At 63.2% G+C, this 92752-nt stretch carries 82 protein-coding genes, 1 pseudogene and 1 riboswitch (1 of these 84 cut by a window edge); of the genes and pseudogenes, 29 read left to right on the forward strand and 54 right to left on the reverse strand.

What is annotated here, in order from left to right; translation table 11 throughout:
* From ribE to BJQ17_RS07080, 8 genes are all read left to right on the forward strand, one after another.
* Nucleotides 1-105, forward strand: the final stretch of a protein-coding gene (gene ribE / locus BJQ17_RS07045; RefSeq protein ID WP_003255395.1) for a 6,7-dimethyl-8-ribityllumazine synthase. Its footprint begins 372 nt before the window's first position; the window shows 105 of its 477 coding nt (coding positions 373-477); its start codon lies beyond the left edge, outside the window; it ends in the stop codon at nucleotides 103-105.
* Entirely contained in the window at nucleotides 102-602 is a 501-nt protein-coding gene (gene nusB, locus BJQ17_RS07050) for a transcription antitermination factor NusB (RefSeq protein ID WP_003255393.1), read from the forward strand. The genes ribE and nusB overlap by 4 nt, the downstream gene beginning before the upstream one ends.
* 18 nt (nucleotides 603-620) lie before the next feature.
* A complete protein-coding gene (thiL, locus tag BJQ17_RS07055) occupies nucleotides 621-1589 on the forward strand; it encodes a thiamine-phosphate kinase (protein WP_011953348.1) in 969 nt (322 codons plus the stop codon).
* Nucleotides 1586-2089 carry a phosphatidylglycerophosphatase A gene (locus BJQ17_RS07060; protein WP_003255391.1) on the forward strand — a complete coding sequence of 168 codons (504 nt, stop codon included), beginning with the start codon at nucleotides 1586-1588 and terminating at the stop codon, nucleotides 2087-2089. The genes thiL and BJQ17_RS07060 overlap by 4 nt, the downstream gene beginning before the upstream one ends.
* Nucleotides 2090-2105: 16 nt before the next feature.
* Nucleotides 2106-2849, forward strand: a complete 744-nt coding sequence (locus BJQ17_RS07065; protein WP_003255390.1) for an ABC transporter substrate-binding protein — start codon at nucleotides 2106-2108, stop codon at nucleotides 2847-2849.
* A gap of 181 nt (nucleotides 2850-3030) precedes the next feature.
* Nucleotides 3031-3648, forward strand: a complete 618-nt coding sequence (gene ribA / locus BJQ17_RS07070) for a GTP cyclohydrolase II (RefSeq protein ID WP_003255389.1) — start codon at nucleotides 3031-3033, stop codon at nucleotides 3646-3648.
* On the forward strand, nucleotides 3645-4064 hold the full coding sequence (locus BJQ17_RS07075) for a hypothetical protein (protein ID WP_003255388.1): 420 nt from the start codon (nucleotides 3645-3647) through the stop codon (nucleotides 4062-4064). The genes ribA and BJQ17_RS07075 overlap by 4 nt, the downstream gene beginning before the upstream one ends.
* The gene (locus BJQ17_RS07080) at nucleotides 4064-4876 is read left to right on the forward strand and encodes a cobalamin-binding protein (protein WP_019750339.1); all 813 of its coding nucleotides are present in this window, start codon (nucleotides 4064-4066) and stop codon (nucleotides 4874-4876) included. Before BJQ17_RS07075 ends, BJQ17_RS07080 begins: the two co-directional genes overlap by 1 nt.
* On the opposite strand, the gene BJQ17_RS07085 is transcribed toward BJQ17_RS07080, so the two are convergent.
* The 5 genes from BJQ17_RS07085 to ribB form a co-directional block, all read right to left on the reverse strand.
* Nucleotides 4854-6725 (reverse strand): TonB-dependent receptor domain-containing protein, encoded by a 1872-nt coding sequence (locus BJQ17_RS07085; RefSeq protein ID WP_070095810.1) that lies wholly within the window; start codon nucleotides 6723-6725, stop codon nucleotides 4854-4856. The two genes, BJQ17_RS07080 and BJQ17_RS07085, sit on opposite strands and share 23 nt — an antisense overlap.
* Before the next feature lie 625 nt (nucleotides 6726-7350).
* Nucleotides 7351-9246, reverse strand: a complete 1896-nt coding sequence (gene dxs, locus BJQ17_RS07090) for a 1-deoxy-D-xylulose-5-phosphate synthase (protein WP_070095811.1) — start codon at nucleotides 9244-9246, stop codon at nucleotides 7351-7353.
* Nucleotides 9247-9422: 176 nt separating this feature from the next.
* The gene (gene ispA / locus BJQ17_RS07095) at nucleotides 9423-10310 is read right to left on the reverse strand and encodes a (2E,6E)-farnesyl diphosphate synthase (protein WP_003255382.1); all 888 of its coding nucleotides are present in this window, start codon (nucleotides 10308-10310) and stop codon (nucleotides 9423-9425) included.
* Nucleotides 10307-10549, reverse strand: a complete 243-nt coding sequence (locus tag BJQ17_RS07100; protein WP_070095812.1) for an exodeoxyribonuclease VII small subunit — start codon at nucleotides 10547-10549, stop codon at nucleotides 10307-10309. The genes ispA and BJQ17_RS07100 overlap by 4 nt, the downstream gene beginning before the upstream one ends.
* Nucleotides 10550-10714: 165 nt before the next feature.
* Nucleotides 10715-11365: a 3,4-dihydroxy-2-butanone-4-phosphate synthase gene (gene ribB / locus BJQ17_RS07105; RefSeq protein WP_003255379.1), complete on the reverse strand. Its 651-nt coding sequence runs from the start codon at nucleotides 11363-11365 to the stop codon at nucleotides 10715-10717.
* 80 nt (nucleotides 11366-11445) lie between these two features.
* A riboswitch (FMN riboswitch) is annotated at nucleotides 11446-11587 on the reverse strand.
* Nucleotides 11588-11736: 149 nt separating this feature from the next.
* Between ribB and BJQ17_RS07110 the strand changes: the two genes are divergently transcribed.
* Nucleotides 11737-12717 carry a zeta toxin family protein gene (locus BJQ17_RS07110; RefSeq protein WP_033726968.1) on the forward strand — a complete coding sequence of 327 codons (981 nt, stop codon included), beginning with the start codon at nucleotides 11737-11739 and terminating at the stop codon, nucleotides 12715-12717.
* Nucleotides 12718-12738: 21 nt separating this feature from the next.
* On the opposite strand, the gene BJQ17_RS07115 is transcribed toward BJQ17_RS07110, so the two are convergent.
* The 3 genes from BJQ17_RS07115 to BJQ17_RS07125 all read right to left on the reverse strand — a co-directional run bounded on the left by BJQ17_RS07115 (nucleotide 12739) and on the right by BJQ17_RS07125 (nucleotide 15753).
* Nucleotides 12739-13632, reverse strand: coding sequence for an alpha/beta hydrolase (locus BJQ17_RS07115; RefSeq protein WP_060539115.1), 894 nt, complete (start codon nucleotides 13630-13632; stop codon nucleotides 12739-12741).
* Between the two features lie 100 nt (nucleotides 13633-13732).
* Nucleotides 13733-15061, reverse strand: a complete 1329-nt coding sequence (locus BJQ17_RS07120) for a sensor histidine kinase (protein WP_054889214.1) — start codon at nucleotides 15059-15061, stop codon at nucleotides 13733-13735.
* Nucleotides 15061-15753, reverse strand: coding sequence for a response regulator transcription factor (locus BJQ17_RS07125; RefSeq protein ID WP_003255373.1), 693 nt, complete (start codon nucleotides 15751-15753; stop codon nucleotides 15061-15063). Before BJQ17_RS07125 ends, BJQ17_RS07120 begins: the two co-directional genes overlap by 1 nt.
* Before the next feature lie 181 nt (nucleotides 15754-15934).
* Between BJQ17_RS07125 and BJQ17_RS07130 the strand changes: the two genes are divergently transcribed.
* Nucleotides 15935-18124 (forward strand): TonB-dependent siderophore receptor, encoded by a 2190-nt coding sequence (locus BJQ17_RS07130; RefSeq protein ID WP_054889215.1) that lies wholly within the window; start codon nucleotides 15935-15937, stop codon nucleotides 18122-18124.
* Between the two features lie 176 nt (nucleotides 18125-18300).
* On the opposite strand, the gene BJQ17_RS07135 is transcribed toward BJQ17_RS07130, so the two are convergent.
* The 10 genes from BJQ17_RS07135 to BJQ17_RS07180 form a co-directional block, all read right to left on the reverse strand.
* Entirely contained in the window at nucleotides 18301-18765 is a 465-nt protein-coding gene (locus tag BJQ17_RS07135) for a hemerythrin domain-containing protein (RefSeq protein WP_070095813.1), read from the reverse strand.
* A 569-nt stretch (nucleotides 18766-19334) separates the two neighbouring features.
* Nucleotides 19335-20036, reverse strand: a complete 702-nt coding sequence (locus BJQ17_RS07140; protein ID WP_004577015.1) for an XRE family transcriptional regulator — start codon at nucleotides 20034-20036, stop codon at nucleotides 19335-19337.
* A 186-nt stretch (nucleotides 20037-20222) separates the two neighbouring features.
* A complete protein-coding gene (gene ppa / locus BJQ17_RS07145) occupies nucleotides 20223-20750 on the reverse strand; it encodes an inorganic diphosphatase (protein ID WP_003255365.1) in 528 nt (175 codons plus the stop codon).
* A gap of 92 nt (nucleotides 20751-20842) precedes the next feature.
* Nucleotides 20843-21658, reverse strand: a complete 816-nt coding sequence (locus BJQ17_RS07150; protein ID WP_060538986.1) for a zinc-dependent peptidase — start codon at nucleotides 21656-21658, stop codon at nucleotides 20843-20845.
* 20 nt (nucleotides 21659-21678) lie between these two features.
* Nucleotides 21679-22326 (reverse strand): DedA family protein, encoded by a 648-nt coding sequence (locus BJQ17_RS07155; protein WP_003255361.1) that lies wholly within the window; start codon nucleotides 22324-22326, stop codon nucleotides 21679-21681.
* 217 nt (nucleotides 22327-22543) lie between these two features.
* Nucleotides 22544-23002: a GNAT family N-acetyltransferase gene (locus tag BJQ17_RS07160; protein ID WP_003255360.1), complete on the reverse strand. Its 459-nt coding sequence runs from the start codon at nucleotides 23000-23002 to the stop codon at nucleotides 22544-22546.
* A gap of 107 nt (nucleotides 23003-23109) precedes the next feature.
* A complete protein-coding gene (gene eutC, locus BJQ17_RS07165; RefSeq protein WP_003255358.1) occupies nucleotides 23110-23928 on the reverse strand; it encodes an ethanolamine ammonia-lyase subunit EutC in 819 nt (272 codons plus the stop codon).
* 8 nt (nucleotides 23929-23936) lie between these two features.
* The gene (locus BJQ17_RS07170; protein WP_003255356.1) at nucleotides 23937-25331 is read right to left on the reverse strand and encodes an ethanolamine ammonia-lyase subunit EutB; all 1395 of its coding nucleotides are present in this window, start codon (nucleotides 25329-25331) and stop codon (nucleotides 23937-23939) included.
* A 46-nt stretch (nucleotides 25332-25377) separates the two neighbouring features.
* Nucleotides 25378-26826: an ethanolamine permease gene (gene eat, locus BJQ17_RS07175; protein WP_003255355.1), complete on the reverse strand. Its 1449-nt coding sequence runs from the start codon at nucleotides 26824-26826 to the stop codon at nucleotides 25378-25380.
* Between the two features lie 227 nt (nucleotides 26827-27053).
* Nucleotides 27054-28574 (reverse strand): aldehyde dehydrogenase family protein, encoded by a 1521-nt coding sequence (locus BJQ17_RS07180; RefSeq protein WP_010951822.1) that lies wholly within the window; start codon nucleotides 28572-28574, stop codon nucleotides 27054-27056.
* A gap of 254 nt (nucleotides 28575-28828) precedes the next feature.
* Here BJQ17_RS07180 and BJQ17_RS07185 point away from each other — a divergent pair, with 254 nt between their 5' ends.
* The 4 genes from BJQ17_RS07185 to BJQ17_RS07200 all read left to right on the forward strand — a co-directional run bounded on the left by BJQ17_RS07185 (nucleotide 28829) and on the right by BJQ17_RS07200 (nucleotide 33170).
* Nucleotides 28829-30844, forward strand: a complete 2016-nt coding sequence (locus tag BJQ17_RS07185) for a sigma-54-dependent Fis family transcriptional regulator (protein WP_070095814.1) — start codon at nucleotides 28829-28831, stop codon at nucleotides 30842-30844.
* Nucleotides 30845-30910: 66 nt separating this feature from the next.
* Entirely contained in the window at nucleotides 30911-32260 is a 1350-nt protein-coding gene (gene mpl / locus BJQ17_RS07190) for a UDP-N-acetylmuramate:L-alanyl-gamma-D-glutamyl-meso-diaminopimelate ligase (RefSeq protein ID WP_003255349.1), read from the forward strand.
* A complete protein-coding gene (ubiX, locus tag BJQ17_RS07195; protein WP_003255348.1) occupies nucleotides 32257-32886 on the forward strand; it encodes a flavin prenyltransferase UbiX in 630 nt (209 codons plus the stop codon). Before mpl ends, ubiX begins: the two co-directional genes overlap by 4 nt.
* Nucleotides 32883-33170 carry a YceK/YidQ family lipoprotein gene (locus BJQ17_RS07200; RefSeq protein WP_003255347.1) on the forward strand — a complete coding sequence of 96 codons (288 nt, stop codon included), beginning with the start codon at nucleotides 32883-32885 and terminating at the stop codon, nucleotides 33168-33170. The genes ubiX and BJQ17_RS07200 overlap by 4 nt, the downstream gene beginning before the upstream one ends.
* A 25-nt stretch (nucleotides 33171-33195) precedes the next feature.
* On the opposite strand, the gene BJQ17_RS07205 is transcribed toward BJQ17_RS07200, so the two are convergent.
* The 7 genes from BJQ17_RS07205 to BJQ17_RS07235 all read right to left on the reverse strand — a co-directional run bounded on the left by BJQ17_RS07205 (nucleotide 33196) and on the right by BJQ17_RS07235 (nucleotide 41145).
* Nucleotides 33196-33840: an oxidoreductase gene (locus tag BJQ17_RS07205; protein ID WP_014589540.1), complete on the reverse strand. Its 645-nt coding sequence runs from the start codon at nucleotides 33838-33840 to the stop codon at nucleotides 33196-33198.
* A gap of 27 nt (nucleotides 33841-33867) precedes the next feature.
* A complete protein-coding gene (locus BJQ17_RS07210) occupies nucleotides 33868-35601 on the reverse strand; it encodes a C13 family peptidase (RefSeq protein ID WP_003255345.1) in 1734 nt (577 codons plus the stop codon).
* Between the two features lie 212 nt (nucleotides 35602-35813).
* A complete protein-coding gene (locus BJQ17_RS07215; protein ID WP_223279163.1) occupies nucleotides 35814-36878 on the reverse strand; it encodes a 2,3-butanediol dehydrogenase in 1065 nt (354 codons plus the stop codon).
* 52 nt (nucleotides 36879-36930) lie between these two features.
* A complete protein-coding gene (locus BJQ17_RS07220; RefSeq protein ID WP_070095815.1) occupies nucleotides 36931-38037 on the reverse strand; it encodes an acetoin dehydrogenase dihydrolipoyllysine-residue acetyltransferase subunit in 1107 nt (368 codons plus the stop codon).
* Nucleotides 38034-39056, reverse strand: a complete 1023-nt coding sequence (locus BJQ17_RS07225; RefSeq protein WP_003255340.1) for an alpha-ketoacid dehydrogenase subunit beta — start codon at nucleotides 39054-39056, stop codon at nucleotides 38034-38036. Before BJQ17_RS07225 ends, BJQ17_RS07220 begins: the two co-directional genes overlap by 4 nt.
* A gap of 33 nt (nucleotides 39057-39089) precedes the next feature.
* Nucleotides 39090-40067: a thiamine pyrophosphate-dependent dehydrogenase E1 component subunit alpha gene (locus BJQ17_RS07230; RefSeq protein WP_003255338.1), complete on the reverse strand. Its 978-nt coding sequence runs from the start codon at nucleotides 40065-40067 to the stop codon at nucleotides 39090-39092.
* A gap of 22 nt (nucleotides 40068-40089) precedes the next feature.
* Nucleotides 40090-41145 (reverse strand): ATP-NAD kinase family protein, encoded by a 1056-nt coding sequence (locus BJQ17_RS07235; protein ID WP_014859888.1) that lies wholly within the window; start codon nucleotides 41143-41145, stop codon nucleotides 40090-40092.
* Nucleotides 41146-41428: 283 nt separating this feature from the next.
* Between BJQ17_RS07235 and BJQ17_RS07240 the strand changes: the two genes are divergently transcribed.
* Complete coding sequence (locus BJQ17_RS07240; RefSeq protein WP_003255335.1) at nucleotides 41429-43282, forward strand: sigma-54-dependent Fis family transcriptional regulator; 1854 nt, start codon at nucleotides 41429-41431, stop codon at nucleotides 43280-43282.
* A 239-nt stretch (nucleotides 43283-43521) separates the two neighbouring features.
* Here BJQ17_RS07240 and accC read toward each other — a convergent pair whose 3' ends face one another.
* The 6 genes from accC to BJQ17_RS07270 all read right to left on the reverse strand — a co-directional run bounded on the left by accC (nucleotide 43522) and on the right by BJQ17_RS07270 (nucleotide 51516).
* The gene (gene accC / locus BJQ17_RS07245; RefSeq protein ID WP_003255333.1) at nucleotides 43522-44877 is read right to left on the reverse strand and encodes an acetyl-CoA carboxylase biotin carboxylase subunit; all 1356 of its coding nucleotides are present in this window, start codon (nucleotides 44875-44877) and stop codon (nucleotides 43522-43524) included.
* A 17-nt stretch (nucleotides 44878-44894) separates the two neighbouring features.
* Complete coding sequence (gene accB / locus BJQ17_RS07250; RefSeq protein WP_003255332.1) at nucleotides 44895-45356, reverse strand: acetyl-CoA carboxylase biotin carboxyl carrier protein; 462 nt, start codon at nucleotides 45354-45356, stop codon at nucleotides 44895-44897.
* Between the two features lie 100 nt (nucleotides 45357-45456).
* Nucleotides 45457-45912, reverse strand: coding sequence for a type II 3-dehydroquinate dehydratase (gene aroQ, locus BJQ17_RS07255; RefSeq protein ID WP_003255330.1), 456 nt, complete (start codon nucleotides 45910-45912; stop codon nucleotides 45457-45459).
* Between the two features lie 179 nt (nucleotides 45913-46091).
* Nucleotides 46092-47864, reverse strand: a complete 1773-nt coding sequence (locus BJQ17_RS07260) for a protein-disulfide reductase DsbD (protein ID WP_004577008.1) — start codon at nucleotides 47862-47864, stop codon at nucleotides 46092-46094.
* A gap of 189 nt (nucleotides 47865-48053) precedes the next feature.
* Nucleotides 48054-50015 carry a methyl-accepting chemotaxis protein gene (locus BJQ17_RS07265; RefSeq protein WP_004577007.1) on the reverse strand — a complete coding sequence of 654 codons (1962 nt, stop codon included), beginning with the start codon at nucleotides 50013-50015 and terminating at the stop codon, nucleotides 48054-48056.
* A 145-nt stretch (nucleotides 50016-50160) separates the two neighbouring features.
* Entirely contained in the window at nucleotides 50161-51516 is a 1356-nt protein-coding gene (locus BJQ17_RS07270; RefSeq protein WP_070095816.1) for a diguanylate cyclase, read from the reverse strand.
* Between the two features lie 248 nt (nucleotides 51517-51764).
* Between BJQ17_RS07270 and BJQ17_RS07275 the strand changes: the two genes are divergently transcribed.
* The 4 genes from BJQ17_RS07275 (at nucleotide 51765) to speA (ending at nucleotide 56043) form a co-directional block, all read left to right on the forward strand.
* Nucleotides 51765-52832 carry a DUF2333 family protein gene (locus tag BJQ17_RS07275; RefSeq protein WP_003255321.1) on the forward strand — a complete coding sequence of 356 codons (1068 nt, stop codon included), beginning with the start codon at nucleotides 51765-51767 and terminating at the stop codon, nucleotides 52830-52832.
* A 2-nt stretch (nucleotides 52833-52834) separates the two neighbouring features.
* On the forward strand, nucleotides 52835-53368 hold the full coding sequence (locus BJQ17_RS07280; protein WP_003255319.1) for an NUDIX hydrolase: 534 nt from the start codon (nucleotides 52835-52837) through the stop codon (nucleotides 53366-53368).
* A 239-nt stretch (nucleotides 53369-53607) separates the two neighbouring features.
* On the forward strand, nucleotides 53608-53979 hold the full coding sequence (locus BJQ17_RS07285) for a translation initiation factor Sui1 (protein ID WP_003255318.1): 372 nt from the start codon (nucleotides 53608-53610) through the stop codon (nucleotides 53977-53979).
* 150 nt (nucleotides 53980-54129) lie between these two features.
* Entirely contained in the window at nucleotides 54130-56043 is a 1914-nt protein-coding gene (speA, locus tag BJQ17_RS07290) for an arginine decarboxylase (RefSeq protein WP_003255317.1), read from the forward strand.
* A gap of 35 nt (nucleotides 56044-56078) precedes the next feature.
* Here the strand turns inward: speA and BJQ17_RS07295 are convergent, their stop codons facing one another.
* From BJQ17_RS07295 to BJQ17_RS07300, 3 genes are all read right to left on the reverse strand, one after another.
* Nucleotides 56079-56510, reverse strand: a complete 432-nt coding sequence (locus BJQ17_RS07295; protein ID WP_003255316.1) for a hypothetical protein — start codon at nucleotides 56508-56510, stop codon at nucleotides 56079-56081.
* Nucleotides 56488-56874, reverse strand: a complete 387-nt coding sequence (locus BJQ17_RS29750) for a polymorphic toxin type 44 domain-containing protein (protein WP_172402827.1) — start codon at nucleotides 56872-56874, stop codon at nucleotides 56488-56490. Before BJQ17_RS29750 ends, BJQ17_RS07295 begins: the two co-directional genes overlap by 23 nt.
* A gap of 96 nt (nucleotides 56875-56970) precedes the next feature.
* A complete protein-coding gene (locus BJQ17_RS07300) occupies nucleotides 56971-58326 on the reverse strand; it encodes an MATE family efflux transporter (protein WP_004577006.1) in 1356 nt (451 codons plus the stop codon).
* Nucleotides 58327-58605: 279 nt separating this feature from the next.
* Between BJQ17_RS07300 and BJQ17_RS07305 the strand changes: the two genes are divergently transcribed.
* Entirely contained in the window at nucleotides 58606-63507 is a 4902-nt protein-coding gene (locus BJQ17_RS07305; protein WP_070095817.1) for an alpha-2-macroglobulin, read from the forward strand.
* A 151-nt stretch (nucleotides 63508-63658) separates the two neighbouring features.
* On the opposite strand, the gene BJQ17_RS07310 is transcribed toward BJQ17_RS07305, so the two are convergent.
* Nucleotides 63659-63952: a hypothetical protein gene (locus BJQ17_RS07310; protein ID WP_004577004.1), complete on the reverse strand. Its 294-nt coding sequence runs from the start codon at nucleotides 63950-63952 to the stop codon at nucleotides 63659-63661.
* Between the two features lie 77 nt (nucleotides 63953-64029).
* On the opposite strand from BJQ17_RS07310, the gene pbpC reads away from it, so the two are divergent.
* Together pbpC and BJQ17_RS07320 are read left to right on the forward strand one after the other, a co-directional pair.
* A complete protein-coding gene (pbpC, locus tag BJQ17_RS07315) occupies nucleotides 64030-66384 on the forward strand; it encodes a peptidoglycan glycosyltransferase PbpC (protein ID WP_070095818.1) in 2355 nt (784 codons plus the stop codon).
* Between the two features lie 92 nt (nucleotides 66385-66476).
* On the forward strand, nucleotides 66477-68141 hold the full coding sequence (locus BJQ17_RS07320; protein ID WP_070095819.1) for a ShlB/FhaC/HecB family hemolysin secretion/activation protein: 1665 nt from the start codon (nucleotides 66477-66479) through the stop codon (nucleotides 68139-68141).
* A gap of 74 nt (nucleotides 68142-68215) precedes the next feature.
* On the opposite strand, the gene BJQ17_RS07325 is transcribed toward BJQ17_RS07320, so the two are convergent.
* The 8 genes from BJQ17_RS07325 to BJQ17_RS07360 form a co-directional block, all read right to left on the reverse strand.
* Nucleotides 68216-68992 carry a response regulator transcription factor gene (locus BJQ17_RS07325; RefSeq protein ID WP_003255308.1) on the reverse strand — a complete coding sequence of 259 codons (777 nt, stop codon included), beginning with the start codon at nucleotides 68990-68992 and terminating at the stop codon, nucleotides 68216-68218.
* Nucleotides 68993-69111: 119 nt separating this feature from the next.
* Nucleotides 69112-69582 carry a prepilin peptidase gene (locus tag BJQ17_RS07330; RefSeq protein WP_003255306.1) on the reverse strand — a complete coding sequence of 157 codons (471 nt, stop codon included), beginning with the start codon at nucleotides 69580-69582 and terminating at the stop codon, nucleotides 69112-69114.
* Nucleotides 69583-69887: 305 nt separating this feature from the next.
* On the reverse strand, nucleotides 69888-70457 hold the full coding sequence (locus BJQ17_RS07335) for a DUF4136 domain-containing protein (protein WP_003255304.1): 570 nt from the start codon (nucleotides 70455-70457) through the stop codon (nucleotides 69888-69890).
* Nucleotides 70458-70476: 19 nt separating this feature from the next.
* Nucleotides 70477-71112, reverse strand: a complete 636-nt coding sequence (locus BJQ17_RS07340; protein WP_070095820.1) for a DUF4136 domain-containing protein — start codon at nucleotides 71110-71112, stop codon at nucleotides 70477-70479.
* A gap of 22 nt (nucleotides 71113-71134) precedes the next feature.
* The gene (locus BJQ17_RS07345) at nucleotides 71135-71884 is read right to left on the reverse strand and encodes a methyltransferase domain-containing protein (protein WP_003255300.1); all 750 of its coding nucleotides are present in this window, start codon (nucleotides 71882-71884) and stop codon (nucleotides 71135-71137) included.
* Complete coding sequence (locus BJQ17_RS07350) at nucleotides 71881-72186, reverse strand: MazG-like family protein (protein ID WP_003255298.1); 306 nt, start codon at nucleotides 72184-72186, stop codon at nucleotides 71881-71883. The genes BJQ17_RS07345 and BJQ17_RS07350 overlap by 4 nt, the downstream gene beginning before the upstream one ends.
* 78 nt (nucleotides 72187-72264) lie before the next feature.
* Entirely contained in the window at nucleotides 72265-73116 is an 852-nt protein-coding gene (locus BJQ17_RS07355) for a MaoC/PaaZ C-terminal domain-containing protein (protein ID WP_003255296.1), read from the reverse strand.
* Nucleotides 73117-73118: 2 nt separating this feature from the next.
* The gene (locus BJQ17_RS07360) at nucleotides 73119-74471 is read right to left on the reverse strand and encodes a 3-oxoacyl-ACP reductase (protein ID WP_003255294.1); all 1353 of its coding nucleotides are present in this window, start codon (nucleotides 74469-74471) and stop codon (nucleotides 73119-73121) included.
* A gap of 117 nt (nucleotides 74472-74588) precedes the next feature.
* Here BJQ17_RS07360 and BJQ17_RS07365 point away from each other — a divergent pair, with 117 nt between their 5' ends.
* Together BJQ17_RS07365 and BJQ17_RS07370 are read left to right on the forward strand one after the other, a co-directional pair.
* The gene (locus tag BJQ17_RS07365; protein ID WP_060538847.1) at nucleotides 74589-75866 is read left to right on the forward strand and encodes an acetyl-CoA C-acetyltransferase; all 1278 of its coding nucleotides are present in this window, start codon (nucleotides 74589-74591) and stop codon (nucleotides 75864-75866) included.
* An 89-nt stretch (nucleotides 75867-75955) separates the two neighbouring features.
* Nucleotides 75956-76735, forward strand: a complete 780-nt coding sequence (locus BJQ17_RS07370; RefSeq protein ID WP_003255291.1) for a helix-turn-helix transcriptional regulator — start codon at nucleotides 75956-75958, stop codon at nucleotides 76733-76735.
* 65 nt (nucleotides 76736-76800) lie between these two features.
* Here BJQ17_RS07370 and BJQ17_RS32470 read toward each other — a convergent pair whose 3' ends face one another.
* From BJQ17_RS32470 to BJQ17_RS07390, 5 genes and pseudogenes are all read right to left on the reverse strand, one after another.
* Complete coding sequence (locus BJQ17_RS32470) at nucleotides 76801-77568, reverse strand: methyl-accepting chemotaxis protein (RefSeq protein ID WP_370626959.1); 768 nt, start codon at nucleotides 77566-77568, stop codon at nucleotides 76801-76803.
* 90 nt (nucleotides 77569-77658) lie between these two features.
* Nucleotides 77659-78744, reverse strand: a pseudogene (locus BJQ17_RS32475) (cache domain-containing protein); the annotation flags it as partial.
* 167 nt (nucleotides 78745-78911) lie between these two features.
* A complete protein-coding gene (gene cueR, locus BJQ17_RS07380; RefSeq protein ID WP_003255289.1) occupies nucleotides 78912-79322 on the reverse strand; it encodes a Cu(I)-responsive transcriptional regulator in 411 nt (136 codons plus the stop codon).
* Nucleotides 79319-81718, reverse strand: coding sequence for a heavy metal translocating P-type ATPase (locus BJQ17_RS07385; protein ID WP_003255288.1), 2400 nt, complete (start codon nucleotides 81716-81718; stop codon nucleotides 79319-79321). Before BJQ17_RS07385 ends, cueR begins: the two co-directional genes overlap by 4 nt.
* Before the next feature lie 52 nt (nucleotides 81719-81770).
* Complete coding sequence (locus BJQ17_RS07390) at nucleotides 81771-82157, reverse strand: hypothetical protein (protein WP_003255287.1); 387 nt, start codon at nucleotides 82155-82157, stop codon at nucleotides 81771-81773.
* 145 nt (nucleotides 82158-82302) lie between these two features.
* On the opposite strand from BJQ17_RS07390, the gene BJQ17_RS07395 reads away from it, so the two are divergent.
* The gene (locus BJQ17_RS07395; RefSeq protein WP_003255286.1) at nucleotides 82303-82500 is read left to right on the forward strand and encodes a heavy-metal-associated domain-containing protein; all 198 of its coding nucleotides are present in this window, start codon (nucleotides 82303-82305) and stop codon (nucleotides 82498-82500) included.
* A gap of 107 nt (nucleotides 82501-82607) precedes the next feature.
* Nucleotides 82608-83789 carry a multidrug effflux MFS transporter gene (locus tag BJQ17_RS07400; protein ID WP_003255285.1) on the forward strand — a complete coding sequence of 394 codons (1182 nt, stop codon included), beginning with the start codon at nucleotides 82608-82610 and terminating at the stop codon, nucleotides 83787-83789.
* On the opposite strand, the gene BJQ17_RS32035 is transcribed toward BJQ17_RS07400, so the two are convergent.
* Complete coding sequence (locus tag BJQ17_RS32035) at nucleotides 83740-83937, reverse strand: hypothetical protein (protein WP_003255284.1); 198 nt, start codon at nucleotides 83935-83937, stop codon at nucleotides 83740-83742. The two genes, BJQ17_RS07400 and BJQ17_RS32035, sit on opposite strands and share 50 nt — an antisense overlap.
* Nucleotides 83938-84426: 489 nt before the next feature.
* On the opposite strand from BJQ17_RS32035, the gene BJQ17_RS07405 reads away from it, so the two are divergent.
* Nucleotides 84427-85140: a helix-turn-helix transcriptional regulator gene (locus tag BJQ17_RS07405; protein ID WP_004576993.1), complete on the forward strand. Its 714-nt coding sequence runs from the start codon at nucleotides 84427-84429 to the stop codon at nucleotides 85138-85140.
* 20 nt (nucleotides 85141-85160) lie between these two features.
* Here BJQ17_RS07405 and BJQ17_RS07410 read toward each other — a convergent pair whose 3' ends face one another.
* The 5 genes from BJQ17_RS07410 to BJQ17_RS07430 all read right to left on the reverse strand — a co-directional run bounded on the left by BJQ17_RS07410 (nucleotide 85161) and on the right by BJQ17_RS07430 (nucleotide 89516).
* Nucleotides 85161-86108 (reverse strand): adenosine deaminase, encoded by a 948-nt coding sequence (locus BJQ17_RS07410; RefSeq protein WP_003255282.1) that lies wholly within the window; start codon nucleotides 86106-86108, stop codon nucleotides 85161-85163.
* A gap of 85 nt (nucleotides 86109-86193) precedes the next feature.
* Nucleotides 86194-86880: an SDR family oxidoreductase gene (locus BJQ17_RS07415; protein WP_003255281.1), complete on the reverse strand. Its 687-nt coding sequence runs from the start codon at nucleotides 86878-86880 to the stop codon at nucleotides 86194-86196.
* A gap of 368 nt (nucleotides 86881-87248) precedes the next feature.
* Nucleotides 87249-87833 (reverse strand): YigZ family protein, encoded by a 585-nt coding sequence (locus BJQ17_RS07420; protein ID WP_003255280.1) that lies wholly within the window; start codon nucleotides 87831-87833, stop codon nucleotides 87249-87251.
* Between the two features lie 9 nt (nucleotides 87834-87842).
* Nucleotides 87843-88505 carry a TetR/AcrR family transcriptional regulator gene (locus BJQ17_RS07425; protein ID WP_003255279.1) on the reverse strand — a complete coding sequence of 221 codons (663 nt, stop codon included), beginning with the start codon at nucleotides 88503-88505 and terminating at the stop codon, nucleotides 87843-87845.
* Between the two features lie 90 nt (nucleotides 88506-88595).
* The gene (locus BJQ17_RS07430) at nucleotides 88596-89516 is read right to left on the reverse strand and encodes a LysR family transcriptional regulator (protein ID WP_029380767.1); all 921 of its coding nucleotides are present in this window, start codon (nucleotides 89514-89516) and stop codon (nucleotides 88596-88598) included.
* A 115-nt stretch (nucleotides 89517-89631) separates the two neighbouring features.
* Here BJQ17_RS07430 and BJQ17_RS07435 point away from each other — a divergent pair, with 115 nt between their 5' ends.
* Together BJQ17_RS07435 and BJQ17_RS07440 are read left to right on the forward strand one after the other, a co-directional pair.
* Nucleotides 89632-90978, forward strand: a complete 1347-nt coding sequence (locus BJQ17_RS07435) for an aspartate aminotransferase family protein (RefSeq protein WP_004576992.1) — start codon at nucleotides 89632-89634, stop codon at nucleotides 90976-90978.
* A gap of 73 nt (nucleotides 90979-91051) precedes the next feature.
* A complete protein-coding gene (locus tag BJQ17_RS07440; protein WP_003255276.1) occupies nucleotides 91052-92545 on the forward strand; it encodes a CoA-acylating methylmalonate-semialdehyde dehydrogenase in 1494 nt (497 codons plus the stop codon).
* Nucleotides 92546-92752: the final 207 nt, after the last annotated feature.

Raw genomic sequence — 92752 nt, forward strand, 5'->3', positions numbered from 1 at the left:
CAAGCCATCGAGCGTTCTGGCACCAAAGCCGGCAACAAAGGTGCTGAAGCTGCCCTGTCCGCACTGGAAATGGTCAGCCTGCTGGCGCAGTTGGAGGCCAAGTGATTAGCGACGAAAGCGATCGTTTCAACCCGCGCGATCCAAAACCTGCGGATGCCGGCAAGCCCTCGAAGAGCGCCAAGCGCCGCGAAGCCCGCAAGCTCGCGACCCAGGCCCTCTACCAGTGGCACATGGCCCAGCATTCGCTGAACGAGATCGAAGCGCAGTTCCGGGTGGATAACGATTTCACCGATGTCGACGGTGCCTATTTCCGCGAGATCCTGCATGGGGTCCCGGCAATCAAGGGCGAAATCGACAAAGCGCTGGTGCCTTGCATGACCATCGCACTGGAAGAGCTCGACCCGGTCGAGCTGGCCGTGCTGCGTCTGTCCACCTGGGAACTGATCAAACGCGTCGACGTGCCGTACCGCGTCGTGATCAACGAAGGTGTGGAACTGGCCAAGGTCTTCGGTGCCACTGACGGCCACAAGTTCGTCAACGGCGTGCTCGACAAGCTAGCCCCGGCGCTGCGTGAAGCAGAAGTCAAGGCGAACAAGCGCTGATCCTGGCGCTGCCTGGTCATGGGTGAGTTCGAGCTGATCAACCATTACTTCGCCGCTGCGCCCTGTGCGCAGGGGGGCGAGGGCGTGGCGCTGGGTATCGGCGACGACTGTGCCCTGCTGGACCTTCCCCCCGGTGAGCAACTGGCGGTGTCTACCGACACCCTGGTCGCCGGGGTGCACTTTCCTGCTGTTTGCGATCCGTTGCTGCTTGGCCAGCGATCGTTGGCTGTGGCGGCCAGTGACCTGGCAGCCATGGGCGCGACTGCAATCGGCTTTACCCTCGCACTGACCCTCCCTGACGTTGGCCCTGACTGGCTGGCGGCCTATGCCGACGGCCTTGGTCGCATGGCCCACCGTTGCCGCATGAGCCTGATCGGTGGTGACACGACGCGCGGCCCCTTGAGTATCACCGTCACCGTGTTCGGCCGCGTGCCGGCTGGCCAGGCCTTGCGCCGCAGCGGTGCAAGGCCGGGTGACCTGTTGTGTGTCGGCGGTTCGCTGGGCAAGGCCGCCGGTGCCTTGCCCTTGGTGCTGGGCGAGCGCGAGGCGCCTGCCGCGCAGGCCGAGCCGCTGCTGGCCCATTACTGGTCACCGATGCCGCAGCTCACCCTCGGTGCCCTGCTGCGTGGCCGGGCCACGGCGGCGCTGGACATCTCCGACGGGCTGCTCGCCGACTGTGGGCATATTGCCAAGGCATCCGGTGTCGCGTTGGAGGTGAACCTGGCGCAAGTGCCAGTGTCTCCTGCTCTGGAGGCCTTCCTCGGCCGTGAAGCCGCCGTGCAGGCGGCGCTTACCGGTGGCGACGATTACGTACTGGCCTTCACCTTGCCACCCGAGGCGCTGGCGCCCTTGGCAGCCTTCGATTTTATCGAAGTGCATACCGTCGGTCGTGTGCTCGAAGGGCAAGGCGTGACCTTGCGCGACGCACAGGGCCAGGACATAACCCCCGTCCAGCGGGGCTATCAACACTTTAGGGAGAGACCGTGACCGATCACCCCAACCAGGTGCCTGCGGAGTTCGTTCCGCCTTCGGTCTGGCGCAACCCGTGGCACTTCATCGCTTTTGGCTTCGGTTCTGGCACCTTGCCCAAGGCGCCAGGTACCTGGGGCTCGCTGGTGGCCATACCGTTTATCCCGCTTTGGCAGATGTTGCCCGACTGGGGATACTGGCTGTTGCTCGGCGTGAGCATGCTGTTTGGCTTCTGGTTGTGCGGCAAAGTTGCCAATGACTTGCGTGTACACGACCATGAAGGCATTGTCTGGGACGAGATTGTCGGCATGTGGATCACCCTCTGGCTGGTGCCGGAGGGCTGGCAGTGGCTGTTGGCAGGGTTCCTGATGTTCCGCTTCTTCGACATCCTCAAGCCGTGGCCGATCCGCTGGATCGATCGTCATGTGCACGGGGGCGTCGGCATCATGCTCGACGATATCCTGGCCGGCGTGTTTGCCTGGCTGGGCATGCAGGTTCTGGTGTGGGCGGTTGCCTGAAACAGGGAGTGCGTGAATGGCCGTAAGGACTGTACTGCTGGCAATGCTGCTGAGTATTGCCCCGTGGGTAACAGCTGCCGAGGGCATCCCGAAACAGATCCATCTGGTTAGCGAGGAGTGGCTCGACTACACCAATGCCGACGGTACCGGGGTGGCCTGGGATGTGCTGCGCAAAGTGTTCGAGCCGGCCGGCGTCGAGGTGGTTACCCAGAGTGCGCCCTACAGCCGGGCGGTTGGCCTGGTCAAGCGCGGCGAGGCTGATGCCTGGGTTGGCTCGTACAAGGAAGAGAACGACGACAACCTGTACCCGCGCTGGCACTTCGACATGGACCACATTTATGCCCTGGGGCTGGCCAGCAAACCTGCGCCTACCCTGGATACCATCGGCAAGTACCGGTTGGCTTGGGTGCGTGGTTATGATTACGGCAGCTACTTGCCCAATGTGCACGAATTCCGCGAAATCCAGCGTCGCGAGGGCATTTTGCCGATGCTCGAGCACGACCGGGTGGACTACTACATCGACGCACTGACCGAGGTCGACTACGTGCTAGGGCAAGCCTCCCAGCCTGAGCGCTTCCGCCGTACCCACGTGGCCGAGTTGCCGTTGTACCTGGCTTTTGCCCGTAACGACCAGGCCAAGGCCCTGTGCGACCTGTTCGACAAGCGCATGAAGGAGCTGGTGCGTAGCGGCGAACTGAAACCGATTTTCGAGCACTGGAAACAGCCCTATCCGTTCAACGCCGGTAGTCACCCGCACTGAGGCTGAATACACCAAGGTACATCGCGGCCCCCTGTGGCAGCGGGCTTGTGATTGAGCGATGGCTTTTTAATAAGTATCGAACTTTTCGATCTTAAGCCACCGTATACAGCCAGCCCACATCCCCCAACCTGCTGATACAATCGGCCCACGAGAAATTTCCTACTTATTCCAGGAGCACAACGTGCCCGTCGTCTTTGTTGCCGCCTCTAAACTCCCGACGCCCTTCGCGACCTTCACCATGCATGGCTTTCTCGACGAAGCCACAGGCCGTGAGCATGTGGTGCTCAGCCTGGGTGATATCGCGGACGGCCAGCCGGTACTGGGGCGCCTGCATTCCGAGTGTCTGACCGGCGATGCACTGTTCAGCCAGCGCTGCGACTGCGGCTCGCAGCTGGAAGCCGCGCTGCAGGCCATCGCCCGCGAAGGCCGTGGGGTGCTGTTGTACCTGCGTCAGGAAGGCCGTGGTATCGGCCTGCTGAACAAGATCCGCGCCTACGAGCTGCAGGATGGTGGCGCCGACACCGTCGAAGCCAACGAACGCCTGGGCTTCGCTGCCGACCAGCGTGACTACGCCATATGCCTGCCGATGCTCGAGCACCTGGGCGTGAAGTCGCTGCGCCTGATGACCAACAATCCGCGCAAGGTCAAAGCCCTGACCGACATGAACATCGTGGTTGCCGAGCGTGTGCCGCTGCACACCGGGCATAACCCGCACAACCGCTACTATCTGGCGACGAAGGCCGGCAAGTTGGGCCACATGCTGGGCAACGAACACCAGGGCGAGGTGCCCCAGGCGTGACTCGCGCCGAGGTCAAGCGGCGCCTGGCGCTGGCCTGGTGGCAGTACCTGGCGGTGGGCCTGGTGCCGCTGCCAGTCATGGCTTGGGCCTTTGGGGGCGGTGATGCACTGATCCCGGTGTTGGCCATGCCACTGTTCATCGCCGGTGCGGCCACCATGTTCCTCAGCCTGCCGCGCTTCGGTGCCTACAAGCGCGCACTTATCGCCACCTCAAAGGTGCTCGGTACGGGCGAAGAAGCCGCTGCCTGGATCGAACTGGCGCGGGTGCGGCGCATGGCCATGCTGTATGCCTGCTTCCCGGCTTGGGTCGCCGCACTGTCGGTGCTGGTCGGTCTGGAGGCAGTGCCGCAGATCCTCCTCGCATTGTCTACCGTTGTAGTGCTGTACCTCTATCGCATTCCGCGCCAGCTGGGCTGATGCGACTGCTACCTGGCCTGCTGGCGTTGTTCGCCTGCACTGTACTGGCTGCAGAACCGCTGCGTGTCGTCAGTCTGGCCCCCTCGATGAGCGAGATCATGCTTGAGCTGCAGGCAGACGACCTGCTGGTGGGCGTGCTCGACGGTGGCGAACGGCCGGCTGCGCTGCGCCATTTGCCTTCGGTCGGGCGCCAAGGGCAACTGGACATGGAGCGCCTGCTCAGCCTGCGCCCCGACCTGTTGCTGCTGTGGCCAGGCAGTGTGCCACCGGCCCAGCGCGACCAGCTCAAGCGCCTGGGTATGGCCACCTTCAGCGCCGAGCCCCACGATATCAGCCAGCTGATCGAGCAGATCGAGGCCATTGCCGGGCGTATCGGGCGTGCCGAGCAAGGCCATTCCTACGCACGAGCCCTGCGTGAGCGGCTGCAGCAGCTGCGCCAGCAGTATCGGCGTGACGAACCCTTGCAGGTGTTTTATCAAGTCTGGGATCGGCCGTTGTACACGCTCGGTGGCCGACAGATCGTGACCGACGCCCTGGCCGTGTGCGGGGCGCGCAATGTGTTCGCCGACCTTGGCCAGCCAGCGCCACAGGTGAATGTGGAGTCCGTGCTGCTGCGTAATCCGCAGGTCATCCTGGCAGCTGATGAGGCGCAACTGGCCAGCTGGAAGGCTTGGCCGCAGATTCGAGCGGTGGCTGATGGGCGCCTGCTGGTGGTGCCGGACAAAGGGCTGGAGCGCCCCAGCGGGCAGATGATCGAAGCCACCGCCCGCTTGTGTGCGTTGCTGGACGCTAAAGCGCCGGTGTCCAGGTGATGCTGAAGAGCACAGTGCGGCCCTCTTCGCGGTAAGGGTGATACGCACCCTCGTAGCTATAAAGGGCGCGGCTGTAGCTGCGGTCCAGCAGGTTATCCAGCTTGGCTTCGAGTTTCAGTTCGTCGCTAGCCGCCCAACTGCCGCGCAAACCTAGCAGGCCATAGCCACCGATGCGGTTACGGTTGGCCTCATCGTCATAACTGCTGCTGACCGCCTGCCAGCTGGCACCCGCGCTGAAACGCCCGAACTCACGGTCCAGGTCCAGGCTCAAGGTGCGGCGGGCGCGGCGGGCGAGGGTGTGGCCAGTGTCGCGGTCGCGTGGGTCGATCAGCGCCAGGCCAAGCTGGCTGTGCCAGGCGCCCCATTGCTGCGCCAGCGCCATTTCCACGCCATTGATTCGTGCCGAGGCGACGTTACGGGGTATCGAGTCCTGGCCAAAGATGATCGCGTCGCGCAGGTCGGTGCGGTATAGCGAAGTCTCCAGCCGGCTCTCTGCAGTCAGCTGGCTGCGCCATTGCAGCTCGTAGCTTCTGGAGTGCTCTGGGTCCAGATTCGGGTTGCTGAACTGTGGGTAATACAGGTCGTTGAACGTTGGCGCGCGGAAGCCTTCGCTGTAGGACAGCAGCACATCGTTGTGCGCGTTCAGCGGTACGGTCAGGCTGCCGCTCCAGGTGGTCTGGCCACCAAACTGTTGGTTGCGGTCATGGCGCACCCCCAGCTCAGTGGAAATCTGCTCGCCCTGGTAGCGGTGCTGGGCGAACACGGCACGGTTCCAGCGGCTGTCCTCAGTGAAGTCGGTACTGCCGTGTACGCGGTCTTCGTACCAGTCACCACCGATCAGTATGGTGTTCTGTTCGCCGAGGGCCAGGTCGTTCTGCCAGGTGGCTTGATCGCGGTAGGTGTTGAACACGAAACGCTCAGCGCTGAGCTTGTCGCGTTTGTCGTCTCGGTTCTCGCCATGGGCCAGTTCAAGGCGTGAATGCCAGGTTTCGGTGACCTGAACGTCAACGTAACTGCCCAGGCTGCTGACGCTGAAGTCGGTGTAGGGTTGTTGACCGAAGCTCTCGAAGGTAACGGGGTCGAAGCCGCCGAACGGGTTGTCGTACTCGCTGCGCCCACGGCTGTCGAGCAGGTTCAGGCCGGCCTCGAAGCGCTCACCGAAGGTGTGGCTCAGGCTCAGGTTCAACGCCTTGTTGCGGTAGGCGTCGTGGTCACCATCACTGTCGAAGGATGGCCCGGTCGAGTCGATGCCGGCAGTTTCGTCCAGGCTGGCGCCAAGGTTGAAGCGGGTCGTGTCGCTGCCGCCAGAAAGCCCCAGGCTGCGTTGGAATGTCTGGTTGCTGCCGGCGGCCATGCGCAGGCGTGGCTGCAGACCGGGGCCACTGCTGCGTCGGGTGAAGATCTGGATCACCCCGCCAATGGCATCGCTGCCGTACACCGCTGAGCGCGAGCCGCGCAGTACTTCGATGCGCTCGATCTGGTCGATGTCCAGAAACTGCAGGCCGCTGTCGCCCGAGGTGGCATTGGCGATGCGCACGCCATCGACCAGCACCAGGCTTTGCGCGGCCTTGGTGCCACGGATAAAGATGCCCGGCAGGCTACCACGGCCACCGGTAGGTGCCACTTGCACGCCCGGCACGCGGGAGAGCAGGTCGGTAACGCTGGTGGGTTGCAGGCGGTCGATGTCGGTGCGGGTGAAGACCGTGTTGGCAGCGCTGGTGGCGGTACGCGATTCGACCTGGCGGCTGGCGCTGATCAGCACGTCGGGGAGTTTGAGGGCGTCGTCGCGCTCAGCGGCCAGAAGGAATGTAGGGGCACAGAGAATCGTGGTACAGGCTAATTTTTTCATGGGCAGTTCCAAAGGATTTCCACAGCACTGTGCTGTCCCCGTAGGAGCGGGTTTACCCGCGAAAGGGCCGGCCCTGCTGGCCAATTTCCACCCGCCGTTCACCGTTGTTGCCGCTACCGTATTCGCGGGTAAACCCGCTCCTACAGTGAGCACACATCGGTGATCGGGCGCAGGCCGTCGTAGGAGCGGGTTCACCCGCGAAAGGGCCGGGCCTGCAGGCCAATTTTCACCCGCCGTTCACCGTTGTCGCCGCTACCGTATTCGCGGGTAAACCCGCTCCTACAGTGAGCACACATCGGTGATCGGGCGCAGGCCGTCGTAGGAGCGGGTTCACCCGCGAAAGGGCCGGGCCTGCTGGCCAATTCTCACCCGCAGTTCACCGTTGTCGCCGCTACCGTATTCGCGGGTAAACCCGCTCCTACAGTGGGCACACATCGGTGATCGGGTGCAGTCCGTCGTAGGAGCGGGTTCACCCGCGAAAGGGCCGGGCCTGCAGGCCAATTTTCACCAGTCGTTCACCGTTGTTGCCGCTACCGTATTCGCGGGTAAACCCGCTCCTACAGTGAGCACACATCGGTGATTTGGCGCAGGGCGTCGTAGGCGCGGGTTCAGCCGCGAAAGCGCCCTAGAGCCCGAGCTTGACCATGCGGGCCTTCACCGAAGCCTTGATCCCGGCCGCATCCAGCCCGCACTCAGCCAGCATTTGCGCAGGCTTGGCATGCTCGACATAGATATCCGGCAGCCCCAGGTGCAGAAGCGGCTTGAGCACTGCCTGGCTGGCAAGGAACTCACCCACCGCAGCGCCCGCGCCACCCATGATGGCGTTTTCTTCAATGGTTACCAGCAGTTCATGGCTGCCTGCCAGCTCCAGCACCAGCGCCTCGTCCAGCGGCTTGACGAAGCGCATGTCGACCACCGTGGCGTTGATCTGTTCGGCCACTTGCATGGCCTCGGCCAGTTGTACGCCGAACACCAGCAAGGCCACTTTCTCGCCCTGGCGGCGGACCACACCCTTGCCGATCTCCAGGGGTTGCAGGTCACCGCTGATCGGCGCATTCGGGCCGGTACCACGCGGGTACCGTACAGCGGCCGGACCGTTGTACAGGTGGCCGGTGCTGAGCATCTTGCGCAGTTCGTTCTCGTCGCTGGGGGTCATCACCAGCATGCCCGGGATGCAGCGCAGGTACGACAGGTCGTAGCTGCCGGCGTGGGTCGGGCCGTCCTCGCCGACCAGGCCGGCGCGGTCGATGGCGAACAGCACGTCGAGGTTCTGCACCGCCACGTCGTGGATCAGTTGGTCGTAGGCACGCTGCAGGAAGGTGGAGTAGATCGCCACCACCGGCTTGCTGCCCTCGCAGGCCATGCCGGCCGCCAGGGTCACGGCATGCTGCTCTGCGATCGCAACGTCGAAGTAGCGCTCAGGGTAACGCTCGCTGAAGTCGACCAGGTCCGAGCCTTCCTTCATTGCCGGGGTAATGCCCACCAGGCGGTTGTCGGCGGCGGCCATGTCGCACAGCCACTGGCCGAACACTGCGGAGTATTTCGGACCGCTGGCTTTCTTCGGCGCAGCTGGCTTGTCGGCCGGCTCCAGCTTGGTAATGGCGTGATAGCCGATCGGGTCAATCTCGGCAGGGGCGAAGCCTTTGCCCTTCTTGGTCACCACATGCAGGAACTGCGGGCCTTTCAGGTCACGCATGTTGCGCAGGGTGGCGATCATGGTGGGCAGGTCGTGGCCGTCGATCGGGCCGATATAGTTCCAGCCCAGTTCTTCGAACAGTGTGCCTGGCACCAGCATGCCCTTGGCGTATTCCTCGGTGCGACGGGCAATTTCCCAGGCGCCTGGCAGTCGCGACAGCACTTTCTTGCTGCCTTCGCGCATGCTCGCGTAGGTGCGGCTGGAGAGGATCTTGGCCAGGTAGTTGGACAGGCCGCCGACGTTGCGCGAAATCGACATGTCGTTGTCGTTGAGGATCACCAGCATGTCGGCATTGACTTCCTGGGCGTGGTTCAACGCCTCGAACGCCATGCCGGCGGTCAGCGCGCCATCACCGATCACCGCGATCGACTTGCGTGCGCTGTTCTGCAGACGGGCAGCAATGGCCATGCCCAGCGCGGCGCTGATCGAGGTGCTGGAGTGGCCAACGCCAAAGGTGTCGTACTCGCTTTCGCTGCGGCGCGGGAAGGCCGCGATGCCGTCCTTCTGGCGCAGGCTGAGCATGCGGTTACGACGCCCGGTGAGGATCTTGTGCGGGTAGGCCTGGTGCCCTACGTCCCACACCAGCCGGTCGTCCGGGGTGTCGAACACGTAGTGCAGGGCGATGGTCAGCTCGATCACGCCCAGACCGGCACCAAAGTGCCCACCGGTCTGCCCGACGGTGTAGAGCAGTTCCTGGCGCAGTTCGTCGGCCAGCGTCTCCAGGTCGGCTTCGGCCAACCGGCGCAGGCCGGCAGGCGTGTCAGCGCGGTCGAGCAACGGCGTGACCGGGCGTTCGCGGGGGATCTCTTGAAACGTCGTGGGCATCAGGCGAGTCGTTATAGGTGTGTGAAGACGCGGCAGTTTACCCCATTGTGGGAAAAGTGCCCATTCGACCACAGGTTACGCGGTCCCCTGTGGGGGCGGGTTTACCCGCGAATGCGTCGGCAAATTCAAGATCGCATTCGCGGGTAACCCGCTCCTACAGGGATCGGTGAAGCTGTTTAGTTACGGCGTTCGACGATGTAACGCGCCAAGGCCCGCAGCGGTTCGGCCGTTTCGCCGAACCCTTGCAGTGCAGCCAGCGCCTGGTCGCGCAGTTCGATTGCATAGGCTTTGGCGGCTTCCAGGCCCAGCAGGGCCGGGTACGTCGGTTTGTCACGCGCTATGTCTGCACCTTGGCGTTTGCCCAAGGTAGCAGTGTCGCTTTCCACGTCGAGGATGTCGTCCTGCACCTGGAATGCAAGGCCAATGGCCTGTGCATAAGTCTGCAGGGCATCCAGCTGCGCCTGTTCGGCACGGGCACTGGCCAAGGCGCCGAGGCGTACGCTGGCTTCGATCAGCGCGCCGGTCTTGTGCCGGTGCATGAACTCCAGCGCTTGCTGGTCCAGCTTCTGGCCCACCGAACCGAGATCGATCGCCTGGCCGCCAACCATGCCGGCCGGGCCGGCAGCTTTGGCCAGTACCTGAACCATGGCCAGGCGAATGCTGTCGATCTGAGGGCTCAGGCATGGGTCGAGCAGGGCACTGAAGGCCAGGCTCTGCAAACCGTCGCCCGCGAGGATTGCGCACGCTTCGTCAAACGCCTTGTGGGTGGTCGGCTGGCCGCGACGCAGGTCGTCGTCGTCCATGGCCGGGAGGTCGTCATGCACCAGCGAGTAAGCATGAATCAGCTCTACCGCGCAGGCTGCGCCGTTGGCTTGTTCGGCCGGGGCGCCCAAGGCTTCGCAGGCCGCATAGGCCAACAGCGGGCGCACGCGTTTGCCGCCGTTCATCACGCTGTAGCGCATGGCGGCGTAGAGGCGTTCCAGCTCTTTGCTCGGGGCGATGAACAGCGGTTCGAGGGCTGCGTCGACTCGGGCCTGGCAACTGGCCTGGTAGGTGCCAATCATGCTTCCGGCTCCGCGTCGAAGGGCTGGGCAGCCAGTTCACCGTCGTGCTCCAGCAGAATTTGCACCTTCTGTTCGGCCTGGGCCAGGGCGCCCTGGCAGTCACGGGTCAGGGCGATGCCTTGTTCAAAGGCGGCCAGCGACTCTTCCAGCGACAACTCGCCGTTCTCCAGGCGCTCGACCAGTGCTTGCAGGTCTGCGAGGGATTGCTCGAAATCGAGGGAGGCTTTTTTGCGGGCCATGGCGACTGTCTCGGTGGCATTCAGAACGGCGCGACACTAGCAGAGCGGGGCGGGGGGAGCAAACTTCCGGCAACTGCATCGGCTGATGCAGACCGATGGAGGAGCGGCCCTGTGTCGCGAAAGGGCCGCTCACACAAGGACCGCAAAGCGTCCCGGTTCGGTGGATCAGGCCGGCTCTGCTTCCCGTTCCAGCATCGCCTCACGGTACCGCGCCAGCTCCTCGATGGTCAGCACCGGCAAATTGTACTGCCGTGCATATACCGCCACCTGCTCGCCACGGGCCATGCTGCCATCGGGGTTCATCAGCTCGCACAAGACCGCTGCCGGGCGCAGGCCGGCCAGGCGCGCCAGGTCTACCGAACCTTCGGTGTGCCCACGGCGGGTCAGCACACCGCCATTGCGGGCGCGCAGCGGAAAAACATGCCCCGGGCTGACGATATGGCGCTGTTCGGCGCTGGAACGCAGTGCTGCGTCAATGGTGGTGATGCGGTCTTGGGCGCTAACCCCGGTGGTGATACCTTCGGCCGCCTCGATGGTGACGGTGAAACCGGTGCCGTGGCGGGCCTGGTTGTTCTGCACCATGGGTGCCAGTTGCAGTTCGTCGACGGTGGCTTCGTCCAGGCACAGGCAGACAATGCCGCTGCAATCGCGAATCATCATGGCCATGGTCTGCAGCGTAATGTTCTCGGCGGCGGCAATGATGTCCGCTTCGTCCTCGCGGTCGTCATCGTCGAGCAACAGTACAGGGCGCCCGGCCTGGAAGGCGGCGATGGCGGCGGAAACAGTGGGAAATTGCGTGTGGTGCTGGGTGAACATGAAACGCTCCTCGTGAATGATCGATGAACGTCTCGGGGCGAACAAAATGCGCGCGCAAGGGCGCCCGGATGGCCCCTGCATGACGCCTTCTTTCATCCGGACTATGACCGTCGGCTCTGGAGTTGCACCAGATCTGCTGACCCCCGACATGGTCGGGGCGCTCGCGGGCTCATCTTTCGATTTACCGCCGGTGGGGACTTACACCCCGCCCTGAAGACCGACCCAGCATACAGCACAGGGCCACCCCAGTGGCAACCCGCGGTTCTACTACCTTCGACGAGACTTGCAGCAGTAACCATCTACCCCTTTGCACTTGCCGCAGCGCTTACCTTCGTGACGGTCACATTGGCAAACCTAGGAAACGAACCGTCATGTCCTCTCTCTATCCTTTTACCGATACCGATCTCCATCTCGCATTCAGAAAGGTCGTCGACACTTTGTTCGACAAGAAGCGCGACTACGTCGACGGCGTGCTCAAGCCCAAAATGCTCATCATTGCCGGTACACAAGGCTCGGGTAAGACGTACTTGCTGGAAAACACGCTGCTGAAGAGCGGGCGCTACGACAATTATGTTCGCCTTTACGAAACCCATTTTCGTGAACTGCACCCTCATTATCGGGCGATGGAAGACAAAGGCGTGCTGCATGTCTATGAACATACCGAGTCGTTCATCTGGCGACTGGGGGCCATGATTTGCACGTATGCGATGGAAAACAAATACAACATCATCATGGAGACCGCGCTCGACAGCCCTCATTTCGCTGATTTTCCACCTGAAGCCGCCCGGCAGGGCTATCAGAGCGAGGTCCATCTGATAGCGTGTCAGAAAGAGTTCAGCCACTGGTCGACCCTGGACCGTGTGGTCAACAGCGTTGGCAATCATGAGATCGAGCGTGTGGTCAGCCTGACGCAGATCGAAGAGGCGCAAATCAATGGCAGGTCCATCATCGATGCTTTCGAAAACGCCTGTATCGAGGTACCGGGTTCCGAAATCGTGATCTATCGACGTGGCCTGGAGACGGAAAAGAACAGCCTGCCGGTCTGTTACAGCACCTGTCCTGAAAAAGGGCTCCTCGTGCCCCAGCAGACCTACCAGGGCAGAGCATTCTTCCGCGGGGCAGACCTGAAGATCAACTTCAAGGTCCAGCGCAGTCCCCAGGCCGATTTCCCCTGTTCCTATATTCAGTATGCGCAGGTGGTGCATGCCGGCCTGCTGGGTTCGGAACACCGTCGGGCGATGGCCGAACTCAATTGCAAAACCCTCGGCCAGGCTCAGAGGCTGATGTCGCAGTTGCCTGTCGATGTCTACCGCGAGCTGTGCCTGTACGTGCTCAAGTACGCGCAACGTTGAGCCGGGCAGGCACAGGGCTGGTCACTGGCCAGACATGCCTTCGATCACCCTGCGCAGGGAGGCGCCCAGCATGGGCCCATGCCCCAGACCCTCGAAGCGCTCAAAGCGCACGTCGAGGCCTTTGATCGCGGCCAGATCTGCCGCCAGTTGGCGCGCAGGCAACTCGTCGTTCTCGTGCGGCGAACCATGCGGGCTGGCGGGCTCCTGCCCGCCGCGCATCAGCAACAGGTGCGGGCGCGCCTCGCCAAGGCGTGAGGGAAGCCCTTGCGCCTTCCGGACAATCACACCATCGCGCCACCACAGTGACGGGCTGGCAGCAGCGTAAAGGCTGAATTCGCCGGGGCAGGTAAACAGTGCGTGAAGCACAGCCAGGCCACCATAGGAGTGCCCCCACAGCGTCTGTCGTTGCGGATCGATCGGCGCCATAGCCGACACCATCGTGCGCATGCGCCCGGTCAGAAGCTTCAGGAACGCATCGACCCCGCCGCTGGGCTGGCCGGTCAGCGGATCACGCTGCTGCACCTGCTCCGGCAGCGCCGGGGTGTAGTCCAGCGTGCGGCCGGCCCTGTCGATGCGCAGTTCGGTCCGGTAACCCACCGCCACCAGCAGGGGCGCCTGGCCCGCGGCGAGCCTGTCCAGTTGCTGCTGATCCAGCGTCCCCAGTGCAGCATTCCCATCGAGCATCCACAGCACCGGGTACCCCGATGCTGGCGCTGGACGATTCGGCTTGCCAACCCACAGGCGGTAGTGACGCAGGCCATCGGCCGAGTCCAGATCAAGCTGGCTGAAGTGATAGGCCAGGTCCTGGCGCTGTAACACCGACGTGTCCATCTTCTGGTCATGCTCGGGCTGGGCCAGGACAAGAGGGGCCGCCAGGGCAAGTGCCAAGGCCAGCATCAGGGTCTTCTTGCTCATCGGGCGTCTCGTCAGGGCTTTGCAAGGAGCGCAAGGCTTGAGCGCCCAGATGATAACCAGTCCCGATCGAGCGTAAAGCGCATTAACTTTCTAAACAGTCTCAGGCCGCAGGCAAGGTCATGTGCAGGCACAGGCCCGGGTGCCCATTGCTGGCCCACAATCGCCCGCCTTGCAGTTCGATGGCGCGGCGGGCGATAGCCAGGCCCAGGCCGAAGCCTGCGCCACTGTCGGCCAGGCGCTGGTAGGGCTTGAAAATGCGCTCAAGGTCGGTATCCGGTACGCCTGGCCCTTGGTCGCTCAGCCGCAGGTGCCAGCATGCGCCCTCGCGCCAGCCATCAAGGCTGACCCGGCCTTCGGTCGGCGAGTGGCGAATGGCATTGCGCAACAGGTTTTCCAGGGCCTGGGCCAGACTGTCCAGATGGGCCTGCAGCAGGCAGTCAGTGCCAAGTGAACACGGCAGGCGCGCACGGTCCCAGCCGCTTTCGAAACAGACGTCCTCGCACAAGGCTTCCCACACGGAAAGCACCAATACCGGCTCGGTCGACAGGCTGGGTTGTTCGGTGTCCATCCACGCCAGGTCGAGGGTGTTTTCCAGCAACTTCTGCATGTCGGCCACCTCACGGTCCAGGCGCTCGCGCAACTGCGGCGGTGGCAAGTCGCTGTCATGGGCGATGCGCAGCCGCGCCAGCGGCGTGCGCAGTTCGTGAGACAGCGTGCGCAACAGCAGGCGCTGTTGCTCAAGGCTCTGGCGCAGGCGCCCGGCCATGTGCTCGAAGGCCTGAGCCAGTTCGCCCAGCTCATCACGGCGTTGCTGCAGGGGCAGGGCGGGGCTGTCAAGGTCATCGGCCCGCAGGGCGTCGGCGCGGTCGCGCAGGCGGTTCAGCGGTACGACAAGGTGCCGGTATAGCGCAAGGCCCAGCAGCAGGGCCAGCAGCGCGGGGGCAACGCCATGAGTCACCACATGGGTCCAAGGCGTCAGGCCTGTGGGTAGCAGCCGTTCGGGCAGTTGCAGCACCAGGCGGCCATGCTCGGGGTGTTGCGGAAATTCGATGCTGACGTATGGCAATTCATCCTGCAGGCGCCGGCTCATCGGCCAGTCAAGCTTGCGCATGAATGTCAGGTGGCTGGCTTCCTCGGCGCTCAGCGGGGTGGTGCCAAGGCTCTGAAGGTGTGGACCTATCACGGCCACCCAGGTGTCCTCGGCCAGTGCCACCTGCTTGCGCCAGGCTTCGGTGCCGGCTGCGCCGTCCTGCTCCCACGCCTGTTCGGCCTGTTGAGCATAACGCGCCAGGTAGTCCTGGTCGGCCTGGGACAGAAAATAGGTACTGCGTTCCACCGAAAGGCCCCAGGTCCAGATGAGCCAGATCAGCAACAGGCAGAAGCTGACTTGCAGCAAGGCCAGTTTCCACAGCAACGGGTGGCGACGCATCAGGTCTGCTCCGTATCGACCAGGATGTACCCTTGGCCACGCACGGCCTGGATCTGCAGGTGCTGGGCGTTGATGTCGGCCAGTTTGCGGCGCAGGTTGCACACATGCACATCCAGGCCTCGGTCCAGTCGGGTATAGGCCCTGTGCAGCACGGTCTGGTACAGGAAGGGCTTGCTCAACGCTTCGTCGGGGTGGGCCAGCAGCGTGACCAGCAAACGGAATTCGGAAGCGGTAAGGCCAGCGGCGTTGCCGTTGTGGATAACGTCCTGGCGGTCGTGGTCCAGCATCACCTCCCCCACGTCGGCACGCAGCGCCGTACCACGATCGAATGCCACGCGACGCAGCAAGGCATCTACCCGTGCGTCCAGCTCTGCCAGGCTGAAGGGCTTGGGCAGGTAGTCGTCTGCACCACGGGTGAAGCCGCTGATGCGATCCTGCTCGGCCCCTAGTGCCGACATCAGCATGACCGGCACGGCCTGCTGGCGGCGCAGGGCGTCGAGCAGGCTGAGGCCGTCGATGCCTGGCAGCATGATGTCCAGCAGCACCAGTTCAAACTGCGATTGCTGTATGGCATTCAGGGCCTGGGTGCCGCTGGCGCAGGCGTGCACCTGGAAACCGCGGTTGCGGAAATGACGGTCCAGGTCCTGAAGCAGGCGTGGGTCGTCTTCGGCAAGGAGAAGTGAGGTGGGCACGGCGAGCCTTGATGAGAACTTTTATCAGTTGCGAATCATCCCACTGGCTGCAGGGAAAGGGCAACGGCTTGATGTGTTAAGAAGGTTAATCCTGCTGCACCCTGGTTTTCGCCCCGGTATCGTTCGCAAAAAGCAACTTGTTTCGTTTGCGATTCAATATCATTTTGGCGAAGGGTGTGTCATGACCGGTTTCAAAAGTGTGGGCAGCTTACAGCGGGTTCGGGGATGGCTGGCGCTGGGGTTGCTGGCGCCGTTTTCTTTATCGGCAGTGGCCGAAACGGTAGCGGCCCAGGTGGAGGCCCAGGTGGCGGCCGAAGACAACTCGCTTGATCTGCCTGCATTGACCATCGAAGGCAACCGCCTGTACGACATGCTGCCTTCGGAAGAAACCGGCGGTTACAGCGTCGACGCCGCTACCGTGGGCACCAAGACGCCGGCAGCGCTCAAGGACATCCCGCAGTCGATCACCGTGTACACCCAGGACTACGTCAAGGATCGCCAGTTCGTGCACCTGGATGACCTGGCCAAGTACACCGCTGGCCTGCGCACCCTGACCAATGACAGCGGCCGCTCGTCGATCTACGCCCGTGGCTACGAGTACAGCGAGTTCAATATCGACGGCCTGCCGGCGCCCATGGCCAGCATCTTCGGTACTGTCCCGTCGTTGGCGGCGTTCGATCGCGTCGAAATCATGCGCGGGCCGGCCGGGCTGTTCAGCAGTACCAGCGAGCTGGGTGGCATCGTCAACATGGTGCGCAAGCGCCCGACCGCCGAGTTTCAGGGGCATATCGAAGGCAGCTACGGCACCTGGGACACCAATCATGAGGAAATCGACCTGAGCGGGCCGCTGGACGAGGCCGGTCGCGTGCGCGGGCGCTTCATCGCATCCCGTGACGACACCAATGGTGAAGTGGACTACAACGCCAACACCAGCAACACCTACTACGGTGCGCTGGACATCGACCTGGACGACGCCACCACCCTGTCGTTCGGCCTGATGCATGAAGTGAAGAACATCACCCCGCACAACGGCTACCCGGCCACGTTGTCCGGCGAGGTGCCCGACTTCAGCCATTCGCGTTTCCTGGGCGCCGACTGGAACTACTTCGACGGCAAGACCACTGACCTGGTCGCCGAGCTGACCCACCGCTTCGACAATGGCGGTTACGGCCGTGTCGCGGCCCGTGGCTCGCACCGCGACACCAACTATCTGTACGCCTTCACTGCAACCAATGCCACCACAGGCGCCAACTCCGAGCGCGCCAGCGCCCGTGATTTCACGCAAGACACTTATTCGCTGGACGCCAGCTACAGCCAGCCGTTCGAGACCTTCGGGCAGGTAAGCGAGTTTGTGGTCGGGAGTGACTACAAGAACTACGACACCGAGTACCTCAATGGCACCACCAATCTCGGCGCGATCAACGTGAATACTTACTCGCCGAAGCAGTTCGCCAAGCCGTCGCCCAACTACAGCACCGAGACCGGCATGCAGGAAGAGGAGTACGGCCTTTACTCCAAAGTGACCTTCCGCCCGGTGGAACGCCTGGCGCTGATTGCCGGTGGCCGCTTCAGCTGGTATCGCGGTGACTTCTACACCACCACCCTTAGCAGCGGCGCCACCACCAATGACAGCAAACGCGTCGACGGCCACTTCACCCCTTATGGTGGCTTGGTCTATGACCTGACCGACAACCACGCGCTGTACGCCAGCTATTCGCAGGTGTTCAAGCCGCAGTCCGACACTGACAGCAATGGTCGGGTGCTGAAACCGCGTGAAGGCGAGCAGTACGAGTTCGGCCTCAAGAGCAGCTACTTTGGCGGCGACTTGAATACGCGCTTCTCGGTATTCCGCCTGACCGACAAGAACCGCGCTACCACCGTGTACGATGCTGATGGTGTGGCCACCACCGACTCCGTTGCATCCGGCAAGACCCGCGTGAAGGGCGCGGAAGTGGAAGTGAGCGGCAAGCTGACGCCAAACTGGGAACTGCTGGCTGGCTACACGTGGATGGAGACCGAAACCGTCAAGGGGGACGCCGAAACCACGTTCTTCATCATGCCGCGCAACCAGGCTTCGCTTTGGAGCAAGTACACCATCAGCCAAGGGCCGCTGACTGGCTTGGCCGTGGGTGGCGGTATATCGGCGATGAGCAACTTCCATTCCGAGAGTGGCGGCGTGCGTATCGATGCACCGGGCTATGCCACGGTGGATGCGATGCTGTCTTACCCGGTGACTTCGAAGCTGACGGCCACCCTCAACGTCAATAACCTGTTCGACCGGGACTACCTGTCGCGGGTGGGGTCTACCTCGACGTTCAACTTCTACGGGCCGTCGCGCAGCATGATGGTTGGGGCGCGGTATGACTTCTGACGAAGTCTGTGGCTGCTAGGTGCGCCATAAAACAAGGCCGCGCCGGCAAAGGGCGCGGCCTTCAGGCTGAATGATGAGAAGCGTGGGAGCGTATCTGCACCCTCGGGTATCAGGGCCATAAAATTGTGAGGCCGCGTGTTAATAAGTAGCGTGCTTTTAATTCAAGGAAATTAAATCTACGCGGGGTGCCATTGATGCTTTATTTCCTGCCATTGGGTGTCTGACAACCACTTGTCTGCCACCGGAAAGAAAATATTCTCCTCGGCATCCATATGGTCATAATATTTCTTGATGAAGTCTTCGATCGTGTCGGCGATTACTCTCGCTTCTTGCGTTGACTGCTCCAACATCTTGAGCTGTCCGGCAATTCGCTTGAAGGCTTTATGATCTTGCTCGATAGCCATGACCCGTTGGTGAATCGGTGCGTCGGTTGCCAGCAAGGCCAGCCGAATAAGCTCTTCATTTTCATGGTGGTGTCGCTCTGCATCACCATGCAAGGCTTCCAGCTGCTTAAACAACAGCTTGCAGTCATCGTCACCCGCGGATCCGTGCCTTATCCTCTCCAGTAACTCTTTGATCTGAGTAATTTTGGTAGCCACCTCATGATGATAGGCGTGCAGCTCTTTCAACATGGCGTTCATGCTAAGCCCTCATCAATACACTAAGCCGTTACAGATTAAATATTATTACTAAGCAATCTCTAAGGATAGCTGCACGTGTTGCACACATCTAATCGTTTAATTATAGTCTAGAGCGAAACACCCACCTTCGAAAAAACCGCCCCATTGGAAGATTTCGAAATATCAATTTGATGTTTATATGCGCTACAAGAAAAAACAGACACACCAGGATCGGTGGCGGGCTGCCCTTCAACAGCGGGGGGCTGAGCAGAACGGGAGGCGCAATGGGCTGCGTTCTATGCACGGAGGTAGGGGTTGGAAAGCCGCGGGTTGTGAATGCTGTTTTTGAAGGTTTGTTAAATTAAAAAGCCGGCTTGTGGCCGGCTTCTCGGGGACGCTTCCGACTAATTTATGGTAAGCCGCAATCGCCTTAACTGTGTGGCCATCAAGGGCCTGAAAGAGATGGCAGATGCCCGTGTGGGATATCGCCGAGCCCTCTGGAACGCGGCTCGCGCCGGTCGGGGCTTAATGTGCGGCGTAGCATACAAGGGCGGGCGCAGGATGCCCAGCAAAAAATTGCCCAGGGCGCTTCAACTGGGCCGCTGCTGGCGGAAATGTGACCAGTGGAACACCCAGCCAAGAATTTCCAGGCCCTGCGCCTGACGCTGGGCGGCGGTGTAGCGTTCGACTGTGTAGTTGCGCCGGTCATGGCTGTGCAGGTACAGGGTGTCGTGCGGGCCAAGACTGAGGTTGTTCACCCTGAGCATGCCGTTTTGCAGCAGGGCATAGGTTTCGCCCTCGACCACCTGGGTCATGCCCAGATCAATGGCCAGGGTAGCTTCCAGGGGAATCAGCGGGAGCATGTTGCTGGCCGGCATTGCCAGGCAGATTGCGTTGCCGGCTTGCACGCCCAAGCCCTTCAGGGCTTTTGCCGGCAAGCGCAGGTGCTTGCTGCTCACTGGCGACAGCAAGCCGTTGCTCACTTCGTAGTAGGGCACCTTCAATAACCGGCCACGATGGCCCGACAGCGGGGTAAGCGGGTTGGCGGGCACTGGCCGTGGAAGGCCGTTGCGCAGGAGTGGATTGGGGTGTTTGGGGCCTTCACCGGTGCGCAGCCAGCGTCGGTGCACACAGAACAGATCGGCCAGTTCATCCAGCCGGGCCAAAGGTACACCGCGTTTGAACCAGTTGTTGACGTGCTGTGCTGTGACGCTGCGCTGGGCGGCGAAATCGGAAGGGGTTAGGCCACATTCTTGGAGCAGGGCCCTGAGGCGGTCGCCGGAAGTGTTCATGGCGGCGAGTGTAGCGGCGAATTGCCAGACAGGATATGAACCGGATGTTGACGGGGTTTGTATGAAAAGTGGTTGTTTGTAAGGCTCTGGTGTAGGACGGCGTAGGATTTATTACCAGTAATGTGCGTATTGCCCATTCCTGCATAAAAAAACCCCGCCTAAGCGGGGTTTCTCCTGCAATCGGAATCAGCCCTTGTAGGCAGCGACCGATTTGGTGATCGCGGCACGGGCGGCGTCGGCGCCTTCCCAGCCTTCGATCTTGACCCACTTGCCCTTCTCGAGATCTTTGTAGTTGGCAAAGAAGTGCTCGATCTGCTGGATCAGCAGGGCTGGCAGGTCGGTGTATTCCTTCACGTCAACGTACAGCTGCGACAGCTTGTCGTGAGGAACAGCGATGACCTTGGCGTCGCCGCCACCGTCGTCGGTCATGTTCAGCACGCCAACCGGACGGGCGCGGATAACCGAGCCTGGGGCCACTGGGTAAGGGGTAACCACCAGCACGTCCAGCGGGTCACCGTCGTCAGCCAGGGTGTTCGGGATGAAGCCATAGTTGGCTGGGTAGAACATTGGGGTAGCCATGAAACGGTCGACGAACAGCGTGTCGCTGTCCTTGTCGATTTCGTATTTGATCGGCGCGTGGTTGGCCGGGATCTCGATGGCGACGTAGATGTCGTTCGGCAGGTCTTTGCCCGCCGGAATCTTGCTGTAGCTCATTGGGCAGTGCCCCCGTGTTTGACCAAAAAGTGGCGGCGATTATAGGCACATTCTGCCGGGGCATGCCACGCTTGGCCTGATGTGCGGGCCCGTCAGGCGTGGCTTTCGCGGTACTCGGGGTGTTCCGCCTGCAGCTGGCACAGGCGCGCCAGCGGGTCTTGCCGGTAGAACAGCGACAACTGGCGGTAGACCTGTGGATAAGCCTGATGAAGCAGGTCGGGGGCACTAAAGAAGTACTCGCTGGTAACGGCAAAGAACTCTGCCGGGTTTTCCGCAGCGTAGGGGTCGATGGCGGTTTCGGCGTCGGGGTTGGCGTCCAGTTGCTGGTTGAGGTCGTCGTAGGCCTGCTGCATGGCTGTTGCCCACTCATCAACTGGCATGCTGCTGTGCAGCGGTGGCAGGCCGTTGGCATCGCCATTGAGCATGTCGAGCTTGTGCGCCAGCTCATGGATGACCAGGTTGTAAGCCTCCCAGCCACCACTGGCCTGCACGCCGTTCCAGGCCAGGATGATCGGCCCCTGTTGCCAGGCTTCGCCGCTGTGTTCGCCGTCCCACACATGCTCCACGCCACTGGCATCGCGGTGGCGCTGGGGGCTCTTGAAGTCGTCGGGGTACAGGATGATTTCGTGGAAGCCTTGGTACCAGTTCAGCTCACCCAGGTGAAGCAGGGGTAACTGTGCCTGGGCGGCCAGCATCAGGCGCTGCTCGTCGTCCAGCTCGACACCGGGCAGGCAGGTGAGGTGCTTGTCGAGCAGGAACAGGATGCAGGCTTCGCGCAGCCAGCGGTCTTCAGCGTCGCTGATGCCGTCCAGCATCGGCAGCCGCTCGCGTACGGCCTGCCATTGCTGTGGCGTGATCGGGTAACGCGCCAGAGTACGCTTGCGCCGCCAGGCGCTGAATGACCACATGCCGTTTGTTCTTTACCTGTTCAGTGAGCCTTGGCCGTACGGCCCAGGCGCCCACGCAGCAAGCCGAGAATCATCGGCACCAGCGACAGGATGATGATGCCCACCACCATCAGCGACAGGTGCTGCTTGATGAACGGCACGTTGCCGAAGAAGTAGCCCAAGGTGACCAGGCCGCCGACCCAAAGCAGCGAACCGGCAACGCTGAAGCCGAGGAAGCGTGGATAGTGCATGTGAGCGATGCCCGCGACGAACGGTGCGAAGGTGCGCAAGATGGGCAGGAAGCGCGCCATGGTCACGGTCTTGCCGCCATGGCGTTCATAGAAATCGTGGGTACGCTGCAGGTAGTCGCGGCGGAAGATCTTGGAGTTGGGGTTGTTGAACAAACGCTCGCCGGCTGTTCGGCCTATCACGTAATTGGTGCTGTCGCCCAGGATTGCAGCGGCCATCAGCAGGCCGGCCAGCAGCACCGGGTCCATGCCGCCACCCGCCGCCACGGCGCCGGCGATGAACAGCAGCGAGTCACCTGGCAGGAATGGCATCACTACCAGGCCGGTTTCGCAGAAGATCACGGTGAACAGGATGGCGTAGATCCAGGGACCGTAATTGGTGACCAGCAGATCGAGGTAGGCATCGAGATGCAGGATAAGGTCCAGCGGGTTGAAATCCATGTACAGCACCTGTGTTCTTGGGCGTAGGCTTGGTTACCGGGGGGAGGGTAAATTTTCACACATGACAGGTGAGCCATTATACGGCTAAGTCAGGAACATGCCCGGAGAGTTTGTAGCGGGGGGTTACGGTAGAGGGGTATTCCTTTGCCAACCGCTTCGCGGGCACGCCCGCTCCCACAAGGCTCACTACCTTGCTTGTGGAAGCGGGCGGTGCCAGTCAATCCTGGCTGATTGGCAGGATGTAGCTCTTGAACTCGGTATCCTCACGAAACCCGATGGATTCGTAAGTCTTGTGCGCCACTTCATTGTTCGCGCTGGTTGACACGCGCATGCGCACGGCATTGGTCTCTTTGGCCATTTTCTTCGCTTCGCGAATCAGGTGGTCGGCGACCAGCATGCGCCGGGAGTCCTCGGCTACATAGATATCGTTGAGAATCCATACCCGCTTCAACGACAGCGACGAGTAGCTCGGGTACAGCTGGCAAAAGCCCAGCAGTTTGCCGTCGTCATCATCCGGAAGTGCCAGGTAAATCACCGATTCGTCCCGCTTCAGGCGCTTTTCCAAAAAGCTGCGCGAGCTGTCGGGATAGGGCAGCTGCCCGTAGAACTCACGGTATTTGACGAACAACGGGGTGAGCAGGTCGAGGTGTTCTAGGGTTGCTTTGATGATGCGCATGTGCGGCCCTCAGAGTCCATTTGGGAAACAGCGGAATGCCAGCAGCGTTCAAGGGCATGCTGCCCAATGCACGGCACAAGTGCAATCCGCCTTCCGTGACAGGTTTTTTACTCTTTGCCGAGCAGGAAGTTACCTTTCTGGCTGGCGCTGTCTTCATTCTCCAGGCTATGGACCTCGGCTTCGTCCTTTAGATTCACCCCGGAAAGCTGGCGCCGGCAGGCTTCGCGCATCAGGTACAACAGGCGGTGCGCCGCCATGCCATAGCTCAGCCCCTCCAGGCGGATATTGGAAATGCAGTTGCGGTAGGCATCGGTCAGGCCGACCTTGGGTGCGTAAGTGAAATACAGGCCAAGGCTGTCGGGCGAGCTCAGCCCCGGGCGCTCGCCGATCAGCATCACCGTCATCCGGGCGCCCAGCAGCTCGCCGACCTCGTCGGCCACTGCCACGCGGCCCTGCTGCACCAGTACCACCGGGGCGCTGGTCCAGCCGTCGGCGGCAGCCTGTTCGTCGAAGCGGGTCAGGAACGGTAGCGTGTGGCGATGCACGGCCAGTGCCGAGAGGCCGTCAGCCACCACGATGGCCAGATCGACGCCGCCGGGGTTGGCCTGGGCGTGCTGGCGAAGCGTCGTAATCGAGTCTTCGTTCAGCCGCCGTCCAAGGTCCGGGCGCTGCAGGTACTGGTGGCGGTCGCTGGCAGCGCTGTGCAACACCAGGCTTTCGCGCCCGCGGTCACTCAGCTGGCTGGCCAGGCCGGCGTGGTCGAAAGCCAGGTGCACGGCATCTCGTGCCTGGGCATGGGCGAACTGGAAGTCCAGCTGCGCCCCGGTCGGCAGGCTGGTGCCGGTGCGGCCCAGGGCGATGCGCGCCGGGGTCAGGTTGCGCAGGGCCAGCCAAGGGTTGTCGGGGGTAGGCGTGCGGTGGTCCATGGTCGTCCCTATGCAAGCTGTGCCAAGGCCTGGCGGAAAGCCGGCGGCAGGTTGTCACCGAAGCGCACCCGGCCATCGGCCTGGGTGAAGATGCCGGTGCGGGCCAGCCATGCCTCGAATTCCGGGCCGGGCTTCAGGCCCAGGGTCTGGCGCGCGTACAACGCGTCGTGGAACGAGGTGGTCTGGTAGTTGAGCATGATGTCGTCGGAGCCGGGGATGCCCATGATGAAGTTGATGCCGGCCACACCCAGCAGCGTCAGCAAGGTGTCCATGTCGTCCTGATCGGCTTCGGCATGGTTGGTGTAGCAGATATCGCAACCCATCGGCACGCCCAGCAGCTTGCCGCAGAAATGGTCTTCGAGGCCGGCGCGGATGATCTGCTTGCCGTTGTACAGGTATTCCGGGCCAATGAAACCGACCACGGTGTTGACCAGGAACGGCTTGAAGTGGCGAGCCACGGCATAGGCGCGGGTTTCGCAGGTCTGCTGGTCGACGCCGTGGTGGGCGTTGGCCGAGAGCGCGCTGCCCTGGCCGGTTTCGAAATACATCAGGTTCTGCCCGAGGGTGCCACGTTTCAGCGACAGACCTGCTTCGTAACCTTCCTGCAACACGTTCAGGTTGATGCCGAAGCCGGCGTTGGCCGCCTCTGTGCCGGCGATGGACTGGAACACCAGGTCCAGTGGCACGCCGCGGTTGATTGCTTCAATCGAGGTGGTGACGTGGGTCAGCACGCAGGACTGGGTGGGGATGTCGTAGCGCTGGATGATGGCGTCGAGCATTTCCAGCAGGGCGCAGATCGAAGCGATGCTGTCGGTGGCCGGGTTGATGCCGATCATGGCGTCGCCGTTGCCGTACAGCAAGCCGTCGAGAATGCTGGCGGCAATACCGGCCGGTTCGTCTGTCGGGTGGTTGGGTTGCAGCCGGGTCGACAGGCGCCCGCGCAGGCCCATGGTGCCGCGGAACCGGGTGACCACGCGAATTTTCTGCGCCACCAGCACCAGGTCCTGCACACGCATGATCTTCGAAACGGCAGCGGCCATTTCCGGGGTCAACCCGGGCGCCAGGGCGCGCAGGCTGTCTTCGTTGGCTTCCTCGCTCAGCAGCCAGTCGCGCAGGCCACCCACGGTCAGGTGGCTGACCGGGGCGAAGGCCTGGGCATCGTGGGTGTCGATGATCAGGCGGGTCACTTCATCTGCTTCGTAAGGGATCAGTGCTTCATTGAGAAAGTGCGTCAGCGGAATATTGGCCAACGCCATCTGCGCGGCGACGCGCTCACCGTCGTTGCTGGCCGCGACACCTGCCAGGCAGTCCCCGGAGCGTGCCGGGCTGGCCTTGGCCATCACGTCCTTGAGGCTGTCGAAGCGGTAGACCAGGTGGCCGACCGTGTGTACGAAACTTGCCATACAGAATCTCCAGAGCCGCGGGTTGCCCCGCGGCGGGTGGCGGCGATCAGTGCAGGGCCTCTTCGGCCTTCTGGATCGCGGCGAATTCCTCTTCCGGTGTGCCCGCAACCAGGTGGTGGCGGCTGTAGAAAGCAAAGTAGGCAATTAATACCGCATAGATCACTGCAGCGCCAATGACTACCCGCGGGTCAACCAGGAATCCGGCGACCACAGCGATGCACGCCAGCACCAGCGCCAGGCCGGATGTGAAGATGCCACCTGGGGTGCGGTAGGGGCGCTCCATCTTTGGCCGGCGGATGCGCAGGGTGATGTGCGCAGCCATCATCAGCACGTAAGACAGGGTAGCGCCAAACACTGCCACCAGGATCAGCAAGTCACCCTGGCCCGTCAGTGACAGGGCAAAACCGATGATGCCGGGGATGACCAAGGCCAGTACCGGGGCCTTGCTCTTGTTGGTTTCCGACAGTTTGCGCGGCAGGTAACCGGCGCGGGACAGGGCGAAGATCTGCCGGGAATAGGCATAGATGATCGAGAAGAAGCTGGCGATCAGCCCGGCCAGACCGACCAGGTTGACGAAGCCGCCCATCCAGGTGGAGCCGCCGTAGGCCTTCGACAGGGCTTCGACCAGCGGGTTACCGGAGGCCTTCAGCGCCTCGGAGCCTGCGCCGCCTGGGCCGACCACCAGGATCAGCAAGGCGAAGGCCAGCAGTACCAGCATGGCGCCGATCAGGCCGCGTGGCAGGTCACGCTTGGGGTTCTTGGTTTCTTCTGCGGCCAGCGGCACGCCTTCGACGGCAAGGAAGAACCAGATGGCGTAGGGGATGGCTGCCCACACGCCGACATAGCCAAACGGCAGGAAGCTGCTGGCGCCGACGGCGTCCGTTTTGGCGATGTCGAACAGGTTGGCTGCATCAAAATGGGGCACCATGCCTATCAGGAATACGGCCAGGGCAATGGCGGCGATGGCGGTGATGATGAACATCAGCTTCAGTGCCTCACCCACGCCGAAAATGTGGATGCTGATGAACACGATGTAGAACGCCAGGTAGATCATCCAGCCGCCGATACCGAACAGCGATTGACAGTAGGCGCCGATGAACACCGCGATGGCGGCAGGGGCGATGGCGTATTCGATCAGGATCGCCGTGCCGGTCAAAAAGCCGCCCCATGGGCCGAAGGCACTGCGGGCAAAGCCATAGCCACCGCCAGCGGTGGGGATCATCGACGACAGCTCGGCCAGCGAGAAGCACATGCACAGGTACATGGTTGCCATCAGCAAGGTGGCCAGGAACATGCCGCCCCAGCCGCCCTGCGCCAGGCCGAAGTTCCAGCCGGCGTAATCGCCGGAAATGACGTACGCCACGCCCAGGCCGACCAGCAGTACCCAACCGGCGGCGCCTTTTTTCAGTTCACGTTGCTGGAAATAGTCAGAGCCGACTTTCTCGAAGTCGACGGAAGAGCCTGCCGGCGATCCGGCGGAATGTTCGCTTGGCATAGATTCACCTGTTTTTTTTCTTGGTGGCCGGAAGGGTTCCGGGCCGATGGTGATGGGTGCTGCAGGAAGCGAGCCAGAGCGGTTGGTGCACGTTTACCGCCCTGGGTTTAAGGTATGCCGGCCTGGCCGCTTCGCGCGGTGAACCCGCTTCTACAGGGATTGCGCAACATTCAAGACCCGCGCAGGACCTGTAGGAGCGGGTTTACCCGCGAAGAAGGCGACGCGGTCTAGAAGAAGCCCAACGGATTGATGTCGTAGCTCACCAGCAGGTTCTTGGTCTGCTGATAGTGATCCAGCATCATCTTGTGCGTCTCACGCCCAACCCCCGACTTTTTGTAACCGCCGAACGCGGCATGCGCCGGGTACAGGTGGTAGCAGTTGGTCCACACACGGCCAGCCTTGATGCCGCGGCCCATGCGGTAGGCACGGTTGATGTCGCGGGTCCACACGCCGGCACCCAGGCCGAACTCGGTGTCGTTGGCAATTGCCAGCGCTTCGGCTTCGTCCTTGAAGGTGGTGACGCTGACCACCGGGCCGAAGATTTCTTCCTGGAACACGCGCATCTTGTTGTTGCCCTTGAGCAGGGTCGGCTGGATGTAGTAACCGGTAGCCAGCGAACCTTCCAGCTTCTCGACCTTGCCGCCGGTGAGCAGCTCGGCGCCTTCTTCCTGGGCAATCTGCAGGTACGAGAGGATTTTTTCGAACTGCTGCTGCGAGGCCTGGGCGCCGACCATGGTGTCGGTGTCCAGCGGGTCGCCGCGCTTGATCTGCAGCACCTTCTTCATCACCACTTCCATGAACTGCGGATAGATCGACTCTTGCACCAGGGCACGCGACGGGCAGGTGCACACTTCACCCTGGTTGAAGAACGCCAGCACCATGCCTTCTGCCGCCTTCTCGATGAAGCTTGGCTCGGCCTGCATGATGTCTTCGAAGTACACGTTCGGCGACTTGCCACCCAGTTCGACGGTGGACGGGATGATGTTCTCGGCGGCGCATTTCATGATGTGCGAGCCCACCGGGGTAGAGCCGGTGAAGGCGATCTTGGCGATGCGTTTGCTGGTGGCCAGGGCTTCACCGGCTTCGCGGCCATAGCCTTGCACTACGTTGAGCACGCCAGGTGGCAACAGGTCGCCAATGACTTCGAGCAGTACGGTAATGCCCAGCGGCGTCTGTTCGGCCGGCTTCAGCACCACGCAGTTACCAGCGGCCAGTGCCGGGGCAAGCTTCCAGGCCGCCATCAGGATCGGGAAGTTCCAGGGGATGATCTGCCCGACCACTCCCAGTGGCTCGTGGATGTGGTAGGCCACGGTGCCTTCATTGATTTCGGCAGCGCCGCCTTCCTGGGCGCGGATGCAGCCAGCGAAATAGCGGAAGTGGTCCACCGCCAGCGGAATGTCGGCGTTGAGGGTTTCGCGGATCGGCTTGCCGTTGTCCCAGGTTTCGGTAATGGCCAGCAGTTCGAGGTTCTGCTCGATGCGGTCGGCGATCTTCAGCAGCACGTTGGAGCGATCCTGCACTGAAGTGCGGCCCCAGGCGTCGGCCGCAGCATGGGCGGCATCCAGGGCTTTGTCGATGTCTTCGGCAGTAGAGCGGGGGAATTCAGCGATCAGCTTGCCATTCACCGGGGAGGTATTTTCGAAGTACTGCCCCTTTACCGGAGTAACGAACTCACCACCGATGTAGTTGCCGTAGCGGCTCTTGAAGGAAACCTTCGCGCCTTCGGTACCGGGATGTGCATAACGCATGGTGTGTCTCCTTGGTATTGTGCTTTTTAGGGAGTTGGAAAGCATAGAGCAAGGGTTGGGCCAGTGTTGGCGGTGCCAGGCAAATCAATGACTTGGGTCATTTTTACGGGCCTGATCAAGGGCCGCTGTGCCGGTGTCGGTACGCCTGGGGTGACATTTTGTGCCGTTTGCGACACATCACAGGCGTGTGCATTGCAAAGCCTACCCGGGTGGAGGATGCTGGGCTGACGCTCTATCTGCGGAGAATTACAACAATGCAGAGCAATCACTTCACGCGCCATGCCCGGCAGGTGCATAGCGTTGCCCATGGTGGGGCCGGGGAGGGCGGCAGTGACCCGTCCATCGCCCGCTCCTGGCTGCGCTGCCTGGAGGATTACCACCTCGACCCGGCGGTGATCGAAGCGCCGGTGGTGCTTGAGCATGGGCGCCTGCTGGAAAGCCGCGAGCGCCTGCATCAGGTGCTGCAAATTGCCGACCATGAAATGAACAGCCTGCACCAGCAGCTTTCCGGCGCAGGCCACGCGGTGCTGCTGACCGACGCCCGTGGGGTGATCCTCAATTGCGTCAGTGCCCCCACCGAGCGGCGCAGCTTCGAGCGTGCGGGGCTGTGGTTGGGCGCTGACTGGAGCGAGGCGCGCGAGGGCACCAATGGCATCGGCACCTGCCTGGTCGAGCGCCAGGCGCTGACCATCCATCAGAACGAGCACTTCCGTGGCCGTCACACCGGGCTGACCTGCTCGGCCAGCCCGGTGTTCGACCCGCATGGCGACCTGCTGGCGGTACTCGACGTGTCCTCTGCGCGCCCCGACGTATCGCGGCAAAGCCAGTTCCACACCATGGCGTTGGTCAACCTGTCGGCGAAGATGATCGAAAGCTGCTATTTCCTGCGCCATTTCGAGCAGCAATGGTTATTGCGTTTTCACCTGCAAGCCGAGTCGGTCGGCCTGTTCAGCGAAGGCTTGCTGGCGTTCGACGGCGATGGGCGCATTTGCGCTGCCAACCAAAGCGCACTGAACCTGCTGGGCACGGTACGGGGCGGCGTGCTGGGCAAACCGTTGGCGTGCTTTTTCGCGTGCAGCCATGACGAAATGTTCAGCCGTGCCACGCCCGGCGGCAGTACTGCCTGGCCGCTGCGCACCCTGGACGGTCGCCAGGTGTTCGCCAGCCTGCGGGGGCAGGCCCGGGCGCCGGTGTGGTCGGTGCCGGCCGCCCAGCCGCGGCCCGCAGGTGAAGTGGAGCCGCTGGTCTGTCTGCTGGACCCTGCGTTGCAAAATGATTTCCGCCGCAGCGTGCGGGTGTTCGAGCGCGATGTGCCATTGCTGCTGCGCGGCGAGACCGGCTGTGGCAAGGAGGCCTTCGCCCAGGCTGTGCATCAGGCCAGTGAGCGGCGCGGCAAGCCGTTCGTCGCCATCAACTGCGCGTCTATTCCGGAAAGCCTGATCGAGAGTGAGCTGTTCGGGTACCGCGGCGGCAGTTTTACCGGCGCGCGCAAGGAGGGCATGCGCGGCAAGCTGTTGCAGGCCGACGGCGGCACCTTGCTGCTGGACGAGATCGGCGATATGCCGCTTGCCCTGCAAACCCGACTGCTGCGGGTACTGGAGGAGCGCCAGGTGGTGCCGATCGGGGGAGAGCCACAGGCGGTGGACGTGCGCATCGTCAGCGCTACGCACCGTGACCTGCTGGAACGGGTTGAACAGGGCAGTTTCCGCGAGGACCTGTATTACCGCCTCAATGGCCTGGAGGTCGCGCTGCCGGCGGTGCGCGAACGCAGTGACAAGGCGCAGTTGCTGGACTTTCTGCTACGCCAGGAGACGCAGGGGCAACGGATAGACATCGAGCCCAGGGCGCGGCAGGCGCTGCTCGCATTTAACTGGCCGGGGAACGTGCGGCAGATGCGCAATGTGCTGCGTACCCTGGTGGCGCTTTGCGAAGATGCCCGCATCACCTTTACGGACCTCCCCGCAGTTATCCGCACCAGCCCACCTCCCGTGGGGGCGGGCGAGCCCACGAAGATGTCCGACCAGGCAATAGAGGGCGAGGGCGTTGCCCTCGTTCGCGGGCAAGCCCGCTCCTACAGGTCCGGCGGTGCCGCTGAGATTGTGGGTGAATCTGCAGGGACCGAGGTTCTGCTCGACGCGGAGCGGCAAGCGCTGAAGGAGGTACTGGAGGCAAAACACTGGCATCTCACCCGTGTCGCCGAGCACTTGGGCATCAGCCGCAATACCTTGTATCGAAAACTGCGCAAACACGGCATTACCAGGGGCGACTGAGCGAAACAGCGGGTGCGATTTGTCGCGCCCTGGGCTACCCTGCCTCGATGTTTTGCGAGGTCGACCATGCATATTCACATTCTCGGTATTTGCGGCACTTTCATGGGTTCGCTGGCGGTGCTGGCCAAGGAACTTGGCCACCGCGTCACCGGCTCCGACGCCAACGTGTATCCCCCGATGAGCACCCAGCTCGAAGCCCAGGGTATCGAACTGACCCAAGGCTATGACCCGGCCCAGCTGGATCCGGCGCCAGACCTGGTGGTTATCGGCAACGCCATGTCGCGCGGCAACCCAGCGGTTGAATACGTGCTGAACAAGGGCCTGCCCTACGTCTCCGGCCCGCAGTGGCTGGCCGACCACGTGCTGCAAGGCCGCTGGGTGCTGGCCGTTGCCGGTACTCACGGCAAGACCACCACCAGCAGCATGCTGGCCTGGGTGCTGGAGCACGCCGGCATGAGCCCGGGCTTCCTGATTGGTGGCGTGCCGCAGAACTTCTCGGTGTCGGCCCGCTTGGGCGACACGCCGTTCTTTGTGGTGGAAGCCGACGAGTACGACAGCGCCTTCTTCGACAAGCGCTCGAAGTTCGTCCACTATCACCCGCGTACCGCGATCCTCAACAACCTTGAGTTCGATCACGCGGACATCTTCCCGGACCTGGCCTCGATCGAGCGGCAGTTCCACCACCTGGTGCGGACTATCCCCAGCGAAGGCCTGGTCATCCACCCGACCACCGAGCAAGCGCTGGAGCGTGTGATCGGCATGGGCTGCTGGACCCCTGTGCAAACCACCGGGGAGGGCGGCCAGTGGCAAGCCCGCCTGCTCAGCCCCGATGGCTCGCGCTTTGAAGTCCTGTTCGAGGGCGAAGTGCAGGGTGTGGTGGACTGGGCGCTGACCGGCCAGCACAACGTCGCCAATGCCTTGGCCACCCTGGCAGCAGCGCGTCATGTAGGCGTGGTGCCGGCCATGGGTATCGACGGCCTGAGTGCGTTCAAGAGCGTCAAGCGGCGCATGGAGAAGGTTGCCGAAGTACAAGGTGTGACCATCTACGATGACTTCGCCCACCATCCGACGGCCATTGCCACCACGCTCGACGGCCTGCGCAAGCGGGTGGGGGAGGCACCTGTGATCGCGGTGATCGAGCCACGCTCCAACTCGATGAAACTCGGTGCCCATCGTGACGGCCTGCCAGAAAGCGTCAACGACGCCGACCAGGTGATCTGGTATGCGCCGGCCAACCTCGGCTGGGACCTGGCCGCCACCGCTGCGCAGTGCAAGGTACCCAGCGTGGTGGCCGACAGCCTCGAAGCGATCATCGAGCGGATCAAAGGCCAGGCTCGCCCAGGCACCCATGTGGTGATCATGAGCAACGGCGGCTTCGGCGGCCTGCACGGCAAGCTGGCCGAGGCGCTGAAGTGAACGGGCCGGAACGCATCACCCTGGCCATGACGGGCGCCTCGGGTGCCCAGTATGGCCTTCGCCTGCTCGATTGCCTGGTACGCGAAGACCGCGAGGTGCACTTCCTGATCTCCAAGGCCGCACAGTTGGTGATGGCCACCGAGACGGATGTTGTGTTGCCGGCCAAGCCCCAGGCGATGCAGGCCTTCCTGACCGAATACACCGGCGCGGCCGATGGGCAGATCCGTGTGTATGGCAAGGAAGACTGGATGTCGCCGGTAGCCTCGGGTTCTGGCGCCCCGGCGGCAATGGTGGTGGTCCCCTGTTCCACTGGCACTTTGTCGGCCATCGCCACTGGCGCCTGCAACAACCTGATCGAGCGGGCTGCCGACGTTACCCTCAAGGAGCGTCGCCAGCTGATCCTGGTGCCACGCGAAGCGCCATTCTCCACCATCCACCTGGAAAACATGCTCAAGCTGTCGCAAATGGGCGCGGTGATCCTGCCAGCGGCACCGGGGTTCTATCACCAGCCGCAGACCATCGACGACCTGGTCGACTTTGTCGTGGCGCGTATCCTCAACCTGCTGAACATCCCCCAGGATATGTTGCCGCGTTGGGGCGAGCACCACTTCGGGGTGGATGATTGAAGCGAGCACTGGCGGGGTTGCTGGCGCTGGTGATGCTGGGTGGGTGCGCCACGGTGCGCACGCTGGATGCCAACAAGCCCGGCGCACCGGTGGTGTATGCCGGTACCCGGCTGGATTTGTATGTGATCAATGGCGGGTGTTGCCCGCGGGATCATTACGGGGCGGACGCTCCGGCGTATCCGCGCCTGGATCTGCCCGGCAGCATGCTGCTCGATACCCTGCTGCTGCCGTTGTCTTTGCTGACAGCGGCCGGCATAGGCTTCCAGGCTAGCGGCGGCCTGTGATGGCCTTTGCGGGCACAGGCGCAGCCTAGATCCTGCCCAACCTGCGCAATTCATCCGACTCCACAACCCGCACGCCGTCTTCTTCCTCCAGCGCCAACCGCCACAGGGCACGGGCCAGGGTACAAGCCTCGATTCCCCGGTATTTTCCGGGTATGAACCGGGAAAACGGTGCAACTAGCTGTTCAGTCAGCCGTGGCTCCAGCCGCTCGCCCAGCAGGAACGAGGGCCGCACGATGGTCAACTGTGGCCAGTCCTGAGCCTTGAGCGCTTCTTCCATCTCGCCCTTGACCCGGTTATAGAAAATTGACGACTTAGGGTCGGCGCCCACTGCACTGACCACCAGCAGATGCCGTGCGCCCATTTCTCGGGCACGCTTGCTGAAGGCGACCACCATGTCCAGATCCACTGCGCGGAAAGCCGATTCGGAACCCGCCTGCTTCAGTGTGGTGCCCAGGCAGCAGTACGCGATGTCGACCCGCCCGGCCAGTTGCGGAAGGAATACCGCCGGGTCGCCCACCGGGTTTTCCAGGTGCGGGTGCTCGGCCAATGGCCGGCGTGTAGGCGCCAGGACACGGGTGATGGTGGGCTCGTTGAGCAGGCGGTCTAGCAGGTGTTCACCGGTCAGGCCGGTGGCTCCGGCAAGCAGGACATGCTGAGGCGTCAAGTACATGATGTCTCTCCCTTGTTACACACAAGTCTAGTGAGTGCCGGGCATTTTTGCCTGTTCCCTCACGTTGGCCTGTGTGGCGTTACGCAATGCTTTTTCGGCTTGTTGCTGGCGCAGGTGATGCCAGTGCTCAAGCACGGCCGGTGGTGCCCACAGCTGCGGCTCGGAGGCCTCGAAGCCTTCCCTTTGTTCTCTTTCGGCAACGCTGGCACGTGCCAGTTCAAACGCCTGTTTCAGGTCGTCGGTCTGGTTCAGCGCTTCAGCGAACAGGGCATCGCCAAAGTAGGTGAAGTCGGCTTCCTCCGAGCAACCGAAGGAGACGCGGTCGGCCCGGGCAGCGGTCATGATGAGCGTGCGCTCGTCTTTGAGCGGAGCGATATAGCCCCCTGAATAGCAGGCGGAGATGACGATTACCTTGTCGCGATCCTTCAGCGGCGCCAAGGCAGTGGCCAGCTCGTCAGCGGCCAGGTCGGCCAGTTGCAGACGGGGCTGGTCGAGCACCAGCTGGTGGTCCTGGCTGCCATGGCTGGTGAGGTAGATGAACACCAGGTCTTCGGGGCCGCTGCGCTCTGCCAGGGTGGCGGCAGCGCGGGAGAGGTTTTCGCGGGTAGCCATGGGGCGTGTGGCCATGTGGTCGCGGTGGTTGACCAGGGTCACTTGGCCACGGGCGCCAAAGCGCACCTTTAGCAGGTTGCTGACGTAGTCGGCTTCGCGCAGGAATACGCTTTGCTGGCCATCGCCGGCCACTACCAGGCTATACAGCTGGATCGGTGGCGCCGAGCGAGGTACCCGCGCCAGCGCCTCGTCCAGCAGCCGGCCCTGGTTGAGCAACGCCAGGTCCAGTGGGTCTGGCAGCAGCTTGCCATTCTGGTCGCGCACGCGCACGCCGTTGGCCCATGTTCCGCTTTCGACCTTGCCACTGGGCAGAATCAGCCGCCCATGGCCATGGTAGGCATCGTTCAGGAAACCGCCGATGTACTTGCTGCCGTCGGCCAGTTGCAGGCTGCCCTGGCCCGACAGACGCCAGTCGGCGAACTCACCCTTGTAGTGGCTGCCATCGCTGCCCAGCAACTCGCCTTCGCCGATCAGCGAGCCGTCCTTGAATTCACCGATCCACACGTCGCCATCGGCATTTTCGTAGCGGCCTCGGCCCTCCAGGCGGTTGTCCTTGAACTCGCCGATGTACTGCTCGCCATCAACGCTGTCGTAGGTGCCGGCGCCTTGTAGCTGGCCGTTGACGAAGTGGCCGCTGAACTGGTTGCCGCTGGCATCGCTGCGCACCCCGGCGCCGTTGGGCTTGCCCTTGGCGAACAGGCCTTGGTAGCGACTGCCGTCGGCCAGCTCCAGTTGGCCTGCGCCGTCGTACAGGTCGTCCTTGAACTGGCCGCGGTAGGTCTGGTCGGCTTGCTTGAGGGTGCCCTCGCCGTCGCGGCGGCCGTGGCGGAAGGTGCCGCTATAGTGGCTGCCCAGGGTGGTCAGCTCGCCCAGGCCCTGAAACAGCCCCTCGGCGAACTGGCCGCGGTAGACCTCGCCGTTCTGGCCATGCCATTCGCCCTGGCCGTGCCACTGGCCGTCCTTGAAGCTGCCGGCGTACCAGCTGCCATTGGGGTAGTCGATCCGGCCCTCACCCTGCAGCAGGCCATCGACCACCTGCCCCCGGTAACGCCCACCGTCAGGCAGCCGTGCGTCCGGCGGGAGCAGCGATTCGCCATCGCCACAGGCGGCGAGCAGCAGGACCAGGGTAATGGGGAGCAATGGACGCATGGCGATGACCGGGCAATAGGTCTGCCGAGTATGACGCAGAATGGGATCCTGAGACAGCGAGCCCCTGTGTCGGCGCACAGCCTTGGAACCTTGCGCGTGCCCTGTAGGAGCGGCTTCAGCCGCGAACACCGGCGAAGCCGGTGCCCTCGACCGTGTTGCTTCTTCGCGGGCCCGCCCGCTCCCACAGGTGCCACGTTGCCTTCAAGGTGCAATCAGCGCACACCTGGTGAAACGATGATCTTCACGTTCTCCTCTTTGTTGTTCACCAGTTCCTCGAAGCCCAGCTCGACAATCTGCTCCAATCCGATCCGGCCGGTTACCAGCGGGCGAATATCCAGCCGACCATCAGCAATGAAGGCAATCACGTCAGCAAACTCGCCGTTGTACGCCAACGCCCCCAGCACCTGTTTCTCGGTGGACACCAGCTCGAAGAAGTTGAACTCACTGGGCTCTTCGAAAATACCCACCAGCACGCACTTGCCTGCTTTGCGGATGGTGTCGATGGCCAGCTTGGCCGTATGTTTGTTGCCGATGCACTCAAAACTCACATCGGCGCCCAGCCCTGCAGTCAGTGCGCGGATTTCCGCCAGGGCATCGCACTGGCTGGGGTCCAGCACCACGTTGGCGCCTACCTCTTTGGCCTTGGCTTTGCGTGCTGAGGACATTTCCAGGGCGATAACCTGCGCTGCGCCCGCGGCTTTGGCACACATGATGGTGCAAAGGCCGATGGTGCCGGCCCCCACTACTACAACGGTTTGCCCAAGCAGGCTGCCGGCCTTTTTCACCGCGTGCATACCCACCGCCAGCGGTTCGATCAGTGCCCCGGCTTCGGCAGGGAAGCCCTGCGGCAGCCGGTAGAGCAGGTTGGCGGGCACGTTGACCAGCTCGGCGAAGGCACCGTTGTTCATCAGGCCGGTGAACGCCAGGCGTTCGCAGATGTTGTACAGGCCATGGGTGCAGTAATAGCAGGTACCACAATGCTGGCAGGCGTCTGCCGCCACCGGGTCGCCTACGGCATAGCCTTCCACGCCTTCGCCAAGCTTGGCGATGTGGCCGCAGAATTCGTGGCCGAGGATGCACTGGCCCTGAATGCCGGTCAGCGGGTGCGGGGCCTCTACCGGGATGAACACCGGGCCGGCAACATACTCGTGCAGGTCGGAGCCGCAGATGCCGCACCAGTCCACCTTGATCTGCACCCAGCCCGGCGCAGGGTCGGCCGGCAAAGGTACCTGTTCGACACGAATATCGTTGCGGCCATGCCAGACGGCCGCGCGCATGTGGGTGTGGCTCAGGTCATTCATTGTTGTTCTCCAGGCTCACGAAAAGGGCTTAGTGCTTGCGCAGGAATGCGAGCAGTTGCTGGTTGACCTGTTCGGCCGCCTCCATCTGCACCATGTGGCCGGCCTCTGGCAGCACCTGTACTTCGGCTTCCAGGCCCTCGGCGTGGATGGCCGGGATGATCGCATCCTTGCCACCCCACACCACCAGTGCCGGGTGATTGCCAAGGACCCCGCGCAAGTCGTGGCGCTGCCGGTCGCCGTCGGCGAGCGCCCCTGCCAGCTGCTGCAGGGCCTGGTCCACACCTTCCAGGCGCTTGAACTTGAGCATGTCCTCCAGCATTTGCCGGGTGACCAGCGCCGGGTCGGCAAACAATTGCACCATCTGCGGTTTGAGTGCATTGCGGTTGGCCGCGGTGACGAAACCTTGCAGGTACTGCCCGTTGATCGCTTCGCCCAGACCGGCGCTGGCCACCAGGCTCAGGCTGGCCACCCGCTGCGGGGCCAGGCGCGCCACGTTGAGGCTGACGGCACCGCCCATGGAATGGCCGGCCAGGTGGGCCTTGGCGATGTCCAGGTGGTCGAGCAGGGCGAGCACGGTTTCGCTCAACTCATCCAGGTCGCCCCGCTGCAGGGCCTTGGCCGACTCGCCGTGGCCCGGCAGGTCGAGGGCGATGACCCGCCGCTCGGCAGCCAGTGCCGGGTGGTTGAACAGCCAGTTGTTGAGGTCACCGCCAAACCCGTGCACCAGCACCAGCGGTGTGCCGCCTTCACCCAGCTCGAACCAGCGCAGCAGGCGCCCGCCGACTTCCGCCTTCTGAGGGGCCGGCCCCTGGCTCTGGTCGGCGCCGCCTTCGGCGACGAACTCGGCCTGGAAGCGCTGTACCACGGCATCGATCTCGGCCTCTTCTGCTTCGCCTTCGACCACCACCGCCAGCAGTGCGCCGACGGGCAGGGTTTCATCCGGCTTGGCCACCTGGCGGCGCAGCACGCCGCTGAACGGCGCTTCGACGCTGCTGCTGATCTTGTCGGTCTCGACGTCCAGCACTTCGTCGCCCTTGCTGATTTCGTCACCTTCCTGCTTGAGCCAGGTGTCCACCCGGCCCTCGGTCATCGACAGGCCCCACTTGGGCATGGTCAGGGTATGGATCTGGCTCATGCGGCACTCCTTGCGGCTTCGATCACCTTGCGCACGGCGGCTTCGATCTTCGCCGCGTCAGGGATGTACAGGTCTTCCAGGGCGTCGGAGAACGGCACCGGGGTATGTGGCGCGGTGACCATTTCGATCGGCCCCTTGAGTGCGGCAAAAGCCTTCTGTGCCACCAGCGCGCTGATGTCGGTAGCCATCGAGCAGCGCGGGTTGGCTTCATCGATCACCACCAGGCGGCCAGTCTTCTCCACACTTTCCAGAATGCTGTCCTCGTCCAGCGGGCTGGTAGTGCGCAAGTCCAGTACCTCGCAGTCGATGCCCTGGCGGGCCAGGTTGTTGGCCGCCTCCAGCGCCACATGCACCATGCGCCCGTAGGTAACGAGGGTCACGTCGTCGCCATCGCGCAAGAAGTTGGCTTCGCCGAACGGTACGGTGTACACCTCTTCCGGCACCTCGCCCTGCATGCTGTACAGCAGTTTGTGTTCGCAGAAGATCACCGGGTCGTTGTCGCGGATCGCCTGGATCAACAGGCCCTTGGCATCGTAAGGCGAGGATGGGCACACCACCTTCAGGCCGGGGATGTGCGTCCATAGCGAAGTGAGCATCTGCGAGTGCTGGGCTGCCGCACGCAGGCCGGCGCCATACATGGTGCGCATCACCAGCGGGGTCACGGCCTTGCCGCCGAACATGTAGCGGAACTTGGCGGCCTGGTTGAGGATCTGGTCCAGGCAGCAGCCGGCGAAGTCGACGAACATCAGTTCGCACACCGGGCGCAGGCCCTGGGTGGCGGCACCGACGGCCGCGCCGACGTAGCCGATTTCCGACAGCGGCGCGTCAAGCACGCGGCCGGGGAATTGGTGATACAGGCCTTTGGTCACGCCCAACACGCCACCCCAGGCGTCATCCTCGCCGGGCGCACCGGCACCGCCGGCGACGTCTTCGCCGATGATGAACACTGTGCTGTCGCGACGCATTTCCTGGGCCAGGGCTTCGTTGATGGCCTGCTGGTAGCTGATCTTTCTTGCCATGGTGGTTCTCCTGTTGTTCTTGTAATCCGCGGCTCAGGGGTAGGCGACGTAGACGTCGGTGAGCAGGTCGGCGGGCTGTGGCTTGGGATCGGATTTGGCGCGGCGTACGGCGTCTTCGATCAGGTCCTCGACGCGGGCGTCGATGGCGTCCAGTTGCTCGGCCGTGAGCAGGCCGGCGCGGGTGGTCTTGTTGCGAAATTGCATGAGGCAGTCGCGGGATTCGCGCAGGTTCTTCACTTCATCAGGGGCGCGGTAGGTTTGCGCATCGCCTTCGAAATGGCCGTAGTAACGGCTGAGCTTGACCTCGATCAGCGACGGCCCTTGCCCGGAGCGGGCGCGCTCGATGGCAGCGCCGGCGGCCTCGTAGACGGCAAAGAAGTCAAAACCGTCGATGGTGACCCCTGGCATGCCGAAGCCGGCAGCGCGGTCGGCAATGTGGTCGCAGGCTACGGACCAGTTGGAGGCAGTGGCCTCGGCGTAGCCGTTGTTCTCGGCCACGAAGATGCAGGGCAGGTTCATGATCGACGCCATGTTCATGGCCTCGAACACGGCGCCCTCGTTGGATGCCCCATCGCCGAAGAAGGCTACCGACACGTCATCGCGGCCCTTGAGCTTGGCCGCCAGCGCCGCCCCGGCCACCAGTGGTGCGCCGGCGCCGACGATACCGTTGGCACCGAGCATGCCTTTTTCCAGGTCGGCAATGTGCATCGAGCCGCCCTTGCCGCCGCACACGCCGGTTTTCTTGCCGTAGATCTCGGCCATCATGCCGTACACGTCCACGCCTTTGGCGATGCAGTGGCCATGGCCGCGGTGGGTCGAGGCAATGCAGTCGCTGTCGCGCAGGTGGGCCATGACCCCGGCTGCAGAGGCTTCTTCGCCGGCATACAGGTGGACGAAGCCGGGAATTTCGCCGGTGGCGAACTCCACATGCAGGCGTTCTTCGAAGGCGCGGATGGTCCGCATGACTTCATAGGCATGCAGCAGTTGATCAGTACTGAGTTGATTGGACATCTTGTTGTTCTCCGGGGTTGTCTCAACACGGGTTTGCAGGGTGCAGCCGGTGGCCGCGCGGGACGGCCAGCAGGTGGTGGCGGGCGGCATGCGCCAGCACGGCCTCGACGTCCACACTGAGTGGGCCTTGGTGGTCGAGGGTGATGGTGGGGGTGTCATGCTCGGCAAATTCGATTTCGCGTTCGCCGTCCAGGGCCAGGGTGCCGCTGGCGAGGCTCAGGCGCTGGGCGACGCCGGGTGTCAGCGGACCGCAGGCCGTGATGCCGCAGGCTTGCAGCAGGCCGGGCGCCAACGGCGCCAACAGCGCCTGTTCGGCGTCGGGGGCCAGGCGTACCCAGGCGCCGTGCGGGTCTTGCCGTGACACCGGGCACCACAGACCGCACAGGGCCGACAGGCCGATGGCGTGGGGTTCGGCGAAGCAGGCGAAGACTTCGCAGAGGTCCTCGCTGCGGCTGAGCGCACGGGCACCGATGAAGCGCTGCGGCGACACGGCCACCTCGACCAAGGCCCATTCGGCCAGCTGTTGTTCAGGCACGTTCACCAGTAAGCGTTTGTTGCGGCGCAAGCCGATGCTGGCCGGTACCCGGCCACTGGCAAGCAGGCCACCGGCCAGGCCCGCGCTGGTGGCTTCACGAAGTTCGGGGAAGGCGTTGTTGGTGCCGGTGGACAGGGTCAGCAGCGGCACGTCAGCGGCCTCGGCGGCGACCGCCTTGTGGGTGCCATCACCGCCCAACACGGCGATCATCGCCACGCCGCGCTCGACCATGCGCCGGGTAGCCAGGCGGGTATCGGCCACGGTCTGGCTCAGTGGCAGGTCGAGGATCTCGATGGCCGGCCAGTGCTGGTCACGGGCCCCTGGGCCCTGGCTGGCCTTGAGCACTGCGGCAGCGATGCCGGTCATGTCGCTGGGCAACAACACCTGGCCAATGCCGGTGGCGCCGAAAGCGGCCAGCAGGCGCTGGATAGCCGAGGCCTTGTCGGTGCTTGAATAGAGCCCGGCATTGGCGGTCAGGCGGCGCAGGTCGCGGCCAGAGGCAGGGTTGGCAATGATCCCGACAATCGGGGCGGGTAGCGGCATGGCGCACCTCGTATTTTTGTTTGCAAGGGCAGGAGCAAGCGGGGTGCCAGCTTTCTTCGCGATGGCTGAAGTGGCCGGGCTAGAGGGTTCTGGTCGTGTTCGGGCAGGTCTTCACGGGTGTGGCGGCGAGACGCCGGGTGCCAGCGCCGGGCCAGCGTTGCCGAGACGCTGAGACGCTGCGTCTCAAGCCAGCCGGTAATCACACAGTGCTTGTCGGGGCATGCCCAGAGGCGCTTAATGGCCGGACAACGATAAAAACAGCAACGAGAACCGGAGGGCCTGAATGCTTGCCGCGAACTCCCGAGCCCATGTGGACTGCGTCAGCAGGGTGTTGAAGAATGCCGACCGCCTGCCGCAGGCGCCGGTACCACCGCTGATCCTCGATTCATGGCGTCGCTCCATGGATGTGTACCGCCTCGACCCCGGTTCCCAGCAGGGGCCGCGTATCCTTTCCCAAAGCCTGCTCAACGAATGCCGCGAACGCGCCGAGCTGTTCCTGCGCATCGCCAGCGATGCCGTGGCGCGCTTGCACGAACGGGTGCGCGGCGCTGACTACTGCGTGCTGCTTACCGATGCCCAGGGGCGCACCATCGATTACCGGGTCGAGTCGGCCATCCGCAACGACTGTCGCAAGGCCGGGCTGTATCTGGGGACCTGCTGGTCGGAGGGCGAGGAGGGCACATGCGGTGTGGCGGCGGTGCTGACCAGCAAGGCCCCGGTCACGGTGCACAAGCGCGATCACTTTCGCGCCGCCTTCATCGGCCTGACCTGCACAGCGGCGCCGGTGTTCGACCCGTTGGGCGAGTTGTTGGGCGTGGTCGATGTGTCGGCCTTGCAGTCGCCGGATGATCGGCGCAGCCAGCACCTGATCCGCCAGTTGGTCGAGCAGACCGCCCGCGAAATCGAAAACGCTTTCTTTATGCACAGCGCCCAGGGCCACTGGGTGATGCGCGCGCATGGCACGCCGGGCTATGTGGAGAGCCAACCCGATTACCTGCTGGCCTGGGATGCCGATGGCCGCTTGCAGGCAATCAACAGCCTGGCGCGGCAACGGTTGGTGGAGCGCCTGGGGCGCTTGCCTGAGCATATTGGCGAACTGTTCGACATCGACCAACTGCGCCGGGTGAGCGCGTCGTCCGCTCAGCGCCTGCCTGGTCTGGGCGGTTTGTATGGCCGGGTCAGCGCACCGCAGCAACGCCAGCGTGCGCAGCCTTTGCGCCAGGCCCAGGACACCCGTATCGAGCAACACCTGCGGTTGGCCACGCGGGTCAAGGACTGCAACCTGGCGGTGCTGGTACTGGGTGAGACCGGAGCCGGCAAGGAGGTATTCGCCCGCCAGCTGCACCAGCAAAGCCAGCGCTGTGATGGCCCGTTCGTTACCCTTAACTGCGCGGCCATTCCGGAAACCCTGATCGAGAGCGAGTTGTTCGGCTATGTGGCCGGGGCCTTCACCGGTGCTTCCAGCAAAGGCATGCAAGGGCTGTTGCAGCAGGCCGATGGCGGCACGCTGTTCCTCGACGAGATCGGGGACATGCCGCTGAACCTGCAAACCCGCCTGCTGCGGGTGCTGGCGGAGGGCGAGGTGGCGCCGCTGGGGGCGGCGCGGCGGGAGCGGGTGGATATTCAGGTGATCTGTGCGACCCATCGCGATTTGGCGGCGATGGTGGAGGACGGGCGATTTCGTGAAGACTTGTACTTCCGCCTGGCCAATGCCCGTTTCGAGCTACCCCCCTTGCGTGAGCGTGATGACCGGCTGGGGCTGATTCACCAGTTGCTGGCCGAAGAGGCTGCGGCCTGCGGGGTGGAGGTGGTGTTGGCGGATGACGCGCTGCAGGCGCTGCTGGTTTATCGCTGGCCGGGCAATTTGCGCCAACTGCGGCAGGTGTTGCGGTATGCCTGTGCGGTGAGTGAAGGCGGGCAGGTGCGGCTTCAGGATCTGCCGCAGGAGGTGCGCGGTGAAGCGGTTGGCTCGGCTGAAAGCGGGGTGTCGTGCCCGGCACGGCAGTTGTTGCTGGACGCGCTGATTCGCCATCGCTGGAAGCCGGCTGATGCGGCGCGGGCTTTGGGTATTTCGCGGGCGACGCTTTATCGGCGAGTGCATGAGCATCGCATCGACATGCCGCGGATGAAGGGGTAGAGCCCTGGGGGCGCGCTGCGCCCCTTTTGCGACGCAAGGCCGCTCCCACAAGGACGGCGTCAGTCCTGAGGCATGCGCGCAACCTGTGGGAGCAACTGTCTTGCTCAATTTCTAAAAGCGGGCGCGATCCCTGTGGGAGCGGCCTTGTGTCGCGATAGGGCCGCAACGCGGCCCCAGCTTCAGGCAGGCAATAAAAACCCCGGCACAGGGCCGGGGTTCTGGTACATCACACTACACGATCACTCCTGGTTGGCCAGTTTGTGCTCGAGGTAGTGAATGTTGACGCCGCCTTTGCAGAAGCCTTCATCACGCACCAGGTCGCGGTGCAGCGGGATGTTGGTCTTGATGCCGTCGACGACGATCTCGTCCAGGGCATTGCGCATGCGCGCCATGGCTTCGTCGCGGTCCTTGCCGTAGGTGATCAGCTTGCCGATCAGCGAGTCGTAGTTCGGCGGAACCGAATAACCGCTGTACAGGTGCGAATCGACGCGTACGCCGTTGCCGCCCGGGGCGTGGAAGTGCTTCACCTTGCCTGGGCTCGGGATGAACTTCTTCGGGTCCTCGGCGTTGATCCGGCACTCCAGCGAGTGGCCGCGGATCACTACGTCTTCCTGGCGGAACGACAGCTTGTTGCCAGCGGCGATGCTCAGCATCTCCTTGACGATGTCGATGCCAGTGACCATCTCCGACACCGGGTGCTCAACCTGCACGCGGGTGTTCATCTCGATGAAGTAGAAGCGGCCGTTTTCGTACAGGAACTCGAAAGTACCCGCACCACGGTAGCCGATCTCGATGCACGCATCGACGCAGCGCTTGAACACTTCCTGGCGGGCTTTCTCATCGATGCCCGGGGCTGGTGCTTCTTCCAGGACCTTCTGGTGACGGCGCTGCAGCGAGCAGTCACGGTCGCCCAGGTGAATGGCGTTGCCCTGGCCGTCGGACAGTACCTGCACTTCCACGTGACGTGGGTTGGTCAGGAACTTCTCCAGGTAAACCATCGGGTTGCCGAAGGCAGCACCGGCTTCGGTACGGGTGAGCTTGGCCGAGGAAATCAGGTCCTCTTCCTTGTGCACCACGCGCATGCCGCGACCACCACCGCCACCGGCGGCCTTGATGATCACCGGGTAGCCGACGTCACGGGCAATCGCCAGGGCGACTTCTTCGTCTTCCGGCAGCGGGCCATCGGAGCCCGGTACGGTCGGTACGCCCGACTTGATCATCGCGTCCTTGGCCGAAACCTTGTCGCCCATCAGGCGAATGGTGTCGGCTTTCGGGCCGATGAAGGCGAAACCGGATTTTTCCACCTGCTCGGCGAAATCGGCGTTTTCAGCCAAGAAGCCGTAACCCGGGTGAATCGCGGTGGCGCCAGTCACTTCGGCGGCAGCGATGATCGCCGGGATGTGCAGGTAGGAATCCTTCGACGATGCAGGGCCGATGCAGACCGACTCGTCTGCCAGGCCCAGGTGCATCAGTTCACGGTCGGCAGTGGAGTGCACGGCGACGGTCTTGATGCCCAGCTCTTTGCAGGCACGCAGGATCCGCAGGGCAATTTCCCCGCGGTTGGCGATCAGGACTTTTTCGAGCTTCCCAGACATCGTTGGCTCTCCGCGATTCAAACGATGGTGAACAGCGGCTGGTCGAACTCAACCGGCTGGCCGTCTTCTACCAGGATGGCGTCGATGACACCGCCAACATCGGCTTCGATGTGGTTCATCATCTTCATGGCTTCGACGATGCACAGAGTGTCGCCTTTCTTCACGGACTGGCCAACTTCAGCGAAGTTAGGCGAGGTCGGCGAAGGCTTGCGGTAGAAGGTACCTACCATTGGCGAACGGATCACGGTGCCTTTCAGGGCCGGGGCGGCAGCAGTGGCTTCGGCGGCTGGCGCAGCAGCGGCAACCGGCGCAGCGGCAGGGGCGGCGGCCATAGGCGCCGGTGCGTAGAACTGCTGGGCAGCTGGGGTCTTGCTGTGACGGCTGATACGGACCGACTCTTCGCCTTCCTTGATCTCCAGTTCGTCGATGCCAGACTCTTCCAGCAGCTCGATCAGTTTCTTGACTTTACGGATATCCATTAATCATCAACTCCCAAAGGTTCGGTCAGGGGGCGAAATACAAAAAAACGTATCTGAAACGTTTCTCTCGAACCCCGGCCCACTTAGGCCAGGGTTTTCATCATTTGGGCTGTGCGTTGGCAGCCAGTTGTTCCAGCGCGGACTCCAGGGCCAGGCGATAACCGCTGGCGCCCAGACCGCAGATCACCCCTACGGCAACATCGGAAAAGTAGGAGTGGTGACGGAACGGTTCGCGTTTGTGCACGTTGGACAGGTGCACTTCGATGAATGGGATGCTCACCGCAAGCAATGCGTCACGTAATGCGACGCTTGTGTGGGTGAAAGCAGCCGGATTGATCAGGATGAAGTCCACACCCTCGTTGCGTGCGGCGTGAATGCGGTCGATCAGTTCGTATTCGGCATTGCTCTGCAGGTACTGCAGATGGTGGCCTGCGGCGCGGGCGCGTTGCTCCAGGTCCTGGTTGATCTGAGCCAGGGTCACGGCGCCGTAGTGGCCTGGCTCGCGAGTACCGAGCAGGTTGAGGTTGGGGCCGTGGAGCACCAGTAGCGTTGCCATCTGCGGATTCCTTGGATTTGTAGGGCAATTCGACACAGCGCGGCGAGTGTGCCGTAAAGCAACGGCAAGTGTCCAGTTCCCGGCAATAGCCAGCACGATGTCCGAGGTTCGCGCGAAGTATGTGACCGAATAATTAAATCCGGTCACTCATTTCAGGATTTTTCCCGGCTCGCGGGAAGTTATAGACCGACTTTGCCGCGCACGCGCGTCAGAATCTGCGCAAATTCACCGGCATTTATCTCGCCAATCACCCGATCAGCGGTAATTTCGCTGCCGTTCGCAGCAAAAAACAGCAGGGCGGGGGGGCCGAACAGCTGGTAGCGGTCGAGCAGCGTGCGTTGCTCGGCATTACTGTCGGTGATGTCGAAACGCAGCAGTTTGAAGCCGGCCAGCTGTGTTTGCACCTGCGGTGCATTGAGCACCTCATGCTCGATCACCTTGCAGCTGATGCACCAGTCGGCGTACCAGTCCAGCAGCACTGGCTGGCCGGCGGCCTGGGCCTGCGCCAAGGCGGCGTCCAGAGCATCAGGTGTGGTGATGGTCTGCCAGGCATCGGCTTTTGCCGTCGGGAGGCTGCCGCTGGCGGCCAGTGACGCCCCCGGCAGTGGGCGCAGTGGGTCGCCCTGGCCAGTGAGTGCGCCGTACCAGCAAGCCAGCGCGTACACCAGCAAGGCCAGGCCGAGCAGTTGCGCCAGGCGCTGGGCCGCCGTCTTGACGACGAATTCCAGCGCGCCGAGGAACAGTGCCACACCCGCGGCGAGGAAACCGACCAGCAGCAAGGTCACAGGGCCTGGCAGTACACGGCTGAGCAAACCGATGGCCAGCCCCAGCAGCAGTACGCCAATGGCGTTTTTCACCGTGTTCATCCATGGGCCGCTTTTGGGCAGCCAGGCCGCGCCACCGGTGGCCACCAGCAGCAGTGGCGCACCCATGCCCAAACCCAGGGTGAACAGCTTGAGCGCGCCACCCAGGGCATCGCCGCTGGCGCTGATATAGAGCAAGGCACCGGCCAGGGGGGCCGATACACATGGAGAAACCAGCAAGCTGGAGAGTACACCGAGCACTGCTGCACCCAGCAGCGAGCCGCCGCGGGTGTGGTTGGCGACGTTGTTCAGGCGGTTGCTCAGGGCCTGGGGCAGCCTCAGTTCGAAGAGGCCGAACATGGCCAGGGCGAACACCACGAAAAACAGCGCGAAAGGTACCAGCACCCAGGCCGACTGCAGGCGCGCCTGCAGGTTCAGGCTTGCGCCGAACAGGCCCATCAGTGCGCCGAGCACCGCGAAGCTGGCGGCCATTGGCAGCACGTAGGCCAGCGACAGCGCCAGGCCGCGCACGCCACCAACCTGGCCGCGCAGCACCACACCGGAAAGGATCGGTAACATTGGCAGGACGCAGGGGGTGAAGGTCAGGCCGACCCCAGCGAGGAAGAACAGCAGCAGCGACTTCCAGTTCCAGCCGTGTTCGCGGGTGGCTGGCGTGTTTGCAACGCCCTCGCCATCGATACTCAGGCGTGCGGTTTCCGGCGGGTAGCACAGGCCCTTGTCGGCGCAACCCTGGTAGCCCACCAGCAGGGTGAAGGCGCGTGGGTCTTTGCGTGGCAACTCGATATCGAGCACGCCGTGGTACACCTCGACGTCGCCGAAGAATTCATCGTGCTTGGCCTCACCCTTGGGGATGTTCGGCGTGCCCAGGGTGATGTCGGCCGGTTCCGTGTGGAACTGGAAGCGGTGGCGGTAGAGGTAGTAGCCATCGGTGGCGACGAAGCGCAGCTTGATGGTTTGCGCATCGGCCTGGACCAGGTTGAGCTTGAAGGCCTCGTGTACCGGCAGAAAGTCGGCGTTGTTGGCCAGCGAAGCGGCGCCAAGGGTGGCGCTTGGGCGGTTGTCGAGCAGGCCTGCGGCGAAGGCAGGGCTGGCCAGCAGCAGGAACAGCATGAAAAACAGGCGACGCATGGCGGACTCGCGAGGTGGAACGTGCTCGGCATGATAACGGATGCGCAGGAATAATTGGCCCGAAACAAACGTAGGAGCGGGTTTACCCGCGAAGCGCCGCGCGGGCGGCGCTCGATCTCCCAGGCGCAGCACATGTCCCGTCAAACACCACCCAACTGCTACACCTGTCCTGGCGACCACCCCGCTGACTCAGACCCTGAACGCTCGCACGGCCCGGTTCAGCTCACCGCCCAGGCTCAGCAGCTGTTCGCCCTGTTCACGCCCCTCGCCAATGCGCTGCAGGTTGTCTTCACCCAACGCGTGAATCCGCTCGCTGTGGTCACGAATCTCGCTCACCGCGCCACTCTGCTGCGCCGTGACATCGGCAATCCGCACCGCCGTATCGGCAATCGTACGAATGGCACAGACAATCTCATCCAGTGCCCCATCCGCCGCCTGGGCTTGGTTGGCCGTGGCCTCGGCATGTTCCAGTTGCGCGCGCATCCCCGCCACCGAACTTCTGGCGGCCTGCTGCAAGCGGTCGATCAACGCCTGGATTTCGCCGGTAGCCCCCGTGGTGCGCTGGGCCAGCGAGCGTACCTCATCGGCGACCACGGCAAAGCCACGGCCCATCTCGCCGGCACGGGCCGCTTCGATCGCGGCATTCAGTGCCAGCAGGTTGGTCTGCTCGGCAATCGCGCGGATCACCGTCAGTACCCCGCCAATGGTGGCCGACTCCTCCGCCAATTGTTCGATCATGCGGGCGTTGCCTTGCACTTCATCGACCAGCTCACGCAAGCCCGACAGGCTTTGGCCGATTACCGCCTGGCCTTGTTCCACCGCACGCCCGGCATCGCGGCTGGCCTCGGCGGCTGCGCTGGCATCACCAGCCACTTGTTGAATGGTCGCTTCCAGCTCGCCCAAGGCATCGCGGATCTGCCCGGTATCGCCGGCCTGGCGCTCGGCGCCGCCGTGCAGCGCAGCGCTCATGCCGGCCAGGGCGTGGCTGCTGCCGGCCACCTGCTCGGCGTTATGGCGGATGGTGCCGACCAGCTCCACCAGGTACTGACGCAGGCGGTTGAGCGACTCCTGGATGTCGTGCAGTTCGCGGTTGGTCTTGCCCAGGGCGATGGCTTGGGCGAAGTCGCCCTCGGCCCAGCACGACAGGGCCGGGGCCAGTCCGGTCAGGGTACGGGCCAGGCGCCGTTGCAGCGTGTCGATCAGTAGGGCGATCAGCAGGATCAGGCCGATCATGAGGCCTTGGATAATGCGCACCTCGGCAGCGATTTTCGCATGCTGGCCGCGCACTTCGGGTTCCAGCGCGGCGATGGCCTGTTGTACGGCTTCCAGGTGCTGGCCGGTGGTGGTGGCCAGCGCGACGCGGCGCTCGATCTGTTCGCGGGTGCGTTGCAGTTCGGCCGGGTAGCGGTTGAGCAGGCTTTGCAATTCACGCTTCAGGCCTACGGCAATGTCTTCCTGCTGGGCACTGGCCCGGGATTCCAGGCCCATCATTGCAGCGAAGTCGTCGGCACCGGATTCGGCAGTGCGGGTTACGCCGAGCAGTGGCAGGCCGTCGACCGTTTGGGCCTGGGCGCGGATCAGTTGCAGCTCGCGCTCCACCTCGTCGGCCAGCTCCGGGCGGCCGCTGCTGACCAGCTTGTCGCGAGCCAATGACAGCCGCCCCAGGTGCAGGGTGGCGTCGAGCAAGGGCAGCAAGTAGCGATTGGCCTCGGCGTTGCCACTGTCGCGGGCATAGCTGGCCATCTGCTCGAAGTTCGCCCCCAGCTCCCGCTCGGCTTGCAGCAGCAGGGCTTGTGGGTCGCCGGCCAGCTTACCGGCGGCCAGCAGTTCGTTGGCGGTGAAGGCCTGCAGGCTATCCAGGCTGGGGCGCAACTTCTCGGCCAGCTCTACGGGCCAATCCGTCAGTGCGGCCTGCAACTGCTGGGTCGCCTCCATGGCTGCGGCCTGACGCAGGGCATCGCCACTGCCCAGGTAGGCCTGGATATTGCGCGCCGTCTGGTTCTGGAACTGCTGAGACAGGCCCAGATAGCGCTCCATCAGCTGGTAGGGGCGCTCGAGGGCGCGCTGCGACCACCACAGGGTGGCGCCCAAGGCGATACACACGGTCACCAGCAACAGGGTGTTGAAATTGGTCAGCCACTTCAGGCGCATAGCCGCGAATTTCCTGCGCAGGTGAGAGGTAGGCGCCTGAAGTTATTGCGATTTTGTGACGGGGTGATGACGCCGGGGGCTTGGTGTCAGAAAAAAAAGTGGCACAGTGCCTCTATTGGTGAGGCTGGCACAGTGAGTGCGAATCTCAGGGCTCTACACGAACGACGCAATTACGCCCCGCATGCTTGGCCCGGTACAGCGCCTCGTCCGCTGCACTGGCCATGGTCAGTGCATCCAGCCCCTCGTCCAGTTGCACCACCCCTGCACTGAAGGTGCATTGCAAATCCCGCGGCTGCGCCGGGTAGAGAATTTCGGCAAAGCGCCGGCGAATTTCGTCCAGCACCTTGTGTGCGGCGTCCAGCGCGGTATTGGGCATGACGATGGCAAACTCTTCGCCACCGTAGCGGCCAATGAAGTCGGTCTTGCGCAAGCGCTGCTTGAGGAATAGGGCAAGGCTCTTGATCACTCGGTCGCCCATGGGGTGGCCGTGGCGGTCGTTGATCTTTTTGAAGTGGTCGATGTCGAGCATGGCAAAGCTCAACGGCTGCTGCTCACGGCGGGCGCGGAAGCTGCAGTCTTCCAGCAGCTGCAGGATATGGGTGTGGTTGTACAGCCCGGTCAGGCTGTCGCGGACCATGCGTGCCTTCAAATGGCGGGCGCGGGCGGCGCGGTTGCGCACGGTAGTGATCAGGTGGCGTGAGCGAAACGGCTTGGTCAAAAAGTCATCACCGCCTTCGCTCATGGCATCCAGTTGCTTGTCCAGGTCGTCCTCGGCAGACAGGTAGATGATCGGCACGCTCACATAACGGTCACTGTGGCGGATTACCTTGGCCAGCTCCGGGCCGGTGCAGGCCGGCATGTACAGGTCGAGGATGATCAGGTCAGGCTGGAAGTCGGCAAGCTCGGCCATCGTGCGGATCGGGTCGGTCAGGCTGCGGGTGAGCATGCCGGCGCCGGCCAGTACACGCTCGGTGTACAGGGCCTGGGTGCGCGAGTCGTCGATGATCAGCACGCGCAACGGATCGTGCGGGGCGGTGTTGGTCAGCAGTTCGACCTTTTCCAGCAAGCTGGAAGCTTCCAGGCTGCCGGTGAGAAAGTCCTGACCACCGGCGCGTACTGCGGCAAGGCGGGTCGGGGTGTCGGCTTCGTGATGGCTGAAGAACAGCAACGGAATGGCGCGTGCCAGGCCCTGCTGCACTTGGGCGGCCAGCAGCAAGCCCAGGCCGGCGCCGGTGAAGTCGACATCCATGATGATGGCCGAAGACGGGTACTCGCTGATCGAGGCGAGAAACGCCGCTGTGCTGGGCAACGCTTGCACCACCAGGCCAAAGAATTCCAGTTGCTGGGCCAGGCGCTGGGCACGCTCGTGGTCCTGCAGCAGGATATACACCGGTTTGCGCACGGGCAGCAGCAGCGGGTCGAGCGGGTCGTCCTTGCGCAGGCCGTTACGCGTCAGCTGTTGGACGGGGCACTGCGGGCTCGGCTCGACTGCTTGGCTCATGTCCTGGCTACTTATAGGTTGGGATGTGCAGGGGCAATGATGGCTCTATGCTAGCAGCTCTTTTCACGTGCGTGAGTGCCCTGCGTCAACAAAGCGGGCAGAACGAATATTCAGTTGCTGACTGAATGGTCGCTTATGCGTACGGTGGTGTCTGCTTTATAGTGCAGCCATTCGGGCTTCCCGTGGCACGCTAGCGCAGGCCTGTGGTCAAAGCCCCTGAACCGTCGTGACTGATTAAGGACAAAGCCATGCTGGACTGGAAAAACCGCGAGGCCAAAGCCGAGCCCCGTGAGCGTGTCGACGGGCGCGGCGCTGCCGCCCGTAGCTACCTTGGCGGCCTTTGGAGCCGTGCCCTGGGGACCCTGATCGGGTTGTACCTGCTGGTGTGTATCGGCCTGGGCTGGTACTGGAGCCAGGAGCCTGCTCTGTTCCCGGTGCAGCAAAACGCCCAGGCCGCAGCCGAACGTACTGGCCAGCAGATGGTGGTGGGCTATACCACCGTCGAAACCCTCAAGACCGTGGCCGGCACCTTGCTGAACAAGCCGGGCGGCTACATTTCCAACGACCGCTTCCCGCCAGGGCTGTGGATGGACAACATGCCAAGCTGGGAATATGGCGTGCTGGTCCAGGTCCGTGACCTGTCCCGTGCCCTGCGTAAAGACTTCGCCCGTTCGCAGTCGCAGTCCACCGAAGACGCCGACCTGGCCAAGGCCGAGCCGCGCTTCAACTTCGACAACAAGAGCTGGATTCTGCCATCGAGCGAGTCGGAGTTCGAAGAGGGCATCAAGTCGCTGACCCGCTACCAGACCCGTCTGGCTGCCGGGGACAAGGGCGCTATCTTCTATACCCGCGCCGACAACCTGAACAACTGGCTGGGTGACGTGGCCACCCGCCTGGGCTCGCTGTCGCAGCGCCTGTCGGCCAGCGTTGGCCGGGTCAAGCTCAACACCACGCTGAAGACCGAGTCGGTCGTTGCCGGCCAGGCGCCGCAGGTGGATGAGGAGCTGGTGGAAACCCCATGGCTGCAGATCGACAACGTGTTCTATGAAGCCCGTGGCCAAGCCTGGGCGCTGTCGCACCTGCTGCGTGCCATCGAGGTGGACTTCGCCGACGTGCTGGCGAAGAAGAATGCCACCGTCAGCGTGCGTCAGATCATCCGTGAGCTGGAGGCCTCGCAAGAGCCGCTGTGGAGCCCGATGGTGCTCAACGGCAGTGGCTTCGGCATGTGGGCCAACCACTCGTTGGTCATGGCCAACTACATTTCCCGGGCCAACGCTGCGGTTATCGATCTGCGTCAGCTGCTGTCGCAGGGTTGATGATGGCTATCAGCCCAACCGAGGCCGCCCATCGGGCGGCTTCCGACCGCGAGCTGGTCACCTGGGTGGACGAAACCGACCAGGTACTGGGCGCCTTGCCCCGTGCCGAGCTGCGCGAGCGTGGCCTGATCGGTCGCTGCACGTTCATTCTGCTGTTCAACAGTGCCGGTGAATTGTGTGTACACCGGCGTACCCTGAGCAAGGCGCTGTACCCCGGGTATTGGGATGTGGCGGCGGGCGGCATGGTCACGGCCGGGGAAGCGTATGCCGAGTCGGCCGCGCGCGAGCTGGCCGAAGAGCTGGGCATCGAGGGCGCCGAGCTGCGCTTTCACGAGCGGTTCTACTTCGACCAGCCGGATAACCGCTTGTGGTGTGCGGTATATTCGGCGGTGTCGGATGCGCCGTTGCGGTTGCAGCCGGAAGAGGTTATTGAAGCGCGCTTCATCGGTCTGGAACAGGCTGAGCAGGAAAGCCTGAGCAAGCCTTATTGCCCGGACTCGTTGGCGGCGTTGCAGCGCTATAAGGCCACTTTGTAGGCTCGGGTTTGCCCGCGAAATACCGGCCCAGACACCCGTTTCGCAGGGCAAGGGCTTTGCCCTTGTTCGCGGGTAAACCCCCTCCTACACAACCGGCGTATTTATCGTTACACTGCGCGCCCTTTTCGGGCTGCCGCAATTCTTGCAGCAGTAGCGCCGCCCCTGCCAGAGTGGGGCTTCGCGGTCGGCCTCAACCCCAAGGCACGACCAGTTTTTGTCCTCAGCACCGAGGAACAAAAGTGGCCAAGAAAGCTTCTTCCTTTTCCGCCCTTGGCGGTCTCGTGTACTCCACCGACGCCGGTCGGCACTGCCCCGACTGTGGCCAGCCGGTGGACGCCTGCACCTGCAAGCAGCAAATCATCCCCGAAGGCGACGGCATTGCCCGCGTGCGCCGCGAAAGCAAAGGCCGTGGCGGCAAGACCGTGACCACTGTCACCGGCGTGCCGCTGCCGCCCGACCAGCTCAAGGAGCTGGCGACCACGCTCAAGCGCCGCTGCGGTACCGGCGGCGCCCTGAAGGACGGGGTTATCGAGATCCAGGGCGACCATGTCGAGCTGTTGATCGGCGAGCTGACCAAACAGGGTTTCAAGGCGAAAAAGTCCGGCGGCTGAGGCCATCGCACGATTTTTTGCCCAGCGCTTTCTAAACTCGTTCCCGTGGTCAGAGTCTATGCCTGAGCACGGATGAATCGTCATTTTCAGCTTTTACACTCGCCCCGCTGCCTGCGGGCAGTGTCTTCGACTTATTTATAGGGGACTTGAATGTCCGTACGACGCACACGCAAAGACGATGGTAGCCAATGGACCGTGGCTGACAGCCGCAGTGTTTATGGCATCCGCCATTGGGGCGCTGGCTATTTCGCGATCAATGAAGCCGGGCGCGTCGAAGTACGCCCCAACGGCCCTCAAAGTGCTCCGATCGACCTGTTCGAACAGGTCGACGAACTGCGCCAGAGCGGCTTGTCGCTGCCCTTGCTGGTGCGCTTCCCTGACATTCTGCAGGACCGTGTGCGCCAGCTGACCGGTGCCTTCGACGCCAACATCGCGCGCCTGGAATACCAGAGCCAGTACACCGCGCTGTACCCGATCAAGGTCAACCAGCAGGAAGCGGTGGTGGAAAACATCATCGCCACGCAAAACGTTTCCATCGGCCTGGAAGCCGGCTCCAAACCTGAGTTGCTGGCAGTGCTGGCGCTGGCGCCGAAGGGCGGCACCATCGTCTGCAACGGCTACAAGGACCGTGAGTTCATTCGCCTGGCGCTGATGGGTCAGAAGCTTGGCCACAATGTGTTCATCGTCATCGAGAAAGAGTCGGAAGTGGCCCTGGTGATCGAAGAGGCTGCCGAGCTCAAGGTGAAACCACAGGTTGGCCTGCGCGTTCGCCTGTCGTCGCTGGCCTCGAGCAAGTGGGCCGACACCGGTGGCGAGAAGTCCAAGTTCGGTTTGTCCGCCGCCCAGTTGCTTTCGGTGGTGCAGCGCTTCCGCGATGCGGGCCTGGATCAGGGCATCCGCCTGCTGCACTTCCACATGGGTTCGCAGATCGCCAACCTGGCTGACTACCAGCACGGTTTCAAGGAAGCCATCCGTTATTACGGCGAACTGCGTGCGCTGGGCCTGCCGGTCGACCACATCGACGTGGGTGGCGGCCTGGGTGTGGACTACGACGGCACTCACTCGCGCAATGCCAGCTCGATCAACTACGACATGGACGACTACGCCGGCGTGGTGGTGGGCATGCTCAAGGAGTTCTGCGACGCACAGGGCCTGCCGCACCCGCACATCTTCTCGGAGAGTGGCCGTTCGCTGACCGCGCACCACGCCATGCTGGTGATCCAGGTGACCGACGTCGAGAAACACAATGACGACGTACCGACCATCGAGAACAAGGAAGCCCTGCCCGAGACCGTGCAGTGGCTGGTCGACCTGCTTGGCCCGACCGACATCGAGATGGTCACCGAGACCTACTGGCGCGCCACCCACTACATGGGTGATGTGGCCGCGCAGTACGCTGATGGCAAGATCAGCCTGGGCGAGAAAGCCTTGGCCGAGCAGTGCTATTTCGCCGTGTGCCGCCGTCTGCACAACTCGCTGAAAGCCCGCCAGCGCTCGCACCGCCAGGTGCTGGACGAGCTGAACGACAAGCTGGCCGACAAGTACATCTGCAACTTCTCGGTGTTCCAGAGCCTGCCTGACACCTGGGCCATCGGCCAGGTCCTGCCGATCATCCCGCTGCACCGCCTGGACGAAGAGCCGATGCGGCGTGCGGTATTGCAGGACCTGACTTGCGATTCCGACGGCAAGATCAACCAGTACGTTGACGAGCAGAGCATCGAAACCAGCATGCCGGTGCATGCGGTGAAGGAGGGCGAGGATTACCTGCTGGGCGTGTTCCTGGTGGGTGCCTACCAGGAAATCCTGGGTGACATGCACAACCTGTTCGGTGACACCGACTCGGTGAACATCTACCAGAATGCCGACGGCAGTGTGTACCACGCGGGTATCGAGACCCACGACACCATCGAAGACATGCTGCGCTACGTGCACCTGTCGCCGGAAGAGTTGATGACGCATTACCGCGACAAGGTCGCCAGCGCCAAGATCACTGCGCGTGAGCGGACCCAGTATCTGGATGCCTTGCGCCTGGGGTTGACCCGGTCTTCGTACCTGTCCTCCTGAAATGCAAAGGGGCCGTTGCGCGGCCCCTTTGACTATCACTCTCGGTGAGCCGTCGCGGTGAGTTCGATTGTAATGGGCAATACTGCGCCACCCTCTTCGAGAAGAGTGGTACTCGAATAGCTGTAGACCTGCTCCTCAGTCCGCGCCGTTATTTTCAGGCCCTCCACGTGCAGCACGGCGCCCGATTGGCGAGTGACCAGGAAAGGCGTCAGCCTTTCAAGGCCCTTCAAGACCCGATCATCGTGCTGTTGTTTTTCAGCCACAAAGTACAAGTAGGTCAGCGGCACTGTCGCCCCACCAGCATCGCTGAGCACCTCATAAATGGCACTCTGCTTGCCAATTGGAGTTTCAGAAACAATCTTGGTCAACACAGGCCTTGCATCTCTGGAGAAGATCCATAGGGTTTGACCGAGGATAAGCAGAAGCAGGCAAGCAATCAGCCATCTAATACCCGTATGATTTGGCATATTCGATCCCTTTTTTGATCCATTCCTGATCCTCGGGGTCGTCGCCATAAGGGGAGCTGCCCCACCATGATCCAAATGCTGAATTACTGGTCCCCGCGCGGCTCTGTGCCCATCCCGCCCCCCTCAACAGGAATTCCTCCGAAAGGCCAGCAGCAGTTCCAGTTGCACCATAATTGAAATTACCTAAAGCCTCATATTGCCTTCCCTGTTGCTTGTAATCCCACTCGCCTCGATTACGAACCTTCGAATAGAACCACGACACTAGAAAAGCACTGCCGCCATTTTTAAAGTAGTTACGCTCTTTGCTTGCAGCGTGCATGTTGCTAAGTACTGAGACACCTGATGGCGCGGGTGGAGGGTACATGATGGCTCCTTGCTCTTAGGCCGTTGGTGTGAGCCCCCTCCATGGGTTCTGCCTTTATCGGCCTGAGGCTTGGAAGCAGTCAATCGAGCATATTTTTCATATTGTGTTTCCGGGCCCTGTGACCCACTTGCCCTCCAGTTTCAGTTTCCATCCAACCCACCCCAACGTCACCGCCCGCAACCCCATGAACCCAAGAAACGCCATCCACAACCCATGGTTGCCCAACCCGCTCATGGCCAGTGCCACCGGCAGCGCAATCAACACCGAAACCAGCATTGCATTACGCATTTCCCGCGCCCGGGTCGCGCCGATGAACAAGCCATCCAGCAAGTAACTCCACACCGCGATCAACGGCAGCAACGCCAGGTAGGGCAAATACGGATAAGCCGCCGCCCGCACACTGTCGATATCAGTCTGTAAGTCGATGAACAGGTGCCCACCCAGCAGGAACAGCCCGGCAAACCCCACGCTGGTGATCAGTGACCAACCACAAGCGACCACCAGCGAGCGGCGCAAAGTGTCGCGGTCACGGGCACCAATGGCATGGCCGCACAAGGCCTCCACCGCATGGGCCAGCCCATCCAGCGCATAGGCCGTCAGTAGCAGGCCATTGAGCAACAGGGCGTTGGCCGCCACGGTCGCTTCACCCAGACGCGCGCCCTGCACGGTGATCAGCAGGAACACCAGTTGCAGTGCCAGGCTACGCAGGAAGATGTCGCGGTTCACCGCCAGCAGTGGCCTCCAGGCCTGCCAGCGCTTGAGCGCTGCCCACACGATCTGCCCCGGGTAAGCCCGCAGGGCCGGGCGGGTCAGGGCCAAACCGAGCAGGGCGGCACTCCATTCGGCAATTACCGACGCCCGCGCCGAGCCCAGTACACCCCAGTCCAGGCCCAGCACGAACCACAGGTTCAAGGCGATGTTCAGCAGGTTGGTGGTCAGCAGGATGGCCAGTGGCGCCCTGGCGTTCTGGGTGCCGAGGAACCAGCCGACCAGCGCGTAACTGGCCAGCGCCGCAGGCAGGCCAAGCAGGCGGGTATGGAAGAAGTCTTCGGTGGATTGCTGCAGGGCTGCGCTGGGTTGCATCGCATGGAGTGCCAGCTGGCTGAAGGGCAGGGCCAGCAGGCCGATCAACAGGGCGAAGCCGACCGCCAGCAGCAGCCCTTGCACCAGTACCTGGCGTAACGCTGCACCGTCGCCACGGCCGGCGGCCTGAGCAGCGAAGCCGGTGGACCCCATGCGCAGGAAGCCCATCAGGCCGACCATGAAGGTGAACAAGGTGGCGCCCACGGCCACGGCGCCCAGTTGGTGGGCGTGCGGGAGATGACCGATGACCGTGCTGTCGACCAGCGCCACCAGCGGTACCGAGATGTTGGACAGGATCATCGGCGCGGCCAGCGCCCAGACCTTGCGGTGGGTGGGGCGGTGGCGCCAGTCGGCAGCGAGTTGGGGCATGTGCATTCCATGAGATTTTGGGGCCGCTGTGTGCCCCTTCGCGAGCTTGCTCGCTCCCACAGGAAAGTGTTGCTCTTGCGGCCGGCGCCAAACCTGTGGGAGCGGGCAAGCCCGCGAAGGGACGCAATGCGGCCCCTTTAACGAATCGCCACAGTGTAACGACCAGGCAACCATTTAGCGCGACCATGGTCTGACCTGGCGCGCAACGCCGGGTGCTGCACCTGACGTTGCGCTATAGTTGCTGCCCTCACGTACACGCTGCCCAAGAGTTCCTATCTCATGTTCAACAAAGGATTGTTGCTGGCCTGCGCGCTGGCGTTGCTCAGTGCCTGTGACTCTTCCACGCCGGGCAAACCGGCGCCGGTCGAGAAAACCGTGGCGCCCGCGCCCGCCGAAACCCCCGCCCCCAAGCGTGAGGACCCGGCCGTGCTCGCCAAGCGCTACGAGGGCCGCGAACTCACGGTGCTGGACGTATCGGAAGTGCAGCTCGATGGCGCGGCAACGCTGTCGATCAGCTTCTCAGCACCGCTGGATGCCAAGCAGGACTTCGCCACCAAGGTGCACCTGGTCGACACCGTCAAGGGTAAGCTAGATGGCGCCTGGGAACTCTCCGACAACCAGATGGAGCTGCGCCTGCGCCACCTGGAGCCGCAGCGCAAGCTGGTGCTGACCGTCGACAAGGGGCTGCTGGCAGTCAACGGCAAGCAGCTGGACAGCGAGTCGATCACCCGCCTGGAAACCCGCGACATGCAGCCGACCATCGGCTTTGCCAGCCGCGGCTCGCTGCTGCCTACCCGCCTGGCCGAAGGCCTGCCGGTGATTGCCCTGAACGTCGACAAAGTGGATGTCGAGTTCTTCCGCGTCAAGCCAGACATGCTCTCGACCTTCCTGGCCAACTGGGGACGCAACAGCAGCCTGTACTACTACCAGTCCAAGGAAACCTTGGACATGGCCGAGCTGGTCTACAGCGGCCGCTTCGATCTGAACCCGGCGCGCAACACGCGCGAGACCGTGTTGCTGCCGATTGCCGGCATCAAACCGTTGCAGGCGCCAGGGGTGTACCTGGCAGTGATGCGCGCCTCGGGTACCTACGATTATTCTCAGCCGGCAACCCTGTTCACCCTCAGCGACATCGGCGTGTCGGCCCACCGCTACCGCGACCGTATCGACGTGTTTGCGCAAGCCCTGGAAGGCGGCAAGGCGCTGAGCGGCGTCAACCTGGAAATCCATGACGAAAAGGGCAAGCTGCTGGCCCAGGCCACCACCGATGGCAAGGGGCATGCCCAGCTGCCGATCACGCCAAAGGCCGATACCCTGATTGCCACCCAGGGCGTGCATACCACGCTGCTGCGCCTGAACACCGCAGCCCTGGACCTGGCCGAATTCGACATCACCGGGCCTCAGGCCAACCCGCTGCAGTTCTTCATCTTCGGCCCGCGTGACCTGTACCGCCCGGGTGAGACGGTGCTGCTCAACGGCCTGCTGCGCGACCAGGACGGCAAGCCGGTCAAAGCCCAGCCGGTGAGCGTGGAAGTGCGTCGCCCGGATGAACAGGTGAGCCGCAAGTTCGTCTGGGAAGCCGACAGCAATGGCTTGTACCAGTACCAGTTGCAACTGGCCACCGAGGCCCCGACTGGCCGTTGGCAACTGCTGCTCGACCTGGGTGGCGGGCGCAAGCAGGTCTATGAATTCCTCGTTGAAGACTTCCTGCCCGAGCGCCTGGCGCTGGAGCTCAAGGGCAGCAGCACACCGCTTTCGCCGGATGAAGATGCGCGTATCCAGGTCAATGGCCGTTACCTCTATGGTGCGCCGGCCGCCGGCAACCGCCTGAGCGGTCAGGCCTATGTACGCCCGCTGCGCGAGGCAGTACCGGCGTTGCCTGGCTACCAGTTCGGCTCGGTCACCGAAACCGATCTGAACCAGGACCTGGAACTGGACGAAGTCACCCTTGACCAGGCCGGCAAGGCGGTGGTCGATATCGAAAGCCGTTGGGCCGAAGCCCGCTCTCCGCTGCAACTGACCGTGCAGGCCAGCCTGCAGGAGTCGGGTGGCCGGCCGATCACCCGGCGCCTGGAGCAGCCTATCTGGCCGGCTGAGCGCCTGCCGGGCCTGCGAGGCCTGTTCGAAGGTGAGGAGACCGATAGCGACGGGCCCGTGGAATTCGAATTCCTGGTGGCCGACCGCGACGGTAACAAACTGGCGGCCGACGCGCTTAAGGTGCGCCTTGTTCGCGAACGCCGCGATTACTACTGGAATTACTCGCAAAGCGACGGCTGGAGCTACGCCTACAACGAGAAGTTCCTGACCCAGAACGAAGAGACGATCAGCGTCAAGGCAGGTTCCACCGCCAAACTCAGCTTCCAGGTTGAGTGGGGCCCGTACCGCGTCGAGGTCGAAGACCCGCAGACCGGTCTGGTGTCCAGTGAGCGCTTCTGGGCCGGCTATCGTGCCCAGGACAACGCTGAGGGCGGCGCGGTGCGGCCGGACCAGGTCAAGCTGGCGCTGGACAAACCCTCCTACACCGAAGGCGCTACTGCCAAGGTCACCGTCACCCCGCCCGCTGCGGGCAGCGGCTACCTGATGATCGAGTCCAGCGATGGCCCGCTGTGGTGGCAGGAGATCGATGTGCCCGCCGAGGGCAAGACCTTTGACGTGCAACTGGACAAGGCCTGGGCCCGTCACGACCTGTACATCAGCGCGCTGGTTATCCGCCCTGGTGAGCGCAAGGCCAATGCCACGCCCAAGCGCGCCGTGGGCGTGCTGCACCTGCCGCTGGACCGCGCCGAGCGCAAGCTTGTGCTGAGCCTGCAGGCGCCGGAAAAAATGCGCCCGAAACAGCCTTTGACAGTGAAGGTAAAGGCCGCCAACGCCGATGGCAGTGTGCCCAAGCAGGTGCATGTGTTGTTGTCGGCGGTGGACGTGGGCATCCTCAACATCACCGATTTCAAAACCCCCGACCCGTTCGCCAGCCTGTTCGGGCGCAAGGCCTATGGTGCCGATCAACTGGACATCTACGGCCAGTTGATAGAGGCCGGCCAAGGCCGCCTGGCCAGCCTGGCGTTCGGTGGTGACGCAGCGATGGCCAAGGGGGGCAAGCGCCCCAACACTACGGTAACCATCGTCGCCCAGCAGAGCCTGCCGGTGACGCTGGACGACAAGGGTGAGGGCCAGGCCACGGTCGACATCCCCGACTTCAACGGTGAACTGCGGCTGATGGCGCAGGCCTGGACCGAAGAGCACTTCGGCATGGCCGAAGGCAAGACCGTGGTCGCCGCGCCGTTGATTGCCGAGCTTTCGGCCCCGCGCTTCCTGGCCGGTGGCGACCGTACCAGCCTGGCACTGGACCTGGCCAACCTGTCCGGCCGCGCCCAGCAACTGAGCGTCGAAATCACCACGGATGGGCAACTGAGCCTGGCGGCCAATGCCGTGCAGAGCGTTAACCTGGCCGAAGGGCAGCGCTCGACGCTGATGATTCCGGTGCAGGCCCAGGGGGGGCTGGGGCAGGGCAAGGTGCATGTCCGGGTGACGGGCCTGCAACTGCCGAACGAGCCGGTCAATGCGTTCGAACGTGAGTGGACGCTGGGCGTGCGCCCGGCCTACCCGGCAATGCTCAAGCACTACCGTGTGGCCTTGAAGGACCAGCCGTGGACTCTGCCCGAAGCAGACCTGGCCGCCTTCGAACCCGCAGGCCTGGAAGCCAGCCTGGCCTTGTCGAGCCGGCCGCCGCTGAACCTTGCCGAGCAGATTCGCGCGCTGCAAGCCTACCCCTACGGCTGCCTCGAACAGACCACCAGCGGCCTGTACCCTTCGCTGTACGCCGATGCCGACAGCCTCAAGCGCCTTGGCATCAAGGGCGAGCCGGCGGATGTGCGCAAACGCAAGATCGAAATGGGCATCGAGCACCTGCTGGGGATGCAGCGCTACAACGGCAGCTTTGGCCTGTGGAGTTCGGACAGCGAGGAAGAGTACTGGCTGACCGCCTATGTGACTGACTTCCTGCTGCGTGCCCGTGACCAAGGGTATGGCGTACCCGCCGAGGCATTGAAGAAGGCCAGTGAGCGCCTGCTGCGTTACCTGCAGGAACGCAACCTGATCGAAGTGGACTACAGCGAAAATGCCGACCACACGCGCTTTGCGGTGCAGGCCTACGCGGCGCTGGTGCTGTCGCGCAGCCAGCAGGCGCCGTTGGGTGCCCTGCGCGGGCTGTTCGAACGTCGCGCTGATGCCCGCTCCGGTCTGCCGCTGGTACAACTGGCAGTGGCGCTGGACAAAATGGGCGACAAACCGCGTGCCGAGCAAGCCTTGCAGGCGGGCCTGGGCATCAGCCGTGGCAAAGGCTGGCTGGCCGATTATGGCAGCGCCCTGCGTGACCAGGCACTGATCCTGGCGCTGCTGCAGGAAAGCAACCTGGCCAGCAGCCAGGTCGATCAGCGCCTGTTCGCCTTGTCGGATGGACTGGCGGCCAACCGTTGGCTGTCGACCCAAGAGCGCAATGCACTGTTCCTCGCTGGCCGTGGCCTGCTGGGCAAGCCGGAAGGCCAGTGGCAGGCACGCCTGGACAGCGCGGGTGAAGTGCGCGAGTTGAACAATGCCGAGGCCGGTATGAAGCTGGAAGGCCCGTTACTGGCCTCGCCTCTGAGCGTGCAGAATGAAGGCAACGAGACGCTGTACCAGCAACTGACCTTGTCCGGCTACCCACGACAGGCACCTGCTGCTGGCGGCAACGGCCTGCAGATTCACAGAGAGTACCTGGGCATGAATGGCCAGCCGCTGGACCTGCACAACCTGCGCAGTGGCGACCTTGTGCTGGTGCACCTGGCGCTCAAAGCTGAGGACCGCGTGCCGGATGCGTTGGTGGTGGACCTGCTGCCGGCCGGCCTGGAGCTGGAAAACCAGAACCTGGCTCAAAGCGCCGCCAGCCTGGACAACGCCAGCAGTGCAGTGAAGGCGTGGCGCGAGTCGATGCAGAATGCCAGCGTGGTGCATCAGGAGTACCGTGATGACCGTTATGTTGCCGCGCTCAAGCTTGACGGCTATGGCACCACCCACCTGCTGTACCTGGCGCGAGCAGTGACCCCGGGCACCTACCGCGTGCCGCCGCCGCAGGTCGAGTCGATGTATCGGCCGAACCTGCAGGCCGTGGGCGATGGGCAAGGGGAGATGACGGTGAAGGCCCGCTAGAGGCCCGCTCTACGCGGACAATGTGGGAGCGGCCTTGCGTCGCGATAGGGCCGCAAAGCGGCCCCGACAATTCAAACGGCGAAGCTGAAAGCCTGGGGCTGCTGTGCAGCCCTGTCGCGACGCAAGGCCGCTCCCACAAAGACCGCGCAGATCAGTGGATCACCCAGCTCATCACCCACAGCCCCAGCACCAGCCAGATGATTCCGAGGATGATCGAGGCGCGCATGAATGCGCGGATTGCCGAGTACAGCAGCATCAGGCCGATGATCAGGGCCAGGATGCTCAGCAGCGAAGTGTCCATGCCCAAGGTGCGCGACAGGCCATCGATGAAGTTGCCACCGGCATTGGCCAGCAGGTTGAACAACCCGCTCAATGCGTCGACGATGAAGCGGATCAACGACCCCAGTGCCTGGCCCAGCCACTCGAAAAAACCTTCTACATGCATAGTTGCTTCCTGATGAAAAAATCGGCGAGGTTGTCGTCCCAAAGCCTTTGGCCATTACCTGGCCAGGTCGGTTCCCGATGCCAAGCTTAGCGCGACCACGGTGCCGTGCGGGCAGGTTGTTGCGTGCCACGCTGATCAGTCTGCTGGTGCTCGGCAGCCTGTTCTGGCTGGCTGATCGTATCTGGCCGCTGCCGCTGCCGGGTGATGACCTGGCCCGGGTAGTGCTGGCCGAAGACGGCACACCCTTGTGGCGCTTTGCCGATGCTGATGGCGTGTGGCGCTACCCCGTGAGCCCTGAAGAGGTTTCGCCGCTTTACCTGCAGGCTTTGCTGACTTATGAGGACCGTTGGTTCTACAACCACCCAGGGGTCAACCCGCTGGCATTGGGCCGCGCGGCCTGGCTGAACCTGCGCGGCGGGCGTGTCGTGTCGGGCGGCAGCACATTGTCGATGCAGGTGGCACGCCTGCTCGACCCGCACGACCGTACCTTGGTCGGCAAACTGCGCCAGCTATGGCGCACCTTGCAGCTGGAATGGCACTTGTCCAAGCGCGACATCCTGCAGATCTACCTGAACCGCGCACCTTTCGGCGGCACGCTTCAGGGCGTGGCGGCAGCCAGCTGGGCGTACCTGGGCAAGTCGCCCCTGCACCTGACACCTGCCGAAGCGGCACTGCTGGCCGTGCTGCCCCAGGCACCCAGCCGGCTGCGCCCGGACCGCCACCCCGAGCGTGCCCAGCGTGCCCGGGACAAGGTGCTGCAGCGCCTGGCGGAATACCAGGTATGGCCGGCCCAGCAAATTCGCGAGGCGGCCGAGGAGCCGCTGGTGTTGGCGCCACGCCAGGAGCCGGCCCTGGCGCCATTGTTGGCCCGGCGCCTGAACAGCGCTGACAGCCCGCCGCTGATCCGTACCACGCTTGACGCTGCGCTTCAGCGGCGCCTCGAAGACTTGCTGCTGGGCTGGCGCGCACGGCTGCCGGAGCGTACCTCGGCCGCCATTCTGGTGGTCGAAGCGCAGAGCATGGCGGTGCGCGCGTACCTGGGCTCGATAGATTTGTCTGATGAGCGCCGCTTTGGCCATGTCGACATGGTGCGCTCGTTACGTTCGCCCGGCTCCACCCTCAAGCCGTTTCTTTACGGCATGGCGCTGGACGATGGCCTGATCCATTCCGAATCGCTGTTGCAGGATGTTCCACGACGCTATGGCGACTATCGCCCTGGCAACTTCTCCATGGGGTTCAGCGGGCCGGTGTCGGCCAGCTCGGCGCTGGCCCTGTCGCTCAACCTGCCCGCCGTGCAATTGCTGGAGGCCTACGGCCCGAAACGCTTTGCCGCACAACTGCGCATGGCGGGCATGCCGTTGATACTGCCACCCCTTGCCGAGCCCAACCTGTCGTTGATCCTGGGCGGTGCCGGCAGCCGGCTGGAGGACCTGGTCGGCGGCTACGCGGCGCTGGCGCGGGGTGGCAACAGTGCGCAGGTGCGCTTGCAGCCACAGGCCCCCCTGGTGGAGCACCGGTTGCTGTCACCGGGGGCGGCGTGGATCATCCGGCGTATCCTCAGCGGCCAGGCGCGCCCGGACCGCGACCCGCACGCCGAACTGGTGCAGCGCCCGCTACTGGCCTGGAAAACCGGCACCAGCTACGGCTTTCGCGATGCCTGGTCGATTGGCGTGGGGCCGCGTTACCTGATCGGCGTATGGATTGGCCGCCCCGACGGTACACCGGTGCCTGGGCAGTTCGGCCTGGCGTCGGCGGCGCCGCTGATGTTGCAGGTGCACGATCTGTTGAGCAATCGCGACAGCCAACGCGGCATCAGCGTCCCGGTAGCGCCGGTACCTGCGAATATCGGCGTTGCGGCGATCTGTTGGCCGCTGGGTCAGCCGATGAGCAAGCAGGACACCAACTGTCGGCGTCAGCGCTTTGCATGGACCCTGGACGGCACCACGCCACCCACCTTGCAGGCAGCCGACCAGCCGCTAGGCCTGGGCTTGCGCGAAAAAGTGTGGGTCAACGAGCAGGGCTTGCGGGTGGATGGTAGCTGCCCGGGCGCCAAGGCGCGTGACATCGCCCTGTGGCCGGCGCCGCTGGAGCCTTGGCTCCCCCGTGTCGAGCGGCGCATGGCACGTTTGCCGGCCATCGACCCGGCCTGCCCGCCGCAGGCGCCGCCCAGTGCACCACCGCTGTCGATTGTCGGCGTGCGCCCAGGCGACAATCTGCGCCGCCCGGCCACCAGCACTGAGCCGTTGCAATTGCAGGTCTCTGCCTTGGGGGGTGGTGGACGGCGCTGGTGGTTCCTCAACGGCCAGCCGTTGGGTGAAACCCAGGGGCAGGACAGCCTGTTGCTGCGTTTGCCACAGGTGGGGCAGGCCGAACTCAGCGCGCTGGACGAAAGCGGTCAGACGGCGCGGGTGGCGTTCCAGGTCAGTGAGTAGGTGTTCGACGACAGCCGGGCCAGCACCTACGCTTGCAAGTGACGGGTGTGACCGGCTGGCGCCCCGCAACCCATGGGAACATGGAGTGCCCTATGCGTCCTCTGGTCGTGCCCCTGATGTTGCTGCTTTGGGCACTTGCTGCCCACGCCGACCCGTTGCCGGGGTTTCTCGACAGCCATGAATACGAGCGGCGTCTGCCCAGCGCCAACCTGCCGATGACGGACTACTCCCCTGCGAGCCCCCGCATACGGCTGGCCGGGGCGGCTATCGACAACCCCGACTGGGCCCCGGCCAACACCCGGCTGGTACTGCATAAAGTGCGCTTCGAGGGCGGCACGGTGTTCCCCCTGGGCGACCTGCGCGAACACTATCAGCCGCTGATCGGGCGCGAAACCACGGTGGGTGAATTGCAGCAATACACCCAGCGCCTGACCCAACGCTACCGGCAGGAGGGCTACTTGCTGTCGTATGCCTACTTGCCTGCTCAGGATGTGGCCGATGGCAGGGTCAACGTGGTGCTGGTCGAAGGTTACGTACGTGATTACCGCGTGGACGGCGATATTGGGCCGGCCAGCGAGTATTTGCAGCAGCTGCTGGCGCGCATTGAGGCCGAGCGCCCACTGACCCGCGAAACGCTGGAGCGCTATCTGGGCCTGGCTACGCGCATGCCAGGGGTCGTGGTAGAGGCCGAACTGGCAATGGCGCGGGCTGCCGATGGTGTCGCCCAGCTGACCGTGCATGCACGGCGCAAGCCGCTCAGCGCCGCTGTGAGCGTGGCCGACTCCAGCCGTGATGCTGCACAGGCCCTGATCACCGTAGCCAGCAATGCTCAGACCCGCCATGGCGAACGTGTCAGGGCCAGCTGGCTGCTGCCCCCTGGCAATGACCGGGTCTACTACCAGCGTCTCGACTACAGCCAGTACCTGGACGCCGCCGGTAGCCAACTGCTGCTGTCGGCGTCGCGCTACCGCAGCGAGCCCGGCACGCGCATACGTTTGAACGATGGCCGCGATATCACCCGCGAGCACGACAGTGAGCGCTATGCGATCGGCCTGCGTCAGCCGGTGGTTGTCAGGCCGAATGAGTGGCTGGCGGTGCAGGGCCACGTGTACTCGGTCAGTGAGCATGATGAAGACCGGATGGCCGAGCAGCCACCGTCTCGCAAGTACGACACCTATGTGCGGGCGCTGTCATTCGAAGGTGACTGGCGCAAGGTGGAGCAGGGGCGTTTGCGTATCGTCAGTGCCGGGGTCCATCAGGGGCTGGACTACCTGGGGGCGCGCAGCGATGCTGACTACGATCTCGACTTCCTGCGCTTGCGGCTTTCCGGTTTGCAGAGCGACACCCTGTTGGAAAACGGGCAGGGGGTGGTGTCCGGGGCGTTGTACTGGAGTGATGATCGATTGCCCGACAGCGAGCGTGCGGGGTTTGGCGGGCAGCATTTCGGGCGCGGTTACCCGCGCGATCAGGCGGACGGTGACAAGGGCTGGGGTGTGGCTTACGAGCTCAACTACAGCGTGCGCAGTCGCTGGCTTGCGCGGGTTCAGCCCTATGCGGTGGTGGATACCGCTCAGGCCTGGCACAACCGGGGACCGGTGGAGGACGCCCATCTGGCGTCGGTGGCGCTGGGTGTGCGGTTAGGGGGTGGGCATGTGTTCAATGTGGCGCTGGAAGTGGCCAAGCCGTTGGCGGATGTGGCGCTGGATAGCCTGGACCGTGGGCCTCGGCTGTCGTTGAACCTGGCGATCCAGTTGTAGCAGGCAATTGTGGGCTTGCAGGAGCAGCCTTTCGCAGCGCAAGGCCGCTCCAGAATGGTGTGCCGAGCCTTCACTCAATGGGTCGTGAACCGCTGGTGCACGGGCGACGAGCTGGGGGTCAGCGCCAGAGCCAGCTGGGTGCGGTTGTGCATATGCGTCAAACGCAATACCTGAGACACATACAGCTTCACGGTGTTTTCGGTAATGCCCAGTTCACAGGCGATCTGGTAATTGGTCTTGCCCTTGCTAACCAGGCGCGCCACTTCCAGCTGGCGTGGTGACAGTTTCTCGAACGCTGCTGGCAGCTCGCTTTCGCTTTCTTCTGCATCACTGGCACGCCGGTGGGTGCCTTGGCCACGGGCTTTTTCCAGGTCCTGATACAGTTCGTCCACCGACTCGGCCAGTTCCTGCAAGCGCTGGTTCAATCCACCCAGATCGCGGATGTTGCGCTGGCGCTCCAGCAAGGCCTCTTCCTGCCGGCGGACGCCTGCCAGCAGTTCATCAAGGTCCATCGGCTTCTGGTAGTAATCGGCAAACCCTTCGCGTATCGCCCGGATCAAGTCCTGTTTCTCGGCACGCCCTGTCAACATGATGGCTTCGAACGTGCGCTGGCTGCCGTTGATTTCCTTCAAGGCGCGCACCAGCTCGATGCCATCCCGATCTGGCATGTGCAGGTCACAGATGAGCAAGCCGATGGTCGGGTCTGCCACATAGTGCTCGATGGCTTCGTCGGTTGAGAGGGCTGTAACGCAGGTATAGCCCTTGGTTTGAAGGAATTCACTCAGCTGTTCGACAATGACCGGTTGGTCATCAACCACCAACACCTTTACTTCACTCACTGATCTGGACACGATCAACTCCCTGTTCTTATACAGCCCTGCTCCCGTGCCAGACGCTCTGGCAGCTTAAAAGTAGTCGCACTCAGCGAATATGTACAAGGCGTGTACAGGTTATCGGACCACTGGAAGGCTTATTGGATCCATACGGCCGTTAGAAGAAAACCTGATAACACATAGGGCACGAACGCCTGCTTGTCGCCCATTTCCTCGGTCAGGGCCTGCAAACGCTTTTTTACCTTGGGGTTGAGCAGCGTCCACAGGCGGCGGCGGGTCAGTAGCCAGACCAGTACAGTGACACCCGCGCCAATGAAGGTGCCGAGCACATATTGCGGGCTGGTGGCCAGGGCCAGGGCGCCCATCAGCTTGACGTCGTCGGCGCCGAAGCGTCCGAGCATGTAGCCTGGCAGGGTCAGCAGCATGACGATGGCCAGCGCCCAACCGGCCTCGTTGGCTTCGGCGCCTATCCAGCTGTGGCCGGTGCTGAACAGCCAGGCCAGGGCGCAGCCAGCCACTCCCAGGGTCAGCACGTTGGAGATCTGGCGTTGACGCACATCCTGTTCGGAGCACAAGGCAAGCCACAGCAGGAGAACAATGCTTTGCATTGGCAGGTCGCCTTTCCCAAATGTTGAACACATCTACCCGGTCAGTCAGGTTTCCTTAAATGAAGATAGACGGGAACGTGCGGGGGAGTGCGGTTGGCATCTGAAAAAAGGCGTGCGTGGAATGGATTTTGTCGTAGCTGACACAGGCCAGGTCGGTGACGCAGTCGTACTTGGAATCGCCACCTATGTAGGCGTGGGTTCACCCGCGAACACCCGCGAAGCCGGTGCCATGCACCGGGCCAATTGCTTCGCGGGTAAACCCGCTCCCGCAGGGCCGCGGTGCATGTAAAAGCCGTGTTCCAACGCTATTTTTTGCTGCCCGGTGGGTAGTTGCCCAGCACCTTGGCCACGGTGTTGCGGATTGCGCTGTTACGTTCTTCCGGGCTTGGCGGGTAGTTGTTCATGATCTGCTCGGCACTGCCGCGCCATACCAGCTTGCCGTCACGCCCATCGAACATGTCGACCTGGATGGTGGCGACCTTGTAGTCGACACTGCGGGTTTCGTTGTACATCGGGCCACCCCAGTAGCCGCCCCAGTAGCCACCCCAGCCACCGCCGTAGTTGGTGGTGATCTGTTGTTGGCGCTGCTCCACGATCAGGTATGTGCGTACTGCCAGGTCGGGCCGCGCTCCGCCTTGTACCGGACGCAGGCCGCGTTGGTCGAGTTGGTCTGCCACCGCCTGGCGAATGCGCTGCTCGGTGAGGTCGCTCTTGATCCGCGGGTCATCCGGGCGGTACTGCAGGCCTGGCTCCTGCCATGCCCAGCTGCGGTAGGTGGCAAAATCGCGGCTGGCATCGAAATCCTGCTGGACGTTATTGCTCGAGCAGGCAGCGAGCAATAACGCGAATGACAGTAGAACGAGACGGCGCAACATGATGGTTCTCCGTTAGCTATTAACTGGGAGGATAGCCGCTGAGTGCCTTGTGCACAGAATCGCGCAAGGCACTTTCGCGTTCGCGGGGCGAGTCCTTGTTGCTGCTGCTTTCGGCGCTGGCGCTCCAGACCGGCTGGCCGCTGCGGGCGTCGTACAAGTCGATGCGCACCACCAGGACTTCGACCTCGTAGGTACGCACGATGGGCACGCTGGCATAGCCTCCATAACCGTGGCGGTAGCCGCCATAGCCGACCCCCCCATAGGGATACGGCCCGTAGTAGGGGTCGTAGGTGTCGTAGTCACGCACTTGGCGCAAGCGTTTTTCCAGGCGCATATCGGCGCTCACCAGCAAGTCGCCAGGGCCTGTGCGAGCGGGGCGCAGGCCATGCTGGTCGAGCGCACCGCTGACGGCATCGGCCAGTTGCGCCGGGTCGGCATCGACAACGCCGCTGGGCAACTGGCCGTTGCGCCAGCTCCAGCTGCGGTAGTGCCCATAATCACGAGCGGGCGCAGGGTATGCACTGGCGTCGAAGGTGGTGGCCGCCTGGGCAGGGGCTGGTGGTAACGGGCGGCTGCTGGCCACATAAGGGTTGCTGCCCTGGCAGCCAGCCAGGGCAATGGGCAGCAGGGCCAGGCACAACAGACGGTACGGCATGTGTTCCTCCTGGCGCGGCGGATTAGCGGGGGCGGCAAACCCAGTGCAGGTAGCGGCCAAGCCCGGCGAAGGTGGGGTGGCGACGGTGGGCCAGTTCCATTTCCAACAGGTCGAGCAGCTCGGCCTTGCTCTGGAATTCCTTGGGCATATAGTCGTGAAACACCCGCACGCCGCTTTCGCCTTCAACCTGCCACATAGGCTCAAGTTGCGCCTTGAGTTCGCGTGGATCAAGCGGTTTCTGTGGGGTCAGGCTCTGCTTTTCACCTTCCAGCCGGTTGCTGCGCAACTTGCGGAAATGGCCCTTGAGCAGGTTGCGATAGACCAGTGCGTCGCGGTTGTAGAAGGCCAGCGATAACCAACCGCCGGGGGCCGTGAGCTGGTGCAGCACCGGCAGGATGCTCTCGGGTTCGGCCAGCCATTCGAGCACGGCGTGGCAGAGCACAAGGTCGTAGCGCCCGGTCAGCTGACCGAGCAGGTCTTGCCAGGGTGCCTGGATGAAGGTCGCGGTCTGGCCGGCTTCGGCAAAGCGCGCCCTGGCGCCGTCGAGCATGGGCGCCGCGGGTTCGGCCAGGGTCAGCTGGTGGCCGCGCTCGGCCAGCCACAAGGCCATGTGGCCCAACCCGGCGCCGATGTCGAGGATGCGTAGCGGGCGGTCGGGTAGCGCTTCGGCCAGGTCGGCCTGCAGCACGGCCAGGCGGATCGCACCCTTGGCGCCGCCATAGATCTTTTCGGCAAAGCGGGTGGCCAGCTCATCGAAATGACGGTCGTTCATCGGGCGAAGCGCCTCTCGCTGTCGGCCAGCTTGGCACGCACCACTTGGTCCATGTCCAGACCCAGTTCGCTGCACAGCAGCAACAGGTAGAGCACCACGTCACCGATTTCCTGGCCGGCGTGGGCCAGTTTGTCGGCAGGCAGCTGGCGCGATTCGTCCTCGCTCAGCCACTGGAAGATTTCTACCAGTTCGGCCATTTCGACGCTGGCGGCCATGGCCAGGTTCTTCGGGCTGTGGAAGCCGCGCCAGTCATTGGTATCGCGGATCTGATGCAGGCGTTGGGTGAGTTCTTGCAGGTTCATCGGGGGTCTCCTATTGCTGCATAGCTTCTGCCCAGGCCCGATGCAAAGCAAGCGTATACCGCCAGGACAGGCCCGGCCCTACAGGCACTCCCAACGGCCGACCATATGCAGCACGTCCCCGTGCCCGTCCAGGCGCAGTTGGCCCGAAGGGCCCGCTTCACTGGCACTGAGCACCACCTCTGAAGGCAACCTGACCGGCTTGCGGAAGTCCACCTCAAAGGCAAAGCCACTGTGCGGCAAGTGCCCGCGCAGCGCGGCCAAGGCCATGGCCTTGGTCCACATGCCATGGGCAATGGCCGTTGGAAAGCCAAATAACCGCGCACTGACAGCACTGAGGTGGATAGGGTTGTAATCCCCGCACACCTTGGCATATCGTCGGCCGATATCACTGTCGGCATACCAGCGGGTGGCCTCGGGCAATGAATCAGGCGCCGTGTCGGCGGGCTCACTTGCCTCGCCTTCCAGGGTCAAGCCACGCACCAACATGCGGCTGGTCTCGCGCCAGAGCAGGCCGATGCCATCTTCAGCCTCGGTGACCAGGTCGAAGGTGCCACCTTTGGCGTGGCGCTGCAGGTTGTGCGCGTACACCGCAAAACGCAGCCCTTCGACAGCACCCAGGGGGCGCAGCACTTCGATGCGGTTGTGCAGGTGTACCAGACCCAGCAGCGGGAAGGGGAAATCATCGGCTGTCATCAGCTGCAATTGCAGGGCAAACGCCATCACATGAGGATAGGTCCCCGGCAGGCGGCCATCATCGGGAAAGTGGCAAAGCCTCCGATAGGCACCCAGATTGCCCGGTTGGACCCGCATGAAACAGCGCAGCCCATCGTCCGGCAGCCGGTCGCCGCTGATGGAGCGTTTGCTGGCTGCGCGCAGGTACAGGCTGGCGCGGGCGGCCGGGTTGTGCAGGTCGTGCCATTGTCGGCTCATGTTCAAGCCCCCATCAATGCCTGGCCGCACACCCGCAGCACCTGGCCGTTGACCGACCCGGAGCCTGGCTGGCTGAGCCACGCAATGGCTTCGGCGACATCCTGCGGGCGCCCACCCTGGCCCAGCGAACTCAAGCGCCGGCCCGCCTCGCGCAGGCCCATGGGCATGGCTGCAGTCATGTGGGTTTCGATGAAACCTGGGGCGATGGCGTTGATGCTGCCACCGCGCTCGGCGAGCCGTGGCGCCCAGGCCTGGGCCAGGCCGATCAGCCCGGCCTTGCTCGCGGCATAGTTGGCCTGCCCGCGGTTGCCGGCAATGCCGCTGACCGAGGCCAGCAGGGTGATGCGCGCGTTTTCCCCCAGCGCGCCGTTGTCATACAACGCCTGGGTGAGCACTTGCGGTGCCTTGAGGTTCACGGCCAGCACGGCGTCCCAGTATTCCGGCGTCATGTTGGCCAGTGTCTTGTCGCGGGTGATACCGGCGTTGTGCACCACGATATCGATGCCGTCGGGCAGGGCCGCGAGCAGTTGCGTTGCCGCATCGCTAGCGCATATATCCAGTGGCAGTGCCTTGCCGCCGAGGCGTGCAGCGAGGGCGTCGAGGTCCTGGCTGGCCTGCGGTACATCCAGCAGCAGTACATCGGCGCCGTCCCGTGCCAAGGTTTCCGCAATGGCGGCGCCGATACCGCGCGCAGCCCCCGTGACCAGCGCACGGCGGCCGCCGAGTGGGCGGGTCCAGTCCTCCACCTGGCCGGTGCAGGCTTGCAGGCGCAGTACCTGGCCAGAGATGAAGGCACTCTTCGGCGAGAGGAAGAAGCGCAGGGCGCCTTCCAGCTGATCTTCGGCACCGGGGGTGACATACAACAGCTGGGCAGTGGCGCCGTTGCGCAGTTCCTTGGCCAGTGAGCGGCTGAAGCCCTCAAGGGCACGCTGTGCAACGCTGGCCAGTGGGTCGTCGAGGCCTTCCGGTGCACGGCCCAGCACCAAGACATGGGCGCATGGGGCCAGACTGCGTAGCAGCGGCTGGAAAAATTCACGCAACTGCTTCAGTGCATCGCTGTCGGACAAGTGACTGGCATCGAATACCACGGCCTTGATTTTCGGCCCCAGGCCGGCCACCCAGGCTTCAGCCTGCAGGTTGTCGGCATTGAAGCTGTATACCTCGTCAGTGAGGCGCGGGGCGATGGCTTCGACCTGCTTCGCCAGTGGCCCGCCACCCAGTACCAGGGCACCTTCCACCGGCCGCAGGCGGCCAGCCTGCCAGCGCTCCAGTGGCGCCGGGCGTGGCAGGCCAAGGGCATCCACGAGGCGGCGGCCGAGATTGGAGTTGGCAAAACCGAGGTAGCGATCGCTCATGAGTGGTCTCCCGAAAGGCAAGCTTGAAAGTGTGGACCAACTTTGCGGCAGGGTCGTTCGAATGCGGTAAAAACACCTAGGCTGTACCGAACAAATTGTTTCAGGAGGAACACGCGCATGCGTTCAACTCGCCGGGTCGCGATCCTGGGCGGCAACCGGATCCCTTTCGCCCGCTCCAATGGCGCCTACGCCACGGCCAGCAACCAGGCGATGCTCACGGCCGCGCTTGAAGGCTTGATCGAACGCTATCGCCTGCACGGCCTGCGGTTGGGCGAGGTGGTGGCCGGTGCTGTGCTCAAGCACTCGCGCGACATGAACCTGACCCGCGAGTGCGTGTTGGGTTCGCGCCTGTCACCGCAGACCCCGGCCTATGACATCCAGCAGGCCTGCGGTACCGGGCTGGAGGCTGCGCTGCTGGTGGCCAACAAGATTGCCCTGGGGCAGATCGAGTGCGGTATTGCAGGCGGTGTCGACAGCACCTCCGATGCGCCGATCGCCGTCAACGAAGGCTTGCGCCATATATTGCTGCAGGCCAACCGTGGCAAAAGCCTTGGCGAACGGTTAAAGCCCTTCCTCAAGCTGCGGCCTCATCACCTGAAACCCGAGCTACCACGCAATAGCGAGCCGCGTACGGGGTTGTCGATGGGCGAGCATTGCGAGCGCATGGCCCACACTTGGCGCGTTGGCCGCGCCGAGCAGGACGAATTGGCGCTGCTTAGCCATCAAAAGCTGGCCGCTGCCTATGCCGAGGGTTGGCAGGACGACCTGTTGACGCCGTTTCTTTCGCTGGTGCGGGACAACAACCTGCGCCCCGACCTGAGCCTTGAGCAGTTGGCCAGGCTCAAACCAGCCTTTGACCGCAGCGGGCAGGGCACGTTGACGGCGGGTAATTCCACGCCGTTGACCGATGGTGCTTCGCTGGTGCTGTTGGGCAGCGAAGCGTGGGCGCAGCAGCAGGGGTTGCAGGTGCTTGCCTATCTGGTCGATGGCGAAACCGCTGCGGTGGATTTTGTCACGGGGCGCGAAGGGTTGTTGATGGCGCCGGTGTATGCCGTGCCACGCTTGCTGGCACGCAATGGCCTGACGCTGCAGGACTTTGACTACTACGAAATCCACGAAGCCTTTGCTGCCCAGGTGCTGTGCACGCTCAAGGCCTGGGAAGATGCCGATTACTGCCGTGAGCGGTTGGGCCTGGAGGCGCCGCTGGGCGCGATCGACCGCAGCAAACTCAATGTGAAGGGCAGTTCGCTGGCGGCCGGGCACCCGTTTGCGGCAACCGGTGGGCGGATATTGGCCCACCTGGCCAAGCTGCTGGCGACGGCGGGTAAGGGGCGCGGGCTGATTTCGATCTGTGCGGCAGGCGGGCAGGGGGTGACCGTTATCGTCGAGCGCTGAAGCACCTCCAGGGTAACTGCAGAGGCGGTGAGTGCCTCGATCATGATCCAGCTGTTAGGCTTGTCTGGTCAGAACTACAAGAACATACCATGCCGATCATCGGACACCCCCGCGCTATCCCCGCGCTGGAACACCTGCCCAGACCGCTCTACGCCCGTGCCGAAAGCCTTGGCGCCGGTTCGTGGACTACCCGCCACCAGCACGACTGGGTGCAGTTCTCCTACGCCATCAGCGGTGTACTTGGCGTGTACACACGCGACGGCAGTTACTTCGCCCCACCGCAGTGGGGGGTGTGGATCCCTGCCGATGCCGAGCATGAAGTGGTCACCTCGATGCAAGCCGAGATGCGCAGCCTGTATGTGCGCCGCGATGCCTGCCCATGGGCGCCGGAACAATGCCGAGTGCTGGAAGTCACGCCGCTGGCGCGCGAGCTGATCAAGCAGTTCTGCCTGTTCCCGGCAGATTACCCAGAGGACGACAGCGCCGAATCGCGTCTGGTGGCAGTGCTGCTCGATCAGTTGCGCACCTTGCCGGAAGTCGGTTTTTCGCTGCCGTTGCCCCGCCACCCTGGTTTGCTGGCGCTGTGCAATGGCTTGATCGCTGCACCAGACCAGCCGCAGACCTTGCAGCAATGGGCGCGGGAGCTGGGGTGCTCGGAGAAGACGCTGATGCGGCTGTTTCAACGGGAAACCGGGTTGAGCTTTCGTAATTGGCGCCAGCGCATGCGGCTGTTGTCTTCGCTGGCGTTGCTGGAGGCGGGGGAGAATGTGACCGAGGCGGCGCTGGGGTGTGGGTATGACTCCACGTCGGCCTACATTGCGGCGTTCAAGCAGCTGTTTGGCGCGACACCGGGGGAATTGAAGCTCTGATTTTCGGTTGCCTGTGCCGGCCCTTTCGCGGGGTTATCCGCGAAAGGGCCGGCACAGGCCATACGTCAGGTGCGGAACCTGCGCACCAGCGTATCCAGCTCATTGGACAGCCCGGCCAGGCTCTCGGAGTCCTGGCGCGCCGCCTGGGCCAGCTCGGCCACCAACTGCGCATCCCCGTGAATCTGGCTGATGTGCCGGTTGATGTCCTCAGCCACCTGATGCTGTTCTTCGGCTGCCGTGGCGATCTGGGTGTTCATGTCGCGGATCACATCCACCGACTCACGGATCTGCCCGAAGCTGTCGCGGGCCAGACCAATGCGGCTCACCGACTGCTGCGACACTTCCAGGCTGGCGTGCATCTGCTCGGCCACTTCGGCGGTACGGCTGGCCAGGTTGCCCAGCAAACCGTCGATTTCAGCGGTGGAGTCGGCAGTACGCTTGGCCAGCGCCCGTACTTCGTCGGCCACCACGGCAAAGCCGCGGCCCTGCTCACCGGCACGGGCCGCTTCGATGGCGGCGTTCAGGGCCAGCAGGTTGGTTTGTTCGGCAATCGAACGGATGGTGCCGAGGATCGACTGAATGGCGTTGCTGTCACGCTCCAGTTGCTGGATCGACTGGGCCGATTGCTCGATCTCCTGGCTCAGGCGATCAACGCTGTGTACCGCTGCATCGATCTGTTGCTGCCCTTCGCGGGCCTGCTGCTGGCCGCTGTCGGCCGACTGCGCGGCCTGGCTGCAGGACCGTGCCACTTCATTGGCGGTGGCGACCATTTCGTGGAATGCAGTGGAAACCATATCCACGGCTTCGCGCTGGCGGCCGGCCGCCTCGGCCATGTCGCTGGAGACGCGGGTCGAGCTGCTGGACGTGCTGAGGATCTTGCTGGCGGCAGCACCGATGTGCTGGATCAGGCTGCGAATGGCACCGAGGAACTGGTTGAACCAGCTGGCCAGTTGCGCGGTTTCGTCGCGGCCGCGGATTTCCAGGTTGCGGGTCAGGTCACCCTCACCTTGGGCAATGTCCTCCAGGCCGTTGGTGACGCTGTTGATCGGGCGCACGATCAGTTTGGCGAAGGCCGCACCGACCACCGCGAACAGCGAGGCCAACACCACAGCGATGACACCGATCAGCCAGGTGAGCCGGGTGGTGGTCTGCATCACTTCGCTTTGTTCGATCAGGCCGATGAAGGTCCAGCCCAGCTGCTGGTCTGGGTAGACGTTGGCCATGTAGTGCACGCCATTGAGTTCGACCTCGACCAGGCCTTTGCCGGCTTTGGCCAGCTTGGCGTAACCGTCGCCAAAGCTTCCCAGCTGCTTGAAATTGTGGGCGGCGTCGCGCGGGTCGACCATCACGTTGCCGTTGCTTTCCACCAGCATCAGGTAGCCGCTTTCGCCCAGTTTGATCTGCTTGACGATTTCGGTCAGGCCCTTGAGCGACACGTCGATGTTGACCACGCCGCCGGGGTTGCCCAGCTGGTTGGCCACGGTGCGCACGGTGCTGACCAGCACCGCATCGTCGGCGGCCCAGTAGTAGGCGCCGGTACGCATCGTCTTGCCAGGGTTGGCCATGGCAAGTTGGTACCAGGGGCGCGTGCGTGGGTCATAATTGACAAACTTCTGGCCGGCCGGCCAGCCAGTGTAGCCGCCGTCATTCACCCCGTAGGACAGGTAGGCGTAGGCGGGGTGTGAGTTGGCCAGGCGAGTCATGAAGTCGAGAATTTTGCTGGCCTGCTCGCCCAGTTCGTAGGACGGGGTTGCGCTCATGTACTTGTTCAGCTCGCTGCCCGTGGCGGCAACCATTGGCTGGGAAGCCATGTACTCGACGTTCTGGTTGATCCCCTGGAAGAAGATGTTCATCGCGTTGCTGACCTGGCGGATTTCCCGGCTGCTGCTGTCGAGGAATCCGTCGCGGGCTTCGCCGCGCAGGTTGATGACCACCAGGGTGGCCACGAGAACGATGGGCAAGCCGGCGATGACCGCGAATGCCCAGGTCAGTTTCTGTTTGATGCTCATCGACGCTCCCGGAATTTTTGTTTTCGACACACGAGGCAGGTAGCAACTGCATCGGCAGCATCCGGGTTTTATGAAGCCAAAACGCCCGTATTTATTGGATAAAGTCGTGGTTGGTGACTATTCGGTCGTGTTTGGACATTTATGGCATGCCAAAGGCGCGTGGCAGCTCAGTGACAGCTGCTGCCCGCAGCGCCATTGGCCAGGTCTTTGAGGATCGGGCAGTCCGGACGGTCGTCACCCTGGCAGTGCGAAACCAGCTCGCCGAGGGTGTCGCGCAGGCTCACCAGCTCCTCGATGCGCCGGTTCAGTTCATCGATGTGGTGCATGGCCAGCGCCTTCACATCGGCGCTGGCACGTTGGCGGTCCTGCCACAAGGTCAGCAACTTGCCGACCTCTTCGAGGGAAAAGCCCAGGTCGCGGGAGCGTTTGATGAAGGCCAGGTTGTGCAAGTCTTGCGCCTGGTACAGGCGGTAGCCGCTGTCGCTGCGAGTGGCGGGTTTGAGCAGGCCGATGGACTCGTAGTAACGGATCATCTTGGTGCTGAGCCCGCTGCGGCGGGCGGCCTGGCCGATATTCATGGCGCCTCCTGGGTGCTGCTGGTGGGTTTCCACGTTTTAAGCCACAGTGCATTGCTGACGACGCTGACACTGGACAGGGCCATGGCGGCACCTGCCAGTACCGGGTTGAGGTAACCCAGCGCGGCGAGCGGAATGCCGATCAGGTTGTAGATGAACGCCCAGAACAGGTTCTGGCGGATCTTCGCGTAGGTCTTGCGGCTGATTTCCAGCGCGGCGGGCACCAGGCGCGGGTCGCCACGCATCAGGGTGATGCCGGCGGCCTGCATGGCCACGTCGGTACCGCCACCCATGGCAATGCCGATGTCGGCCGCGGCCAACGCCGGTGCATCGTTGATGCCATCGCCAACCATGGCGACCACCCCATCCTGCTTGAGCGCGGCCACGGTCGCGGCCTTGTCGGCCGGTAGCACTTCGGCGTGCACATCGTCGATGCCCAGTGCCTCGGCAACCACTTTGGCGCTGCCACGGTTGTCACCGGTCAGCAGGTGGCTGCTGATGTGTTGGGTGTGCAGGGTTTCGATGGCCTGCGCGGCGCCAGGCTTGAGGCTGTCACCAAAGGCGAACAGGCCCACGACTCTCGGTTGCGCGCCGCGCTCGATCAGCCACGACAGTGTGCGCCCTTCCGCTTCCCAGGCCTGGGCCTGGGCGGCCAAATCGCCGGGCTGCAGACCGCTTTCGTCAAGCAGTCGGCGGTTGCCCAGCGCCAGTTCACGGCCTTCAACGCGCCCGGCAATGCCGCGCCCGGTCAGTGACTGGCTGTCGGCAACGGTTGGCACGTCCAGCCCTTGCTCTGCACAGGCCACCAGTACCGCCTTGGCCAGCGGGTGTTCACTCCCGCGCTGCAGGGCGCCGGCCAGGCGGTGAAGGTCGGCACTGTTGCCGTCCAGCGCCTGACTGTGAACCACCCGCGGGCTGCCGGAGGTGAGGGTACCGGTTTTGTCGAACACTACGCGGTTGACCGCATGGGCACGCTCCAGAGCTTCGGCATCCTTGATCAGGATGCCGTGGCGGGCGGCGACCCCGGTGCCGGCCATGATCGCGGCGGGCGTGGCCAGGCCGAGGGCGCAGGGGCAGGCGATGACCAGCACGGCGACGGCGTTGATCAGCGCGGTTTCCAGCGGTGCCCCAGCCAACCACCAGCCGATCAGGGTGATCAGGGCCAGTACCAGCACGGCCGGGACGAACACCTGGCTGACACGGTCGACCAGCTTCTGGATCGGTGCTTTGGCGGCCTGGGCGTCTTCCACCAGGCGGATGATGCGCGCCAGCACGGTCTCGGTGCCCAGCGCCTGGGTACGCACCAGCAGCCGGCCTTCACCATTGATGGCGCCACCGGTGACGCTGTCGCCGGGCTGCTTGGGCACTGGCAAGCTCTCGCCGCTGATCAGGGCCTCATCGGCATGGCTGCTGCCGTCTTCGACCACGCCGTCGACCGGGAAGCGTTCGCCGGGCTTGACCAGTACCAGGTCGCCCAAGCGCAAGTGGGCGATGGCCACGTCCTCTTCCACGCCGTCGACCACGCGCAGGGCGCGTTCCGGGCGCAGGGCTTCGAGGGCTCGGATGGCACTGGCGGTCTGGCGTTTGGCGCGGCTTTCCAGGTACTTGCCCAGCAATACCAGGGCAATCACCACGGCTGAGGCTTCGAAGTACAGGTGCGGGGCCATACCGGCGGGAGCCTGTGCCCATTGGTACAGGCTCAGGCCATAGCCAGCGCTGGTGCCCAGGGCCACCAGCAGGTCCATGTTGCCGGCACCGGCGCGCACGGCCTTCCAGGCTGCAATGTAGAAGCGGGCACCGAGAATGAACTGCACGGGTGTGGCCAGCAGGAACTGCGCCCAGGCGGGTAGCATCCAGTGCAAGCCGAACGGTTGTACCAGCATGGGTAATACCAGCGGCAGGGCCAACAGCAAGGCTGCACCGACTGCCAGGCGCTCGTTGCGCAGGCGGCGCTGGACAGCGCTTTGGTCGTCCTTGGTCGATTGCGGCAGGCTGGCGCTGTAGCCTGCCTTTTGCACAGCGTCGATCAGCAGGTTGTCATCAAGGGCCGCAAGCACTTCGAGGTGCGCGCGTTCGCTGGCCAAGTTGACGCTGACCCGCTCGACCCCGGCCAATTTGCCCAGGGCGCGCTCTACTCGGCCGACACAACTGGCGCAGGTCATGCCGCCTATCTGCAGTTCGAGGGTGCGGGTTGGTACCCCGTAACCGGCCTCGCGCACGGCTTCGACCAAGGCTGGCAGGCTGGCAGGCGGGGCTACAACCCGGGCTTTTTCAGTGGTGAGGTTTACGCTGACCTGTTCAGCGCCGGTGACCTTGCGCAGGGCGCGCTCGACCCGGCCAGCACAGCTGGCGCAGGTCATGCCGGAGATCGGCAGGTCGTATGTGGTGGATGCGGGCATGGCTCTCCTCCTTGGACAGGCCTCCAGCATCAACCTTGCCACGCAGGCAAGGTCAATAGCCCAGGTCGGCTCGTTTCAACTCCAGCCCATATTGCCCCATGGCGATGCGGTATTTGTTGATCTGGCCCGCCTGCAGATTCAAACGCGTGCTGCGCTGGTCCTCTATACCTGCGGCGCAACCCGGCATTTGCCCAGGCAGCAGGCGCAGGCGCACATCCACCGGGCCAGGCGGCAGGTTGAACGAGGTGGACTGCTCCTGGAAAACGCGCCCGGAAAGCTGGTCGTTGAGGTATACGCCGATTTCGCAACTGGTGGCCACTTCCAGGCGCTCCCGGGAAATGATCAGTACGCTGTAGGCCGAGTTGCCCTCGGCGAATGCCGGTGGCACCACAGCCAGCGCGCCCAAGAGCCCGACGACGCCCAATGCTGCCCTGAACATGAAAAATCTCCTGCTTGCCTGATCGTCAAAGGCGCAGCTTGGCCGACGCGGACGCGGATTTCCACCCCGGGCGTTGCAGGCAGGGCTTGACCTTGCCCTCATGGCAAGCTTGAGACTTGTGAAAAACCTGAAGGAGGTAACCCCCATGCAAGTGTTCAATGTACAAGGCATGACCTGCGGCCATTGCGTGAAAGCCGTGACCCGCGCGGTGCAGGAGCAGGATGCGGCAGCCAGGGTGGAAGTTGATCTGGCAGGCAAACAGGTGCGTGTGCAGAGCGAGTTGGCGCAGGAGCAGATTCTCACTGCGATTCGCGATGAGGGGTATCAGGCCGAAATCGCCTGAAGACCTGATTGCTCCCACCGGGGGTAACAGTGTTGCAAATGTTTTCACATTGACAGGGTCCACAGCAGGTAGAATCAGTCACTTGCTTAGCCTGCTATGGATTCCTGATGAACCTGCGAATGGTGCTCATCCTGGGCGCACTCAGTGCGTTCGGGCCCTTGGCGATCGACTTTTACCTGCCAGCCTTCCCGGCCATGGCGCAAGCGTTCGCCACCGATGAAAAACACGTCCAGGCCACGTTGGCCGCCTACTTCCTGGGCCTGTCTATCGGGCAGTTGGCCTATGGGCCGGTTGCCGACCGCTTTGGCCGACGCAAACCGCTGATGTTCGGCGTTACGCTGTTCACCTTGGCATCACTGGCCTGTGCCTACGCCCCCAACCTCGATACCTTGGTAGTGGCGCGTTTCATCCAGGCACTGGGTGGTTGTGCCGGCATGGTGCTTTCGCGGGCCATCGTCAGCGACAAGTGCGACCCGGTAGCTTCAGCCAAAGTGTTTTCGCAACTGATGCTGGTCATGGGCTTGGCGCCGATCCTGGCACCGATGCTGGGTGGGGTGCTGGTGAACCTGGCCGGCTGGCAGTCGATCTTCCTTGCGCTGAGCCTGTTCAGTGCCGGCTGCCTGCTGGCGGTAAGCCTGGGCCTGCCGGAAAGCCTGCCCGAGCATATACCCCGGCAACCGCTGTCTGGCGCCTTGCGCCAGTACCTGCGGCTGCTGGCTGACCGGGTTTTCCTCGGCCATGCCCTGACCGGCGGAATCGCCATTGCCGGCATGTTTGCCTATATCGCCGGTTCACCTTTCGTGTTCATCAAACTGTATGGCGTGCCCGCTGAGCACTACGGCTGGCTGTTCGGCACCAACGCCGCAGGTTTTATTCTGGTGGCGCAGGTGAACGCCCGCCTGCTGGCCAAACGCGGGCCGGCCTTCCTGCTGGGCCGTGCGGTGTGGCTGTATCTGGTTGCGGGCCTGGTGTTGCTGGGCGTGGCGGCGTTGCGCCCTGCGCAACTGTGGCCGCTACTGGTGCCGCTGTTCATCTGTATCGCCAGCCTTGGTTGCATCATTCCCAATGCTTCGGCCTGCGCCATGAGTGGACAGGGCGCGCGTGCCGGCAGCGCCTCGGCACTGATGGGCTGTGTGCAGTTCAGCGTAGCTGCGGGTGCTGCGGCGCTGGTCGGGCTGCTGCATGATGGCAGTGCGGTGCCCATGGCAATCGTGATCAGCCTGTGCGGGGCGCTGGTGGTCAGTGTTGCGCTGTTGACCCGGCGTTTGCAGGCCAAGGCTCCCGCATGAGCGGGTGAGGTGCCTGCAGCCGGGTTTCCAGCGTGGCGACGAAGGCACGCGCCTCAGCCTCGCTGCGGAAACTGACCACATGCTGATCGAGCTGGACTTGCCAAGGGCAGGCGGGGTTTCGGCTCGACGCACTTACGATAATTTTCATCGCTGCATACCTCCAGGAAGGGGAGCCGCTCAAGTGTAGCGCTGGCCCGCCAGCCTGCCATGACACGGCTTCAGCGTCCTGACTGACGGTAAGTGTGTGCATTTTTCTGGCGGTGTCTCCTACTTTGGGCGCAATGCCTGCAAACCCGCAGAACCTTCGCTTTGTTTCGCACTATTTGTGGAAGGTTGCTGTGGGCCACATCTGAAATGGCTGCAAGTTTGTTTTCATCAAGATGTTTCAGCGCGTTTGTGTGGGCGTACCGGTGCCTTGATTGACTGGGTGCCGGGGCGTTTTCGAAGCCGCCTCGCTGCTTGCCATGGGTAGGCATACCCAGTGGTTTTTCGTCATGAGTACGATGGCACCTGGCCGTCTGAACCGGCGTTTTCTGCGGCTTATACTGGCGAGCCAGGCCAGTGCCAGCGAGAGGCGCTTCCCTGGCAGGGTTGGCCATCGCATCCCCACAGTGAACTTGCAGGGAGTTACAAGGACATGAACGCAGCCAGCAGTATCAGCCAGATCGCCAGCCTGATGGCCGACCCCAAGCGCAGTGCCATGTTGTGGGCATTGATCGATGGCACACCGCGGTTGGCCAATGAGCTCGCGATAATGACTGGCCTGACTTCATCGTCAGCCTGCGCACACCTTTCGCTGCTGTCGTCGGCCGGTTTGCTCAGGCATGAAGCCAGGGGCCGCAAACGTTACTTCTGCCTGGCTACCCCGCAGGTCGGAGCGGCGGTAGAGGCCTTGGCCAGCGTACAGCTGGAAAGCGCCAGGGGAGAGCGTGCCGAAGCGCCGGTATCGTCGCTGCCGCTGTCGATGCGCCGGGCGCGCCGTTGTGGCGATCACCTGGGTGGGGAGTTGGCCAGTGAGCTGTACCATCGCATGGTGGTGGCTGGCTGGTTGGAAGGCAGCGGACGGCACTTGAGGGTCAGTGACGAGGGGCGGGCGCAGTTGGCCTTGGTCGGGGTGTACATCGATGCCCTGGCGCCACACCAGCAACGAGGTTGCGTGATCTGCCGCTGCACCGAATGGAATGACCAAGGCCCGCATCTGGGTGGCGTACTGGGTCAGGCCTTGTTCAGGTTGTTCCTGCAATCTGGCTGGATGCGCGAGATAGAGGACTCACGGGCACTGCATATTTCGGCGCTCGGTATCCAGCAGATCAATCGCATAGCCCGCGTGGCGACGTTGCAGGTCGGTTGAGCGCAACGTCGTCATGCTACTCAAACCAGCCGTGCGTCCAGGCTGTTCTGCGCCAGGCGACGAGCCTGGTCTTCGGTCATGCCCAAGTGGGTATGCAGAGCGTGGAAGTTCTCCGTGACGTAGCCACCGAAGTAGGCCGGGTCGTCCGAGTTGACCGTGACTTTCACACCACGCTCGAGCATGTCGAGGATGTTGTGCTGGCTCATGTGGTCGAACACGCAGAGCTTGGTGTTGGACAGCGGGCACACCGTGAGCGGGATCTGCTCGTCGATGATGCGCTGCATCAGGCGCTCGTCCTCGATGGCGCGCACGCCATGGTCGATACGTTTGATCTTCAGCAGGTCGAGGGCTTCCCAGATGTACTCGGGCGGGCCTTCTTCGCCAGCATGGGCAACGGCGACGAAGCCTTCGCTACGGGCGCGGTCGAACACCCGCTGGAACTTGCTGGGCGGGTGGCCCATCTCCGAGCTGTCCAGGCCTACGGCAATGAACGCATCGCGGAACGGCAAGGCCTGATCGAGGGTCTTGTGCGCTTCATCCTCGCTGAGGTGGCGCAGGAAGCTGAGGATCAGGCCGCTGCTGATGCCCAGTTGTTCGCGGCCATCCTTGAGCGCCTGGCTGATGCCGTTGAGCACCACTTCGAAAGCAATGCCGCGGTCGGTGTGGGTCTGCGGGTCGAAGAAGGGTTCGGTGTGGATCACGTTCTGGGCCTTGCAGCGTTGCAGGTAGGCCCAGGTCAGGTCGTAGAAGTCCTGCTCGGTGCGCAGCACATCTGCGCCCTGGTAATACAGGTCGAGGAACTCCTGCAGGTTGTTGAAGGCATAGGCACCGCGCAAGGTCTCCACATCGGCCCAGGGCAAGGCGATCTTGTTGCGCTCGGCCAGGGCGAACAGCAACTCGGGCTCCAGTGAGCCTTCCAGGTGCAGGTGCAGTTCGGCCTTGGGCAGGGCGTTCAACCAGTCATACATAGTGGTCATCTCAATCAGGTACGGTTGCGGCCATTCTACAGGGGCTGGCTGGGCAATGCGCCCAGCCGGGCTGCGACCTGGTGAATCACCAGACCAAGGGTTCGCCCTTGTAGTTGATGAAACGCAGGCCGCCCTTGCCGCTTTGGGCCTTGATCTGTTCGATCATGCCGCGGGTGCTGGTGAGCACATCGATTTCGGCGTTTTCGCCACCCATGTCAGTTTTCACCCAGCCCGGGTGCATGGCCAGCACGCACAGGTCCGGGCGCTGCTGCTCAACGAAGAAGCTGTTGATCATCGAGTTCAGTGCCGCCTTGCTGGCCTTGTACAGGCAGATTTCGCCACCGTCTGGGATGGTGACGCTTCCCAGGATCGAGCTCATGAAAGCCAGCACACCACTGCCTTCGCGTATTTGACCCACCAGGCGGCGAGCCACGCGTATCGGCGCCACAGCGTTGGTCATGAACAGATCGCCAATGTCGCTGTTGTGGACTGCCTCCAGGTCTTGCGGCAGGGGGCCCATGACTCCGGCGTTGACGAATATCAGGTCGAACACCTGGCCTTGCAGGCGTTGCTTCAGGCTGTCGAGCTGAACGGTGTCGTTCATTTCCAGCTGCTCGATATGCACGCCGGGCACGTTCGCCAGGGCGCCGGGCTGCTGCGGGTTACGGACGGTGGCAGTGATGTGCCAACCGTCTTCGTGCAGGCGTTGTACCAAGCCCAGGCCAAGCCCGCGCGAGGCGCCGATGATGAGGGCAGTTCTTGAATTGGCCATAGGAACATTCCTTTATCGGTGTAGGAGAAAGGAATTGAGCATACGTCACGGCGAATACGCGTGCCTGGTTTGCGTCTGGTTAAAAAATGGTCAGTTTTGTCTGGGCCTTGCGGGGCCGGGCGCTTCGCCTGTTGGCGCACGGGTTATCCACAAGCTGGTCCACAGTTATTGTGTGCAAGGTGAGCAAGCGGGGTGCGGCTTGGATGGGCGGTTCGCTGGGGATAAGTCGCGCACATTCAGCAGTTTACGACTGTCATCAAATAGTGATCAAAATATGATCAAAGCTCTGGGGGCCTCGAAATCACTAGCCTGCAAGAGAGTGCCCCAAGCTTATCCACAGGCAGGCCCACAGTTGTTGTGGGCAATGTTCAGCGTGCTTCGAGCAAAATACGCCCGCGGCTCAGGTCCGCCAGTTGCTGTTGCAATGGCGCCAGGTGGGCATCACCGAGGGCAATCACCAGGTCCACACCATTGGCGGTGAACTGTTCATCCAGGACCAGGCCGTCAATCTCGGCCAGGCGCAACTTCACCAGCGCCAGTTCGCTGAAACTGCAACTGCAGCTGAAGTGGCTGCGCTGCACCAGTAGGCGCTTGGGCGCCTGTTGCAGGCACTTGTTGGCGCCGCCGCCATAGGCCCTGGCCAGGCCGCCGGTACCCAGCTGGATGCCGCCGTACCAACGGATCACCAGCACCACCACCTGGTCGCAGTCCTGCGCTTCAATGGCCGCCAGTATCGGCCGCCCTGCAGTGCCGCCGGGTTCGCCGTCGTCACTGCTGCGGTACTGCGCGCCGAGTTTCCAGGCCCAGCAGTTGTGGGTAGCGGCCAGGTCGCTGTGGCGTTCGATGAAACTCATCGCTTCGGCGGCGCTGCTGATCGGCCCGGCGAGGGTGATGAAGCGGCTTTTGCGGATTTCCTCGCGGTATTCGCAGAGGTCGAGCAGGGTAGAAGGCATAAAGGACAGTCAGGCAGCCGGCTTGATGCCGCAGCCCTTCAAAATGATGTGGATAAGGTTGTTGCTCGCGTCTTCCATGTCCTGCTTGGTCAGGCGGCTGCGGCCAGTCACCTGGCAGATCTGGGTGGCGAAGTCGGCATAGTGCTGGGTGCTGCCCCAGAGCAGGAAGATCAGGTGCACCGGGTCGACCGGGTCCATTTTGCCTGCTTCGATCCAGGCCTGGAATACCGCAGCACGGCCGCGGAACCATTCGCGGTAATCGGCACTGAAGTATTCGGTCAGGCAGGTGCCACCGCTGATCACTTCCATGGCGAAAATGCGCGAAGCTTGCGGGTTGCGCCGGGAGAACTCCATTTTGGTGCGGATGTACTGGCTCAGGGCTTCACCGGGGTCGTCATCGACGCTCAAGGCGTTGAAGGTGCTGTCCCACAACTCGATGATGTTGCTGAGCACGGCGATGTACAGGCCCAGCTTGTTGGTGAAGTAGTAATGCAGGTTAGCCTTGGGCAACCCCGCCTTGAGGGCGATGGTGTTCATGCTGGTGCCCTTGAAACCATGGCGGGCGAACTCATCTTCGGCGGCCTGGATAATGGCCTGTTCGTTCTTCTGGCGGATACGGCCCGCGGGCTTGCCCGAGGCGGAGAGGCGATGCGCAGGGACTTCTAGGGTCATGGACGATTCCGTACGGGGCAGTGGCTGCGGCTGTGGGACAAGATTACCTGCCTGTGCCGAAGTGACAAGCGTTTGCGGCACAGACTGGCATCAACGTGTCGCAGCCAGGCTTTCGAGGAAGCTTTCCAACACCAGGTTGGGGCGCCGGCCTTTGCGGGTAACCCAGCTCAGGCTCAGGTCATAAAAGCGCTCCTTGGGCTTGAGCGCACGCAAACGGCCTTGCTGTACCCAGAACATGGCGTAGTGGTCGGGCAGATAGCCAATATAACGCCCGGTGAGGATGAGAAACGCCATGCCCTCGCGGTCAGAAGCACTGGCTGTGCAATTCAGCGCCTGGTAGTGCGCCTGGATGTCGGCCGGCAGGCGGAAGGTGGGGGTGATGGCTTCCTGGCTGTTGAGGCGTTCGTCGTCTATCTGCTGGTCGTCGGCGTAGAACAGCGGGTGGCCGACTGCGCAGTACAGCAGCGAGCGTTCGCTGTACAGCGGTTGGTACTCAAGCCCCGATAGCGGGCTGGTCTGTGGGACGACGCCAACGTGCAGGCTGCCGTCGAGCACGCCGTGCTCGACCTGGCTGGGGGCGATCATACGGATCTGGATGCGTACATCAGGGCCGCGGTCCTTGAGTTCCGCCAGGGCATGGGTGATACGCATGTGCGGCAGGGTCACCAGGTTGTCGGTCAGGCCGATGTTCAGCTCGCCGCGCAAATGCTGGTGCAGGCCATTGACCTCGGTGCGGAAGGTTTCCAGCGCGCTGAGCAGTTGCAGGGCTGAATGGTAGACCTCGCGGCCTTCCTCCGTCAGCGAGAAACCGGCGCGGCCGCGCTGACACAGGCGCAGGCCGAGGCGTTGTTCGAGGTCGTTCATCTGCTGGCTGATGGCCGAGCGACCAATGCCCAGTACGTTTTCGGCAGCGGAGAAGCCACCGCACTCGACGACGCTGCGATAGATCTTCAGCAGGCGGATGTCGAAATCGCTGACTTGGGCGAGTGGATCGGGTCTTCGGCTCATCAGTTTAGTCTCGGCCTGCCTGAAGGTTAGAAATGTAGGCTTTTTCAGACTCTATCGCCGTGCCAACTTAGCTGCAACAACATCCATCGTTGCCTAATCGTCTTCCGAGGAACCGCCGATGAACATGCCCGAAACCGCCCCCACGGGTATCGCCAGCCAGCTCAAGCTGGACGCCCACTGGATGCCCTATACCGCCAACCGCAACTTCCAGCGCGACCCACGCCTGATCGTGGCGGCCGAAGGCAACTACCTGGTCGATGACCACGGGCGCAAGATCTTCGACGCCCTGTCTGGCCTGTGGACCTGCGGCGCAGGGCACACTCGCAAGGAAATCGCTGACGCGGTGACCCGCCAACTGAGTACGCTGGACTACTCCCCAGCGTTCCAGTTCGGCCACCCGCTGTCGTTCCAGCTGGCGGAAAAGATCGCCGAGCTGGTTCCGGGCAATCTGAATCACGTCTTCTATACCAACTCCGGTTCCGAGTGCGCCGATACCGCACTGAAGATGGTGCGTGCCTACTGGCGCCTGAAAGGCCAGGCAACCAAGACCAAGATCATCGGCCGTGCCCGTGGTTACCATGGCGTGAACATCGCCGGTACCAGCCTGGGTGGCGTCAACGGTAACCGCAAGATGTTTGGTCAGCTGCTGGACGTCGACCACCTGCCTCACACCGTGTTGCCAGTGAACGCCTTCTCCAAAGGCATGCCGGAAGAGGGCGGTATCGCGCTGGCTGACGAAATGCTCAAGCTGATCGAGCTGCACGATGCCTCCAACATCGCAGCAGTCATCGTCGAGCCGCTGGCCGGTTCGGCCGGTGTGCTGCCGCCGCCGAAGGGTTACCTGAAGCGTCTGCGTGAAATCTGCACCCAGCACAACATTCTGCTGATCTTCGACGAAGTGATCACAGGCTTCGGCCGCATGGGCGCGATGACCGGCTCGGAAGCCTTCGGCGTTACCCCGGACCTGATGTGCATCGCCAAGCAGGTGACCAACGGCGCCATCCCGATGGGCGCAGTGATTGCCAGCAGCGAGATCTACCAGACCTTCATGAATCAGCCGACCCCGGAATACGCCGTGGAATTCCCACACGGCTACACCTACTCGGCACACCCGGTAGCCTGTGCCGCCGGTCTCGCCGCGCTGGACCTGCTGCAGAAGGAAAACCTGGTGCAGTCCGCGGCTGAACTGGCGCCGCATTTCGAGAAGCTGCTGCACGGCGTGAAGGGCACCAAGAATATCGTCGATATCCGTAACTACGGCCTGGCCGGCGCCATCCAGATCGCCGCCCGTGACGGTGATGCCATCGTTCGCCCATATGAAGCGGCCATGAAGCTGTGGAAAGCCGGCTTCTATGTACGCTTTGGTGGCGACACCCTGCAGTTCGGCCCAACCTTCAATACCAAGCCGCAGGAATTGGACCGCCTGTTCGATGCTGTAGGCGAAACCCTGAACCTGATCGACTGATCTTTCCGATTTTGATGCCAGGCGCATGCCCGCAGCGCGCGCCTGGCTCTCCTTTGTTTATCTGGAGTTTTGCATGAGCATTGTTCAGCACCTGATTCACGGCGAACTGGTTACCAAGGGTGAGCGCACCGCCGATGTCTTCAACCCGTCCACTGGCCAGGCCGTTCGCAAGGTCGAACTGGCCAGCCGCGCAACCGTGCAGGAAGCGATCGACTCGGCCAAGGCAGCCTTCCCGGCCTGGCGCAACACCCCTCCGGCCAAGCGCGCCCAGGTGATGTTCCGCTTCAAGCAACTGCTGGAGCAGAACGAAGCCAAGATTTCGCAGATGATCAGCGAAGAGCACGGCAAGACCCTGGAAGACGCCGCCGGTGAACTGAAGCGTGGTATCGAGAACGTCGAGTTCGCGTGTGCAGCCCCTGAAGTGCTGAAGGGTGAGTACAGTCGCAACGTCGGTCCGAACATCGACGCCTGGTCCGACTTCCAGCCGCTGGGCGTGGTTGCCGGTATCACCCCATTCAACTTCCCGGCCATGGTGCCGCTGTGGATGTACCCGCTGGCCATCGCCTGCGGCAACGCATTCATCCTCAAGCCTTCCGAGCGTGACCCGAGCTCGACCCTGTACATTGCCCAGTTGCTGCTGGAAGCCGGCCTGCCGAAGGGCATCCTCAACGTCGTGCACGGTGACAAGGAAGCGGTGGATGCGCTGATCGAAGCGCCGGAAGTCAAAGCACTGAGCTTCGTGGGCTCGACCCCGATCGCCGAGTACATCTATGCCGAAGGCACCAAGCGTGGCAAGCGTGTACAAGCCTTGGGTGGCGCGAAGAACCACGCGGTGCTGATGCCGGATGCCGACCTGGACAACGCAGTCAGTGCACTGATGGGCGCGGCTTACGGTTCGTGTGGCGAGCGTTGCATGGCCATTTCGGTCGCCGTGTGCGTGGGCGACCAAGTGGCCGATGCCCTGATTGCCAAGCTGGAGCCACAGATCAAGGCGCTGAAGATTGGTGCCGGCACCTCGTGCGGCCTGGACATGGGCCCGCTGGTGACTGCGGCAGCGCGTGACAAGGTCGTGGGTTACATCGATGACGGTGTTGCTGCTGGCGCCAAGCTGGTGGTGGATGGTCGTGGTTTCCGAGTGGCGGGTAATGAAGATGGCTACTTTGTGGGTGGCACCCTGTTCGACAAGGTGACCCCGGAGATGCGCATCTATAAAGAGGAGATTTTTGGCCCGGTGCTGTGCGTGGTCCGTGTGAATAGCCTGGAGCAGGCCATGCAGCTGATCAACGATCACGAGTATGGCAACGGCACCTGCATCTTTACGCGTGACGGTGAAGCGGCCCGTCTGTTCTGCGACGAGATCGAAGTGGGTATGGTGGGTGTGAACGTACCGCTGCCGGTGCCGGTGGCCTATCACAGCTTTGGTGGCTGGAAGCGTTCGCTGTTTGGTGATCTGCATGCCTATGGCCCGGATGGTGTGCGCTTCTATACCCGTCGCAAGGCAATTACCCAGCGTTGGCCGCAGCGGGCCAGTCATGAAGCGTCGCAGTTTGCATTCCCTAGCCTTTAAGGGAAGTAGATGAAGCGGGGAGGCCGGCAGGCCTCCCCGCTTTGTTTTTGGGGGTTGGTTGTTGCTGTTGTAGGGGGAGGGGTGGTGGGTATGTCTTGAGGTGGTTTTGGCGGTGAGATGTGTCTGCCATAACCCCTGCAGCGCCTGTGAGATCGAGCGCCGCGCGCGTCCGGCTTGAGACATTCACCGCCTATGAGATCGAGCGCC

The organism is Pseudomonas sp. NBRC 111139, assembly GCF_001753955.1.
Lineage (GTDB): Bacteria > Pseudomonadota > Gammaproteobacteria > Pseudomonadales > Pseudomonadaceae > Aquipseudomonas > Aquipseudomonas alloputida.

What these genes read in the sequence shown, in the direction of transcription:
- thiL (WP_011953348.1), top strand. Translation starts at nt 621, where the DNA reads ATGGGTGAGTTCGAGCTGATCAACCATTACTTCGCCGCTGCGCCCTGT.
- BJQ17_RS07065 (WP_003255390.1), top strand. Translation starts at nt 2,106, where the DNA reads ATGGCCGTAAGGACTGTACTGCTGGCAATGCTGCTGAGTATTGCCCCG.
- BJQ17_RS07080 (WP_019750339.1), top strand. Translation starts at nt 4,064, where the DNA reads ATGCGACTGCTACCTGGCCTGCTGGCGTTGTTCGCCTGCACTGTACTG.
- BJQ17_RS07085 (WP_070095810.1), bottom strand. Translation starts at nt 6,725, where the DNA reads ATGAAAAAATTAGCCTGTACCACGATTCTCTGTGCCCCTACATTCCTT.
- dxs (WP_070095811.1), bottom strand. Translation starts at nt 9,246, where the DNA reads ATGCCCACGACGTTTCAAGAGATCCCCCGCGAACGCCCGGTCACGCCG.
- ispA (WP_003255382.1), bottom strand. Translation starts at nt 10,310, where the DNA reads ATGATTGGCACCTACCAGGCCAGTTGCCAGGCCCGAGTCGACGCAGCC.
- BJQ17_RS07100 (WP_070095812.1), bottom strand. Translation starts at nt 10,549, where the DNA reads ATGGCCCGCAAAAAAGCCTCCCTCGATTTCGAGCAATCCCTCGCAGAC.
- ribB (WP_003255379.1), bottom strand. Translation starts at nt 11,365, where the DNA reads ATGTTCACCCAGCACCACACGCAATTTCCCACTGTTTCCGCCGCCATC.
- BJQ17_RS07110 (WP_033726968.1), top strand. Translation starts at nt 11,737, where the DNA reads ATGTCCTCTCTCTATCCTTTTACCGATACCGATCTCCATCTCGCATTC.
- BJQ17_RS07115 (WP_060539115.1), bottom strand. Translation starts at nt 13,632, where the DNA reads ATGAGCAAGAAGACCCTGATGCTGGCCTTGGCACTTGCCCTGGCGGCC.
- BJQ17_RS07120 (WP_054889214.1), bottom strand. Translation starts at nt 15,061, where the DNA reads ATGCGTCGCCACCCGTTGCTGTGGAAACTGGCCTTGCTGCAAGTCAGC.
- BJQ17_RS07130 (WP_054889215.1), top strand. Translation starts at nt 15,935, where the DNA reads ATGACCGGTTTCAAAAGTGTGGGCAGCTTACAGCGGGTTCGGGGATGG.
- BJQ17_RS07135 (WP_070095813.1), bottom strand. Translation starts at nt 18,765, where the DNA reads ATGAACGCCATGTTGAAAGAGCTGCACGCCTATCATCATGAGGTGGCT.
- BJQ17_RS07140 (WP_004577015.1), bottom strand. Translation starts at nt 20,036, where the DNA reads ATGAACACTTCCGGCGACCGCCTCAGGGCCCTGCTCCAAGAATGTGGC.
- ppa (WP_003255365.1), bottom strand. Translation starts at nt 20,750, where the DNA reads ATGAGCTACAGCAAGATTCCGGCGGGCAAAGACCTGCCGAACGACATC.
- BJQ17_RS07150 (WP_060538986.1), bottom strand. Translation starts at nt 21,658, where the DNA reads ATGTGGTCATTCAGCGCCTGGCGGCGCAAGCGTACTCTGGCGCGTTAC.
- BJQ17_RS07155 (WP_003255361.1), bottom strand. Translation starts at nt 22,326, where the DNA reads ATGGATTTCAACCCGCTGGACCTTATCCTGCATCTCGATGCCTACCTC.
- BJQ17_RS07160 (WP_003255360.1), bottom strand. Translation starts at nt 23,002, where the DNA reads ATGCGCATCATCAAAGCAACCCTAGAACACCTCGACCTGCTCACCCCG.
- eutC (WP_003255358.1), bottom strand. Translation starts at nt 23,928, where the DNA reads ATGGACCACCGCACGCCTACCCCCGACAACCCTTGGCTGGCCCTGCGC.
- BJQ17_RS07170 (WP_003255356.1), bottom strand. Translation starts at nt 25,331, where the DNA reads ATGGCAAGTTTCGTACACACGGTCGGCCACCTGGTCTACCGCTTCGAC.
- eat (WP_003255355.1), bottom strand. Translation starts at nt 26,826, where the DNA reads ATGCCAAGCGAACATTCCGCCGGATCGCCGGCAGGCTCTTCCGTCGAC.
- BJQ17_RS07180 (WP_010951822.1), bottom strand. Translation starts at nt 28,574, where the DNA reads ATGCGTTATGCACATCCCGGTACCGAAGGCGCGAAGGTTTCCTTCAAG.
- BJQ17_RS07185 (WP_070095814.1), top strand. Translation starts at nt 28,829, where the DNA reads ATGCAGAGCAATCACTTCACGCGCCATGCCCGGCAGGTGCATAGCGTT.
- mpl (WP_003255349.1), top strand. Translation starts at nt 30,911, where the DNA reads ATGCATATTCACATTCTCGGTATTTGCGGCACTTTCATGGGTTCGCTG.
- BJQ17_RS07205 (WP_014589540.1), bottom strand. Translation starts at nt 33,840, where the DNA reads ATGTACTTGACGCCTCAGCATGTCCTGCTTGCCGGAGCCACCGGCCTG.
- BJQ17_RS07210 (WP_003255345.1), bottom strand. Translation starts at nt 35,601, where the DNA reads ATGCGTCCATTGCTCCCCATTACCCTGGTCCTGCTGCTCGCCGCCTGT.
- BJQ17_RS07215 (WP_223279163.1), bottom strand. Translation starts at nt 36,878, where the DNA reads ATGCGCGCGGCCGTCTGGCATGGCCGCAACGATATTCGTGTCGAACAG.
- BJQ17_RS07220 (WP_070095815.1), bottom strand. Translation starts at nt 38,037, where the DNA reads ATGAGCCAGATCCATACCCTGACCATGCCCAAGTGGGGCCTGTCGATG.
- BJQ17_RS07225 (WP_003255340.1), bottom strand. Translation starts at nt 39,056, where the DNA reads ATGGCAAGAAAGATCAGCTACCAGCAGGCCATCAACGAAGCCCTGGCC.
- BJQ17_RS07230 (WP_003255338.1), bottom strand. Translation starts at nt 40,067, where the DNA reads ATGTCCAATCAACTCAGTACTGATCAACTGCTGCATGCCTATGAAGTC.
- BJQ17_RS07235 (WP_014859888.1), bottom strand. Translation starts at nt 41,145, where the DNA reads ATGCCGCTACCCGCCCCGATTGTCGGGATCATTGCCAACCCTGCCTCT.
- BJQ17_RS07240 (WP_003255335.1), top strand. Translation starts at nt 41,429, where the DNA reads ATGCTTGCCGCGAACTCCCGAGCCCATGTGGACTGCGTCAGCAGGGTG.
- accC (WP_003255333.1), bottom strand. Translation starts at nt 44,877, where the DNA reads ATGTCTGGGAAGCTCGAAAAAGTCCTGATCGCCAACCGCGGGGAAATT.
- accB (WP_003255332.1), bottom strand. Translation starts at nt 45,356, where the DNA reads ATGGATATCCGTAAAGTCAAGAAACTGATCGAGCTGCTGGAAGAGTCT.
- aroQ (WP_003255330.1), bottom strand. Translation starts at nt 45,912, where the DNA reads ATGGCAACGCTACTGGTGCTCCACGGCCCCAACCTCAACCTGCTCGGT.
- BJQ17_RS07260 (WP_004577008.1), bottom strand. Translation starts at nt 47,864, where the DNA reads ATGCGTCGCCTGTTTTTCATGCTGTTCCTGCTGCTGGCCAGCCCTGCC.
- BJQ17_RS07265 (WP_004577007.1), bottom strand. Translation starts at nt 50,015, where the DNA reads ATGCGCCTGAAGTGGCTGACCAATTTCAACACCCTGTTGCTGGTGACC.
- BJQ17_RS07270 (WP_070095816.1), bottom strand. Translation starts at nt 51,516, where the DNA reads ATGAGCCAAGCAGTCGAGCCGAGCCCGCAGTGCCCCGTCCAACAGCTG.
- BJQ17_RS07275 (WP_003255321.1), top strand. Translation starts at nt 51,765, where the DNA reads ATGCTGGACTGGAAAAACCGCGAGGCCAAAGCCGAGCCCCGTGAGCGT.
- BJQ17_RS07280 (WP_003255319.1), top strand. Translation starts at nt 52,835, where the DNA reads ATGGCTATCAGCCCAACCGAGGCCGCCCATCGGGCGGCTTCCGACCGC.
- speA (WP_003255317.1), top strand. Translation starts at nt 54,130, where the DNA reads ATGTCCGTACGACGCACACGCAAAGACGATGGTAGCCAATGGACCGTG.
- BJQ17_RS07295 (WP_003255316.1), bottom strand. Translation starts at nt 56,510, where the DNA reads ATGCCAAATCATACGGGTATTAGATGGCTGATTGCTTGCCTGCTTCTG.
- BJQ17_RS29750 (WP_172402827.1), bottom strand. Translation starts at nt 56,874, where the DNA reads ATGTACCCTCCACCCGCGCCATCAGGTGTCTCAGTACTTAGCAACATG.
- BJQ17_RS07300 (WP_004577006.1), bottom strand. Translation starts at nt 58,326, where the DNA reads ATGCCCCAACTCGCTGCCGACTGGCGCCACCGCCCCACCCACCGCAAG.
- BJQ17_RS07305 (WP_070095817.1), top strand. Translation starts at nt 58,606, where the DNA reads ATGTTCAACAAAGGATTGTTGCTGGCCTGCGCGCTGGCGTTGCTCAGT.
- BJQ17_RS07310 (WP_004577004.1), bottom strand. Translation starts at nt 63,952, where the DNA reads ATGCATGTAGAAGGTTTTTTCGAGTGGCTGGGCCAGGCACTGGGGTCG.
- pbpC (WP_070095818.1), top strand. Translation starts at nt 64,030, where the DNA reads ATGCCAAGCTTAGCGCGACCACGGTGCCGTGCGGGCAGGTTGTTGCGT.
- BJQ17_RS07320 (WP_070095819.1), top strand. Translation starts at nt 66,477, where the DNA reads ATGCGTCCTCTGGTCGTGCCCCTGATGTTGCTGCTTTGGGCACTTGCT.
- BJQ17_RS07330 (WP_003255306.1), bottom strand. Translation starts at nt 69,582, where the DNA reads ATGCAAAGCATTGTTCTCCTGCTGTGGCTTGCCTTGTGCTCCGAACAG.
- BJQ17_RS07335 (WP_003255304.1), bottom strand. Translation starts at nt 70,457, where the DNA reads ATGTTGCGCCGTCTCGTTCTACTGTCATTCGCGTTATTGCTCGCTGCC.
- BJQ17_RS07340 (WP_070095820.1), bottom strand. Translation starts at nt 71,112, where the DNA reads ATGCCGTACCGTCTGTTGTGCCTGGCCCTGCTGCCCATTGCCCTGGCT.
- BJQ17_RS07345 (WP_003255300.1), bottom strand. Translation starts at nt 71,884, where the DNA reads ATGAACGACCGTCATTTCGATGAGCTGGCCACCCGCTTTGCCGAAAAG.
- BJQ17_RS07350 (WP_003255298.1), bottom strand. Translation starts at nt 72,186, where the DNA reads ATGAACCTGCAAGAACTCACCCAACGCCTGCATCAGATCCGCGATACC.
- BJQ17_RS07355 (WP_003255296.1), bottom strand. Translation starts at nt 73,116, where the DNA reads ATGAGCCGACAATGGCACGACCTGCACAACCCGGCCGCCCGCGCCAGC.
- BJQ17_RS07360 (WP_003255294.1), bottom strand. Translation starts at nt 74,471, where the DNA reads ATGAGCGATCGCTACCTCGGTTTTGCCAACTCCAATCTCGGCCGCCGC.
- BJQ17_RS07365 (WP_060538847.1), top strand. Translation starts at nt 74,589, where the DNA reads ATGCGTTCAACTCGCCGGGTCGCGATCCTGGGCGGCAACCGGATCCCT.
- BJQ17_RS07370 (WP_003255291.1), top strand. Translation starts at nt 75,956, where the DNA reads ATGCCGATCATCGGACACCCCCGCGCTATCCCCGCGCTGGAACACCTG.
- BJQ17_RS32470 (WP_370626959.1), bottom strand. Translation starts at nt 77,568, where the DNA reads ATGGCCGAGGCGGCCGGCCGCCAGCGCGAAGCCGTGGATATGGTTTCC.
- cueR (WP_003255289.1), bottom strand. Translation starts at nt 79,322, where the DNA reads ATGAATATCGGCCAGGCCGCCCGCCGCAGCGGGCTCAGCACCAAGATG.
- BJQ17_RS07385 (WP_003255288.1), bottom strand. Translation starts at nt 81,718, where the DNA reads ATGCCCGCATCCACCACATACGACCTGCCGATCTCCGGCATGACCTGC.
- BJQ17_RS07390 (WP_003255287.1), bottom strand. Translation starts at nt 82,157, where the DNA reads ATGTTCAGGGCAGCATTGGGCGTCGTCGGGCTCTTGGGCGCGCTGGCT.
- BJQ17_RS07395 (WP_003255286.1), top strand. Translation starts at nt 82,303, where the DNA reads ATGCAAGTGTTCAATGTACAAGGCATGACCTGCGGCCATTGCGTGAAA.
- BJQ17_RS07400 (WP_003255285.1), top strand. Translation starts at nt 82,608, where the DNA reads ATGAACCTGCGAATGGTGCTCATCCTGGGCGCACTCAGTGCGTTCGGG.
- BJQ17_RS32035 (WP_003255284.1), bottom strand. Translation starts at nt 83,937, where the DNA reads ATGAAAATTATCGTAAGTGCGTCGAGCCGAAACCCCGCCTGCCCTTGG.
- BJQ17_RS07405 (WP_004576993.1), top strand. Translation starts at nt 84,427, where the DNA reads ATGAACGCAGCCAGCAGTATCAGCCAGATCGCCAGCCTGATGGCCGAC.
- BJQ17_RS07410 (WP_003255282.1), bottom strand. Translation starts at nt 86,108, where the DNA reads ATGTATGACTGGTTGAACGCCCTGCCCAAGGCCGAACTGCACCTGCAC.
- BJQ17_RS07415 (WP_003255281.1), bottom strand. Translation starts at nt 86,880, where the DNA reads ATGGCCAATTCAAGAACTGCCCTCATCATCGGCGCCTCGCGCGGGCTT.
- BJQ17_RS07420 (WP_003255280.1), bottom strand. Translation starts at nt 87,833, where the DNA reads ATGCCTTCTACCCTGCTCGACCTCTGCGAATACCGCGAGGAAATCCGC.
- BJQ17_RS07425 (WP_003255279.1), bottom strand. Translation starts at nt 88,505, where the DNA reads ATGACCCTAGAAGTCCCTGCGCATCGCCTCTCCGCCTCGGGCAAGCCC.
- BJQ17_RS07435 (WP_004576992.1), top strand. Translation starts at nt 89,632, where the DNA reads ATGAACATGCCCGAAACCGCCCCCACGGGTATCGCCAGCCAGCTCAAG.
- BJQ17_RS07440 (WP_003255276.1), top strand. Translation starts at nt 91,052, where the DNA reads ATGAGCATTGTTCAGCACCTGATTCACGGCGAACTGGTTACCAAGGGT.